Here is a 113,793-nt window from a genome sequence, read left to right as displayed (position 1 = left end):
AAGTCATCTATGATCCGGAATCTCGGGTGGAGCGTTCCGTGCGCGTCGTGAAAGAGACCGGCACCAGCCAAAATAGCACGACAGACTCCGCTGCGACCGTACAGCAGAACATCCCTGTCGCGCAGATGGAGGCGGGCGGCGGCAATAGCTCCAATGAAGAAAACGAGCGGCGCGAAGAGCTGACCAATTTCGAGATTTCCTCGAAGAAAGTCGACACTGTTCATGACGGCTACGAGGTGGAGAACTTGTCCATCGCGGTTCTCGTCAATCAGGCGCGGCTGCAGGCCGATGAGGGGCAGCCTGACGTGATGCCGATCGAAACGCGGCTCATGGAGATCGAGCAGCTCGTCCAGTCGGCCACAGGCTTCGACAAAGAACGCGGCGATCAGCTCAAGGTCTCTTCGGTCATGTTCGCCGATGGCGGTAACGACCTCGAGCCAGTGCCTGGTCCTTCGATGGGCGAAGTGCTGATGCGTCAAAGCGGTACGCTTATCAATGCCGGCACTATCCTGGTCATGGCCATATTGCTGATCTGGTTCGGCCTTCGTCCAACGCTGAAGACTGTCCTCGGTCGTAGTCAGCCGCTGGAAGCCGGTGCAGTCGCGATCGAAGGTGAGATGGCTGCCGGTATGCTGCCTGGCCCGGATGAAGCTGACATGGCCGATGGTCATATCGCAGGGCTGGCGCCTCCGGAACAGGTCAACCTGATCGAAGATCTGACCAGCAAAAAGAACCGCACACCGCAGAAACGTCTCGAGCAGATTATCGACTTTGACGAAGAGCAGGCGGCGACGATCCTGCGGCAGTGGATGCGCGTGGAAGGAGCATGATGATGCATGCTCTTGTCCGCCTTCTGCCCGACTTCGATGAGCCTGAGGCAGGCCGCAACTTGCGCAAGGTTCTCCCAGAGTTTCCAGCTGAAACGCCGCGTGTCGAACCGACCCTGGCTAGTATTTTCGCTGTCAAACCACCGAAAGAGGATCCTGAGAAGGCCTTGGCGGCAGCGAGAGACGCTGGGTTCGCAGGAGGGCTTGCGGCCGGCCGACGCGAAAAAGAGACAGCCTTGGAGGAGATACGCGCCAGTTTCGCAGCAGAGCTCGAAGAAAAGCGCGCCGGTTGGGTGGCTGAGGAAGCAGAAAAGATTGCCGAAAGCATCGGCAATGCGTTCAGCGAACTCGATGCAAGCCTCAGTGAAGCTGTGGCCGCCATTCTGGTCCCCCTGGTCGGTGCTGCAATCGCCCAGAAGGCCGTCGCCGAGCTGTCAGACATGATCATCGACATGAGAAGCCGTGAGGACGAGCCGGTCCTCGAAGTGGTGGGGCCGGAGGATCTTCTTGAGGCGGTGAAAACTCGTCTGGGCGAGATGGCCAGCGGGATCGGTTTCAGGGTGGGTGGGGGGCCGGACGTGCGGGTGACCGCCGGCCCCACCATCATCGAGACGCAGTTGCAAGCCTGGCGCGAGCGCGTGTCGCTGGCGATCAGCGAGGCCGAAAATGTCTGACGACGCCAAAGAGCATCAAGAACTTATCATCATCAAGCGCTACGAGGACGAAGAGCACGAGTCTCATTCGAGCGCGTGGAAGGTTGCGCATGCCGACTTTATGACGGCGATGATGGCCTTCTTTTTGATCATGTGGCTGATCAACGTCACCGATGAGGAAGTGAAAAAGTCGATTGCCAACTATTTCAATCCGGTGAAACTTTCGGCCAGCATCACCGATCGGAAGGGCCTTAACAACCCGGAGGAGATTGGTGAAGGCGATAGCGAAAGCAGACGCTCCGGCGACGGCGCGGAGCGTGGCACCCCAGGCCCGCTCGAAGGCGGCCACGGTCAGGATGAAGAAGCTAAACGTGACGCCTCTACTCACGAGGAAGCTCGAGGAGAGAGCGCTGGAGGTGCCGAGGGCAACTCGCCTCCAATCGACCGTCCTGCACCCGATGCAACGATGACTGCTGAACAGGCGGCCTTCAGCGATCCCTATCTCGTCCTGGCTGAGCTTGCCGATGAAGTTCCGCCGGCCGATCCGGCGACGATGGAAGCGCCTGTCGGCGAGACGGGAATCGTCGGCGTGACGGGCGGTGAAGTTTATCGTGATCCGTTCGACCCCGTTTACTGGCAGATGCAACCAGCTTCCCAGTCGAAGACCAAGAAGCCAGGGGACGTTAAGAAGATTGCCGAAAGACCAAGCGATCGGCGGCTGGATGCCACTGCGGCGAGCGATAAAGATATCGCAGACGCTTCCGATGATCAGCCTGTGCTCTTTCCCCAGGTGGTGCTTGGTGCTGCCAACGGCGTGAGCCAGGCCGAGAGAGTCGAGGCCGCCCAGATGGAAGCGCAGCTTCAAGCAGAGCTCAAGAAAAAGCTCGGGGAACTCGATGCACCAAACATCAGCGTGCAGGCGACGCCCGAGGGCATTCTGATCAGCCTTACGGACGAGATGGACTTCTCCATGTTCGAAATTGGCTCGGCGATTCCGAAACCCGTCGTCGTCGTTGCGATGGAAAGTGTCTCAGAGCTCCTGGTTGATCGTCCAGGAGATATCATCGTTCGGGGCTATACGGACGGACGGCCCTTTCGTTCTCCGACCTACGACAATTGGCGCCTGTCCACGGCCCGTGCCCATATGGCGTATTATATGCTGACGAGAGGACGTCTTCCGGAAACGCGCATTCGCGCGATCGAAGGTTTTGCCGACCGCAACCTCAAGAATCCTGAAGATCCGAATGCGGCTGAAAACCGTCGTATCGAGATCCTTCTTAAGGAGCCGGCATGATGTGCATCATGAGGCTCAGGATCGTCGTGGCGCTGTCGCTTCTTATCATGGCCGTGCCGAACGCCGTGTTCGCACAGACAGGTTCAGACCGTTTGCGTCCCGCGCGCGTCCTTGATCTTCCGTCATCAACGGATCAGGGCGGCCGCCCTTCTTTTTTCTCACGGGGCCTTAGGCTCTTTGGGCGTGATGAAGTGCCGCCTACGCCTGCACCATACTTAGATACCGAAGTCGAGCCTGAGACGAGTGACCAGCCTACGAAGGCACGCCGGCGCACCCCTGCGGCCGCACCCCGCCTGCCGCGCGCACGGCCAATGGTTACTGAAGCGGACAAAGGCGATGTCGCTCAAAACGCTGGTGCTACGGCGGATGTCGACGCTGAAAACGTTCAGGAACTTCCGGGAGTGGCTGTGTCTTCCGAGCCCACGGAGGAACCTCTAGCGGCAAGCGTATCGGATGCCCGAGGCGAGGGGGCACTTGATGAGGCGATGCAAGCTGAAACCGGGCAGGGTGATAATGTTGCTGCCAACGATGTTGCCGAGCAGAACGCCGCGTCTGCCGATGTCGAGCCTGCGGGTGATGAGGAGTCTGTAACCCAGAGCGAAGAGCCGACCCCCATCGTTCCAAAGGACGCGATGGACGGTGAAATGCTCGCGGCCCCTGGCGCTGATGGTGACGGATCGGCTCCCACGGAAGCTGGGGTGGCCGAGGCTTCCGGTGCTGGTGAGGATGTTGCTCCAGCGTCCGTCTTGGGCTCAGCCGGCTCTACGGCAGACCCGTTCTCTCAGAGGCCGGACGATGGCAGTGCCGAGGTTGCTGGCGGGCACGAAATTGCCGAAGGCGCTCACACTGAAGTTGGTGGAAGGTCTGCTAAATCGGCCGACCGACACACGTCTGAACAGACATATGAAACCAGCGTCGGGGGTGAGAAGTGGTCTGTCCCACAGGATGGGGCGGATGAAAACCACGGTGCGAGCGTCGATCCTGAGGAGGGGACGGACCATGGTGGTCCCCAGGTCGTCGGTGATGCCTCGACGGTCCAGGCCGGAGGGCCGCCGAATGAGGTGGTGCCTGCTGTCGAAACATCCCATGCGCCGGCGACGAATGAGGGCGCTCATACGGACATCGCTCCGCACAATGACGCGTCTGCCGACCCGGACGAGGCCGACAATGGTCATAAACCTCTCCAGCAAGCGGAAGTGAGCGACGACGACCGTGCATCTGAGGACGCGCATGTTGAAGACGGCGTCAAGGCGGAGGCCGGCCGGAGCTCGGAAGGTATTGATCACGGCCAGAGCAGCGACCACGTTGACGATGAGCCCGAAAGTGGTGCCGATAAACATGCTGCGGACGATGCGCATGCGGGCAGCGAAACTGAACATGCTGCAAGCGATGACAAGCCAGCGCCGGCCGGAGGTGATGGCGATGGTAAGGCCGCGGAGAAGGTCGAGCCCTTGCCGATTGCCCCGCGTCCCGGGCTCGATGCTGCAGCGCTGTTCCGCGACCTGCAAAGTGTGCAGGATCGGATTGCTCAAGGATCGACGGAGGCTCTGGCCGAACAGCGCCAGGTTCTGGATCGAATTGAAGTGGAATTTCGCAAGGCACCCCAGGAGACCTGGCAGGACCCCCGCAATGCGGTGTCTCTTGTCGGCTACGTGCTGAGCGGCGGGAGGCCCGCCGTGCTGCGGGACATTCTGCGCTCTGAACCTCTGCCGGCCGTCGATGAGCAATTGATGCGAGGCGCGCTTGCGTATGCAGAAGGGCGGGCGCAGGCTGCGAAGGAAGCACTGGCGGAGGTGAAGGCGCGGAACTTCACCTCGACGGGAAGTCAGGTCGCCATCGCTCAGGCCGCTCTCGTCGTGTCGGAAGATCCCATGCGGGCAGCCGCACTCCTTGACGAAGCGCGTTTGCTGGCGCCGGGCACACTGGCCGAAGAAGCGGCTTTGCGGCGCGAGATTCTCGTTGTGGCGGAGCTTCAGCAGGTGGAGAAATTCGCGCTCCTGTCGCGCCAATATCTGCAGCGGTTTCGTCATTCTGTCTATGCGGGCAACTTCCGGCAACGTTTCGCGACGGCGCTCACGCGCATGAAGTTCGTCGATAATCCTGAGGAATTACCGAGGCTTGACGACATTCTGAGCGACATGGAGCTGGCGGCGCGTCAGGAACTTTATCTGATCATCGCGCGCGCGGCCGTCGTGCAGGCGAAGGCACCGATTGCGCGCTTTGCGGCGGACAGGGTCCTGGCGATGCCGGATCTCAGCGACACCGCCAAGGAGCAGGCGCATCTCTATCGGGCGGCGGTGTCTGTTGTTGGGGTGGAGACGTTCGACGGCGCGAGTGCGGCTCTCAAGAAGATCGATCGCAACCTTTTGGAGGAGGCGGACCGCGATCTTCTCGACGTGGTTTTGGGGATTGCCGACAGCATCCGTAGGGCACCGCAGGTCACACTGACGGATGTGGCGGCCGATCGCCCGGCGGACGAAACCGCTGCAAACGCGACCCCGGCGAGCGCCGCCGCGTCGCCGCAAGCTGCTGAATTGAAAGATGAATTTTTACAGACAAATCCCACCATCGCGCGCGCCCAACAGGCGGTTGAGGCGGCCGATGAACTGCTCGGGGGAGCCCAATGAACGTGGCTGATCTACCTTTTCTCACAGGGCCGGCACGGCCGGATGGCAAGGCGAGTGCGGGCGGGAAGGGCGCGGCGGAGGCGGGGGACGGCTTCGCGAAGCTCATGCAGAACGGCGCTGCGGAGGCGGAGAAAAAGCCCGCTGCAGATGTCACGTCGAGAGCCCAAGACACTGACATAAAAGAGAAAAATGCCGGCGCGAAAGGACACGACGGCACAAGCGGTGAAGCGGCCGACGAGACCGGCGGCGCCGAGGATGCGGCGGCGCGGCTGAGGCGGCGCATCGCCGGAGAGGGCCAGGATAACCAAACGAAATCAAAGACTTCCGACGACGACCCGCGGATCGCCATGCGCCGGGCCGAGGCGCAGAAACGCGAAAAGGAAGCGGCGGCGAAGGTGGCCGGCGAGGCGGGCGCGGAAAAGACCTCAGACACCGCAGACGACGGCGCTAACACGCTGACGGATAACGAGATTTCGTCGGACCTGCAGGCGTCCGAACCCGCCGAGGAGAGCGCGAAGCCGCAGGATAAATCGCGCCCCGAAGAGGCGAAATCGGGCGAAAAACCTGCGCAAACCATCGATTTTGCGGCGGATGCGCTCGCGAACGTTGTCGATGCGGGAAAAACCAACGAGGCGGGTGGGGCAAAGACGCAGAATGGCGCCTCAGGGCTCTTCCCCGGCGCCCGTGCCGTCACGCAAGCCTTTGAAGGATATAAGCTTTCTGGCGAGGCGGGGACAACTCCCTACGTCATGCACCGGGTCGACGTGATCCAGCAGGAAACGAACTTCGCGCCGGTGCTGACGCCGGGATCGCGCTTCGCACAGGCGCTTTCGACCGCCGAGCTGTCGCAGAAAACCGTTTCTGCGGAAGGGCTTAGCACGCAGGCAGCGGGGCCTGAACTGGTGCTTGGGCGCGAGGCGCGCGGTCAGGGCCGGGCGGGCGCGCAGGAGCGGGGAGAAGCCGCACTCTCGGCGAAGTTGGCCGAGACTCGCGCTGCGACCGCTAAGACCGCGGACCTGGCCGAGGCCGGGGCCGACGGGGACAATGCCGGGCTTCCGGGCGGCGAGTTGAAGCGGATCGCGGATGCGATCGTCGCAGAAAACCGCGGTGGCGGCGGATCGCAGACCTCGGAGACGGGGCGCTCGGCCAATTCCGCGGCGTCGGCCAATTCGCCGGCGCAGCAGGCGTTCAACAGCCCGGCGCGGCTGTTGCGCATCCAGTTGCACCCGGAATCGCTCGGCACCGTTCAGGTGGAACTTCGCATGCGCCAGGGCGAACTTTCGGTGACGTTGAAGGCGAGCCGGCCGGAAACCGCCCGCATGCTGGAAGAGGACAGCCACAAGCTGTCGGAGATCCTGAAGGCGGCCGGGCAGGAGCCCGACAGCGTGACCATTCAGTCTGAACGCGCGCTGCCGCAGATCGATACATCGTCGAATGCGGCACGCTCCGGCATCGCGTTTGCGATGGGCAACGGCGCGGCGAATGGCGGGCCGCAGGCCGGCACGCAACAGGGCGGGGCCGGCGAGAACGGAACCGGCGGCCAGAATGGCGGCGGACAACAGACCCAAACCCCAGAGGAGCAGAGACATGGCCAGGCTTCTGAGGAAAACCGCCCTCGCGGCGGCCTGTTCGTTTAGCCTGATCGCGGCGACCTGCGGGGCGGCAGGGGCGGCCGCCACGCTCGGCGACGGCGCTGGTGTGGCCGGCAAGGCGGCGGGGAAGGCTGCGGGCGGCAATATCTGCGAGCGCGAAATGGCGGTCGCGGCGAAGAAATATGGCGTGCCGCTCGGCGTTCTTTATGCCGTCGGGCTGACGGAGACGGGCCGCAAAGGCTCGCTGCAGCCCTATGCCATGAACATTCACGGCCGCCCGTTCTTCGGCAAGAGCGTGGCCGACGCGCTCGACGAATTCAAACGCTCGCGCGCCGCCGGCTCCAAGCTGATCGACATGGGCTGCATGCAGATCAACCACCATTTTCATTCCGAACATTTTGCCTCACCGGCGGAAATGTTCAATCCGAAGAAGAACGTCGATTACGCGGCGCGGTTTTTGACCAATCTTCGCAAGCGCGAGGGCAGCTGGACGCTTGCCGTTGCCCGCTACCATGCCGGGCCCAACAACAACCCGGCGCAGAAGCGCTATGTCTGCGCCGTCATCACCAACATGGTGGCGACGGGGTTTGGGGCGTGGACGAAGGAATCGAAGGAGTTTTGTGGGTAGGGGGTGAGGGGTTGGAGGGGGGCCGGTTGCTAACCGGCAGGTTCCGGCGGCTGCCACCGCAAACGCAGACATCTATGCTAGATTGGCGTGCTGCCGCAGCCGACCCAAAGCCGTCGCTCAACACGGCTTCATTACAATGGGACGCAGCTCAGTGCTTCAGACATTCGGCGTCACCCCTCCTTTTTTCAGAAGCGCAGCGCCGATGCGGAAGAGGTCAGGCATGTCATAGCGCCCGTCTGGACGGCTTATAAGGACGCCCATCTTGGTCAGGCGCTCAGCGAGGTCAGCCTCTTTATCTGACAGATCAGGTTTCCGAGATGAACCGACCAGCACGGGAGGGAGAGCATTTTCGTTGCGTGCAATCTTCACAGCAGCTTCCACCGTGGCGTTCATTGTCCAAGCATCAAAGAAGACCTGTGGGTCTGCTGGCACCCGAAGACCGGCGAGCGGCTGGAGAACCCGCTTGATCCAAGGGTATTCTGTATTGAGCTGCTCGATGCGGACTTTTGAGGCTTCCCGGAGTCCTTCGCGGATCGTTTGCGGCAAAAGGACGAGGGAACCCGCATCACGGGATTGGGACCGTTCCGCGGCGTTCTGCATAAGGATGAGAAAGCTGCGCGGGGTCACATCTCCGAGGCCATCTGCAAGATGGTTATACGGCCAGTCGAAGGTTTTTCCCTTACGCGGACCTGCGCCCATGAAGTTGCCTGCCATGGCCTCAAAAAGCTTCTGTTGCTGGCTTTCATTATTGGACAGCTTCCAAGTTCGAAGCTCTTCTTGTTTTTCTGGCGGTTTGCCCAAGCCACGATACTGAAGGAAACGACCGAAGGCGTCCCTTGCATCTTCATCAAAGGCCAATCTCGCAAACATCAGCCCGTAGAGATCCGACTGCCTCCACCCGAGTTTCGCCGCGCCGCTGCGCAGCTTGGGCAGTTCCACAAATCGCAACGTGAGCTCGCTCAACTGGTCCGGGCGCATAAAGAGCTTGGCCCGGATCGCGTTAAATCCGCGCAGTTCCCAAACGGCACGCATCAACGCGTCGATTAGCGCACTAAGCCGTCCCCAATCCTCCGAGATTGCATCGAGCGCGTCAAAGACGATTAGGAGAGTCTCATCTCGATTGGTAAGGTCGTCATCAACCTCCGCCATGGCTTCGGCCCAATCTTCGGGATCGGCGAAACGGTCAAGCATGTCCGTGGGGGTGTGCTTCTGATTAGGCTCGGTCACTTTGAGGGCTGCGCCCGCGATGATGGCTCGCCAAAAGGCGTCTGCGGCGGTTCTTTCCTGCCCGTTGGGCACCAGTCGGTCGATCTCTGGTTTCGACACACCCGCGCGGCTCACGCCGCCAAATCCGATCTGAACCTGGAGCTTGTCGAGCCCCAGGCGCGGGTAGAGATCGGTGGCGAGCTGTCTGGTGTCCTTGTTATATAACACGCTCGCCCAAAAGCTCTTTCCGGCCCCGCGCGCGCCCAGAACAAGCGTGGTCGCGGGGTCAAGCGCTTTGCTATGGGCCGTGGGCGCGAAGACGTCCCGCAACTTGGCCTTGTCCGCTCCGACGATTGTCGTCGACGCGCTGGGGTCAAACCGCGCGATGGCCTCGCGGATCGTTGTGATGTCCTCCGGTTTGGGAGGACGGGATCTCTGGCGAAGGCTCATTTGGCTAAATCCATCTGCTCGTCGAGCCAATCCAGAAGCTCCCCGAAGGTCGACCGCACGAGCCGTTCATCGAGCTGGACGCGGTTCTCAACCGGGTTAAAGCTGCGGTAACGCTCGTCATTGAGGATGCGCAGCACGGGCACCGGGTCTTGAGGCAGGGCGGTCGGCGCGTCGTTGTCCGCCCAGACCAGCTCCAGATCGTCCGGCCCGAGCCTTTCGGGCTGTGCAAGTGGCCCCTCCTCCATGCTCCAGAGAGCGTCAAAACGCTCCCGAGCGATCTCCGCATCCCCGGGATCAGCCTTGGCCTGCACGAACCAGGCGTTCTCCTCCCAGTCCGTACCACCCGGGATACGTTCGCGGATGTGAGCCAAGAGGAAGGCATAGCCCTGGAAGGTCTGTGGCTCATTGATGCCAAAAAGGAGTACTTTCGCCCCAAGCCCAAGGACCGGGGCTGCCGTCGTTTCATGCAGGCCCGCGCGCCCGTCGATCAACACAACGTCGTAGTCTCCGGTGGACTCAAAGCTCCCAAGCATTTCTTGCAGTTGATCGCGAAGGGACAAGGGTGTGCCGTTGCGCATGTCTTCGAGGCTTGCCCGGGCGATCTTGGCAAGCGCATTAGCGGGATGTGCGAGGGTTTGGCTGCCAAAGGCGGGCACGACGGAAATCCCGTCCAAGAGGGAAGACTTGCCAATACAATCGGCGCGGAACGTGCCGTCAGTGCCGGAGAGCCCATTCTCCACAAGCCAATCCACGACACCATAAGTGGGTAGTTCTTCTGGCTTCAAGAGCGTCGCGCCGAGTCCCGGAGCTTCGAGGTCGAGATCCACAGTAAGTACCCGCAAACCGGCCTGGGCCAAATGCGTCGCCGCGATGGAAAGGGCCGTGGAGCGGCCAACACCGCCCTTGATGCTAACAAACGCAATCCGCGGGATCGTGCCCGGTTCAAGCACGGGACGCACCATCCAATCTGCACCGACAATCCGGCGATCGAGAAGTCGGACATTCACCCCGCCAATTTTCAGGACGGGTGCGGTACGGGCCTCTTCGACAATCCGCGAGACGCCAGTCGCGTTGCGTCCGCGCACGGGATCTTCGGGGCGGGCATATGGGCCAAGGCGCTCGGTGACCGCACTGTTCAAGCTGTCGAGATCTGCTTCAGTGATGTCCAGAATCACCCCAAGGCGGCCTTCAAAGTCCCGGATCACGATGGGCTCTGCAGCGGCCAGATCTCCAGAATACGCGGCCCTGAGACTGGCGACGAACTGCGGGAGACTATCGTCGAAGCGAATAGGGGGCTTCATGGCAAGGCCGACCGGGCTAGATCCGCATCCGCGCGCCATCTTTCCAAGGTTGCCGCGTCAGGACGTGCACCGTCGCTGTATCGGATTTTGATAGCCCAACCTTCCATGTAATGCTGATCAGTAAATTGAACGAGCTGTGTTGCCCCTCGCCCCGAAATCGAGTCCCGAAGTTTTGCCTTAATTTCAGGGAAGTGAGCGTAGACGGGCCCGTCTTTGCTGTCGGTGGTCCAGGAAATGCCACGATACAAAGCTTTGATCGCACATTCTGCTGCAATTCCATAAAGATAGCCCGCCGTCGTGCGGTCGGGTGCTTCTGCGTTCTTGAGCCGCTCGGCAGCGGCCCAATTGCGATGGGCTGCCTTGGTGAGGTGGGAGGTGAATTGGCTCATGGCTCTTTGTTAATCTCTGGCCCGTCGATTGCCAAGCTGCGTGCTGCGGGCGCGTTAGTTTGGGTCCCCCTTAAAGCAGGAGTTGTGTGCCCGCCTCAGCAAACGGTAGCTTTGATAAAGTTCGTTAAAGAATGGGAGCAGCCGATCTGACGGCGGAAGCTGCCGTTCATTCAACGAGCCCGGACGTCCGTTCCTGCGTGAAGGCAATGCTTTGCTTGTACGACCGCGATGGGCGCAAACTGGACTTGCTCTTTCGCGGCTCGAATATCTTAAGGCGAGTTGCTTTGCCGTAATCCGAGGCACTGCGCCAAGCTATTACAGTTTGGCAAGCGCCACCCCTCACCCGCCGCTTTGCGGCGACCTCTCCAGAGGGGGGGGAGGAACTGGCAGTGCCATGGGCCGTGGCTGTCTTTCTCGAACAAGTTGTTCAACGGTTGCCACCGGAGTTGAGCGTTGGCGAGTGCTTTGAGCAGGGCGAGATTCCCCTCCCCCTTGTGGGGAGGGGTTAGGGGAGGGGTGTCGGCGGCGTCTGTTTGTTCGGTTGGCCGTGCCCTGAGCTGGCTCGGAGTGACCCCTCACCCGACCGGCTTCGCCGGCCACCCTCTCCCATTTGTATGCCTTTGGGGGGCGAGGGGAGGCCGTGCTGTTGGCTGATGGCGTGCTCGACAATCAGCGCCACCCCTCACCCGCCGCTTCGCGGCGACCTCTCCCCAGAGGGGAGAGGAACTGGCCGTGCCCCCGGGGGGGGGGGAGCCGTGCCATTGGTTGGTGCCGTGCCGGAATGTCGTGTGGTGGGGGGCGGCTTCTTGAGAAAATTCGCAAACTGGCTCGCCTCGTCGGAAGGGAGCTCCGGAATATACGAGCGCTGCGTGTATTGTGACGGTTTTATTGCAGTAAATTCTTACGGTTTGGTCAGAACTCGCCGTTACGTCTGTCGATATCCTTGGGGTGTTGCGGTGGCCCAAGTGATATCGATACTGACGTCAAGATGATCGAAGCGGTGAGATGACCGGACACGGGAGAGAGACTGGGGCGGCGAAGGCGGGTTTGCGTCTCGACAATCCGGTGCAGCATTTTTTGCGGCGTTGGGCTTCGGAAATTCGCCCGGGCGAGACGCTGCCGTCTTATGAGAGCGTGGCGCTCGGGCATCTCGGGCGGCTCATCGAGATGAAGGCGCTGGCGTTTCGCGATGCCGGCGAGGCGGAGGATTTGCGGCTTCTGCGCATCGGCCCCGCCTTTGCCGCCTGGGCCGATACCGTTGGCGATGCCGATGGCGGGGAGAATGGTGCGGCGGTGGTCTCCGCGCTTCGCCGCGACCGCGCCCGCGCCATTTGCGAGGTCATCGCGCGCGCCGAGGAAAGCTGCCGGCCGGAGCGCGTCGAGACGCATATGATCGTCAACGGGGCGATCGCCACCTACGATCTGTGGGCGCTGCCGCTGTCGAACAGGTGGGGGCCGGTGAGCTTCATCCTTCTTCTCGACGAGCACGCGGCGCGGCAGGATCTTCTGGAGACGATGTTCGGCGCCACGATGGAGGGGATGCTGGCGCTGCAGGCGATCCGCGACCGGGCGGGGGCGGCGGTCGATTTCGAGATCATCGCCTTGAACCAGGCGGCAGCACGGCTTCTCGACCGCGAGGCGGGGGCGCTTTCCTGGCAAAGAATGTCCGATCTTGCGGGGCTGTTTCCGGGGCAGGATCTCGTTTCGGCGCTGCTCGCCTGCGTCTGCGACGGGGGGCGGACGCATTTTGAAGCGACGTTCCAGGGGGCGACGTTCGAGGGGGCGAGGTTTGAGGGGGCGACGTTCGAGGGGGAGGCGGGAGCGCGGCATCTGCGCTTCGGCGTGGCGCCGACGGGCGATCTCGTCTCGGTGACGGTGAGCGACATCGCCGACATTCGCGCCCGCGAGGAGGCGCTGCGCACGCTCTTCGACGACAATCCCGTGCCGATGTGGCTCGTCGACAAGGAAAGCCGCCAGATCATCCGCGTCAATCGGGCGGCGAGCGCGCATTACGGCTATGGGCCTGAGGACTTTCTGGCGATGGATGTGCTCGATGTCGCCGCCCCCGGCGACCGCACGCGCATGCGCGAGTTTCTGGAGACGCTTTCGGACACGCGCTCGGGGGCAGGCCAGGCGGCGCGGCCGGTGGAGCAATCGTGGATCCATGTGACGGCCGACGGGCGCCGGATCGAGGTGTTTCCCTATGCGCGCGAGCTTTTTGTGGAGCGGCGGCCGGTCATTCTTCTGTCGGTGATCGACGTCACCGAACGGCGCAAGGCGGAGGCGCGGGTGGAGCATATGGCCCATCACGACGCGCTGACCGATCTGCCGAACCGGCTTCTCTTCCGCACGCGGCTCGAAGCCGATCTTCTGCGCGCAAGGCGGAGCGAGGGGGCGCTTGCCGTCCTCTGCCTCGACCTCGACCATTTCAAGGGCGTCAACGACACGCTCGGCCATCCGATCGGCGACAAGCTGTTGCAGGCGGTGGCGGAGCGCTTCAACCGGACGCTGCGCGAGACGGATTTCGTCGCGCGGCTCGGCGGCGACGAATTCGCCATCATCCAGGCCGATCTCGACGATCCCTCGGATGCGAGCGGGCTCGCCGGCCGGCTCATCGAGGCGATCGAAAAGCCTTTCGATATCGACGGCCATCAGGTCGCCGTCGGCACCAGCATCGGCATCGCGTTCTCGCCCTTGGACGGGTGCGAGGCGGATACGCTGTTGAAGAACGCCGATATGGCGCTCTACCGCGCCAAGGCCGACGGGCGCAGCACGTTTCGCTTCTTCGAGCCCGGCATGGATGCGCGGCTGCAGGCGCGGCGCGCGCTCGAACTCGATCTGCGCAAGGCGCTGGTGAACCACGAATTCGAGCTCTATTACCAGCCGCTCCTCAATGTCGCGACGCGGCGGGTGACGGGGTTCGAGGCGCTGTTGCGCTGGCCGCATCCCGAGCGCGGCATGATCCCGCCCGATGCCTTCATTCCGGTCGCCGAAGAGATCGGCCTCATCGTGCCGATCGGCGAATGGGTGCTGCGGCAGGCCTGCGCGGAGGCGGCGGGCTGGCCGGAGATGATCAAGATCGCCGTCAATCTGTCGCCGGTGCAGTTCAAGAGCAAAAGGCTCGTGGAGACCGTCGTCGAGGCGCTTCAGGAATCCGGGCTCGATCCGGCGCGGCTCGAGCTGGAGATTACGGAATCTGTTCTGCTGCATGGCAGCGCGGGGAATGTGGCGGTGCTGCAGGAGCTCAAGGATCTCGGCATCCGAATTTCCATGGACGATTTCGGCACCGGCTATTCCTCGCTGAGTTACCTGCAGAAATTCCCCTTCGACAAGCTCAAGATCGACCAGTCCTTCGTGCGCGAACTCTCCGACCGGCCGGAGGCGATGGCGATCATCCGCGCCGTCACCGGGCTCGGGCGGAGCCTGCAGATGCTGACGACGGCGGAGGGGGTGGAGACGCCCGAGCAGCTGGAACGCCTGTCGCGCGAGGGGTGCACCGAGGTGCAGGGCTATCTCTTCAGCGAACCGCGGCCGGCAAGCGAACTGGCGCTGCTTCTCGCCTGCGGCACGCAGCCGTTCGAACGCCTGGCGAAGGACCAGACGGCCCTGGAAGAAAAGGGTAGGAGCGAGATGGACGGGAGAGAGAAGGGGGAGATGCAGGCGGTGGCGTAAGCGGGTGCCTCAGCGCGCCGGCCTGCGCAGGCGGGCGTTTTCGAACGGAAAGCCCTCATCGTCTCGGGGGCGGCGCGAGACTTCTTCGAAGCCTTGCGCCAGATAGAAGCGCAGGGCGCCCGCGTTTTCCGTGTAGACTTCGAGGGTGAGTTCGTCGCGGCGCGTGAGGGCATGGGCGATCAGGCGGCGGCCGATGCCTTTTTTCTGGTGCGCGGGGGCGACGAACAGGCCGCCGATGAAATTCTCCATCAGGGCGATGAAGCCCGCGGGCTCGCCGCTTTGACACGCGACCCATGTCTCGGCCGCGGCAAGATATGTCTCTTCGATGAGACGCCGCTGTTCCAGGAGCCGGGCGCGGCCGATGAAGGGATGCGCCAGGAGCGAGGCGTCGAGCCAGATCTTTGAGAGTTTTTCGGTGTCCGTTGCCGGATCGAAGGCGCGGATGATTGGGGAGGTCTCACGCATGACGCTGATCGAACGCCTCCCGTGCGGCGCACAGATCGTCCTGGTGCGCGACCGCCCAGTCGTAAAGAGCGAGGAAAGGCTCCTGCAGCGTGCGCCCCAGCGGGGTCACCGAATACTCGACGGCAATCGGGGAGGAGGTCGTGACGGTGCGCTGAACCAGTCCGTTGCGCTCCAGCCGCCGCAATGCGTCGGTCAGGGCTTTCTGGCTGATCCCGTCCAGTCGCCGTTTCAGCGCGTTGAAGCGCTTGGGCTCCTCGCACAGGAACGTCAGGATCAGGATCGTCCATTTTTGCGCCACCTGCTCCAGGACGGGACGGACCCCCGGGAGCGTGCGAAGCACATCCTCTTCCGAATAGGCCATGCGGTTTCCTCCAGTAGACCTAGGCTACTATAAGTGCGTAATTGACACCAGGTACACAAAATATACCTATTGGGCTCGATCCTGTCCTCACAACATTTCAGGGGAATGCCATGCCCAACTCCCATCCGCTCGGCACCGCCATCGTCACCGGAGCCTCCTCCGGCATCGGCAAGGTTTACGCCGAGCGCCTGGCGGCACGCGGATACGACCTCGTTCTCGTGGCACGACGCGGAGACCGCCTCCGCGAGATCGCAGCCGACCTCGGCGCCCGCTTTGGGGTTCGAGCGGAACCTCTCGTTGCCGATCTCGCCCAGCCTGCGGGGGTTGCGGCGGTCTCCGACCGGATCGCCGATGAGACCGTCTCGCTTGTGGTCAACAATGCCGGCTTCTCCGCCTTGAAGGCGCTGACCGAAACGCCGGATGATGTCGTTGCCTCCATGATCGCCTTGAACGTGACGGCCCTCACGCTTCTTTCCAAGGCCGCTCTTGCCGCCTTTCAGGCACGGGGATCGGGGACGCTCGTCAATATCGGTTCAGGGGCGGGCTTTGCCCCTTATCCGAAAATTCCGGTCTATGGCGCGACGAAGGCCTACGTCTATCATTTCACGCAGAGCCTTCAGAGTGAGGTCGCCGGCACGAATGTGCGTGTGCAGCTCGTGCTTCCGGGAGCCGTCGTGTCGGAGGGGTGGGAGGTCGCGGGTGGCGGGGCACTCGAAGCGCTTCCTGCAAGCGTGGTCATGACCACCGAGGAGTGTGTGGATGCAGCCCTCGCCGGTTTGGACAAGGGCGAGCCCGTCACCGCCCCATCGCTTCAAGACGAAACTCTCCTTCGCAACCACGAGACGGACACGCAGGCGCTTCTCCAGGCGATGTTCGACGCCCGCCCCGCCGCCCGTTACGGGCTTCGCCCACAGTCCCAGGCGGGAGGTGCGGAGGCGGGTATCGACGTTCAAACCTTGTGAGATGCCAGCATCCAGACTTGTCGGCCCGCTGTATGTGCAGCCGGGCCGGCCGTCCTGGCACGCCGAATGTCCGACGCCACCTTGCTGGTCGGCGAGGACGAAATCGCCGAGGCAATCCGCATTCTCTACACCGACACGCACAACATGGCGGAAGGGGCGGGTGCTGCGCCTTTGGCCGCGCTGATGGACGCGCGCGAACGCTTTCGCGGCAAACGCGTCGCCCTCATCCTGACCGGGGGCAATATCGACATGCCCGTCTTCCGGCAGGTTCTTTCGGGCCAAACGCCGGTCGCTTAGATGCGGTGGAGGTCAAGCCGGGAGGGTGCGGCGTGCGGGTCGAGATCGCCGGGCGGGATTTTGCCGGGGGCGCCGTTCCGGCGATTGTTATGCTTCATGACCGCGGACATTCGCGAGGCGGGACGAGAGCTTTAAGCGTCCGCCGAGCCGTGGTCAGCCTGCATGGCATCATAGCGCCGTTTGGCTTCTTCTATTTTATCGAGATTTTCGATTGACCAGTCATAGACTGCCCGGAAGGGAACTTGCAGCGTCTGCCCGAGGGGGGTGATGGAGTATTCCACGGCGACAGGCGAGGTTGCTAGGACCCGGCGTGAGAGCAGGCCATTGCGCTCCAGCCGGCGCAGCGCCTGGGTCAGTGCCTTGTGGGTGACCCCCTCCATACGGCGCTTCATCTCGTTGAAGCGCGACGGCCGCTCACTGAGGATCGTCAGGATCATCACCGCCCACTTGTTCGCCACCTGATCGAAGAAGGATCGCGCCGCGCAATCGGCAAAGAAAACCGGATCGTGTCCATCAGCCACTAGATATCCTCACATCCATCTACGCACTTTCAGGTGCGTAATTGATCCTAGATATCCGATGTGCATCTTGATGTCAGCTTCTATGAGAAGTGGCGCGATAACGGCATCAGGACCAGATGGAAATGGATCAACCGAGTTTGTCGAGGCGAAGTCTGCTTGGTTTTGCAGGTGCTGCGGGCGTCATGGCAATGGCGCCGGCCCGCGCGGCGGCAGCGGTGCGAACAACCGCCCGCCTTTTCTCGACGGAAAGCGGCAAGGGCCGAAATCTCCTCCTGCTCCACGGATGGACGGCGGACTCGAACGATTGGTGCTGGCAGCTTCCCGTTCTGGAAAGTCGCTATCGCACCGTGGCCGTCGATTTGCGCGGGCACGGCTGGTCGGAGGTCGTTCCGTCGGGCGCCTACGACCCTGCCGACTACGTCTCGGACCTGGAGGCGTTCATCGACACCGGATATCCGACGGAGCGGTTTGTGCTGGTCGGGCATTCGATGGGCGGGCAGCTTGCCGCCCGGCTTGCAGCCAAGCGCCCCGACATCGTGGATGCCGTCGTGTCGGTGGATGGCTCTTTGGGGTTCGCCGAAAACCTCACTCCGGTATTCCAGAAGGTCAGCGCCGCTCTCGGCACTGGTGATCCTGGATCGGTCGCGCCTGCGCTCTTCGAACAGTTCTACGATCCTGCCACGGCTCCGGCGATGAAGCGCTGGCACGCGCGGCGGGTCCAGGGCATGCCCGCCCATGTGGTGCGTGAGACGTTCGGCCCACTGTTTCTAGGGGCCAACCAGGTCGGCGTCGGCGCGCAGAGCGAAGTCTTCTGTCGCAAGCTTCGCGTGCCGGTCTATCATTTGTGCCGCGACGACGCGCAAGCCGAGCGGATGCGGCCCTGGTTCTCTCATCCAGCGTCAAAGGTCGAAGCGTGGGAGCATGCCGGGCACTGGATCATGCAGGACCGTCCCGAAGACGTGAACGCCGCGCTGACGGCGTGGCTCGACGGGCTGTGATTGAGCTGCTCCGACCCCGACAAATCAAGCCGCAGTAGACTCTGCGGTCGCGTGAGATCCTTGAGAGGTTCTCTGTGTCCGACGCCGGGGCGAAGGCGCGGATCGTGACATCGTGCATGAAACCCTTCGCAAAAGACGATGCCCGGAGCAGGTTGCCGGCCCGGCAGGGTCGCCGGCCTGACCTTCGGCGCCGGACTGCGAGGAACGAGCTGCGGTTCGTGGGACTGGGAGATGCGCGTCAAGACGCGGAGTGCGCGTTTTGCTGGGGGGCAGACGAGTCGCGAGTTCAGGATCGTCTTTCCGTAGGACGCGAGACGCGGAACGATGTCAGAACTGCTCGCCTGAGCGGTCGCTGCGACAAAGTCAGCGGAGGGAGCGAAGGAGCCGCCAGATCAGGACGATCAGTGCCGTCGGGGCGATCACGATGCCCATGAGAATCAGGGCCACAAAGAGGAATTCCCCCTCTTCAGAGCAATAGGGGCTATCGGAGATGAATGTTACTCCGCAGTAGCGTATTAACCCCCAAAATCCAAAGAGAACTCCAGCTGTGCCTGCCAGGGTCATTCCCAATGGCCAAATGTAATGGAGTGGGCCTTTATTTGAATAAATTGTATTGTTCATTTTTGCGATGCTGCCGGTCGAATACGTTCCGTCCTGCCAGGTAAGCGGGGCCAGGTAAGCCGGCCAGGTAAGCGGGCCAGCCTAACTAACCTCGCGCTCTCGTAGTGTCGTGGAAGGGGCGCAAGCAAGGCCGCTGTGGAGGGCCGGTAGAACAGCTCAATGCGTAGCTGCCGCAGTTCGAGACGGAAACCCCACCGCGCTGCGCGCGTGGTCAGCTTGCCGTCCATAATGAGATATTGTTCGAAAGAGGAATAGGGCGGGAGCTGTGGATAGATGCCCTTTCCAGTCCAACCTCCTATCCCCGCTCACGACCCATCTTCGCCCTTCCCAGACTCTCTACCGCTTGCCGCAAGCGGACTCCGCGTCAGTTGCTACGGAAAGGTCTGGCGAGAGCGGGTGCATTATGGGCTCAGGCGGTTTCAACGAGGTGCTGGAGGCGCAAGGGCCGACCACGGACACGTTCTTTCGAGGCGAGCCTCACTGGTCGGATCCTCCTGTGGCGAATGTCGCTTTGATCGCCGCAATCGAGGAACGTCTCGACATCACCCTGCCCAGCCTTCTGAGGGAACTCTACCTGCGCCAGAATGGTGGGAGCACCGACTTCGTATTTTCCGCCATAACGCCCGACGCACCCCTCGACGCAGGCGATGATTTTGAGCGGCACTGGCGCACCAGCCTGCCCGACGATGGTCTTCGACCCGTTGGTGACCTCGATACGATGACCGAGTTGCAGGCGACGTTCGACCACGATCCAGACGGCTCCTGGGAGACGTATCTTCCGGGGGCGGAGCGGCTCGTTCGCATCGCACAGCAGGGTTGGGACGAGTATCTTTGCCTCGATTATAGCGATGGGCGACGCGAGCCGAGGGTCGTCCTGTTCTATGACGGACACTGGGCACCGAGGAGCGAGATGACGTTCGAAACAGTGTGGCCGAATTTCGAGGCGTTCTTCTCTGGACTGCGTCGCGCGACCCTGACGGAAGAAGGCGGAGTTCTCTATCGCGGCATCAATCCCGCGGGGCCGCACGATCAGCAGGGGCAGGGCTCGCGATAGAGGGGGGCACGGCAGCGGTAGCTCTTGGGGAACTCGTCTCGGAGGCAGAATGGAAATTATCCACCCAACCCCGCGATCGAACCCGCCGCTCCGATTTCTCGATTGCGGAACGGCAGCTTCCCGTTGGATGCTGCCACAAAGCTGTCGATCCGGTCTCAGCCCAGAACGGAAGTGCGGCGTTCACTTTCGTTTTTTGCCACGGAGGCCATAGGATCGGATCGTCTGCTATGGCGACCTGATCGACCAAATTTATCATATTGAGGACATCGGGCACGGAAGGACTGGCTCACATGACGCATTGGCGGACCGTGATGGCCACGATCTGCATCACGGCGGCCGGACTTGCCGCCACTCTCTGGGCTTGGACGGAGGAAACTGCCGCGACATTGGCCCCTGCGAAGTCCTTGCCGGTTACTCTGCTCGGGGACGTCGTTTCGTTTCACCAGCACATCGGGGAGCCACCTTATATGGGGCATGACGGCGGACGCGAGGACATCGGCACATTTTTCTTCGAGGCCCCCGCCGCGGCGACTGAGGGGCCGGACGGATATATCCTGCGTTACGAAGATGGCGAATGTCCGCCCGTGATCTTGCCTGCGGGACGCATGGTGGCTGTCGATTACGTCGGGCCGTGGATCTCCGGCGCTTCCGCGACCCTGCCGATGGAGCCACTCTCTTTCGAGGAGGCGCGCGCGATGGCTGAGGAGATCATGGAGAAGATGATGGCCGCCAGCTGGGAGCGGACGTACCATCGTCCGGACTTCGATGCGGCCCGTATCGCGAATGTCATGGGCCACCGCCACACGCTCGCAAGATTCACCGTCTGCGGCGATACAGGCACCTACGCATCGGTGGTCGTGCGCAACTACGGCGATGGCCCTGCGGGGTATTCGATTCCGCCGATGGCCGTAGGCCAACCCTTGCCGGAGAACACGCCGACGCGTTACCTCGTGCGCGTCGAGATCCTGGGCCGGAACTTCTCCGACGACACTCCAAACCTCATCGATGACCGTAAAGCTGCGGTCCGATCCATGCGCGAAAAGGTTTCGGGCAACGCGAAACAGGCGATCCCGCTCTCCGTCTGGCTAGACAATCCGGATTGGCAGCCCTAACCGGCGAACATGGGATAATCCGATCGGACGCGATTGAGGTTGTGATACTTCAATGGCCTTGGATGAGTTCGACTGAACATCCGCAAGGTATCAGCCGTCGATCTGCGGTCTCGCGAAAGACTGGTTCCATCCGCCCGGAGAGGTCGATAATGGCTCTCCTAGTCTCCGAGGATGATTCCGGCCCGCCTCAGCCATGCTTCGGGGTTGGCGGATTGCGAGGTTCCGCCGGCTGCGCAGACCAGGGGACGTACCTCTCGATTGGGAGGCCATTCGACCTTCGCCTTGTCGAGCGCCGCGAAGTCGCAAAAGACCGGGCTCGTTTCTACGAACTGGGTGGGAAAGTCTTCGATGGCGCCCGTCACGCAGGAAAGCCTTTCCTCTCCATGCCCGGGGCAAAGCAGCCAGACGAAGCTCATCAGCACGACGTCGCCGCGATAGCGAAAGGAGCCGTCGGGATCGACAATTCGATCGCCCAGTTCCGGCTCCATGGATCTTGAGACGTAGAAGCTGAAGAGAGCGGATCGTTGCGCTTTGGCGATCTCAAGGGTGCTGCTGGTGACGATGTTGAGGATGGCGCGGACCGTGGAGCTCGGGCAATTCGCATCCGGCACGGGCGAGCGGCCATTGCGCAGGCCGCTGAAATAGTCGAGCCACGGGCCGACCTCCTCGATGCGTTCCAGGACGAAAGTCTGCCGCTCGCAGAACGCCTTCGCCGCATCGAACGGCTTCGCCTCGGCGGCTTGTGCCTGGATCGCGAAGAGGGCCGCGGGTATCGCCACAAACAAAGCGGCTCCCCACGAAACAAACGGCTGCTTTGGCTGGGGCATGGTTTCCTTCCTGCTGTCCGAAGAGGGGGCGCCGGTGAGGGGTCTCGGTTTTCTGTCCTAAAACGTCAAGTTCGCGACTCGGTTATATGGCGAAGCGATACGCATGGGATCGGATGTGCCGTATGCGGCAAAGCCTGGTGGGCCTGGAGGGAATGCGCTGATGTCTGAAGAATTGGCGGCGCTGAAGCGGCGTTATCCGGGGGCGGAGACGTTCAAGTTCGGCGACAGCGCCGCGTTGTGCGACACGCTTCTTGCGCTGGTGCGGGCCGGCAAGAAGGTGGCGACCTGCGGCGCGCTGCGGGACTTTGAGGCTGGCGAGCCGATGCCCGCGATCGGGCGGCGGGATATCGCGCTCAACTGGGACGACACGCCGGCGCTCGTCATCGAGACCGTCGAATTGGTGGAATGCCGCTTCGACGAGGTGACGGAGGCGATGGCGCTCGCCGAGGGCGAGGACGACAGCCTGGAGGGCTGGCGCGCGGGCCATCGCGGCTATTTTGAACGCAATGGCGGGTTTTCGCCGGATATGCCGATCCTCTGGGAGCGCTTCGTTCTCATTGAAGATCTGGGCTGAAAGCGAGCCCGGGCGGTGCTGCGGGATCAGCCGGCGATTCGGATGCGGGCCGATCACCTTTTCGACGTGATCGCCGGCGCCATCCTGACGAAGGGGTGAGGCGCCGGCGGGTTTGTCTTCGGGGCGGGCTCAGGCCCGCCTGTGGCCTGGCCTAAGCCCAGCCCAGGCCAGGTTTTCAGTCCGTCTCGATCTCGTCCAGGAAGGCCGCGACGCGTTTGCGGACGGCTTCCGCGCCGTCGAGCTTCAGCACTTCGGCTGCGAGATCTTCGCAGGCGGGCTTTGCAAGGCGGCGGACGGTGAGCTTGAAAGTGCCGATATCGACGGGCTTCATGCTGAACTCGTCGAGCCCGAGACCGAGCAGGACCGACGCGGCGAGGCGGTTGCCGGCCATCGCCCCGCACATGCCGATCCAGATGCCGGCCTCGTGGGCGGCTGCGATCGCGCGGGCGACCATGCGCAGGACGGCGGGCTGCAGCGGATCGGAGAGCTTCTGCACCTTCGGGTTCGCCCGGTCGGCCGCCATCATATATTGCGTGAGGTCGTTGGTGCCGATGCTGAAGAAATCGACTTCCGGGGCGAGGCGGTCGGCCATTTCGGCGGCGGCCGGCACCTCGATCATGATGCCGATTTCGAGCTTGTCGTCGAAGGGCTGGCCGGCCTCGCCGAGCCTGTCTTTGACAGCTTGCAGCCGATCTTTTGCGGCCCGCAGCTCCTCAAGCGTGGAAACCATCGGGAACATGATGCGCACAGGACCCTCGGTGCTCGCCCTGAGGATCGCCGCGAGCTGGGTGTCGAAGAGCGCCGTCTCGTCGAGGCTGTAGCGCAGGCCACGCCAGCCGAGATTGGGGTTTTCCTCCGCCGGCCGGTCCATATAGGCGACCGGCTTGTCGCCGCCGATATCCATGGTGCGCACGGTCAGGGGCCTGCCCTTCAGGCCGGCGATGATGCGCTTGTAGATCTCCGTCTGCTCGTCCTCATCGGGCGCCGCATCGCGGTCCATGAAGAGGAATTCGGTCCGCATCAGGCCGATTTCTTCCGCCCCGCTGTCGGCGACGGTGGCGAGCTCTTCGAGCGAGGCCATGTTGGCGGCGGCGCGCACGAGGTGGCCGTCTTTGGTTTCGGCCGCGAGGTCTTTGGCCGCTTCCGCTTCGGCGCGAAGGGCTTCGAAGGCGGCGCGGTCGCGCTCCATCCTGGCGATATCATCCGGATCGGGCGCAAGATCGAGACGGGCCTTGCCGCCGTCGAGCAGGACTTTCTGGCCGTCTTTCACGCCGTTCAGCCCCTCGCCGAGGGAGAAGACGACGGGGATCGAGAGATTGCTCGCCAAAATGCCGGCATGGGAGGTTTCGCCGCCGACCGCCGAACAGATGCCGAGAACCGACGTGTCGGCGAGGCGAAGGACGTCGGAAGGGCGCAATTCGTGAAACGCCAGAATGGCCGGCTCGTCGGGGAGGGCGGAGGCCGCCTCGTCTCCGATGAGAAAGCGCAGGACGCGCTGGCCGACATCGACGATATCGGCGGCCCGGCCCTGCAGCAGCTTGTCTTCGAGCCCGGAATAGGTGTCGGCGAGCTCCGACATCGTCTCCTGCCAGATTGCGGCCGCGCCGAGCTTTTCGGAGCGGATGCGCTCGCGCACGCCGCCGGTGATTTCCGGGTCGTGGAGATAGGTGATGTGGGCGGAAAAGATCTGGCGATCATAGTCGCTCAGGCCCTCGCCCATCGCCTGCATGGCGGCCTCGATCTCCGCTTCCGCATCTTTCAGCGCCTCGTCGAAACGCGCGATTTCGGCGTCGGGATCATCGATTTTGGCCGCCTCGATCTTCGGCATTTCCTGGCGGACATGATGGAGCGGGCCGAGGGCGAAGCCGGGCGCGATGGTGATGCCGGTCAAAGTGTCGGTTGCCTCCGGTGCCTCCGACGTGCCGGGAGAAGAGGCGGCCTGAGCCTTGGACGGGGCCGGCTTTGAAGGTGCGGGCGCCTCGGCCGGCATCTCGTCGTCTTCGCCGAAATTGTCCTCGACGAGGCGGCGCATGGCGGAAAAGACCGCGTCTGCCTCGTCCGGCGCAGCGGTGAGGCGGATGCGGTCATTGCCGGTGACGGCCGAGAGCATGATGCCGTTGATGCTCTTGGCGTTGACCGGCTTCTTGCCCTTGGTGAGGTTTTCCAGACGGATGTCGCCGTCAAAGCCGTTCATCGTCTGAACCAGCAAGGAGGCCGGGCGGGCATGCAGGCCATGCCGGTTGCGGATGACGAATTCCTCGGCCTTGGTGTCGCTGTCGTCCCTGGCCGCAGGCGCGTCGGTGTCTTCTGAACCCGCTTCGGGAGCGGCGACGGCACCGGCTTCCTGGGCCTCGCGCATGACGTCGGCGAGCTTGCCGCCGGAGGCGATCTGCACGGCGGCGGCGAGAACGCCTTCCACCAGCGGCGCGTCGCAGAATTTGACCTTTTCCTGTTCTTCGGGCTCCAGGAGGTCGATCGCCATGTCGGCGCTGAGCTTTGCCGAGCCGAGATCGGCGAAGATCAGGACGCCTTCATCCGACATGACCTCGTGGATCGCCTCCAGGACACGGATGCCATCCGTGCCCAGAGGGTTGTCCGGATCATCGACGCCGCCGGCCGCGGCGATCGGGATCTCGACCTGGGTCATCCCATCGGCGAGTTCCTTCACGCCCTCGGCAAGTCTGGCGCTGTGCGAGACGACGACGATGCCGATCATTGCGACGTCTCGGCGACCGCATCGGCGAGCGCACGGATGATCAGATAGCTCGAGGTCGCCCCCGGATCCTGATGGTCGATGCTGCGCTCGCCGAGATAGCTCGCGCGGCCGCGCTGGGCCTGCATCGGGATCGTCGCCTTCATGCCTTCTTCGGCGGCGTCGGCGGCGGCTTTCAGCGCTTCGGCGGCGCTCTTGCCCTCGGCGACCGCGGCTTTCAGCGCTTCCGCGGCCGGTATCTGCGCGTCGAGCATGGTTTTCATGCCGGGTTCGGCGCGACCGCGCTTTTTCACCCCGGCGATGCCGTCTTCGAACATCGTCACGAGATCGGCCGGTTCAAGTTCCGCCTTGCCCGCAAAGGGTTTTCCGGCGTCGAGGAAGAAGGTGCCGTAGAGCGGACCCGAAGCGCCGCCGACCTTGGAGATCAGCGTCATGGCGACGGCCTTCAGGACGGCGCCGACATCTTCCTTGTCGGAGAGCGTCGCAACGACGGCCTTGAAGCCGCGGTCCATGTTGTTGCCGTGATCGGCATCGCCGATCGGGGAATCGAGCTCGGTGAGGTAGGCGCGCTTTTCGGCGAGCACCTCGGCGCTCTTCTGGAGCCAGAGGCGGATGGCGGCGGCCGAAACGGCCGCCTCGCTGTTCGTGGTCTCGCTCATGGTCACACACCCCAACGCAGGGCCGGTGTGTTCACCGGCGCATCGTAAAGACGCAGGATCTCCTCGTCTGCCTTCACCAGCGTGATGGAGACGCCCGCCATTTCGAGCGAGGTGATGTAATGGCCGATGAGCTTGCGGACGATCTTCACGCCGTGCTTTTCGGCGACTTCGGCGAGCTTGGCGTAGACCGTGTAGAGCTCCGAGATCGGCGTCGCGCCCATACTGTTGACGATGGCGATCGCCTCGTCGCCGGACTGGAAGGTGATGTCCTTCACTTCGACATCGACCCAATCGCCCTTCTCAGAATCCCATTCGGTGAGCTCGCGGGTGTAGGCGCCGTCTTCGAGAATGCGGGTGGCGAGGATTTCGGTGATCTCGTCGGCGCTCTTCACCGGCATGCGCTCGGTTCCGGGCTCGCCGTGAATGCCGATGCCGATTTCCATCTCGTTGTCGGCGAGTTCGAAGCTCGGTGTGCCGTTCTGCGGCGTGGTGCAGGGGGTGAGCGCCATGCCCATGCTCTTGCCGTGGATGTTGACCTTCTTGCAGAGGGCGGCGAGCTGGTCGAGGTCGTAGCCTTCCTGGGAGGCGGCGCCGCAGACCTTTTCAGCGATGACGGTGGTGCCGAGGCCGCGGCGGCCGGCGGTGTAGAGCGAATCCTTCAAAGCGACATCGTCGTCGATGACGACGTTGCGGACTTCGATGCCCTCGTCGCGCAGGAGGTCGGCGGCCATGCGGAAGTTCAGCACGTCGCCGGTGTAGTTCTTGATGATCTGCAGGATGCCCTTGCCGCCGTTCACAGCCTTGCCGGCTTCATACATCTGATCGGGCGTCGGCGAGGTGAAGGTCTGGCCGGGGCAGGCGGCATCGAGCATGCCCATGCCGACATAACCGCCGTGAAGCGGCTCGTGGCCCGCGCCGCCGCCGGAGACGACGGCCACCCGGTTCTGGACGCCGCCGGCGACGGCGACGTAATTCGGGTCGAAATGGACCTCGATCTCAGGATGCGCGAGGCCGAACCCCTTGAGCTGTTCCAGCGTCACGTCTTCGGCGTTGTTGATCAACTTCTTCACGGCTTGTCTTCCTTTTCAGGAGTGGGGAGCTTGGGTGGCGCTGAGATATCGCGCCTCTGCGCCGGGCCTCGGGCCATGGCGCAGCATCTGCCTCTCGGCATGGAACGGCCTTGGTGATGTGCGGCAGGTGCGCCGCGGAAGGTCGTCGGGTCCGAGATGAAGATAGGGGAGGAGAGGGCGTTTCGAAGCCCCGTGCAGCATCTCGCCTTCATATGCAGCGGAAAGGGTGCGGGCGGAAAGGGTGCGGGCGGACAGGAAGCTGCGGTCGGGCGACGGGATGTGCGGTCCGGCGCGGGACCGGCAATCCGGGAAATGAGAGCTGTGGGGGAAATGAGAATGGCGGGTCTGGCGCCGGATTTTCCAAAAAATAGCGTCGATATCGGCGGCTTTGCGCCATCTGAACTTACTTTTCCAAGTATAGATCCCGACACCATACGCCTATTCTCTACGACGACATCAATTTTCCCGTGGAGATTGAGATGTCATGCGCATGCACCTAGCGTAATAGACCTTCGTAACTGTCATATAGTCATGCAAAACCCGCGGCAAGGTGTAATTGATTGAAATCAATTGGACATCTCGGGGGCGCTTCGGCGGCTTCGCGGGCGTGTGCGCGACAGCGCGCCGTGGCCCGGAAACCTCGCGGCGCCACGGGCGTTCTGGTGCGATGACACGCTTTCTTTCTCTTCCCCTTCTTCCTCTCGCCCTCCTCGTCGCCCTCGCAGCCTGCTCTCCGGACGCAGATCAGCAGGCGGCGAACGGGGCTTCGGAGACGAGCGCACCTGCGGCGTCGTCCGTATCGGCACCCGTTGCCTCGCCCGACGTGGGCTCTGCCCCCGGGTCTAGAAACGTGATCGGGCTCGAGGGTCTCGGCGACCTCAGGATCGGCGAGGCGGTGCCGGAGGGGGGAAGCTTTGCGGAGCGGGGGGCGCAGACGAGCGAGGCCTGCCGCACGGTGAGTTCGCCCGATTATCCCGGCGTCTATGCGATCGTTGCCGACGGCAAGGTGCAGCGCATCACGGTCGGGCAGCGCTCAGACGTCAAGCTGGCCGAGGGGGTGGGTGTCAGCTCCAGCGAGAAGGAGGTGCGGAGCTGGTTCGGCGGCTTCCGCGAGGAGCCGCACAAATATGAAGAGGCGCCGGCGAAATATCTGACCGCGCCGAATGCCGAGAGCGGCAGTTCGGCCCTGCGCTTCGAGATCGGCCGGGACGGCAAGGTGAAACTGTTTCATATCGGCGTGATGCCGTATCTCGCCTATGTCGAGGCCTGTGCGTGAGGCCCGTCACGGGAGGTGCGAGATGCCATCCGGCGAGACGGCCCGCGGGGGAGCCCGCGGACCGGGTTTCTCACAGGCCTTTCTTGCGGCCGGTGAACATCGGCGTGATCAGGTCTTCATGCTTATAGAGCTTGTAGAAGGCGATCGAGGCGATGTGGACGCCCACCATGATCAGGAGCAGCGTCGACAGGGGTTCGTGCCATGAGAGCGCCTGCCGCGCCGTCTCGATGGAGACGTATTTGGCGAGCGGTCCGGCGTTGATGTAATCCTCCGGATCGGCCAGGAGGCCGGTGCCGATCTGCATGGCGAGCACGATCAGAACGCCGACGATGAACAGCGCGCCGACAGGGTTGTGCCCGGGGCAGTTCGACGGTTCGCGCGAGGCGAAGTGGCGGGCGTAATGCAGGATTTTGCGCGGGCCTTTGACGAAGTTCACAAAGCGCGCATTGGCGGACCCGACAAAACCCCAGACGATGCGGATAACGACGAGAGCCGCCACCGTGTAGCCCGCATAAAAATGCAGGGTCATCTCATCCGGGCCGAACTTGCCGAGCCCCCAGGCGGCCGCGAAGGCCACGACCAGGGCCCAATGAAAGATGCGCACCGCCGGATCCCAGACGCGGATCTCCTCGCCAGCCTGCAAGGGCGCGTGATCGGAGTTTTTGGTCTGATGCGGGATGTCGCCGGAGGGGCGGGGGACTGGACCCCGGCCAGGTTCGCTCATTGTCGACATTTTTCAGATCCCTTGGGTTTCTCGTTCCTCGGGTTCGAGGATCGCCTGGTCCAGAGAGGCTCCGGACCAGGCATCCCAGGCTTCAAATTCCCGCTCAGAAATCCTTGGCGCGGAAATCGTCGTGGCAGGATTTGCAGGCGCCGCCGAGCTTGCCGACGGCCGGACGCAGCTGGTCGAGGCCTTCACCGGCGACGGTGTTGAGGTTCTGGACGGCGGCGACATAGGCCTCGGCCTTTTCCTGCAGGCCGTCCATGTTGTCCCAGATCGCCGGCAGAGCGCGGGTCTTGCCGGGCAGATCGGCATTGGAGGTGCCGGGGGCGAGGAGGCCGGCCATCGAATAATGCGTCAGCGCCTCGAGGTTCGCGGCATGGGTTTTCGCGGCCTCTGCGTCATAGTCCTTTTCGCCCTTCGCCATGGCGGCGAGGTCGTGCATCTCAAGACCGAGCAGGCGGAAATAGCCGATCCGGGCCTCGGCCACATCCTGCGGCGACTGGGCGAGTGCCAGGCTCGGAGCGGCAAGGACGGCGAGGGAAAGGAGAAGTCTGCGCATCATAATATCCTTCGGGTGATTTTCATTCAGGTGCGAGTTCGCAAAGCTGCGAATTCCGCGGAGGTGCCCCGTCCCCGCCGGGCCGGTTTTGCCAATACATATCCGGACCGGAATGCGACACCGGGACACCCCACGAAAGGCGTAGGCCCGGAAACGGCGGTTCTCTGCGGAAGTCTCCGTCGCTGCTCACGAAGTTGTGCGGAATCCGTGATGCGCCAAAAGAAAACGCCCGCGCGAGGCGGGCGTGTGCGAAGGCTCAAAGGTGGCTGCCCGAAGATCTTTCAGGCGGCTTTTGTGGCGGCTTCCCCGGACGGTCGCAGTGCTTTCGGCCCGGGGAAGATGTCAGTTGAAGAGGGAATCGATGTCGTCCTGGGAGACGACGTTTTCGTCGCTCTTGAGCGCCGGACCGTTGAGGAGAGCCTCGTCGCCCTCTTCCTCCGGCTCGTCCTCGGCATGCTGCTCGAAAGCCGTGGCCTCGCCGGACCAGATCTTCAGCATCTTATCGATGCGGCTTTCGATGAATTGCAGGAGGTTGACGACCTTGGAGATGCGCTGGCCGGTGATGTCCTGAAAATTGCACGCCTCGAAGATGGCGATGCAACGCTCGTTGATCGCCTGCAGCTGGGCGCGCTCGTCATCGCCGAGCGTCTTGCCGAGCTTTCTGGCGATGTCGTCGATCTCTTCGGCGGAGGTGAGGATCGTCTCAGTGGCGCCCTCCGTGTCGGCGACGACGGCATCAAGCTCGTCGGCAGCGCGGTTGAACTGCTTGGAATCGACAGCCTTGGCGTGAATCGACGCGATTTCCCCGCGGGTATCGCGGATGGCGTGCTGAATGGACTCGACGCCAAGCCACAGCTTCTGCTGATCGGCGACGACCTCATCCTGCTTGCCGGCGATCTGCCGAAGCTCGGAAAGCTCGGTGAAAATCTTGTCGAGGCGAAGTGCCAGGCTGAGCTGCTCTGTGGCGTGCTGTGCCCAAGCTTCCTGCTCGGTCACATCCTTTTTCGCGGTGGCGCGCTTTGCGGACATACGTGAACCCTATCCCATCAAAGAAAGTGGCGACTGTATATTCGAAGGCCTGAAAAGAGAAAAGATAGCGGGGGTTTGCGGCGCAAGCCTGGCGCAAGTCAGTTCAATTTAAACACACCTCGATCCCGCCGGAGATAGCGGTGCAGTCTAGATTCTATATGGAGCGCGGCGAATGTCGTTGAACCTTTCTATGCCGATCCTTGTCGTCGACGATTACAAGACGATGATCCGGATCATTAAGAACCTGTTAAAGCAGCTCGGCTTCGAAGATATCGACGAAGCGGCCGATGGCAGCGAGGCGCTCAACAAGATGAAGGAGCGCGAATATGGTCTGGTCATCTCTGACTGGAACATGGAGCCGATGACCGGTTACGAGCTTCTGAAGCAGGTGCGTGCCGACGACAAGCTGAACGCCACACCGTTCATCATGGTCACTGCCGAGGCGAAGTCGGAAAACGTCATCGCCGCCAAGAAAGAAGGCGTGAGCAATTATATCGTGAAGCCGTTCAATGCGCAGACGCTGAAGGGCAAGATCGAAGCCGTCTTCGAGAACTGATCACTTTCGGCAGGCCTGACCTTCAAGGTACGGGCCGCCGCGCCTGTTGAGCTTCCAGATTGTTCTTTCGGAGGCTTTAGGCGCAACCCTCTCAACGGCCGCCGCTCCTCTCACTCTCGCGGTCGTCCGCGCGGCTGCTTCGGCAGCCGCGCGCCTCTCCCCAGCAAACCTTTCTTTACTCTCTCCCCCTCTGCCGGCCGCCCGCTTCGGGCCCGCATCCTCTCCTTCACGCCTTTGTGAGCTTCGGGTTCCCCCAGATCGTTCCTTTTTGAGTCCAAAAGACAATGCAATTGCCCCGCTTCCGGGGCGATCGGGCGCGATCGATGGCTCTTTTGGCCAAAAAACCGTGGCGCATCGGCAACAATCCGGCCCTCGGGACGCCTCAAATGGTGTCCTTTCGCGCTAATTTCGTTCTGCGTGAGGCTAACGCCCCCTCCAAAACCGCAGAAATCCGCGGGTTTTTCGGCTGCGAAACGATAACCTTTCATTATCCAGCAATTTGGAGCGAAACGTCTCCGGCAACGGATTCAGTTCTGATTGAGTGGAGTGAAGTTGATCGGTACTTCCAAACCCATCGGAGCCGCAGTTCTCCAGCAAGCAATACTGCGGAATACGAAAAATTTTAATTTAAATACCGAGGGTGCGAGATGTACGTCGTTGTTGATCCCCGGGCAGAGGTTGCTGCCGGTTTCACGTCCATGTTCAGCCGCGAAGGGCTTTCCGCCGTCGGTTTCGACTCCGAAGAGTTCCAGGAATGGCTGACGACGGCCGCTGATCGGGATCTCTCGGCGGTGCAGGGCTTCCTCCTCGGCGACTTCGCCGAGCGGCCCAACTATCCGAACCTCATCCGCAGCCATTCGCGGGCCCCGATCATCGCCCTGAGCGACGTGCGCTCTCTGGAGCAGACGCTGGAGCTCTTCACGGCGGGCATCGACGACGTGGTGCGCAAGCCGATCCATGTGAAAGAGATCGTGGCGCGCTCCGACGCCGTGTGGCGGCGCATGAACGGCCCGAAGCAGGAAGTCGAGAGCGACCGGCTGAAGATCTTCTTCGACGGCCGCGACCCGGAAGTCGACGGCGAGCCGCTCGCCCTGCCGCGCCGCGAGCGCCACATCCTCGAATATCTGGCGAAGAACCGCATGCGCCGCGTGACCAAGACGCAGATCTTCAACGCCATCTACGGCGTCTTCAACGACGACGTCGACGAGACGGTGGTGGAAGGCCACATCAGCAAGCTGCGCAAGAAGCTCCGCCTGCGCCTCGGCTTCGAGGTGATCGATGCGAAGCGCTATCTCGGCTACCAGTTCGTCGCCTGAGCGGCGGCGGACTTTTCCCAAAAAAGGCAGAGACCCGGGCAACGAGCCTCGGATCGCCGCGAAGAGATGCGGCAACAGGCTCGGCCAAGAACCCGGGCCGGGCCCCGGGATGGGCTCTGAGCGTGGCCCCCCGAGAGACGCCCCCCGAGAGAGGCCCCCCGGGAGAGGCCCCCGGGAGAGGCCACAGAGGGCGGCCCCGAAAGAAGGCCCCCAAAAGCGATTGGGGAGCCTGAGGCGGCTCAGCCGACCTTGAGGCCCAGACGAGCGGCCTGACGCTCGACAAAAGCATGCATGCGCTCAAGACCGGTTTCGGTCAGGCGGACGAGGGTACGACGACGGTCGGTCTCGTCAGGGAAGCGCATGATGAGATCCGCCTCCTGCAATTCATCGATGCGGCGCAGCGCCGTGGTCGTGGCGACACCGGAGGCGAGGCACAGGCTGGTGACGGAGACGAAACGGCCGGTGGCTTCCGCGACGGCGAGATCAAGCATCATATCCCAGGCGGGATCGGAGAAGAGCTTCGCCTTGAAGATCGCGTCGCGATCGGTGCGTGCTGCGACCAGGGCGCGAAGATAATCGGATTCCGTCGCCGACTGGGACGGTTCCGGTCTCGCGCGGCCGGTGAGGTCGAGGGCACGGCGGATGGCGATCGCCACCTCTTCCGCGGAAACCGGCTTTTGAAGAAAATCGACGGCATTGAGGCGCAGCGCCGCGACGGCGCGGTCGAGCGAAGCATTGCCCGTCATGACCACGGCCGTGAGAGGCCTGCTGTTCCGCCTTGCCGTCAGTTTCTGCAAAAGTTCGATTCCATCGATCTGCGGCATCTGCAAATCGGTGACGATGACGCGCAAACCTGGGTTGCGCTGTACGATCGCCAGAGCTTCGACGGCGGTGCTCGCCTTCAGCGGCGGCAGGTCAAGCGCGGTCAGGCCTTCGGCCAGCTCATCAAGAATATCGACATCGTCGTCGACGAGAAGAATCTGCGGCGGGGAATTGGTTCTGGCACCAGGTTCCTTGGTATCCATATCGTGTTGATACCTCACGATGCCTCCTCCCGTTTCACGGCGGAGATTGAGAGGCACTTCCTAAGACGGGGTTTAGTCAATTGATCTGAAACGCGCGAAGCTTGCTAAGTCTTTGTTGACGATACACCCATCGCGCCGTCCGGCCGATATCAGCCCGCCATAGCCCGAGCGCCCCCAAGGGGGACTTAATCTGTTGGTCCGCATCGTGTAAACAGCCTGAAGGTCCGCATCATTCTTGCCCGAAGGCATTCTGCCTCCTGATATTTGAGACAGGGTCTGAAGCAATTAAAGGGCGTTGTGCGTCCTTTTGTTGCATTGGTCCAAGTTTCTCAGCTTTGGGCGACAGGGGCAAGAGGGCTTCAACGCGAAGCTGCATTCCGTCGGGCCGCGGAGAGCGGCCAGCGGATGATTTTGCAATCCACGAAACGCGCCTCCAGATCCGCCAGCATTTCGAACGGGTCGACGGGCTTGAAGAAGAGGACGTCGGGGCCGGAGGGTTCGCCGAGCGCGACGTCCGTCGCCTCGCCGGTGATGAGAGCGAGAACCCGCGGGCGCAGCGGTTTCGGGAGCCGCCGGGTCCGGGTGATGAGGTCGAGGCCGCTTCTGTCGCCAAGGCGCAGATCGGTCAACAGGCAGTCGGGCGCAAGTCCCTGCACAAGCAGAGCGTGTGCCTGCGAAACGCTTGCGCACAACGTCGGTCGCCAGTGTTCGGCTTCCAGGAATTCCGCGATTTCGGCCGCAAGCTCGCGCTCGTCCTCGCAGATCAAAATTGAGCGAGGTGGCATCAGGCGGCTTCTTCAAGCGATAGGGTCTGAGTGGCGACAGGCAGGCGGATGGTGAAACATGCGCCGGATCTGACGTTGCGGGCGGCGATGTCGCCGTTCATGTCGCGCACGATGTTGCGCGCCATGGAAAGACCGAGGCCGGTGCCTTTGCCGACGGGTTTCGTCGTCACGAAGGGATCGAAGAGATGCGCGATGATCTCTTCGGGAATGCCGCCGCCATTGTCTTCGAGTTCCAGGACGACCGATCCGCTCTTCACCCATCCGCGCACCTGGAGAACCGGCGTTCGATCGGTGTCGCGATCGTGAAGCGCATCGAGGGCATCGCGCGCATTCACCAGAATGTTGACGATGACCTGCTCGAACATCGTCTGCTCGCCGGCGACGGCGAGATCGGTGGCGAAATCGAGGTCGATATCGAGGCGGATGCCCGCGGCGCGATATTGCTCGGCGACGAAACCGATGGCGAGTTGAACGGCGTCGTGAAGCGCGAAGGGCTCGCATTGCTGCGAGGTGAGACGCCCATAGCGGCGGACCTGGTCGGTGATGCGCTTCACCCGCTCCACCTGATCGCTGATGCGCGTCAGTTTGGCGGCAAGGGCCTCGCCGGTTTCGCCATGCTCCAAGAGGCGGCGGGCATTGGCGATGGCGAGCCGGATGACGGCGAGAGGCTGGTTGGTTTCATGGGCGATGGCGGTCGCCATTTCGCCAAGCGTCGCAAGCTTCGCCGCCTGCATCACCTTGAGTTCGGCGTCGCGCAATTTGGTGACGTCGGCGAGCGCCAGCATGCGCAGCCGCCGGCCGCGCCAGCGCGCGGGCGAAATGGTGCCGCGCAGCGAGCTGATCTCGCCGTCGCGGCGCCCGAAGCTCAAAATGGTGGTGCGGGTGTCGCCCTGATCGGACGTCTTGGACACGTCGATGGCGGAGCGGATGAGGCGGGTCCAATCCGGGTGGGCGAGCGAGGCGCCGACGAGCTCGATCGCTTCGTCATTGGCGAATTTCACTTCGTGGGTGTCCGGATCGAAGATCAAGGCCACGAAAGGCATCGCCTGCATGGTCTTTTCGAAGCTGGTTTCGACCTCGATCTGGGCGCGCCGCGCCTCCAGGACGTCGTGAAGACGCCGGCGGTCGCGTCGTGCCTGGACGAACAGAAGCAAAACGAGGCCGGCGCCGCTGATAAACATCAAGACGAGGGGAAGCGCAGCCGTCTCTTTGGAGAGCGCAGCTTCGCGGCGGTTGATCTCGTCATTGTCGACGACGGCCGCTTCCAGGATGGTTTGCAGATTGCGCCCGAGAGGGACGAGTTCGCTGCGCCATTGCGAGATGAGGCGGCCGCTTTTGGGGGGTGGCGGAAGCGGGTCTTCGAGCCGTTCAAGATATGTTTCGATGCGCGTCCGGTAGTCTTTGAGGGCCGGCGCGAACGCATCGATGCCCGCGATCAGGCGACCTTCTTCCGAGGCATAGAGGAGCGGCAGGCGCGAAGCGAGAAGTTCCAGACGCAGTTTGAGCTGATCGATGATGCGGGGGGAGGGGTCGTCCCGGGCGATGTCCAGAGTGGCGGTGGTTTTGACGTATTCGAGCTGCGCCTGATAGGCGATCCAGCCGGAGCTGCGGATGGAGGTCGCGAGAAGCTGGCGCTGCTCGGCCTGCCGCAGATAGAGCATGCCGGTGGCGATGAAGAGGCCGAGCGTCGTGACGACGAGGGCGCCGGCAAGCAGCTTGTGGGCGATCTTTGCCTTCTTACTCAACACGGAAGTCGATGCTCCGGATTTGCCAGATCATCCGGCTTTGGTAGCGATGGCTTGCGAGTTCGGGATACGCATCGAGGGGATAGACGATGCGGAAGGGGCCTTTGTCGCGGATGCGCATTTCCTGGCCGTCCTGGCGCACGGCCATGATGACGTCGTAGAGCGCCCAGTCCGATTGCGGGATTTCGGCGGAATAATCGTTGAGCGCGACGAGCGCCGCTTCGACGACGGGAAGACCGGCAAGGTCGGCGAGAGTGGCGAGGAGCGGGCCGGTGAAGGTCTGGTTTCCCGCGTCCCAGGGCGTGTGGGTGACGATTGCCCGCTGCTGGAGCGCCTCGATGTCTTCGACGCTCATCAGCTTTTCCGCGAGAACCGCGCCGCTTTCACCGAGCCAACGCAGCGTCAGCTCCTGCGCGGCGACGGGGCCACAAGCGATGGTCGAAAGTAAGGTAGCTAAGACAAAGGTGAGGCGGGACATTGAGGTGGCCAGCGATGTGTATTTTGCAGTCATTGTTGTGCAATCTTGAAAATTGGGTTTACTCGAAAAACTGTTTTGTCGCGATAGAGTTTTCGGAAATATCTCCAATCTCTTTATCGTATTCAAAACGAGATCGTCTCTAAATTGCTAGCTGTGCCGTGGTTCTCGCCGTTTATCGGGTGGCCGTGGGCCTTTGTGTCCTTCTTGACTGCGTTATGTTGCAGTTTTCCGAAGCTGGCGCAGCAAACCAGAAACACTTGATTTTGCAGTTAAGGAGCTCGGCTCGAAGAGATTAAAAACTGAGCGGTTTGCAAAGCCGATCGCCGCGCGGAAGGCGACGGGCGAGCCCATCCGGAAGCGGAAATCCGCCTGTCGGAGTGGTGTCTGAAAGTTCAATCGTCTCGGGGAGGTCTCCGGAAGGCGTCCGGAAGGTGGCGCTGCGGCGTGGCGCCGCAGAGATGGAACCGAAGAGCGGTAAGGCCCGCGAGGGATCCGTGCAGGCCGGAATGTGCAAAGCGTGCTGGGGCTTACCGGCTTACCGAGACACGGCCGGCACGGAAGGAATTCTCCACGCCTTCGACGACAGAATCGAAAATGCCGCGCTTTGCGGCCGGATATTGCAGGCTGAAACCCTGCACCGTGTCGCCGCGCACGAAGAACTTTTCGTAAAAAATGTCCGAACCGCGATAGCCGGAGACGACCAGCCAGTTCTTCCCCTGCGGCGAGTAGGTGACGTTTTCGTAGCCGCCGGTACCGCGCATGAGGGCGCGCAGATCGGCGGCGTCGTCGACGCCTTCGACCGCGCGGGCGGAGAGTTCGAGCCGCGCCTCATCGCCGACGAAGGCGGTGCCGTAGGCGAGGGGCGCCTCTTGCGGGAAGAGCTTTTCGGGATAGGCGAGGCGGGCGCCGGAGCGGGGATCGGCATACGTCGTCCAACCCTTGGGGGCAGCGGCCGCAGCTGTGGGCACAAGGAAGGGCGTTGCTGCAAGAGCCGTTGCGGCGGTGAGACCGGCGATTGCGGTTGCGCGCAAAGCGGCGCGCAGGGTGGCGGCGAAAGCCCTCATCATGGCGTCCTTTCCACGGTGCGAGTGGAGACGAACGGCAGGGTGGAGGCATCGTTCCGAAATCGCCCTCCGATCTGAAATCGGCGGGTGGCTCACTCGCCCGCGAGCGAGGCGATCATGTCTTCCATGCCGGCGGTGTTGTGCATGCGCAGGATGGCGGCGCAGGCGGCGAAATCGTGCCGGCGGAGCGCATCGACGAGAAGCCGGTGTTCTTCGATGACGGAGGCGAGACGGTTGGGCCCGTAGCCGAGGCGCCGGCGGAGCGCATAGATGAGCTCCCAGCCGAGCTCGAAAAGGCGCGTCGCCTCCGCGTTGCCGGCCAGTTCGAAGAGCCTGGTGTGCAAGGCGCGGTTGGCCATGATGATCTCTTCGAGGTCGGCTCTCTCCACCGCCGCAGCATGGGCCGCCTGCAGGGCCGAGAGCTCGTCGAGCATGGCGAGGGTGATGCGCGGCATCAGCCTTTGCACCGCAAGCGTTTCGAGCGCGGTGCGGACCTCGTAGACGTCCTTCAGGAATTTCTCGTCGATCGGGCGGATGACGGCGCCGCGATTGGGCAGGATGGCGACGAGCCCTTCGCCCTCCAATTTGCGCAAGGCTTCGCGCACCGGCATGGCGCTGAAGCCGAAGCGGCGCGCCGCATCGGCGACCTTCAGGCGCTCGCCCGGCCGATATTCGGCGGTGACGATGGCGCGCCGGATGAGCGCCGTCGCCTGTTCCACAGAGGTCGGACCAACCTCCTCCTCCTGCGCATCCATCCCGATCACAACCCGAGCCTTGCGGCTCTTCTCCCCCAATCTGTTCTCTTTGCCACAGAAGAAGCACTTCCTCCATTGGCCAAACGGCGCGCGCGAGGCGTTTTCCGGCGAGGGCGAAGCGGGCCATAAGATCGGGCGTGGCGCCGGGTGCTTGTGGCTCTCGCAAAAGTGGGAGAAAAGCTGCCGGTTGCCAGGAATGGGAGGACACGATGTCGAAGCTCGTGGTGCATGCGGGGCCATACCGGTTCGATGCGAGGCTTGAGGAAGAGGCGGCGCCTCAGACCTGCGCGGCGTTCCGCAAGGTGATGCCGTTCGAAAGCAAGATCGTGCATGTGCGCTGGAGCGGCGAGGGCGTGTGGATCCCGCTCGGCGACATGCAGTTCGGCGTCGGTTACGAGAACCATACGAGCTATCCGGCGCCCGGCCAGATCGTGCTCTATCCGGGCGGCATCAGCGAGACGGAGATCCTGCTCGCCTATGGCGGCGTGCATTTCGCCTGCAAGATGGGCCAGCTCGCCGGCAACCATTTCATCACGCTGACCTCGGGGCTCGAGGATCTTGCGAAGCTCGGCCCGATGACTTTGTGGGAGGGCGCGCAGCCGATCCGCTTCGAATTCGCCTGAGCCGCTGGGCTCGGGCTTCAGCTCAAAATTCCGCGGAGGCCGGATCGGGAGGCGGTGCCTTGCGATCCGGCCTTTTTGCGTCTGCGGGCCTCAGCGGCCGGTGGCCGCCAGCAGATGTTCGGGATAGCGCTCGCCTTCGACGTCGATCTCGGCGAGAGCGGTGCCGATGCGGCTGAGATCGTCCTCGCTGAGTTCGATCTCGGCCGAGGCGAGATTTTCCTCAAGCCGGTGGAGCTTGGTGGTGCCGGGGATCGGCACGATCCAGGGCTTTTGCGCAAGCAGCCAGGCGAGCGCGATCTGCGCCGGCGTCGCCTCCTTCTCAGCGGCGACCTGTTTCAGAAGGTCGATCAGCGCCTGGTTCTTCTCCATCGCTTCGGGCGTGAAGCGCGGCAGGAGGGAGCGGAAATCGCTCTCGCTGATCTTCGTGTCCTTGCTCATGGCGCCGGTCAGGAAGCCCTTGCCGAGCGGTGAGAAAGGAACAAAGCCGATGCCGAGCTCTTCGCAGGCCTTGAGGATGCCGTTGGTTTCGACGCCGCGTGTCCACAGGGAATATTCGTTCTGCACGGCGGCAACCGGCTGCACCGCATGCGCCCGGCGCAGGGTTTCCGCGCCCGGTTCCGACATGCCGAAATGCTTCACCTTGCCTTCGGCGATCAGATCCTTGACCGCACCGGCCACCTCCTCGATCGGCACGTCCGGGTCGACGCGGTGCTGATAGAAGAGGTCGATTTCGTCGATGCCGAGCCGCTTCAAGGACGCGTCGGCGACCTCTTTGATGTGTTTCGGCCGGCTGTTCATGCCCGCCTGCTTGCCGTCCACGATGTTGAAGCCGAACTTGGTGGCGATCACGACCTTGTCACGCATGGGCCTGAGCGCTTCGCCGACGATCTTCTCGTTGGTGAAGGGGCCATAGACCTCGGCCGTGTCGAAGAAGGTGACGCCCCGCTCCACGGCGGCGCGGATGAGCGCCACCGCGTCGTTCTCTTCCGGGAAATCGGTGAAGCCGAAATTGAGGCCCATGCAGCCGAAGCCGAGGGCCGAGACTTCAAGATTGTCGGCAAGCTTGCGTGTTTTCAAAGCGTCTCTCCATTGAAGAATTTTCGAACGGGGCAGGATTTTCGAACAGGCATGTCCGGGACGTCGTTTTTGAGGGGCGCAGCACTCAGTCTCTTGTCGGCGGGGGCGGCGGGCGGGTGCGTGGGGTGGCAAGATGTATCCTGCCCTGGGCGGGCATCGATGTCATGCGCGGAAATCAGGTGAACGCGGGTTGGCGACCAGACGCAGGTCTCCGCTTACGCCTGTGCGACTTCTTCATAAGTGAGCGCCGGCGGCGGGGCTTTGTCGGCGAGGGAACGGCGTCTTGTGATGCCGCGCGCGGCCCGCGGTCTGTGCCGATTGCCGCAGCGCCGAGAAGGCCCGGAAAAAGGGCGATGTTAGCCGTTTTGTGACCATATTGTTGCCCGAGGAGGCCGTTCTTCTTCCGCGAGGTTAGCGGACTTAAGGAGCGGGACAGGAATGGGCAGTTTGCCCCCCGAAAGGGGGTTGGGGGAAGGCGACGACGCATCGTCCGCAGACCGGATTTTCAAAGCGGGATTTTTCGTCTCGCTCGTGTTCATCGCCTTCGTTGCGGGGGCTATCGTCACGACGGCCGGGGTGACGCCCGGCAAGCAAATCGGCGATGCCTATCTCGGCGGCAAGGCGCTCTACGACCGCGCCACCACGACGCAAAATCTCTATCTGACGGATCTCTGGTATCCCGAGCGCCGGCCCGACAAGGGCGTGACGGTGAACGATGCGATGCGGACCGAGCAGGGGCTGACCCTCTATACCTCTGGCGAGGGAGCGGTGGCGCGGCTCATCGCCATGGACGGCTCCGTCGTGCACGAATGGCGCCGGCCCTACAGCTCCGTCTGGCACGAGGGCGCCGCCGTGAAGCGGCCGCAGCCCGACGCTTTCGTCTATTTCCGCAAGGCGATCGCCTATCCGAACGGCGATCTTCTCGTCGTCTACGAGGGGGCGGGGGACACGCCCTACGGCTATGGCGTCGCCAAGCTCGACAAGGATTCCAACGTCATCTGGAGCTATCTCGCCAACGCCCATCACGACATCGATGTCGGGCCGGACGGGCGGATCTACGTCATCACCCACGAATTCGTGGACAAGAAGCTCGACGGATTCGACAATTTCAAGCAGCCGCGGCTCGACGATTTTCTCGTCATCCTGTCGCCCGACGGACAAGAGCTGAAGAAGATCGCGCTCATTCAGGCGGTGGCGCGATCGGAATTCCGGCAGATGCTCTACACCGTGTCGGCCTTTGCGGTGTCGGACCCGCTGCACACCAACAATGTCGATTACATCACGGCGGAAGAGGCGGCGAATTTCCCCTATGCGAAAGAGGGGCAGGTGCTTGTGTCCTTCCGCGAACTCGGCGCCGTGGCGGTCCTCGATCCCGATGCGGAGACGATCACCTGGGCGAAACGCTCCGACTGGCTCGGCCAGCACGATCCGGACATTCTGCCGAACGGCGATCTCATCCTCTTCGACAATTTCGGCAATTACGATCGCGCCAATGCCCGCTCGCGCGTCATCGAGGTCAATCCGCGCACGTCGGAGATCGTCTGGGAATATGGCGGCACGCCCGAAGCGCCGCTCGACAGCATGATCCGCTCGGCGCAGCAGCGTTTGAAGAACGGCAATACGCTCATCACCGAATCCTCCGGCGGGCGGCTTCTGGAGGTGACGCGCGAGGGCGACATCGTCTGGGAGTACATCAATCCCGTGCGGGCGGAGACGCTTGCCGGCGAGACGGTGCCCCGCCTCTCCATCCTGTGCTGGGGCCAGCGGCTGCCCCCCGATTATTTCGACGCCTCCTTCACCAGCTCGTTGCAGGCGACGAGCCAGACAGGGAAGAAAACGATATGAGACGGTTTGTGTTTTTTGCTGTGACCGCAGCACTTCTGCCTTCGGCCGCCTTCGCCTATGTGGGCCCGGGCGCGGGGCTGAGCCTTCTCGGCGCGCTCTGGGCGCTTGTGGCCGCGATCGGCCTTGCGATCAGCTTCGTCGTCGCCTGGCCGGTGCGTAAAATGATGCGCAATCGCCGCAAGGCGGGCGCCGCACGGCAGGAGAATGCCGCCGGCGCCGCACCACTTGCTTCCCAGGCCGCGACCGCAGAGCCGGCCGGCGTCAGCGAACGGACGGCGAATGGGGCTTCTTGATCTGCCGGCGCCGCTGTTCGGCTGGATCGACGGACAGCTGTCGCACATTCTGCCCTCCTTCCTGGTGGTCTTGATCTGGGCGTCCGTCGCCTCGATCGCCTCCATGGAGCTCTACCGGCTGTTGTCGCCGCAGGCGCGGATTGCGGAATTGCGGGTTGCGCTGAAGGGCGCGCAGGAGCGGCTTGCCGAATTCGACGGGCCGTTCGAGGAGGCGGGCGGGCTTATCCGCAATATGCTGGGGATCGCCCTCAAACGGGTGTTTCTCGTGCTGCCGTCGACGCTGATCGCCTCGCTGCCGCTTCTCACTCTCATTCTGTGGCTCGATTCCTCCTATGCGCGCACGCTGCCGCCGGAGGGGCAGAGCGTCACCGTGCGGGCGTCGGGCAATTACGGCGGCGAATGGGTGGAAGACCGGCCGGCGCCGCGTGCCATCGTCAAGGACGCGAACGGGGCGACGATCGCCGACGTGCCGGTGAAGGCGCCGGTGCCTGTCGTGCACAAGAAGCAGTGGTGGAACTACATCATCGGCAATCCGATCGGCTATCTCGCCGACGAGGCGCCGGTCGACGAGATCGAGATCGATTTGCCGAAGCGTGAGATCTTCACGGCCGGGCCGTCCTGGGCGCGCGGCTGGGAGATCATCTTCTTTCCGGCGCTGATCCTGATGTCGTTCGCCGCAAAATCCATCCGCAGGATCGAATAGATGGCGCAGGATCGAATAGATGGCAAAGTCTGAGACGAGCGGCCCGAAGGTCAGCGGCTGGATGGATTTTCTGAGCGGCCTCGTGGAGCGGCATCCGAGAGCGTTCATCCGGCTCGGCGATTTCGAAACGCGGATGGCGCGCGAGCGCATCGCGGAGATCCGCGTGGAGCGGCCGATCTATGTGACGGGGCTCGCCCGTTCCGGCAGCACCATGCTTCTCGAACTTCTTGCAACCCATCCCGACGTCGCGACGCATCGCTACCGCGATTTTCCCGCCGTGATGACGCCGCTTGCCTGGAACTGGTTCACCGACCATGCGGCGAGCGGCGAGGCACCGGCGGAGGAGCGGGCGCACAAGGACCGCATTCTGGTGACGCCGGAAAGCCCGGAAGCCTTCGAAGAGGTGATGTGGATGGCGTTCTTTGCCGGTCTGCACGATCCGGCGACGTCGGCCGTGCTCGACCGGGCGACGGCGCACCCGGAGTTCGAGCGCTTCTACCGCGAGCATATCGCCAAGCTTCTCGTGCTGCGCGGCGGGCGGCGCTATCTCGCCAAGGGCAATTACAACGTCACGCGGCTTTCCTACCTGCAAAAGCTCTTTCCCGATGCGCGTTTCCTGGTGCCGGTCCGCGATCCGGTCTGGCATATCGCTTCCCTGATGAAGCAGCACCGGCTCTTCGTCGAAGCCGGCAATGCCGATCCGCGCATCACGCGGCATCTGAGTCGCACCGGGCATTTCGAATTCGGCCTGGAGCGGCGGGCGATCGGGCTCGGCGACCGGCAGGCGCCGGAGATCATGCGGCTGTGGGCCGAAGGCCAGGACGTCGAAGGGTGGGCGCGTTACTGGGCGGCCCTCTATGGACATGTCGCCGACAAGCTCGACGCCGATCCGACGCTCTCCGCGGCCACCCGCATCGTGCCCTATGAGCGGCTTTGTGCCGATCCGGCGCGCGAGATGGCGGCGATCGCCGGCCATTGCGGGCTTCAAGGCGGCAATCTGCCGGCGCTTGCGGCCGAGCGGATCAGCGAGCCTTCCTATTATCGGCCCGATTTTACGCCAGACGAGTTGAGGACGATTGCGGCGATCACCGAGGAAACCGCGATGCGCCTTGCCCGGCATGCCGCGGATGTGCCCGCCAAGGCGGAGGTGCGCGCCGTCGCAATGGCCTGAGGCGCGATGACGTGGGGCGTGATGACGTGGGGCGCGATGACATGGGGCGCTTTCCAGGGCGCGCGCACCGCGCGGGGCTGCGCATGCGTGCCGACAGTGGACCATCCCGGCGCAGATGCGACATGGTACCAAAAGGTATTACCTTTTGGCGTCGAGACGCGCATGGCATCTGCAACATCCATCAAGCTCGATGACGAGATGAAAGCGCGCGTCCGGCATCTTGCCGAGGCGCGGCAACGCACGTCGCATTGGATCATGCGGGAAGCCATCGCGCAGTATGTGGAGCGCGAGGAGAGGCGTGAGGCGCTTCGGCGCGACACGCTGCAGGCGTGGGAAGAGTTCCGCGAGACGGGGATGCATGCGACCGCCGACGAGGTCGACCGGTGGCTGGAGAGCTGGGGAACCGACGACGAAACGCCTGCTCCCGGATGTCACAAGTAAGATTTGCCCGGCGGCGATCCGGCTGCGTCCGCATTCTTCAGGGCCGGCGCGCCGGGGAGGGCGCGCCGGGGTTTTTCAGGCGAGCTCAGGCAGGACGGCTTCGATCTCCGTCCGCCGGGCCTCGTATTGGTCGGGCAGTTTCAAGGCCTGGCCGAGATTCGTCTCGCTCTCGTCGATGGCAAAGCCCGGATCATCGGTGGCGATCTCGAAGAGCACGCCGCCCGGCTCGCGGAAATAGACCGAGCGGAAATATTTGCGGTCCTTCTGCTCGGTCGTGGCGATGCGATGCACCTCGCGCAGGCGCCGCGCCATCTCCGCCTGGCCGGCCTCGTCGGCCCGGAAGGCGATGTGGTGGACGGAGCCCGCGCCCATGCGGCCGCGCAGGAACTCGCCGGCGGCATGCAGATCGACGAAGGTTCCAGGCGTTGCCGGGCTGCTGCCCTTTGCCTGAAAGCGCGCAAGCGAACCGTCTTTGCCGGCGGCTTCAAAGCCCAGCACATCCGTCAGGATCTCCGCCGTCGGCTCCGCGTCCTCGAGGAGGAGCTTGACGCTGTGGATGCCGCGGATCGCGTGCTCCTGAGGAATCTCGCCATCCGACCAGCCCGGTTCGGCCTCAGCACCCGCGACGCCGACGAGCGCGAGATGCGTGCCGTCGGGATCGGTGAAGGCGATCGTCGTCTCGCCGAAGACTTTTGTGGGCGCCTCATGGGCGACGCCCTTTTCGACGAGGCGCTGCGTCCAGAAGCTGAGCGAGGCCTCTGGCACGAGAAACCGCGTCTCCTGCGTCTCGCCGCTGCCGGCGCGGCCGGCGCGGCCGGGGGCGGCATGCTCCAGCGGGAAGAAGGTGAGGATGGTGCCCGGATGGCCGGCCTCGTCGCCATAATAGAAGTGGTAGCCGCCGGGATCGTCGAAATTCACCGTCTTCTTGACGAGGCGCATGCCGAGGATGCGGGTGAAGAAATCGAGATTGCGTCGCGCCGAAGCCGCGATCGCGGTCACGTGGTGGATGCCGTTGTGGCGCATGGTGGAAGCTCCAATCGGACGCGTCCTGCAAGAACGCGCGCTTTCGTTCTTTCCACAGATAGGCCGGCCAGGAGCGATTGCGACGGGGAAGACATTGCGCAGATGCAATGATATATGTGCAGAGAAGCCGTTTGAATTGCATGTGGGGAATGTTCAATTTCGGGGAAGACCAACCGAAATTGGAGCGACAGATGATCGATACCCGCCTTGCCCCCTATGGCGCCTTCCTCCTGCGCATCTCGCTCGGCGTGATGCTCATCGCCCACGCTTATATGAAGATCGTGACCTTCACCGTTCCGGGCTTTGAAGGCTTTCTCGCCCAGCTCGGCCTGCCGACGCTCTTCGCGTGGCCGATCATTCTCGGCGAGCTTTTTGGCGGGCTGGCGCTGATCGCCGGCGTTTACAGCCGCCTCATCTCCATCCTGGTTCTGCCGATCCTCCTGGGCGCCATCTGGGTGCATGCGCCGAACGGCTGGAGCTTCTCCGCGGCCAATGGCGGCTGGGAATATCCGGCGTTCCTGTCGGTGGCGGCCTTCGTTCAGGCGCTGATCGGCGACGGGGCCTTTGCGCTGCGCCGCACGGTTTTGCCGGCGTCTGCCCATGCGGGCCGGGTCGCGGAAGCCGCATGAGGCTTTACGACAGATTTCGAAAAGACCGGCCGCGTTCTCCTTCCTGGGAGCGCGGCCGCCATTCTGTTTGAGGGAAAGATTGGTCGAGCCGTTCAAGAATCTCGCCTGGGACGATTTCCGCCTGATCAAGGCGATTGCCGAAGCGGGCCGGCTTCCGGCCGCGGCCGAGCTTCTCGGCATCAACCATTCGACCGTGTTTCGAAGGCTCGGGCAGATCGAAACGACGCTCGGGGTGAGCCTCTTCGAGCGCCATCGCACCGGGTATGTGCCGACGGCGGTGGGCGAGGAGATGGTGGAACTCGCCAGCGACATCGACGAGCGCATCACGGGTTTTGGACGCAAGGTCGCCGGGGCCGAGGTGGTGCCGGAGGGCGAGGTGCGCGTGACGACGAGCGACACGCTTCTGACGCATCTCTTCACGCCGCTGTTTGCGCGCTTTCGCGAGAAGGAACCGCGCGTGCGCCTCGACATCGTCGTTTCCAACCAGGCGCTCAATCTTTCCAAGCGTGATGCCGACGTGGCGATCCGGGCGACCGACACGCCGCCGGAGAACCTCGTTGGGCGGCGCGTGGCCCGCATCAACTGGGGGCTTTACGGGCGGGCGGCCGATTTTGCCGATGCGGGCCCCGAGGCCAGTGGTGTCGAGGTCACGGACCTGTTCGATCGGCCCTGGGTGGCACTCGGCGAGCGGATGGCGGGGCTGAAGGCGGTGCGCTTCGTCCACGAACACGTGCCGGCGGAGAAGATCGTCTACCGCATCAGCAGCGTTCTCGGCCTTGCCGAGGCGATCGCGGAGGGGATCGGCATCGGGCATCTGCCATGCTTCATCGGCAATGCCGAGCCCGGCCTGACGCGGCTTGCCTCCGCCGAACCCGCCTTTGCCACCGATCTCTGGCTTCTGACGCATCCGGATCTGCGCCATGCCGCACGCATCCGTGCGCTTCTCGACTTTCTGGCCGCGGAAATCGCGCGCGATCGCGATTTCATCGAGGGGCGGAGCGGGGAAGGCCGGGGCGGGCAGGGGCGGCAGGCTGACACCAGCGCCGACGGATAGAACCTCTCCAATCATTCATCTGGAAAGAGTTTTACCTGTGGTTGCGGCGCGCTATTGTGCACCGCAGCAACCATATCGATGCGCGGCCGTTTTCCCCCTGCCGCTTCGGGGAAGCGGCTCCAGAGGAACCACGTTGAGAAACCTGTCCGACACCATTGCCCGGCTTTCCGCCTTGAAGGGATTTCATGTCCCGCGCGGGCCGGTGGTCGACCGCCTTTTCGAGATCTCCCGCTTCGGCTCCAATCCCGGGGCGCTGCGCGCGCGAGCCTATGTTCCCGACGACCTTCCGGAGGGGGCTCCGCTTGTCGTCGTGCTGCACGGATGCACGCAAAGCGCGGCCGGCTACGACCACGGCTCCGGTTGGTCGCGGCTCGCCGACGAGGCGAAGTTCGCGCTTCTGTTTCCCGAGCAGCAGCGCGGCAACAACCCCAATCTCTGCTTCAACTGGTTTCAGGACGGCGATATCCGCCGCGGCTCCGGCGAGGCGCTGTCGATCCGCCAGATGGTGGAGCATATGGTGGTGACGTACCGGCTCGACCGCAGCCGCGTCTTCGTCACCGGCCTGTCGGCGGGGGGCGCGATGGCGGGCGTGATGCTCGCGACCTATCCGGAGGTCTTTGCCGGCGGCGCGCTCATTGCCGCCATTCCCTATGGCAGCGCCACCTCGATGCCCGCCGCTTTCGACCGGATGCGCGGCCATGGCCTGCCCGGCGAAGACGAGCTGCAGGCGGCCGTGCGCGGCGCCTCCGACCACAACGGGCCCTGGCCGATCATTTCGCTGTGGCACGGGACAGGCGACCGCACCGTCGATCCGATCAATGTCGAGGCGACATTGGCGCAATGGCGGGCGCTGCATCACGTCGCCGCCGAACCCGACCGGACGGACGAGGTCGACGGCTATCCGCACCGGGTCTGGCACGACCGCAACGGGCGCGCAGTGATCGAGGAGTTTTCCATCACCGGCATGGGCCACGGCACGCCGATCGAGGCGGACGGGCCGAACGGTTATGGCACGCCGGCGCCCTTCATGCTCGACGTCGACATTTCGTCGACGCTGCATATCGCGCGCTTCTTCGGGATTGCCTCAGAACCCGCCGGCGGGCGCACACGCAAGGCGATCATGCGCATGGCGGACACGCCTCTGCGGGCGGCGGCGCAGCCGCTCCGCAACGGCGCCGGCGCGACCGCCAAGGAGAAGACGGCTGGCGCGAAGACGGCTGGAAATAAGACCGCTGGGGAGAGCGGCGGCCGGTCCAAAAACTCCGGGCCGTCTGGCTCCGGGCCCTCGACCTCCGGTGTTGGCAAGGTGATCGAGGATGCGTTGCGCAAGGCCGGCTTGATGCGCTGAGTTTCGGGCGCGGCGCAAGCCGGTCTTTCTGCGCCTGGGGCCTGCAATCTTGTGATAAATTCCCTCCGGGAGAGGCCGGAGGGGGCAATGCCCAAGAATATCGTCATTCTCTTCGACGGCACGTCGAACGAAATCTCCGAAGACCGTACCAATGTCCTGCGCCTTTACGGCACGCTGGAGAAAAGCGAGGACCAGCTCGTCTGGTACGATCCGGGCGTCGGGACGCTCGCCGCCGACAATTCCTGGGTGAGGTGGTGGCCACGCGTCGTCGAATTCTGGGGCATGATGACGGGCTGGGGCCTCGATGAGAACGTCAAGGAAGCCTACCGCTTTCTCGCCGAGAACTGGGAAACGGGCGACCGGATCTATCTCTTCGGCTTCAGCCGGGGTGCCTATTCGGCCACGGTTCTCGCCGGCTTCATCCACGCGATCGGCATTCTCGAGACGCGCAATTTCAACCTCCTCGACTACGCCTACCGCGCCTATCGCAGCGTCGGCGCCGAGCGCGAGACGAAGCTCGACGAGATCGAGCTCTACGACCGGGTTCTGAGGACCGAGCATCCGCCGATCCGGCTTCTCGGGCTCTTCGATACCGTCGCCTCGGTCATCGAGCATGGCGGCTATCGCATCCGGCTGCGCTCGCATGCCTTCACCAATGCCAATCCGAGCGTCGAAAGCGTGCGCCACGCCGTGGCGATCGACGAGCTCCGCGTCATGTTCCGCGCGCAGCTCTGGCCGGAGGCGGAAAACCAGGATGTCCGCGAGGTGTGGTTTGCCGGCGTGCACGGCGATGTCGGCGGCGGCTATCCGGAGGCGGAGAGCGGCCTCGCCAAGGTGCCGCTCGCCTGGATGATCGGCGAGACGGCGGATATGGGGCTCGTCTATTCCGAAGAGGTGGTGCGGCGTCTCGTTTGCGGCGAGGGGGCGATGAAATACGAAGAGCCCAATCCGCTCGGCAAACGGCATCAATCGATGAACTGGTTCTGGGCGATCTTCGAATTTTTGCCAAGACTTTGCGCGCCGGGCTCTCACGGGCGGCGTTTTCTCGGTCTTGCCCCGCCCGCCTTCTTCTCGGGGCGGAAGATTGCCGAGGGCGCGCGGGTGCACCGCTCGGTCATCATCCGCCGCGACAGGCTCGGCGAGACGCACAAGAACCTGCCGGAGGAATTCATCGTCGAGGGGTAGGTGTTCCTGGTGGCCCTGAGCCCTACGGCGCGGCGCGGGCTTTTGAGGCCCGCCGTCATCGTCTATCACAGGCCATGACCTATTCCATTCTCGCCCGAGAGCCCGAGACCGGGGCGCTCGGCATCGCCGTGCAGTCGAAGTTTCCGGGCGTCGCCAATCTCATCTGCCATGGACGGGCGGGCGTCGGGGTGATCGCGACGCAGGCTTTTTCCAATCCCGATCACGGCACGAAGGGGCTCGACCTTCTGGCGCTCGGCGTGCCGCCGGAGACGGTGCTCGATCTCGTTCTCGCCGAGGATGCGGCCCGGGGCGAACGCCAGATCGCCATCCTCGCGGCCGATGGGCGGGCGGCGCAGCACACCGGCGCGGCGGTGGAAAGCTGGGACGGCGCGGCCTCCGTCGCCTTCGGAGACAATGCGCTCGCGCATGGCAATTCGCTCACCTCAGAGGACGTGCCAGCGGCGATGGTGGCGCGCTTTGAACGTGCCGAGGGCGATTTTCAGGAGCGGCTGATCGCGGCGCTCGTTGCAGGCCAGGAGGCGGGCGGCGAATTGCGCGGCGTGCAATCGGCCGGGCTGCAGGTGTTCCTGGCCGGGGCCGGCTATGGCGGGCGGCAGGGCAAGGCCGTCGATATCTCCATTTACGATCATAACGATCCCATTTCGGAGCTATCGCGCTGCTACCGGCTCCACCGTCTTTCCTATTTCGGATCGGATCCCGACAATCTCGTTCAAATTGATAGCAAAATCGCTCCGTATTTAATTCGATTGCTGATGCGGGAGGGCTATCTCGATCCGGATAGTTCCAAATCGGCGGATATCTGGGGACCGGAGAAGATCGCCGCGATGGCGCGCTTCATGGGCGTCGAAAACTACGACAACCGCATCCGCGACGACGATCTCATCGATACGGAAGTGTTGAGCGATATCCGGGCGCGCAAGGGCGGCTGAGGGACGTCTGCCGCCGAAGTCCGCTTCCGCCGGATGCTGTTCGGCGCTTGTCACCGGCACCGAACGTGAAGCCCCTGTATAGAAATCGAACAGCATTCATGCTGAATTTCATGTGCAACGAGCGAGATCGACAAAGGGACGTCGGAATGCAGGACGGACAGGACTACGATAACCCGCTGGTCAGAAAGCTCAACGGCTTCGTCCGTCTCGATGCAGAGGATTGCCGGCTTCTCGACGAGATCATCGAGAAGACCCGTTTGGTGCCGGCGCGGACCGACCTCATTCAAGAGGGCGACGAGCCCGACCATGTGCATCTGGTCCTCGAAGGCTTCGCCTGCCGCTACAAGATCCTGGCGGAGGGCAGCCGGCATATCATGGCCTATCTCATCCCCGGTGATTTCTGCGATCTGCACATCTTCATCCTGAAGGAGATGGACCATTCGCTGTCGGCGCTGTCGCCCTGCAAGGTCGTGGATATTCCAAGGGAGCGGATCCTCAAGCTCATGGAAAGGCCGAAGCTCGCCCAGGCGATGTGGGCATCGGCTCTCGTGGACGAAGCCACGTTGCGCGAATGGCTCGTCAATCTCGGTGGCCGTGAGGCGACGGAGCGGGTCGCGCATCTTCTCTGCGAGCTGCTCTACCGGCTGAGGGCGGTCGGCCTCGTCGACGGCCACAGCTACGAGCTTCCGCTGACGCAGATCGATCTCGCCGACACGCTCGGCCTGTCGAACGTGCACATGAACCGCGTCTTGCAGCGGCTGCGCGGCGACGGGCTGATCTCGTTTGCGGGGTCCCGTCTCGTCATTCACGACATCGAACGGTTGGAAGAGTTCGCCGGCTTCACGCCGAACTATCTGCATCTGGACCAACAGAAGCTCGCGCCCCGCCCGCACGCCTGAGGGCTCAGAGTTCGCCGCCGACTACCTCTCTTGCCGAGAAGCGGACGACGAAGATCCTGTTGCCTTCGGCGTCGATCACTTCGAGGCGCCATTCGTCCCCCGTCCAGAACTGGCGGCCCATATCGCGCATGATCTCGCCGGCCATGCGGACCGCTTCGGCCTGAGCCGTGTGGGTGTCGGTGATTTCGGTGCCCTCGCGGTCGAGCTCCGCGCTGTCCGGGTAGACGTTGAAAAAATAGCGAGGCACGGCGCTTCCTTCATCAAGCGATGCGCTCGTGTCATACCGACCGTTCGCGTGGTCCAAGATGCCACCTTCCGTCGGTCCATCACTCACCTGTGTTAGGTGGCCGGGAAAGCCAGCTTTCTGTCGCGACGGCTTCGTGGGTGCAGAGGTCTGTTTCGATCCCCTGGCTTAAGAGGGGCTATGCGGCCTCGCGGATCTGCGCAACTTTTAGAATAGTTCTCAAGCCTGGCAACAGCCTGGAATTTTATGGGTGCAAAGACCGTATTCTCTGATTTGGAACGAGACGCCCATGCTCCGACTTGCCATGGCCGCCCTTGTGGCGGTTCCAGCCTTCGCCGCAAAGGCCGAACCTGTGCCATCCGATCCACTGGCCCCCGATCCCAAACGGCTCATCGACGCCTCCGTGATGGACGATATCCGCAGCTGGATGAATTCAGAAGTCGTGCGTCTCTCCGTCAGGACCCAGAACCAGCGTTATGGCACACTGGAGCAGGCCAAGATCGATCAGCTCGATGAACAATGGAAAGCGGAGCGCGAGGCTGTCGACAAGCCGTTGATCGCGGCGACGCTGTCGAACCCGCTGTCGGTCTATCTGACGCGCATGCAGGGCCAGTCGGCCGGTCTCTTCGTCGAGATCTTCGTGATGGACGACAAGGGGCTGAACGTCGGCCAGTCGTCGATCACGGGCGATTTCTGGCAGGGCGACGAGGCGAAATTTCAGGAGACTTATCCGAAAGGCGCAGGCGTTGTCTTCATCGACGCGCCGGAGTTTGACGACACTCTGCACATCTGGCGGGCGCAGGTGAACATGACGCTCGCCGACGAAGCCAGCAACACGCCGATCGGTGCCGTCACCGTCGAAGTCAATCTGACCGAGCTGGCGCGCCGCAAGCTCGCCATGGCCAAGTGATCGGAGACCCGACCGTGCTCAACAACATGTCCGTCACACTGAAAGCGATCCTGGCCTTCACGGTTTTGACCCTGATCGGCCTCGTGCTCAACGCCGTCATCTATCTGCAGGCGGTCGACGCCGAACGCGCCGTCGCCGATTACGAAGAACTCAAGTCTTCGATCGTCGAGATCGCCAAACTTGAAACCGCTATCGATGACCAATCCATCGGCCTCAAGAACTTCCTTCTGACCGGCGACCGCGACTGGGTCGAGACAATCGAGGCGAATAGGGCCGAAACCGAAACCCTCGTTGTGGAGCTTGCTCCGTTGCTCGAGCGTCTCGACATTGCCGACAATGTCGGGAAGGCGATCGTGAATTGGCGCCAGTGGTACGAGGATTTCGTCGTGCGTCAGGTCACGCTGATGCGCGATCCGATGACCGTCGATCTCGCCAAGGCGATCGAAGCGGCCGGCAACGGGCAGGCGGCCTTCCGGGCCATCAAAGCGGATATCAAGACGAGCCTCTCAGAGCTCGGCGAGCGCCAGAGCGTTCTGGCAACCGCACAGAACAGCGCCTTGTCCATGGTCGAAACGGTGGCCATCGTCAGCGCCGTGATCAGCGCGCTCTGCGCCGTTCTCTTCGGCATCTTCAACCATCTGAGCGTCGTGCGCCCGCTCGGCAATCTCGCCAAGGTCACCCAGGATCTCTCCGAGGGCCACACGGATGTGACGATCACGGAGGTGAAGCGCGCCGACGAGATCGGGCGGATGCACAATGCGCTGTCCGTCTTCCGGGCGAGCCTGGTGCGGGCGCGAGAGCTCGAGAGCGCCGCAGCCGAAGAGCGCGAGATCGCGAACCGGCAGCGCCGCGAAGCGATGCTGCGTCTCGCCGACGAGTTCGAGGCGTCGGTTCTCAGCCTCTCCGGCGAGATCAGCGCCGCCTCGCAGCAGCTGGAGGAGACGGCGGGTCTTCTTCAGGAGGTCTCAAGCTCCACGAGCGAGCAGTCTCTGACGGTGTCGTCGGCGGCCGAACAGGCGACCAACAACGTCCAGACGGTGGCGAGCGCCACGGAGGAATTGTCCGCCTCCACGCGTGACATCAGTGCCCAGATCGAGGCCTCTTCCAAGGTTGCCCGCACGGCGGCCGACGAGGTGGAGCGGTCGAGCCAGGCGGTCGACGGGCTCAATGCCGTCGTGCGGCGGATCGGCGACGTTACCAAACTCATCACCGACATCGCTTCGCAGACCAATCTTCTTGCGCTCAATGCCACGATCGAGGCGGCGCGGGCCGGCGAGGCGGGCAAGGGCTTTGCGGTCGTTGCCGCCGAGGTGAAGGCTCTCGCCGAGCAGACGGCCAAGGCGACGGAGGAGATCAACCGCCAGATCGGCGATATCCGCTCAGCGGCGGACGTTTCCATCGAAGCCACCCGCTCGATCGCGGAAATGGTGCGCGACATTGCCGAGCGGTCCGACGATATCGCAACGTCGACCGAGCAGCAGAATGCCGCCACGACCGAGATCGCTCAAAACATCACCGAAGCCGCATCCGGCACGCAGGAGGTCAGCGCCTCGATCAGCAAAGTGTCGGAATCGGCGTTGCGGACCGGCAATGCGAGCAACGAGCTGCGCAAATCGGTCGGCGATCTCGACACGCGGCTCGGCTCGCTGCGCGGTGCGATGAACCAGTTCCTGGAGAATGTCCGTGCAGCATAAGGCCCGACTCGGTTAAGGTCGGAGTGACAGTGGAGCGGGCGCCGCGCCCGCTTCGGAGCCCTCTCGATCTTGAGTGAATGGTTCCCTTTTCGCGTCGGCAGGGTGGTCCGGCAAGAGAGACGCAAAGCGCGATGCGGACATCGCGCAAGCGGCTCGAGGCAGCGGATCGCCGCCGACGCGAAGTCTCATCGGGCTGGGGCTCTCACCCGAGCCCCGCGATAGAGCGGTTCATCCGAGACGCTCTATCGGCGCATCCAGGCCAAAATTTCGCCGACGATGCCTCTTCGGAAGGTCAGGACGCAGATGACGAAGATCGCGCCCATGACGACCGTCACCCAGGAGCCGATCGTCGACAGATAGTTCTGCAGCGCGATGACGATGCCGGCGCCGACGACGGGCCCGAGAATGGTGCCCATGCCGCCGATCAGGGTCATCAGCACGACTTCACCCGACATGTGCCAGTTGACGTCGGTCAGGGTGGCGCTCTGGAAGACGATCGCCTTCGTCGCGCCGGCAAGGCCGGTGATCGTCGCCGACATCGTAAAGGCGAGCACCTTCAGGAGCGCGACCGGATAGCCGAGCGAGATCATGCGTGGCTCGTTCTCGCGGATGCCCTTCAAGGCCTGGCCGAAGGGCGAGTGGACGGTGCGGTAGAGGACGAAGAAGCCGGCGGCGAAGATCACGGCAACGAAATAATACATCGTCAGCGTGTCGCGGAGATCGATGAGCCCGAAGACGGTGCCGCGCGGAATCCCCTGGATGCCGTCCTCGCCATGGGTGAAGGGCGCCTGCAGGCAGAAGAAGAAGACCATCTGGGCGAGCGCCAGCGTGATCATGGCAAAATAGATGCCCTTCTGGCGGATGGCGATCGCCCCGAAGACGAGGCCCATCACGCCCGCGGTGAGGGTGCCCGCCGCGATGCCGAAGACCGTGCCGATGCCCCAGACCTTGACGGCATGGCCCGCCACATAGGCCGCCATGCCGAAGAAGGCGGCGTGGCCGAAGGAGAGAAGCCCGACATAGCCCAGCATCAGATTGAAGGCGCAGGCGAAGAGGGCGAAGCACAGAAGCTTCATCAGGAAGATCGGATAGATGCCGAGGAACGGCGCGACCGCGAGGGCGGCGATGCCGACGGCAGCGATCAGATAGCCGGCGAGGCGATGCCTGCGAAACGTGTCGTCGCTGAGTTCGACATTGGAGGTCGTGTCGGTCATTCGCGGGGCCTCCCGAAAAGGCCGTTCGGCCGCAAGATGAGAACGATCGCCATGATGACGAAGACGACGGTGGAGGAGGCCTCCGGGTAGAAGGTCTTCGTCAGGCCTTCGACGATGCCGATGCCGAGCCCGGTGACGATGGAGCCGAAGATGGAGCCGAGGCCGCCGATGACGACGATGGCGAAGACGACGATGATGAGATGCTGGCCCATGATCGGGCTCACCGTATAGACGGGCGCGGCGAGAACGCCCGCAAAGGCCGCCAGCGCCACCGCGAAACCGTAGGTGAGGGTCATCATCAAAGGCACGTTGATGCCGAAGGCGCGCACGAGCTCGCGGTTTTCCACCGCGGCGCGCAGATAGGCGCCGAGACGCGTGCGCTCCACCAAGAGCCAGGTGCCGACGCAGACGAGAAGCGAGGCGACGATCACCCAGGCGCGGTAGGTCGGCAGGAACATGAAGCCGAGATTGTGACCGCCGGTCAGGATTTCCGGCGGGGCGTAGGGCTGGCCGGAGACGCCGTAGAAATTGATGAAGGTGCCCTCGATGATGAGGGCGAGGCCGAAGGTCAGAAGCAGGCCATAGAGATGGTCGAGGTCATAGAGGCGCGACAGCATGGTGCGCTCGATGACGATGCCGAAGACGCCGACGATCAACGGGGCGACGATGAGGCTCGGCCAGTAGCCGATGCCGAGATGATGCAACAAGAGCCAGGCGACGAAGGCGCCCATCATATAGAGCGCCCCGTGGGCGAAATTGATGACGTTCAGAACGCCGAAGATGACGGCCAGGCCGAGGCTCAACAGCGCGTAGAACGAGCCGTTGATGAGCCCGATCAGAAGCTGCCCGAACAACAGGGGCGCCGGCACACCCAGGATTTCCTGCATACGAGCCTTTCCTTGGTTGGGGGAACCTGGCGTTGGCGGGAGGCCCGGGCGGCGAGGCCGCGCCGGGCCGTTTCAGGGACGATCAGTTGCTGACGAGCTTGCAGCTGCCCTTGTCGAGCGGCTGGAAGGCCTCATCGCCCGGGATCGTCTTGACGATGTTGTAATAATCCCACTTGCCTTTGGACTCGTCCGGGCCCTTCACCTCGACGAGATACATGTCGTGGACCATGCGGCCGTCCTCGCGGATCTTGCCGTTCTCGGCGAAGAAGTCGTTGATCGGCATCTTCTTCATCTGGGTGACGACCGCTTCGCCGCCGTCGTCGTCGATCTCGTCCACGGCTTTCAGATAATGCGTGACGGCGGAATAGACGCCGGCCTGCACCATCGTCGGCTTCTGGCCGTTCATCTTCTCGGCAAAGCGATCGGCGAATTTCCGCGTCTCGTCGGTGCGGTCCCAATAGAAGCCCGTCGTCAGCGTCAGACCCTTTGCGACATCGAGGCCGAGGGCGTCGACATCGGTGATGAAGCCCAAAAGGGCCGCGAGTTTCTGCCCGCCCTGGACGATGCCGAAGGAGTTCGCCTGCTTGATCGCGTTGGTGGTGTCGCCGCCGGCGTTGGCGAGGCCGATGACATCGGCGCCGGAGGCCTGCGCCTGCAGCAGGAAGGAGGAAAAGTCGGAGGTGGAGAGCGGGTGATTGACGGAGCCCAGAACCTCGCCGCCATTCTCCTTCACGACCGTCGAGGTGTCCTTTTCGAGCTGATGGCCGAAGGCGTAATCGGCGGTCAGGAAGAACCAGCTCTTGCCGCCCTGTTCGACGACCGCCTTACCGGTGCCGACCGACATGGCGTAGGTGTCGTAGGTCCAGTGCACGAAGGTCGGGGCGCACTGGTCGTTGGTGAGCGCGGTCGAGCCGGCGCCGGAATCAAGAAACGCCGTATCCTTTTCCGAGGTCACCTGCTGGACGGCGAGCGCCACCGACGAGGTCGGCACGTCGACGATGACGTCGACGCCGTCCTGGTCAATCCATTCGCGCGCAATGGAAGAGCCGACGTCGGGCTTGTTCTGATGGTCGGCGGAGACGACTTCGATATTGGCGTCACCGACCTTGCCGCCGAAATCTTCCACGGCCATGCGGGCGGCGACGACGGAGCCTTCGCCGGAAAGGTCGGCATAAAGGCCGGAGCGGTCGTTGAGGACGCCGATCTTGACGACGTTGTCGGACATCTCCGCCTGGGCAGCACCCACCATCGCGGCGAGTGCGGCAAGCGCGGTTGAGGCCAGGGCGACCGATTTGATGCTCATTGGGGTTCTCCTCTCGTTTGGACTTTTTGTGGTTCTCCGGGCGCCGTCCGTTACACGCCCAGAAGTTCGTTGAGTTCGCCCATGCGCGTCTTGATGTCGTCGCGCTGGTAGCGGTCGACGACGCGGCCATGCTCGATGACGTAGTGACGGTCGGCGAGCCGGGCGGCGAAATGGAAGTTCTGTTCGACCAGCAGAACGGTGAAGCCGAGCTCCTGCAGGCGGCGCACGCTGGCGCCGATCTGCTGGACGATGACGGGGGCGAGGCCTTCCGTCGGTTCGTCGAGCAGGAGGAGCTTCGCCCCGGTGCGCAGAATCCGGCCGATCGCCAGCATCTGCTGCTCGCCGCCGGACAGGCGGGTGCCGGAGGCGCCGAGAAGCCGCTCCTTCAGGTTCGGAAAGAGCTCGTAGATTTCGGGGATGGGCAGACCGCCCTTCTGCACGACGGGGGGCAGGAGAAGGTTCTCTTCCACGGTGAGGCTCGCAAAGATGCCGCGCTCTTCAGGGCAATAGGCGATGCCGCGGCGGGCGACCTTGTCGGGCTTCAGGTCGATGAGCTCCTGATCGTCGAAGCGGATCGAGCCGGAGCGGCGCCCGACGAGGCCCATGATGGAGCGCAAAGTCGTCGTCTTGCCGGCGCCGTTGCGCCCCAGAAGGCTGACGACCTCGCCTTCGCGGACTTCGAAATCGACGCCGTGGAGAACGTGGGATTCGCCGTACCAGGCGTTGAGATCGGAGACTTCGAGGATGGTCTTGCGCACGCTCATGCCTCCGCCTCGTCGCCCGTGCCCATATAGGCCTCCCGGACCTCGGGGTTTTGTGAGACCTCGTCGTAGCTGCCCTCCGCCAGGATTTGGCCGCGCTGCAGGACCGTGATCGTGTCGGAGAGATCGGCGACGACTTCGAGATTGTGTTCCACCATCAAGACGGTGCGGTTCTGCGCCACCTGGCGGATGAGATCGGAGACGCGGGCGATGTCCTCATGGCCCATGCCGGCCATCGGCTCGTCGAGGAGCATGACCTTCGGCTCGAGCGCGAGCGTCGTGGCGATCTCGAGCGCGCGCTTGCGGCCATAGGGCATTTCGACGGCCAACGTGTCGGTGAATTCCGACAGGCCGACGGCGGCGAGAAGCTCGTAGGCGCGCTCGTGGAGCCGCTCCAGAACCCGGCTCGACTTCCAGAAATGGAAGGAGAGGCCGGTCGGGCGCTGCAGCGCGAGGCGGACGTTTTCGAGCGCCGTCAGATGCGGAAAGACCGCGGAGATCTGAAACGAGCGCACGAGCCCGTCCCGCGCCACGTGATGCGGCGTCGACCGGGTGATGTCGTGGCCGGCGTAGCGGATCGTGCCCGAGCTTGGCTGCAGAAATTTGGTGATGAGGTTGAAGCAGGTCGTCTTGCCGGCGCCGTTCGGGCCGATGAGAGCATGGATCGTGCCCTCACGGACCCCGAGATTGACGCCACTGACCGCCGCGAAGCCGGCAAAATACTTCGTGAGATTCTCGGTCTCGAGAATGAATTCCGACATTTCCCCGCCTGATCACAGTTGCCCAATGCGCAGCGGGTTTGCGGGGAAGCATTGTCATCCTCCCTGCGGCCCCGCCGTCTTTTGTTCACAGCAGCCGCGGAGCGGTTCTTTGTTTTATTCCGCTCGGTGCATGTTGTCGCACCGGTTTGCCTGAAACTTCAAGTCAGATCGGGACGACAATGCAGAGATTTTCTGAAAGACGCCAGCTGACGCAGGGGCGGGAACGGGTTTTTCTTGCGCCTTCCCGGTTCGTTGACGGTGATGAGGGCGCGGTGGCATATCGGCCAGCAGCCGGCCTGACGAGACGCCGGCGCGAGCCCAGAAAAAGCGGCGAAGGCAGCGAGGCGAAGGTGGCCAAGAATATTCACATGATGATCCGCGTGCTCGAAGAGGAGCGCTCGGTGGCATTCTACGACAAGGCGTTTGGCCTCAAGATCGCCGACCGTTACGCGTTCGACGGCTTCACGCTCGTCTATCTGGCAAACGAAGAAAGCGAATTCGAGCTGGAGCTGACGATCAACAAGGGCGAAAGCACACCTTATGATCTCGGCAATGGCTACGGGCACATGGCCGTATCCGTCGGCGACCTCGATAAAGAGCATGCGCGTATGCGCGAGGCCGGGCTGGCGCCGAAGGACATCAAGGAAATGGTGCATCAGGGCGCGCCTTTCGCGCGCTTCTTCTTCATCGAAGATCCCGACGGCTACAAGATCGAGGTTCTCGAGCGCGGCGGCCGGTTCAAGTGAACTCAGCGCGCGGCTGAGACCCGGCCTCCGGCGCGGGCCGGGCGTCGGCTTTCGGGATGGTGTTCGAAAGGGGCGGGTGCGCGCCTGTTCAGGCGCGTTCGGGCTTCGGCTGGCGGATCATCGGGGCGGCTTCGACGACGAGGGGGTCGAGGCCGGTGCCGCCCGCATCCAGGATCTCGAAGAGTTTTGCGCGCATGCGCGGTTCCCAGAAGGAGTTGATGTGGTCGGCGACGCCGGCGGCGGCCTCGTGGTCCGGGCGGCTCTTGAAGAAGGTGGCGATCTGGTTCGCCATATAGGCGAGTTTGTCAGGCGACATGGGTGAGCCTCGCCGAGGTTTCGGGCGTGTCGGTGATGCGGCCCGGATGGGTGAAGACTTCAAAGTCGCGGTCGCGGACGATGGCGACGAGGGTGATGCCGGCGGCCTCCGCCATGCGGACGGCAAGTGCCGTGGGGGCCGAGACGGCAAGCAGGATCGGGCTGCCGGCGGCCGCCGCCTTCTGCACCATTTCGACCGAGACGCGGCTCGTCAGCACGATGGCGCCCTCAGTGGCCGGGATGGCGCGGCGGGCAAGCGCGCCCACGAGCTTGTCGAGCGCATTGTGGCGGCCGACGTCTTCGCGCACGGCGAGGAGCCCTTCGCCCGGAGCGTAGAGGCCAGCGGCATGCACGGCGCGCGTTGCGGCGTGCAGCGGCTGGGCCCGGGAGAGCGCGCCCATGGCACGGGCGATGTCGGCCGGCGACAACGTGAGATCGGAGGCGGGGACGACGGGCGGCTGGCGCACGGCGCCTTCCAGGCTTTCGATGCCGCAGAGACCGCAGCCGACGGGACCGGCGAGGTGGCGGCGGCGTTCGGCGAGCTTTTCGTCCGCCTCCTCGGCCAGCATGATCTGCACGTCGATGCCGTCTTCGAGCTCGACGATATCGACGGCGTCGATCTCCTCGGCCGTGTCGACGATGCCCTCCGTCAGCGTGAAGCCGACGGCGAAATCGACGAGATCGGCCGGGGTCGCCATCATCACCGCCTGGGTGGTGCCGCCATAGGTGAGGGCGACGGCCGTTTCTTCCGGCAGGTCGCGTTCGCCCGGCCGCGCCTTGCCGAGGCGATGGGCGATGCGGGCGACCGGGTGATGGGTCTTTTGCGTCATCCTCGCGTCCTCATTCGGCGCCTCTCTCACTCGGCCGCTTCCATTGCCGGGGCGATGCGGCGGGCCTGACGGGTCTGCTCCTCATATTCCTGCTGCCAGTCGCTCGGCCCATTCGACAGCGCGACCTGGACGGCGGTCACCTTGTATTCCGGGCAGTTGGTCGCCCAGTCGGAGAAATCCGTGGTGATGACGTTCGCCTGCGTGCCGGGATGGTGGAAGGTCGTGTAGACGACACCCGGCGCGACGCGGTCGGTGATGCGGGCTTTCAGCGAGGTCTCGCCGGAGCGGCTGGCGAGCCGCACCCAATCGCCGTCCTTGATGCCGCGCTGTTCGGCGTCGTGGGGATGGATTTCGAGGCGATCTTCCTCGTGCCAGACGGTGTTCGCCGTGCGCCTCGTCTGCGCGCCGACATTGTACTGGGTGAGGATGCGGCCGGTCGTCAGAAGGAGCGGGAAGCGCGGGCCGGTCTTTTCGTCCGTCGCCACATATTCGGTGACGACGAACTTGCCCTTGCCGCGCTGGAAGCCGCCGACATGCATGACCGGCGTGCCCTGCGGCGCCTTCTCGTTGCACGGCCATTGCACCGAGCCTTCCTTTTCCAGGAGATCGTAGGTGACGCCGGCAAAGCTCGGCGTGGTGGCGGCGATCTCGGCCATGATCTCGCGCGGATGGGTGTAGTTCCAGCCGCAGCCGAGCGCGTTCGCCAGAAGCTGCGTTACCTCCCAATCGGCATAGCCGTTCTTCGGCGCCATGACGCGGCGGACGCGGTTGATGCGCCGCTCGGCGTTCGTAAAGGTGCCGTCCTTCTCCAGGAAGGTGGAGCCCGGCAGGAAGACATGGGCGTAATTCGCCGTCTCGTTGAGGAAGAGGTCGTGGACGACGACGCATTCCATGGCGGCGAGACCGGCGGCGACATGCTTCGTATCGGGGTCGGATTGCAGGATGTCCTCGCCCTGGATGTAGATGCCGCGGAAGGAACCGTCGACGGCGGCATCGAGCATGTTGGGGATCCGAAGCCCCGGCTCGTCGTCGAGGGTGACGTTCCAGAGCTTTTCGAAGATGTCGCGCGTCGCCTCGTCGGAGATGTGGCGGTAGCCCGGCAGCTCATGCGGGAAGGAGCCCATATCGCAGGAGCCCTGAACGTTGTTCTGGCCGCGGAGCGGGTTCACTCCGACGCCCGGGCGGCCGAGATTGCCGGTCGCCATGGCGAGATTGGCGATCGCCATCACCGTGGTGGAGCCCTGGCTGTGTTCGGTGACGCCGAGGCCGTAATAGACCGCGCCGTTGCCGCCGGTCGCATAGAGACGTGCCGCGCCGCGGATGGTGGCGGCCGGCACGCCGGAGATTTTTTCCACTTCCTCCGGTGAGTTGCGCGGCTCGGAGACGAAGGCCGCCCAATCCTGGAACTCGTCCCAGTCGCAGCGCTCGCGGATGAAGGTCTCGTCGAAGAGGCCTTCGGTGACGACGACATGGGCGAGCGCGGTCAGGACCGCGACGTTGGAGCCCGGCTTCAGGGGCAGGTGATAAGACGCCTCGATATGCGGCGAGCGCACGAGATCGATGCGGCGCGGATCGATGACGATGAGTTTGGCGCCTTCGCGCAGACGCTTCTTGAGGCGGGAGGCGAAGACCGGATGGCCGTCCGTCGGATTGGCGCCGATCAGGATGACGACGTCGGTCTTCTCGACGCTGTCGAAATCCTGCGTGCCGGCGGAGGTGCCAAACGTGGTCTTGAGGCCGTAGCCGGTCGGCGAATGGCAGACGCGGGCGCAGGTATCGACATTGTTGTTGCCGAAGCCGGCGCGCACCAGCTTCTGGACGATGAAGGTCTCTTCATTGGTGCAGCGCGAGGAGGTGATGCCGCCGAGCGCGCCGCGTCCGTATTGATGCTGGATGCGGCGGAATTCCGACGCCGTATGGGCGAGCGCCTCCTCCCAGGAGACCTCGCGCCAGGGATCGGTGATTTTTTCCCGGATCATCGGGTTGAGGATGCGATCCTTGTGATTGGCATAGCCATAGGCGAAGCGGCCCTTGACGCAGGAATGGCCGCGGTTCGCCTTGCCGTCCTTGTAGGGGACCATGCGGATGAGTTCCTCGCCGCGCATCTCCGCCTTGAAGGAGCAGCCGACGCCGCAATAGGCGCAGGTGGTGACGCGCGCATGCTCCGGCAGGCCGTTGTCGATCACCGATTTTTCCTGGAGCGTCGCCGTCGGGCAGGCCTGGACGCAGGCGCCGCAGGAGACGCATTCCGATGCCAGGAATGCCTCGTCCTGGCCGGCGGCGACCACGGAGCCGAAGCCGCGGCCTTCGATCGTCAGCGCGAAGGTGCCCTGCACCTCCTCACAGGCGCGCACGCAGCGCGAGCAGACGATGCATTTCGTGGGATCGAAGGTGAAATAGGGATTGGTTTCGTCCTTCGGCCGGTAGCGCGGGTTCGCCTCGCCGTTGTTCCTCGCCTTGACGTGGTTGGCACCGTCATAGCCGTAGCGCACGTCGCGCAGTCCGACTTCGCCCGCCATGTCCTGGAGTTCGCAATCGCCGTTTGCCGCGCAGGTGAGGCAGTCGAGCGGGTGGTCGGAGATATAGAGCTCCATGACGCCGCGGCGGATCTCCTTGAGGCGCGGCGTCTGGGTATGCACGACCATGTCCGGGGCGACCGGCGTGGTGCAGGAGGCGGGCGTGCCACGCCGTCCCTCGATCTCGACGAGGCAGAGGCGGCAGGAGCCGAAGGATTTCACCATGTCGGTGGCGCAGAGTTTCGGCACCTGAATGCCGGCTTCGGCGGCCGCGCGCATGACCGAGGTGCCGGCCGGGACGCTGATCTCGAAGCCGTCGATCGTGAGCGACACCGTCTCTTCGGAGGTGGAGGCGGGTGTGCCGTAGTCGATTTCGTGAATGAGGCTCATCAGGCTGCTCCTCGGCTCTACTCGGCGGCTTCGGCGAAGGGGGTTGGGCGGAAATCGTCGGGGAAATGTTCGATCGCGCTCAGGACCGGGAAGGGCGTGAAGCCCCCGAGGGCACAGAGCGAACCGAAGCGCATGGTCTGGCAGATGTCGGTCATGAGGGCGATCTGCGCGTCAGGGTCTTCGCCCGCCGCGATCCTGTCGACGACCTCGACACCACGCACGGAGCCGATGCGGCAGGGGGTGCACTTGCCGCAGGATTCAATGGCGCAGAATTCCATGGCGAAGCGGGCCTGCTTCAGCATGTCGACGGTGTCGTCGAAGACGACGATGCCGGCGTGGCCGATCAGGCCGTTCTTCGCGGTATAGGCTTCGTAATCGAAGATCGTGTCGAAGAGGGCGCGGGGGAAGTAGGCGCCGAGCGGGCCGCCCACCTGCACCGCCTTGACCGGTCGGCCGCTTCTCGTGCCGCCGCCGATCTCGTCGACGAGCTCGTGCAAGGTGAGGCCGAAGGCGATCTCGAAGAGGCCGCCATTCTTGACGTTGCCCGCGATCTGAATGGGGATCGTGCCGTGCGAATGGCCGACGCCGAAATCGCGGAAGAATTCCGGCCCGTGGTCGAGGATCGCCGGCACGGTGGCAAGCGAGATGACGTTGTTGACGACGGTCGGGCGGCCGAGAAAGCCCTCATGGGCGGGAAGCGGCGGCTTCGCGCGCACGACGCCGCGCTTGCCTTCCAGGCTGTTCAAAAGCGAGGTTTCCTCGCCGCAGACATAGGCGCCGGCGCCCATGCGGATTTCCATGTCGAAGGCGTGGCCGGAGCCCAGAATGTCGGAGCCGAGAAAGCCGTGGCTGCGGGCAATGGCGATCGCGTCGCGCATCGTTGCGATGGCATGCGGATATTCGGAGCGGGTGTAGACGTAGCCCCGCGTCGCGCCGGTGGCGAGGCCCGCGATCACCATGCCCTCGATCAGCATGAAGGGGTCGCCCTCCATGATCATGCGGTCGGAATAGGTGCCGCTGTCGCCCTCGTCGGCGTTGCAGACGATGTATTTCTGCTCGCCCTTCGCTTCGGCGACGGTCTTCCACTTGATGCCGGTCGGAAAGCCGGCGCCGCCGCGACCGCGAAGACCCGACGTGATCATCGTCTCGACGATCTCTTCGGGCGTCATCATCACGGCATTGCGCAGCCCCTTCAGACCGCCATGCGCCTCGTAATCCGCCGGATCGAGCGGATCGATGATGCCGCAGCGCGCGAAGGTGAGGCGGGTCTGGCGGGCGAGGAAGGGGATTTCTTCCGTTTTGCCCTGGGCGAGGGGGTGGTCGCCGCCCGTGAGAAAGCCCGCATCGAAGAGGGAGGCGACGTCTTCGGGCGCGACCGGGCCATAGGCGAGGCGGCCGTCTTCGGTCGCCACCTCGACCATCGGCTCCAGGAAGAAGAGGCCGCGGGAGCCGTTGCGGATGAGGCGAATGTCGAGGCCGCGCGCCTCCGCCTCGCGGGCGATTGCGGCCGCGACCTTGTCGGCGCCGAGCGCCAGCGCGCCGGCATCGCGCGGGACGTAAACCTTGATGGGGCCTTTGACGGGATCGGTCATCGCCGGGCCTCGTCGAGAAGCGGGGCGAGGCGGGTCTCGTCGAGGCGGCCGGTCACCTCGCCGTCGAGCATCGCGGCCGGGGCGCAGGAGCAGAGGCCGAGGCAGTAGACGGGTTCGAGCGTGACGGCGCCGTCGGGCGTCGTCTCATGCCAGTCGATGCCGAGGGCTAATCGGACACGGTCGGCGATTTTTTCGCCGCCCATCGACTGACAGGCCTCGGCGCGGCAGACCTTCAGGACATGGCGGCCGGAGGGGGTGTGGTGGAAGTCGGGATAGAAGCTGACGACGCCATGGACTTCGGCGCGGCTCAGATTGAGGCGGTTGGCGATGACCGGCACGGCCTCTTCCGGCACGCAACCGAACTCTTCCTGGAGATCGTGCAGGATCGGCAGGAGCGGGCCTTCGAGGGCGGCGTTGGCATCGACGATCGCTGTGGCACGGACGGCAATGTCCGCTGCGCCTGTCTGGGCAGTCATTCTTCCTCCCATGGCCGGCGATTGTTTTTGCCGGATTTCTTATTGCGGTAATTTTGACGCGCGACGTCATGTCTTATCAATAGTGTTATCCCGTCGAGTGATCGGGAAAACCTATCGAGCGCTAGGCCGAGGGCCGTTTCTCTCGGGGCAGAAGCTGCGAAACCTTGCGGGCTTCGGCGAGAAGGGCGGCAAGAACCGGCGTGTGCGGCTCGCGGTAGGCGGCGACGAGGCCGATGCTTTCCGCGGCCTCCGGCTCCACGATCGGGATCGCCGTCAGATTGTCCAGGCGGCCGAAGGCGTCCACCAGCCGCCAGGGCATGACGCTCGACCAGCGGCCGGTGCGCACATGGGCGAAGAGGGTGATGACGGAGTTGGATTCGAGCGTCGGATCGGCGCTCGCACCGGCCTCGCCCATCTTCTGATTGATGATGCGGCGGTTCTGCATGTCGGGCGTCAACAGGCAGAGGGGTGCGCCCGCCACCTCTTTCCAGGTGATGCTCGACTTGCCGGCATGCGGCCCGTCCGCCTGGGTGACGAAGGCGTAGCGCTCCTCGTAGAGCGGGACCGTGGTGACGCGGCCGAGCGGCTCGTTGTCGAGATAGGTGATGCCGACATCGATCTCGAGATTTTCCAGAAGCGACAGGATCTCGACCGAATTGCGCGACAGGACGGTGAAGGTGATGCCGGGATGGGCTTCCGCAAAGGGCGCGGTCAGCTCGGCGACGGCGGAGAGCGCCGTCGGGATGGCGGCGATGCGCAGATGCCCGGAGAGGCCGTACCGCGCGGTCCGCAGATCCTCCTGCATGGAGCGGACGTCGGCGACGATGCGGCGCGCCCATTCGAGCACCCGCTGGCCTTCCGGCGTCAGCCCCTGATAGCGCGAGCCGCGGCGAACGAGCATGACGCCGAACTGGTCTTCGAGCTGCTTGATCGCCGAGGAGAGCGTCGGCTGGGTGACGCGGCAATCCTCTGCGGCACGGCCGAAATGCTTCTCGCGGGCAAGCGCGATGAACATTTCCAGCTTGTCGATCATGAGCGTCTCCCGCCGCCTTGCGGATCTTCGGCCCGCCTGCGACGTGCCCACGATACAGGATGCGGGCGTTCTGGAAAGGCGTCCGGGCGACAGGCCCAGACGCGGGGCGGCAAAGCGGCCGGCTGCAAGGCCCGGCTAGGGGCGGGAAAGAGGGCCGGGCGATGTGCCCGGCCGCAAGCTTTGTCATTCGGCAGCGGCGACGACGCGCCCTTCCACCTCTTCCGTCGTCTCGTCGATATGGTGCTTCTCGTGCACCGGACGGACGAGGGAATTGGCGATGAGCGCCAGCACCAGGAGCCCCGCCATGCAATACATGGTGGTGTTGTAGAGGCTCGGTGTCGGGTCGACCGTGCCGGCAGGGGCGATCTCCATCAGCCGGCCGATCGTCACCGTGTTGGCGGCGATCATCTGGTCGAGCTGATCGATGCCGGCGCCGAATTTCTCCCGGAAAACGGAAGGATCGACGCGCGCGGCGAGATCGTGGATCGCGTTCGACAGGGACATCTGACGCAGCTGCGTGATGGCGAGGGGTCCGAGAACACCCGCCGTGCTCCAGGCCGTCAGAAGCCGGCCATGGATGCCGCCCACATATTTGGTGCCAAAGATGTCGGCGAGATAGGCCGGGATGGTGGCAAAGCCGCCGCCATACATGGTGAAGATGATCATCGTCGCGGCGTAGAACATGACGAGCCAGGTCACCGCCGGATCGACGCTCACCTGCTGGGCCGCAAACGGGATCGACAGGTAGAGGATCGTGCCGAGAACGAAGAAGCAATAATAGGTGTTCTTGCGGCCGATATAGTCCGATGCCGAGGCCCACAGGAAGCGGCCGACCATGTTGAAGACCGAGATCATGAAGACGTAGGTCGCCGCGAAGGCGGAATTCACGATCAAGGGCAGGGTGGTGCCAAAGATCTCCGTCATCATGGTCTTGGCGACGCCGATGACGCCGATGCCCGCCGTGACGTTGAAGCAGAGCACGATCCACAGAAGATAGAATTGCGGCGTCTTGAGCGCCTGGTCGATGTGGACGTCGTTGTCGGAGATCATCTTGCGCTGCGCGACATGCGCGGCGGCCGGCTCCCAACCGGCCGGCTTCCAGCCCTCCCGCGGCACGCGGTAGGAGAAGGAGGCAATCACCATGACGACGAAATAGATGACGCCGAGGGTGAAGAAGGTCATCGCGGCGCCGGTGTTGCCGGTGCCGGCGACGTAGATGCCGGGCTCGATGGCGACGGGCGCTGCGGCGACCTGCTTGGCGCCGGCGACGACGACCTCGACCATCTGGCCGTTGACCTCGGCCATGCGGCGGCCGCCCTCGGTGACGAGGGAGACGGCGCTTTCCGGCCCGAGATAGGTCGGAACCTCATAGAAGGTGCGCAGCAGAAATTCCTTGATCGGCGTGGCGATCATGGCGCCGCCGCCAAAGCCCATGATGGCCATGCCGGTCGCCATGCCGCGCCGGTCCGGGAACCAGCGGATCAGGGTCGAGACGGGCGAGACATAGCCGAGGCCGAGGCCGCAGCCGCCGATGACGCCGTAGCCGAGATAGACGAGCCAGAGCTGGTGGGTGACGATGCCGAGGCCGCCGACGATGAAGCCGCCGCCCCAGCAGAGCGCGGCGACGACGCCGACCATGCGCGGGCCGACCTCTTCGAGCCACTTGCCGGCGAAGGCCGCGGCAAGGCCCAGAAAGACGATGGCGACGGAGAAGATCCAGACGACGGATTGCAGGCTCCAATCGCCGGCGGAGGCGGCGACGACGCCGAATTCACGCGTCAGCGGCGGGTTGAAGATACTCCAGGCATAGACGGAGCCGATGCACAGATGGATGGCGATCGAGGCCGGCGGGACCTTCCAACGGTTGAAGTTCTCGCCGGCGACGATGTGTTCCTTCTTGAGGCTGTCGAACATGTCGCGATTTTCCCTCCCGGGCTCGCCCCGCCGCGCCGCGTGACCGCGGTCTTTCGGCAAGTGAGCGCCCCTTGTCGTTTCCTCCCTGCGCGGAGCATGGCCGCGCAGCGCCCGCCCGTTTTTTCGGCGTGGCGTGAGGACGCTACGCAAGAGGGATGCCAGAGCGGGGGCGGTGGGAAAGCCGCGGTTTTCCGGGAGTCCTGTCGAGGGGCAGAGGGACAAAACGTCCCTCGGACGGGAAGAGACGCCAGCAAAAATAGGACAAATTGTCTCTGTGACGCCGAGTTTGCAGCGGGGCGATCTGGTGCCGTCAGCGCGCTTCGGGGAGCCAGATCACGAAGGTCGTGCCTTCGCCCGGCGTGCTCGTGACCGTGAGCGCGCCGCCCTGCTGAACGATCAGCGTCTGGCTGATCGAGAGGCCGAGGCCGGTGCCCTCCTGGCGCTTGGTGGTGAAGAAGGGATCGAAGATTTTCGACAGCACCTCCGGAGGGATGCCGGTGCCGGTGTCTTCGATCGCGATCTGAATGCCCGGCGTGCCGTCGCGATCCGTATCGGAGGTCGTAATCGTCAGCCGGCCGCCGTCCGGCATGGCGTGGATGGCGTTGACGATGAGGTTGACCAGCACCTGCTGCAGCTCGGTGCGGTTCATGAGGACGAGGCGGGTGGCGGTGTCGCGGCGCGCGACCTCGATCTCCGCCTTGTTGAGGAGATGCTGGACGAGAGGCAGGCAGTCAGCGACGACATCGGCGGGGGCGTGGCTCTCGATGAAGCCCGCATATTCCTCCGGCCGGGCGAATTGCAGGAGTTTCGTCACGATCTGGCCGATGCGGTCGATCTGTTCGTCGATGAGGCGGATCTCCGTTTCGGCGGGGGCGGCGGCGTCGCCGAGGATCGAGCGCATGACTTCGAGATTGCCCTGCATGACGGCGACGGGATTGTTGATCTCGTGGGCGACGCCCGCCGTGATCTCGCCGATCGCGGCGAGCTTTTCCGACATGATGAGCTGTTTCGTCGTCGCCTCGAGCTGGCGGTTCGCTTCGCTCAGCTCGCGCGTGCGGTCCGCGACGCGGGCGTTGAGCTCCTCGTTCCAGGAGCGGAGTTGCCGGTCGCGCTCCTGCACCTGATCGAGAAGCCCGTCGAGATGGGCGGCGACGCGGGCGATCTCGTCTTCATTGTCGGGAAGGGCGGTGCGGGCGCTCATATCGCCGGCCTCGACCTTGGAGATCGTCTCCGTCATGCGCTCCAAGGGGCGGAAGACGGAGCCCGCCCAGCGCAGGAAGAGCGGCACGCTCAAGGCGGTGACGGCGGCGAAGGCGGCGATGAGGGTGAGAAGCGAGACGAGCTTGGTGCGCTGAAACGGCGCTTCCAGGAAGCCGACATAGAGCATGCCGACGCGGCGCCCGAAACTGTCGGTGATCGGCTCGTAGGCGGAGATGTACCAGTCGTTGACGACGAAGGCGCTGTCGAGCCAGACGCGGCCTTCGCCGAGAACGGCGGAACGCACGGCGGCGGAGACGCGGGTGCCGAGGGCGCGCTTGTCCTCGAAAAGCCGGACATTGGTGGAGACGCGCACATCGTCGAGAAAAAGGGTCGCCGTACCCTGGCTGCCGGCGGGCAGGCTCTCCTCGCGGTAGACGAGGTCGTTGATCGTATCGATGAAGACGAGGTTCTGGTTGAGGAGAAGGCCGCCGACGAGGGCGGCGGGGCCCTGGCCGGGCAGGCGCACGGGGCTTGCCGAATGCACGACCATGCCGCGGGTTTCGGCCGTCTTGTCGGTCGGCACGGCGTTGGGCGTGTCGACGAGGGGAAGGCGCGCCTGCGCGGCCAGCGCCGGCGAAATGGCGGCGAGGTCGTCGCCGGAAAAGATGTCGACTGCCGTCGTGGGCTTGCCGGCAAGGGCGCTTTGGACGACCGGCCGGTCGCCCGAAAGGTCCGGGGCTGCGCCGGACGGGGAAGTGGCGCGCACGCCGTCGCCGGTGCTGACGAGATAGAGAAAATCGAGGCCGAGCGCCTTGCGGCTCTTCTCCAGATAGGCGGCGAGCGGGGCGGGGGCATCGGCCTCGATCACGTCCCGGAATTCGGCGGAGCGGCCGAGCGCATCGATCTCGTCGCCTGTCGTCTCCAGGATGCGGTTGAAATACTGGTCGGCGATGGTGAGGTCGCCATGCACCTTCGACTTCAGAAGCTGGTCGAATTTCGCGTTCCAGCGGACGATGGTGACGCCGAGAAGAAGCGGCAGGATGACGAAGGTCGGCAGGAGCGCGATCGCCAGGAGACGGAAGCGAACCGAGCGGTGCCGGCCGATTTTTTCCGGACTGGGCCGCGCAAAGCTGGACTGCGCAAGTCCGGACCGCGCCGGCTCCGACGTCATTTCAGCGGCTCCAGCTCAGATGTTCCAGGCTGAGCATTTGCGGTCGATGGTCTTGCGCGAGATGCCGAGGCGGCGGGCGGCTTCGGCACGGTTGCCGCCGGTTGCTTCGAGAACGCGCAGGATATGGCGGCGCTCCACCTCTTCGAGCGCTTCGCCCGGTTCGCCGGTGATATCGGGGGCATGCGTGCTTTCCGCGCCGGGGGCGGGATCGCCGCGAAATTCCGGCGGGAAGCGGCCGAGGATGAGCGAGCGCTCGATGAGGTTTCGGAGCTCGCGGACATTGCCGGGCCAGTCATAGGCGGCAAGGCCCGCGCGCACGGCAGCGTCGATTTCGACCGGGGGCATGCCGAGCTGCTTCGACAGGCGCTGCATGAAGAGGGTGGCGAGCTCGATCACGTCCTCGCCGCGGGCGGCGAGCGGCGGCATGGCGATCTGCATGACGTTGATGCGGTAGAAGAGATCGGTGCGGAAACGGCCCTCTTCGACGGCGGCTTCGAGGTCGGCATTGGTGGCAAAGATGAAGCGCACATCGACCGGCACTTCGCGCTCCGAGCCGACCGGGCGCACGCGCCGGTCTTCGATCGTGCGCAGGAGCTTGCTCTGCATGGGAAGCGGCAGTTCGGCGATCTCGTCGAGAAAGAGCGTGCCGCCATGGGCATGGATGAAGAGGCCCTCGCGGCCCGCATCGGCGCCGGTGAAGGCGCCTTTGAGGTGGCCGAAAAGCTCCGCCTCCAGCATGTCGGTCGGTACGGCGGCGCAATTGACGGCGACGAAGGGCTTGTCGGCGCGCTCGGAGAGGGCGTGGATGGAGCGCGCCGCCACCTCCTTGCCCGTGCCGGACTGGCCGGTGATCAGAACCGAGGTCGGCAGGGGCGCCACGCGGGCGATGGTGTCGCGCACCTCGCCGATGCCGGGGGAATGGCCGATCAGCTTGTCGCGCAGAAGCATGTGATCGGCGGTGGAGCGCAATTCGTGGCGCAGAACATGGATTTCGCGCTGCAGGCGGATCCGGTCGAGGCAGCGCGCGACGGCGTTGAGGATCTGGTTGGAGCGAAAGGGTTTCAGGACAAAATCGACGGCGCCGGCGCGCAGCGCCTGGATGGCGGTTTCGAGATCGGCATAGGCGGTGATCAGGATCGCATCGGCGAAAAGGCCGATCTCGCGCTGTTCCGTCAGCCATTCGACGCCGCTCTTGCCGGGCATGATGTTGTCGAGAATGACGACGTCGAAATGGTGCTCGTCGAGCCTCTTGGAGGCTTCGGCCGTGTCGGCGGCCTCTTCCAGGCGCTTGCAGCGGGGTTTTAGCGTGCGGACGAGAAAATTGCGCATGCCCGGCTCGTCGTCGACGACGAGGATCGAGGCCTGGGCGAGCCAGGGCCCGAATTCTGGAACGCGCGGCGCAGGCTCAACGCTGCGCGCGGCAGTGAGGCTCATGGGGCGAGGCTCATGGACGGTCCTCAAGAGGGTTTCCTCGGTTTCTCGCGAGGATGGACCCCCGAGAGAAATCGTTTTCTTGTTTGGAGCCATGATGGGCACAAGCCGGCCCGAATGCAAAGAGCGGGCGGACAACGCCTGCGGATTGCGGCTGCGGACGGCGGCTATCCGGTCTGCGGCTCGTTTGCGAAAGAAGGCGGGGCTTCGGCGTCGCTCTGGCGCGTAATCGTCTGGCGCACGAGGAGGTCGGTGTTCGGCGAAAAGCGTGCCTGGAGCGGCAGCATGGCGGCGCCCAGAACCCGCGCCACTGGCCCGACGGAGCCTGAGACGATCTCGGCCCGGCTGAGGCCGAGACGGTTGAAATCCTGCACGGCCTCGGCGAGGTGGCCGGTGATGCGGGTGCGCCAGGCCGGTGGCAGCAGGCCGTCGACCACGATCGTCTCGAAATCGATGACGCTCATGGCCGAGATGACGGCACGCGCCATTTCCTCCGCCGCCTGCAGGGCCCAGACATCGAAGATACGTGCCGCTCCCGGAACGTCGTCGCCGCGCAGAAGCGCCTCGCCGGCGTCGATGCCTTCCTCGATGAAGGCCTGCTGCAGCTGGATGATGGAGGCGGTGTGGATGAGCTGCTGGGGGGCGCCCGTGGCGCTTTGATGCGCGGTCGGCATGGAGCCGATGGCGCCGGCGTTGAACTGCTCGCCGCGATAGAGCTTGCCGTCGATGACGATGCCGCCGCCGATGAAGGTGCCGAGATAAAGGTAGAGCGCGCTGCGGCGGGTGACGGCGTCGCCGAGGATCACTTCCGCGGCGCAGGCGGCCGTCGCGTCGTTGTGGAGGGAGGCGGGGAGGCCCGTCGCCTCCTGAAGCGCTGCGGCGACGTCGATGTCGCGCCAGGCGTCGAGCGTGCCCGGCGCGAGATCGAGCTCCGGCGCCCAGGATTCAAGCTCGCTCGGCATGGCGATGCCGAGGCCAACGACGCGCTTTCTGGAGGCGGCGTCGAGGGAGGCGAGAAGGTCGCTCGCCTGGGCGATGGCGAGGCGGACCGTCTCTTCGGGCAGGGGTGCGTCGTAGCTTTCCTGGGCGGATGCGATGACCTCGCCCACGAGATTGACCAGGATCGCCTCGACGCTGCGGCGGCCGATCTTGACGCCGAGCGAAAAGGCGCCCTTCGGATTGGGGGCGATCGGGGTCGAAGGCTGGCCGACCTGGCCGCGGACCTTGTCGCGCTTGATGAGAAGACCTTCGGCGAGGAGCCGGTTGACGATGACGGAGGCGGCCTGGCCGGAGAGGCCGGTCTCGCGCGCGATCTCCGCCTTCGACAAGGCGCCGGCGCGCAGGAGCGCGTGGATGATCAGGCGCTCGTTGTAGGCGCGCAGCCCGGTTGTGTCTCCGCCTCGCATCTCGCCGTGCCTTCGCAGTCCTTGCGGTTCGTCCTCTTGCGGCAGGGCAGGCTAGCTGAAAGGAAATTAAAAAACCAATGTGATTTAGTTATTGACTTTAGGTGTCCGATGTGGATGGGTGCGTGCGCCATGGCTGCCGGTCAGGCGGCGCTGCGCTGCCTATCTCTGGGGGTCGGCTCGTGTGGAAGCCGCCGGCCCGAGCGCGGCGCCGCCGACCATCCCGGCCCGCCGAGCAAGATCATAAGGCCGGAAAGACAGGCCAAAAACGGGCCGAGAAAAACAGGCAGCCGGCGGGAGGAGAAGATGCAGCGAGGCTTTCCTCACATTCCGACAGGAGCGGCCTGATGTTCGTCGTCTGCGGCGAGGCGCTCTGGGATCTTTACGGTTCGGATCAGGGCGAAGGGCTCTCCTTCGACGCGCGCATCGGCGGATCGCCTTTCAACGTCGCCGTGGGGCTCGCCCGGCTCGACCAGGAGGCGGCGCTCTTCACCGGTCTTTCGACCGATCTTCTGGGCGAAAAGCTTTTTGCGGCGCTCAAGACGGAAGGCGTGGAGACCGGGTTTCTTCTGCGCTCCAGCCGACGCACGACCCTCAGCCTTGTGACGCTCGGCAAAGACGGCTCGCCGTCTTATGCGTTTTATGGAGACGGGGCGGCGGACCGGGCCGTCAACCTGTCCGATCTGCCGGTTTTCAGCCGCGATATCTGGGGCGTGCATGCCGGCTCGTTTTCGCTCGTCACCGAGCCGATCGGCACGAGCCTTCTGTCGCTCCTGGGGCGAGAGGCTGGCGAGCGGCTGGTGACGCTCGATCCCAATGTGCGCATCAACGTGGAGCCGGATCTATCCCTCTGGCGCGAGCGTCTCGACGCCTTCGTGCCGACGGCCGATCTCATCAAGGTGAGCGAGGAGGATCTCGGGCTTCTTTATCCGAGCGCGCCGCCGGCGGAGACCGCCGAACGCTGGCGGGCGGCAGGAGCGACCCTGGTCGTCGTCACCTATGGCCGGGAGGGGGCGGAAGCCTTCGGCTCGTTCGGACGGGTGTCCGTCAAAGGCTCCAAAGTCGACGTCGTCGATACGGTCGGGGCGGGCGACAGTTTCATGGCCGCCTTGATTGCAGGCCTTTCAGAGCGCTCGACGAAATCGCGCGAGGCGCTGTCCCTGCTGCGCCGGGACGAGGTGGAGGCGCTTCTCGCCTTCGCCACGGAGGCGGCCGGCATCACCTGCGGACGCCGCGGCGCCGATCCGCCCCGGCGAGCGGAGCTTGGTGCTGCCGCCAGCCTGGACGGGTGATGGAGGTTTTTTCGAGCGGTCTTGCGAACGGACGGCCGCTCGGAGAACGGCAGATCAGGCGCGGGAGCGGCCGTAGGCGCCTTCATACGCCACGCGACGGATTTCGCTGCGGTCGAAGCCCATGTCGGCGAGGTCGCGGTCCCGATAGCCTTCCAGCTCGCGAACGAGTTCGCCGTACTGGTAGCGCTGCTTCACGGACGTCCAGGCGCGCGACAGGAGGGTGCGAGCGCCATCGCCCATCGATACGGTCGAGGCCGGCGCGGCGAGCGGCCCGGAAGCGGGGCGTGCGAGAGTGAGGGTCTTCATGTGGCTTCTCCATCATGGGACGGCAGGGGGAATTGCCGTCTGAATTTCTGTTCGTGGGCAGGCAGTCTGCCTCGACGGGCTTTCGCCGGCCTGTGTTGCATTGCGGTAGTTGCCTGCAACCGCTCTTTGGTGCGCTTCCACGAACCCGTTTTTATCTTGATGGTGTCGGGCCCTACGCCGATATTGCGGCGCATCATAATCGTGCTGTGATGCACAAATAATGACGGCGGCGGCGCTTGCGAAGGCGCCCTTGGGTCAAAGGGGCTGTGACCCAGCTGCAAAGCCGAGGTGTGATGGAACTTCCGAGCCAGATGATCCTGTTTGCGACCGTGGTCGAAAGCGAGAGCTTTTCGGCGGCGGCGCGCTCCCTCGGCCTGACGCCATCGGCGGTCAGCCGGCAGATCGGATTTCTGGAAGATCGGCTCAAAGTGCGGCTTCTCAACCGCAGCAAGCACGGCCTGTCGCTGACCGAAGAGGGGCGCGCCTTCTACGAGCGCTGCGCCGATCTCGCGGCCAGGGTCTCGGAGGCGGAAAACCTCGCCACCGCGATCAGCGGCCAGCCTGTCGGGGTCTTGCGGATCGCGGCCACCGTCGCCTTCGCCAAGGCACAGCTTCTGCCGATCATGCCGGAGTTCATGGCGCGCTATCCGGAGCTCAAGGTCTCGCTCGAGGTGACGGATCGGCCGATCGATCTCGCGGCGGAGGGCATCGACGTCGCCATCCGCTTCACCGAGCAGGTGGAGGACAGTTTTGCGGTGGCGCGCAAGCTCGCCCGCAACCGGCGCGTGATCTGCGCCGCGCCCGCCTATCTGAAGCGCGCCGGCACGCCCACGACGCGCCAGGATCTCGCGCATCACAATTGCCTGCGCCTGTCGACCGTGACGCGCTGGAACGACTGGCATCTGGAAGGGGCGGAGGGGGCCGATCCCGTGCCGCTCACCGGCAATTTCGAGGCCAACAGCGCCGATGCGATCTATCACGCGGCGCTTTCAGGCCTCGGGATCGCGCGGCTTTCGACCTATCTCGTCGGCGAGGACATCAAGGCCGGGCGGCTCGTCAGGCTCTTGCCGGATTATGCCGACGACGGGTCGGACATTCTGGCGCTCTATTCGGAAAAGCGGAATCTGTCGCCGCGGGTGCGCGCCTTCATCGATTATCTGAGGGCGCATTTCGGCAATGTGCCGCCCTGGGAGCGCGAAGAATAAACGCGCCTTTCAGGATTTGATACTCGGCAGTTTCAAATTTTATAGACTGTGTGACATTGGCGCTAAGTCACGAGGGAATCGGGACTTATTCTGCTGTCATGCTAATTGCAAAATCAAAGTGATTTATTTATTTGACAGCGGCAAAACCGCGTGATCTAGTCTTGTGCAAGTTGCCGTCGGGTCTTTCCCTTCGTGCAGCGGACGACAATTTAGATATCCGAAGATGAGGCGAGGGCCGCGGTTTCGCGCAACTTCGCCCTTCATGTCCGTGCCTTTCGGCGCGGGCAGAGGGATGCGATGTCGACATCCGGTGTCGTGTCTTTCCCGTAATGATAAGCCGCGAGGCCTTCGGGCCGAAGACGCGCAACGGAGGAAACCTGATGAGACGCTCCCTTTGGGCGGTCGGCGCTGTATCCGTCCTCGCCTTCACTGCCGCAGCGCATGCCGAAACGATCACCATCGCCACCGTCAACAATGGCGACATGATCCGCATGCAGAAGCTCGCCGAGGATTTCACCAAAAATCATCCCGATATCCAGTTGGAATGGGTGACTTTGGAAGAAAACGTTCTGCGCCAGCGCGTGACGACGGATATCGCCACCAAGGGCGGTCAGTACGACGTCATGACCATCGGCAATTACGAAGTGCCGATCTGGGCGAAGCAGAACTGGCTCGTCGCTCTCGACGACATGCCGGACGGCTACGACACCGACGATATCCTGCCGTCTATCCGCAGTGCGCTGACCTATGAGGACAAGCTCTATGCGGCGCCGTTCTACGGGGAATCGGCGATGGTCATGTACCGCACCGATCTCGCCGAGAAGGCCGGTGTGGAAATTCCCGATCAGCCGACCTGGGCGGACATCAAGAAAGCTGCCGAGGCGATGACCGACAAGTCCAACGAGGTCTACGGCATCTGCCTGCGCGGCAAGCCGGGCTGGGGCGAGAACATGGCGTTTCTGACCGCCATGGCGAATTCCTACGGCGCGGCCTGGTTCGACAAGGATTGGAAGGCCCAGCTCGACAGCGACGAATGGAAAGCGGCGGTCAACGACTACCTCGACATGATGAACGAATACGGGCCTCCGGGAGCCTCCTCGAACGGCTTCAACGAGAACCTGTCGCTCTTCCAGCAGGGCAAATGCGGCATCTGGATCGACGCCACGGTCGCTGCCTCCTTCGTGACCGATCCTGACGAATCCACCGTTGCCGACAAGGTCGCCTTCGCGCAGTTCCCGAACAAGGAAGGCGTCGACAACCACGGCAACTGGCTGTGGTCGTGGAACCTCGCCATTCCGACGTCGACGGATTCGGAGGATGCCGCCAAGCAGTTCATCGCCTGGGCGACATCGAAGGATTACACGAAGCTCGTCGCCGAGAAGGAAGGCTGGCGCGCGGCACCTCCGGGAACCCGCACCTCGCTCTACGAGAACGAGGAATACCAGAAGGAAGCGCCATTTGCGGAAATGACGCTGAACTCGATGCAGGCGGCGACGCCCGACAAACCGTCCGTTCAGGACGTGCCGTATACGGGCGGACAGTTCGTCGCCATTCCGGAGTTCCAGGGCATCGGCACGGCCGTCGGGCAGATGTTCTCAGCTGCTCTCGCCGGACAGATGAGTGCGGACCAGGCGATCCAGAACGCCCAGCAGCTGACGAACCGCGAGATGACGAAGGCCGGCTATCCGAAGTGATGCGCGGCGCGTGACCGGCCGCATATCGCCGGCTTCACGAACCTGCCTGGGGCGGTCGCCGACGCCGTGACCGCCTCGACATGATCGGCGCGGACGGATGTCGTTGCGGCGTCCGCCCGGGCCCTCTTCACCGGCTCGTTTCTCATCGCCCGAAAGGGTTCGCTCATGGCCACTGCGCATTCGCGTTCCGCCGCGCGACTGATGATCTCTCCCGCCGTGCTTCTTCTGCTCGGCTGGATGCTGATCCCCTTGTCGATGACGCTCTACTTCTCGTTCCTGCGCTACAATCTTCTGATGCCGGGAGCGCACGATTTCATCGGCTTCATGAATTATCGGTTCTTCCTGACCGATCCGGCGTTCTTCTCCGCGCTCATCAACACGCTTCTCCTCGTCGGGGGTGTTCTCGTCATCACCATCGTCGGCGGGGTGCTTCTGGCGATCCTGCTCGATCAGCCGATGTGGGGGCAGGGGATCGTGCGGGTTCTGGTGATCGCGCCGTTCTTCGTCATGCCGACGGTCTCCGCGCTCGTGTGGAAGAACATGTTCATGAATCCCGTGAACGGGCTCTTCGCGAACATTTTTCGGGCGCTCGGGATGCAGCCCTTCGACTTTCTGGGACAGGCGCCGCTCGCCTCCATCATCCTCATCGTCTCATGGGGGTGGCTGCCTTTTGCGACGCTGATCCTTTTGACGGCGCTGCAATCGCTCGACCGCGACCAGCTGGAAGCCGCCGAGATGGACGGGGCGGGGCCGTTGAGCCGCTTCTTCCACATCATGCTACCGCATCTGGCACGCGCCATCACCGTCGTCGTGCTCATTCAGACGATCTTCCTGCTTTCGGTGTTCGCGGAGATCCTCGTCACCACCAATGGCGGGCCGGGCTATGCCACGACCAACATCACCTATCTCGTCTACGCCCAGTCGCTCCTGCAGTTCGACGTGGGTGGCGGATCGGCCGGCGGCATCGTCGCCGTTATTCTCGCCAATATCGTCGCGATCTTCCTGATGCGGATGATCGGCAAGAACCTGGACGTCTGAGCCATGGCCCACACTCCGACAAAAGGTCGAAAGCTGCTCTTCACGCTGATCGCCTGGACGATCGGTTTCCTGATCTTCTTTCCGATCCTGTGGACGATCCTGACGAGCTTCAAGACGGAGGCGGAGGCGATCGCTTCGCCGCCTTCCTTCGTGTTCTTCGACTGGACGCTCGACAATTACGTCGAGGTGCAGGAGCGCTCCGCCTATTTCCGGCATTTCTGGAATTCGGTGGTGATCTCGATCGGCTCGACGGTTCTGGGCCTCCTCGTCGCCATTCCGGCGGCGTGGTCGATGGCCTTCGTGCCGAGCAAGCAGACCAAGAATGTGTTGATGTGGATGCTGTCGACCAAGATGCTGCCGCCCGTCGGCGTCTTGATCCCGATCTATCTCATCTTCCGCGATGCCGGGCTTCTCGACACGCTGACCGGGCTCGTCATCGTGGTGATGCTGATCAACCTGCCGATCATCATCTGGATGCTGTTCACGTATTTCCGCGAGATTCCGGGCGAGATCCTGGAGGCGGCGCGGATGGACGGGGCGGGGCTGCGCTCGGAGATCCTTTACGTGCTGACGCCGATGGCGGTGCCGGGGATCGCCTCGACGCTTCTCCTCAACATCATCCTCGCCTGGAACGAGGCGTTTTGGACCTTGAACCTGACGGCCGCGAAATCGGCGCCGCTGACGGCGTTCATCGCGTCTTATTCGAGCCCGGAGGGGCTTTTCTACGCCAAGCTTTCCGCCGCCTCGACCATGGCGATCGCGCCGATTTTGATCCTCGGCTGGTTCAGCCAGAAGCAGCTCGTGCGTGGGCTCACCTTTGGGGCGGTCAAATAGGGGCGCGGCCAAGACGCGGCTGCCGCCCGGCGGCAGCCGACAATAAACGGCGCGGCGACAAACGCGGCGAAAAGGGACGGATATGGGACACATCTCGCTCAACCAGATCACCAAGACTTTCGGCAATGTCCAGGTGATCCCGCCGCTCGATCTCGAAATCGAGGATGGCGAATTCATCGTCTTCGTCGGCCCGTCCGGCTGCGGAAAGTCGACGCTTCTGCGGCTGATTGCGGGGCTCGAAGACGTGACGTCCGGCGAGATCAAGATCGACGGGCGGGACGCCACGGAAACGCCGCCGGCCAAGCGGGGTCTCGCCATGGTGTTCCAGTCCTACGCGCTCTACCCGCATATGAGTGTGCGGAAGAACATCGCCTTCCCTTTGAAGATGGCGGGGTTCGACAAGGCCGAGATCGACCGTAAGATCGACGATGCGGCGCGCGTTCTGAACCTCACTGATTATCTCGACCGGCGGCCGGGGCAGCTTTCAGGCGGCCAGCGCCAGCGTGTCGCCATCGGGCGGGCGATCGTGCGCGAGCCGGCGGCGTTCCTGTTCGACGAGCCGCTCTCCAACCTCGATGCGGCGCTCAGGGTGAATATGCGCCTCGAAATCTCCGAGCTGCACAACAAGCTCGAGACGACGATGATCTACGTCACGCATGATCAGGTGGAGGCCATGACCATGGCCGACCGCATCGTCGTCCTGCGCGCCGGTATCATCGAGCAGGTGGGCACGCCGCTCGAACTCTATTCCAAGCCGCGCAATCTCTTCGTTGCGGGCTTCATCGGTTCGCCGAAGATGAATTTCATCGAGGGTGCGGTGGCGGAGCGGCGCGATGCGGCGAAGGTCGGCATCCGGCCGGAGCATATGCAATTGTCGCTCGAAGAAGGCCGCTGGGAAGGCACTGTCAGCGTTTCGGAACATCTCGGCTCCGACACGTTTCTGCATGTGGAGACCGAACGCGCCGGCATGCTGACGGCACGCGCCGACGGCGAGTTTCCGGTGCGCCACGGCGACCGCGTGTTTCTGACGCCGCAGGACGACAAGATCCATCGCTTCGATGCCGAGGGCATGGCGCTGTCATGAGGCGGCTGGAAGGCAAATCCGCCATCATCACCGGCTCGGCGCGCGGCATCGGGCGCGCCTTTGCCGAGGCCTATGTGCGCGAAGGGGCGAGGGTGGCGATCGCCGACATCAACCTCGAACGCGCCGAAGAGACGGCAGCCGAGATCGGCGAGGCGGCCTATGCGGTGCCGCTCGACGTCACCGATCAGGCCTCGATCGACGCGGCGGTGGCGCGGGTTCTGGACCGCACCGGGCGCATCGACATTCTGATCAACAACGCCGCCCTCTTCGATCTTTCGCCGATCGTGGAGATCCGCCGGGAGAGTTTCGACCGGCTCTTTGCGATCAACGTCTCCGGCACGCTCTTCATGCTGCAGGCGGTGGCGAAGGCGATGATCGACAAGGGCGAAGGCGGCAAGATCATCAATATGGCAAGCCAGGCGGGGCGGCGCGGGGAAGCGCTCGTCGCGGTCTATTGCGCGACGAAGGCAGCCGTGATCAGCCTCACGCAATCGGCGGGGCTCGATCTCATCCAGCACAAGATCAACGTCAATGCGATCGCGCCGGGCGTGGTCGACGGCGAGCACTGGGACGGGGTCGATGCGCTCTTTGCCAAGTACGAGAACCGGCGGCTCGGCGAAAAGAAGCAACTCGTCGGCGAGGCGGTGCCTTACGGGCGCATGGGCCGGGCGGAGGATCTGACCGGCATGGCCGTGTTTCTGGCAAGTGCGGAGGCCGATTACATCGTCGCCCAGACCTACAATGTCGACGGCGGCAATTGGATGAGTTGAGGGGGGCATCCCAACCGGAAGCTCGCGGGTGGGGGCTGTGCTTGCGAATTCATACAGGCCCTTCTTCTGACCGACGACCCCCACCCCTGTCCCCTCCCCACAAGGGGGAGGGGGACGCATGACGATCCGCTCTTCGCGCGGTCTCGCAGGGCCGGGAAGTGCGGACTTACCGAATGGGGCACGGCCCCCGAGGGGTTCGGAGAGGACGTTCCTCCACCCCGGAAGGAGTGACATGACGACGAAGCTTTCAGCCGAGAACCTGAGCGAAATGGCGCCGAGGGTGCATGTCCCCGGCTATGACCGGGCCGGGCTGTCGGCCGGGATTTTGCATTTCGGCATCGGCAATTTTCACCGCGCGCATCAGGCCGTCTATCTCGACGAGCTGTTTGAAACCGGGCGCGACCACGATTTCGCGATCCTCGGCGCCGGCGTCATGGCGGGCGACGAAAAGATGCGCCAGGCGCTCAGCGGCCAGGATTTTCTGACGACGGTCGTCGATCAGTCGGCGGCAGCTTCCAATGCGCGCGTCACCGGCGCCATGGTCGGGATGCTGCCCGTGGGCGATGCGCAGGCGATCATCGAAAAACTCGCCGATCCCTCAATCCGCATCGTCTCGCTGACGGTGACGGAGGGCGGCTACTTCATCGATTCCACCGGGCGCTTCAATCCGGAGCATCCGGCAATCGCCGCCGACGGCAAGACGCCCGACGATCCGAAGACCGTCTTCGGGCTGATTGCTGCGGGGCTCAAGGAACGGCGGGGCCGCGGACTTCAGGCTTTCACCGTGATGTCGTGCGACAACATCCCCCACAATGGCGTGGTGGCGAAGAACGCCGTCGCCGGGACGGCGCGGCTGTCAGACCCCGCCTTCGCCGACTGGATCACCGAGAACGTCGCCTTTCCGAACGGCATGGTCGACCGGATTACGCCGGCGACGGGGGATCGGGAGCGGCGGCTGCTTGAAGAGGAATTCGGCGTCGAAGATGCCTGGCCGGTGTTCTGCGAGGATTTCAAGCAATGGGTGCTTGAGGACAATTTCCCGGCCGGGCGGCCGGCGCTTCAGACTGTCGGCGTGCAGTTCGTGCCGGACGTGACGCCGTTCGAGATCATGAAGATCCGCATTCTGAACGGCGGGCATGCGGTGATCGCCTATCCGGCGGGGCTTCTCGACATCCATTTCGTGCACGAGGCGATGGAGCATCCGCTCGTGGCGGCGTTCCTGGAGAAGATCGAGCAGGATGAGATCGTACCGGCCGTGCCGCCGGTGCCGGATACGGATCTCCAGGTCTATTTCGGCGAGATCAAGCGCCGCTTCGCCAATCCGAAGATCGGCGACACGGTGCGCCGTCTCTGTCTCGACGGCTCCAACCGGCAGCCGAAATTCATCGTGCCGACGATCGCCGACCGGCTGAAGGATGGGCGCGACGTGACCGGCCTCGCGCTCGAATCGGCGCTTTGGTGCCGCTATTGCTTCGGCGAGACGGAAAGCGGGGCCGTCATCGAGCCGAACGACCCGAACTGGGATCTGCTCGTGCCGAAGGCGCAGGCGGCGCGCGCCGATCCCGGCGAATGGCTCGGCATGGACGATGTCTACGGCGATGTCGGGCGCTCCGACGATTTCCGCGAGCTTTTCGCGCATTGGCTGCGCACGCTGTGGGACGAGGGGACCGAGAAGACGCTTCAGCGCTATCTCGACGGCACGCGCTAACCGCGCATCGACATTTCGCTTTCTGCAGAGGCCTGCCCGCACCGGTTGCGGGTGGGCCTTTTTCTTTCTCGATTTTTGGGGGATTTGCGCGGCGGGCGCGCTAGGCGGAGCGGGCTTTCGCCCGCATTTTGCGTATGCAGTAGGATTTCCGCCTGGCCAGTTCTCTACCTAAAGGCCGTTGAAAGGCCCTAACAATGAGGTATACGTTGTTGGCAATCGGGCGACCCGCAACGAGCCTTTCCGGCGGGTCAAACCCTTTGGAGATGAGATGACCGACGCTGCCAATCTGCCGCAACTGCGCTCGCGTGCCTGGTTCGACAATCCCGACAACCCCGATATGACGGCGCTTTATCTCGAGCGCTACCTGAATTTCGGCCTGTCCCAGGAAGAGCTGCAATCGGGCAAACCGATCATCGGCATCGCGCAGACGGGGTCGGATCTTTCGCCTTGCAACCGGCATCATCTGGAGCTCGCCAAGCGCGTGCGCGACGGCATCCGCGAGGCCGGCGGCATCGCGATCGAGTTTCCGGTGCATCCGATCCAGGAGACGGGCAAGAGGCCGACGGCGGCGCTCGATCGCAATCTCGCCTATCTCGGGCTCGTCGAGGTGCTCTACGGCTATCCGCTCGACGGCGTCGTTCTGACGATCGGTTGCGACAAGACCACGCCGGCGTGCCTGATGGCGGCGGCGACGGTCAACATTCCGGCGATCGCGCTCTCCGTCGGGCCGATGCTGAACGGCTGGTTCCGCGGCGAGCGGACGGGCTCCGGCACGATCGTGTGGAAGGCGCGCGAATTGCTGGCCGCGGGCGAGATCGATTATCCGGGCTTCGTCAAGCTCGTCGCCTCCTCGGCGCCTTCGACCGGCTATTGCAACACGATGGGCACCGCCTCGACGATGAATTCGCTCGCCGAAGCGCTCGGCATGCAATTGCCGGGGTCGGCCGCGATCCCGGCACCCTACCGCGACCGGCAGGAGGTCTCGTATCTGACGGGGCTTCGCATCGTCGACATGGTGCGCGACGACCTGAAGCCGTCGGATATCCTGACGCGCGATGCCTTCATCAATGCGATCCGGGTGAATTCGGCGATCGGCGGCTCGACCAACGCGCCGATCCATCTCAACGCGCTCGCGCGGCATGTGGGCGTGGAGCTTTCGATCGACGACTGGCAGACCTATGGCGAGGACATTCCGCTTCTCGTCAATCTGCAGCCGGCGGGCGAATATCTCGGCGAGGATTATTATCACGCGGGCGGCGTGCCGGCGGTCGTCAACCAATTGATGGGGGCGGGGCTCATCAACGAAGGTGCGATCACGGTGAATGGGCAGACGATGGGCGACAATTGCCGCGGCGCCGAGATTGCCGATCTCAACGTTATCCGCCCGTTCGACCAGCCGCTTTTGAAGGGTGCGGGGTTCCGCGTCCTCAAGGGCAATCTCTTTTCCTCGGCGATCATGAAGCTTTCGGTGATCTCCACCGAATTCCGGGAGCGCTATCTCTCCAATCCCGACGATCCGATGGCGTTCGAGGGCAAGGCGGCCGTCTTCGACGGGCCGGAGGATTATCATCACCGCATCGACGATCCGGAACTTCAGATCGACGAGAACACCATCCTGTTCATGCGCGGGGCGGGGCCGATCGGCTATCCGGGGGCGGCGGAAGTCGTGAACATGCGCGCGCCCGATTATCTCCTGAAGCGGGGCGTGCATTCGCTGCCGTGCATCGGCGACGGGCGGCAATCGGGCACGTCGGGGTCGCCCTCGATCCTCAATGCCTCGCCTGAGGCGGCGGCCGGTGGCGGTCTCGGACTTTTGAAGACGGGCGACCGCGTGCGCATCGATCTCGGCCGCGGGGAGGCGAATATCCTCATCAGCGACGAGGAGCTTGAACAGCGGCGCGAGGCGCTGAAAGAGGCGGGCGGCTATCCCTTCCCGGAGAGCCAGACGCCCTGGCAGGAGATCCAGCGCGCCATGGTCTCGCAGCTCGAAACCGGCATGGTTTTGGAGCCGGCGGTCAAATACCACCGCATCGCCCAGACGAGCGGCATTCCGCGCGACAATCACTAGAGGTCATGCACTAGAGGTCATGGCTTCGTGGGCTCCGCGTCCGGCGCGGCGGCCGGTGTCAGACGGGCGGCGGGCGGCGTGAAAAGCAAAGCATCTCAAGAACGTGTGGAGGGGCTAACCCTCCCGCAAAAACCAATAAACGAGGAACGGAGGAAGCCTGATGGGGCGGCGACTTGAGGGAAAGATCGCAGTGTGCACGGCGGCGGGGCAGGGGATCGGCCGCCGCGTGGCGGAACGGTTTCTGGAAGAGGGGGCGCGGGTTTATGCGACCGATCTCGACGCCGAGAAGCTGAAGGGGCTTAATACTCTGGGCGAGGTCGATACGGCCGTGCTCGACGTGACGGACGGGCGCGCTGTCGGCTCCTATATGAAGACCGTCGACACGCCCGACATCCTCTTCAATTGCGCGGGCTTCGTGCACCACGGCACGGTGCTCGATTGCGACGACAAGGACTGGGATTTTTCCTTCGACCTCAACGTCACCTCCATGCACCGCACGATCTCGGCCTTGTTGCCGCGCATGCTGGAGAACGGGGGCGGGTCGATCATCAACATGTCGTCGGCGGCCTCCTCGATCAAAGCCGCGCCCAATCGCTACGTCTATATGGCGACGAAGGCGGCGGTGATCGGACTGACGCGCTCGATCGCCATCGACTTCATCCGCAAAGGCATCCGCTGCAACGCCATCTGCCCGGGCACGATCGAGAGCCCGTCGCTCGAGGCGCGGATTTCCGCGCTCGGCGAAGAGGTGGGCGGCGTGGAAAAGGCGCGGGCGATGTTCGTCGACCGCCAGCCGATCGGCCGGATCGGCACGCCCGACGAGATCGCCGATCTCGCCGTCTATCTCGGCTCCGACGAGAGCCGCTTCACGACCGGCACGACGCAGGTGATCGACGGCGGCTGGTCGCTTTGAACGATAAAAGGCCCGAAGGGTCGGGGAGGATTTGATGCGGATATTGGTGCTCGGCGCGGCCGGCATGGTCGGGCGGCGCCTGGTCGAAAGGCTGCTTGCGGACAAGGAGCTCGGCGGGCGGGCGATTGCGGCCATCGATGCCTTCGACGTGGTGGCGCCGGACTTTCCGGATGTGCCGGAGACGATCACGGTGACCTGCGAGGCGGGCGATATCGCGTTCGCGGAGACGGTCGAAGGGCTGATCACGCGCCAGCCGGACGTGATCTTCCATCTCGCGGCCATCGTCTCGGGCGAGGCGGAAGCGGATTTCGACAAGGGCTACCGCATCAATCTCGACGGCACCCGCCATCTCCTGGAGGCGATCCGGCAGGCGGGCGAGGCCTATCGGCCGCGGCTCGTCTTCACCTCCTCGATCGCCGTCTTCGGCGCGCCGTTCGAGGAGAAAATTTCCGACACGTTTTTGTCGGCGCCTTTGACGAGCTACGGCACGCAGAAGGCGATCTCGGAGCTGCTTCTCGCCGATTACACGCGCAAGGGGTTCGTCGACGGGGTGGGCATCCGCCTGCCGACGATCGTGGTGCGGCCGGGCAAGCCGAACAAGGCGGCGTCCGGCTTCTTCTCCGGCATCATCCGCGAGCCGCTGGCGGGGATCGAGGCCGTGCTGCCGGTCGAGGACGATGTGCGCCACTGGATCGCGAGCCCGGCAGCCGCCGTCGGCTTCCTGGTGCATGCGGCGACAATGGATACGTCGACGCTCGGGCCACGGCGCTCGCTCAACATGCCAGGGCTTTCGGTGACGGTCGGCGAGATGATCGCGACCCTGCAGGAGGTGGCGGGCGACGAGGTCACGGGGCGCATCCGGCGCGAGCCGGACGAGGCGATCCGCGGCATGGTCCATGGCTGGCCGCGCGACTTCGAGACACAGCGGGCGCGCGAGGCGGGCTTTTCCGCCGATGCCGATTTCGCCTCCATCATCCGCGCGCATATCACCGACGAAGAGGCGCGACGCGAAAAGGAGACGGGATGATGAGCGAGAAACCGCAGATCGGCTTCATCGGCGTCGGGCTGATGGGCCAGGGCATGGCGAAGAATCTCGTCGAAAAGGGCTATCCCCTGACGATCCTCGGCCACCGCAACCGCGCGCCGGTGGAGGACCTGAAGGGCCGGGGCGCCAAGGAGGCGGAGAATGTCGCGGCGCTGACGGAGGCCTCCGACGTCATCTTTCTGTGCCTGCCGGGAAGCCCGCAGGTCGAGGCCGTCGTGGAAAAAATCCTGGCGGCGGGGGCTTCGGGCAAGACGATCATCGACACCTCGACCAGCAATCCGGTGTCGACGCGCGCCCTCGTCGAAAAGTGCCGGGCGGAAGGCGCGATGCTCATCGATGCGCCTCTGTCGCGCACGCCGAAGGAGGCCTGGGAAGGGCTTCTCGATGCGATGGTGGGGGCGAGCGAGGCGGATTTCGACCGCGTTGAGCCGATCATCGCCACCTGGGCCGGCAAGATCGTGCGCGTCGGCGAGCCGGGTGCCGGCCACACGATGAAACTTCTCAACAATTTCCTGTCGCTCGGCTATGCCGCGATCTATTCGGAGGCGCTGGCGATCGGGGCGAAGAACGGCCTCGATGCGGCGACGTTTCATTCCATCATCGGCGGCGGGCGGATGGATTGCGGCTTCTACCAGACTTTTATGAAATGGGTGGTGGAGCGCGATCCCGAGGCGCACAAATTCGCGCTCAAGAATGCACATAAGGATATGCGCTATGTCGTGTCCCTGGCGAACGAAAGCGGCATCGCCTCGCATGTCTCCTCGGCGGTGAAGAACAATTTCGCCACCGCCGATGCGACCGGGCATGGCGAGGAATATCTGCCGCGCATCGCCGACATCGTGGCGGAGCTCAACGGCATCAAACATGAGACAGGATCGTGACAACGCTGCGGGCGGCGAGCCCCTGGATGCGGCGGGCGTGAGAGCGCCGGCGGACAATGCCCGGCGGCGGCCCGTGCCGCCGGCGGTGACGGGTGCGCGCGGGCGGCCGAGCCTTGAAGGCGTCGCCGACATGCCGGCGCGCGAGCGCGCCTATCACGAGCTCAAATTCCGCATCATGGAAGGCCGGCTGCCGCCCGGAACGACGCTTCTCGAAGCGGAGGTGGCGAACCTTCTCGGCCTGTCGCGCACGCCGGTGCGGGAAGCCCTGATCAAGCTCGAAGAGGAGGGGCTCGTCGATGTGCGCCCGCGTCACGGCATCAGCGTGCGGGCGCAGTCGATCGACGATCTCTCCGACATCTACGACGTGTTTTCGACGCTCGAAGTGAAGGCCGTGGAGCTTGCCGCAAGGCGCGGCATCGAGACGAACGACGGGCGGCGGCTTTCCGGCATTCTCGACCAGCTGGAGCGGGCGACGCAGCGCGAAGACCCGGTGCGCTGGTCGCATCTCGACGATCAATTTCATTCCGAGCTCGTCAGCCTCAGCGGCAACAACCGGCTGTGCGCGACGCTGCGGCAATACTGGGACCAGCAATACCGGGCGCGCATGGCGATCGTGCATATGCGGCCGAGCACGGCGCAGTCGGACCGCGAGCATCGCGCCATCCTTCAGGCGGTGGTGGAGCGCGATATCCGTCGCGCGGCGCACCTGCATCAGCAGCACCGCGACCGCGCCGACCGGCTGGCGCTCGAACTTCTGCGGCGGGGGCCGGCGTGAGGCCGCCCGCATCCATCTTCTCTGCGCAAACGACCAAGCCGCGGCAAAGCGGCAGCGATAAACGATACGAGGAACACGCCCCATGAACAGGATCGACCTGGAAAACCGCACGGCCGTCATCACCGGCGGCGCCCGCGGCATCGGCTTTGCGACCGCAAAACGCGTGCTCGACAGCGGCGGGCGGGCCGTCATCTGGGACATCGACGGGGAGGCGATCGAGACGGCGCTCGGCGAACTCGGCGAGAAAGCGAGCGGTGCCGTCGTCGAGCTGACCGATGCGGGAGCGGTCGCGGAGGCCGCGAAAGAGGCGGCCCAGAAGGCCGGCGGCATCGACATTCTCGTCAACAATGCCGGCATCACCGGCGGCAATGCCAAGACCTGGGAGCTCGATCCGGACACCTGGCGCAAGGTGATCGAGGTCAATCTCGTCGCGCCGTTTCTGACGAGCCATGCCGTCGTGCCGTTGATGCTCGAAAAGGGCTACGGGCGGATCGTCAACGTCGCCTCGATCGCCGGCAAGGAGGGCAATCCCAACGCCTCGCATTATTCCGCCTCGAAGGCGGGGCTGATCGGGCTGACGAAATCGCTCGGCAAGGAGCTCGCCGGCCACAACATCCTCGTCAATTGCATCACGCCGGCGGCGGCCCGCACGGCGATCTTCGATCAGATGACGCAGGAGCATATCGATTACATGCTGTCGAAGATCCCGATGAACCGGTTCGTGGAGCCGTCCGAGGTGGCGGCGATGATCTGCTGGCTCGCTTCGGAGGAATGCTCGTTTTCGACGGGCGCCGTCTTTGACATTTCCGGCGGCCGCGCCGTCTACTGATCCTCAGAAATCCCCCAGGACAATCCGAGAAAGGATGCCATGAAGCTCGTTCGCTACGGCCCTGCCGGCCAGGAAAAGCCCGGCCTCATCGATGACGAGGGCGCGCTGCGCGATCTGTCCGGCGAGGTCGACGACATCGCCGGGGAGGTGATCTCCGATGCCGGGCTCGAGAGACTGCGCGCGCTCGATCCGACCACGCTGCCGAAGGTCGACGGCACGCCGCGTTTCGGCCCCTGCGTCGGGCATGTCTCGAAGATCCTGTGCATCGGCCTCAATTATTCCGACCATGCGGCGGAGACGGGCGCGGAGCCGCCGAGCGAGCCGATCATCTTCGCCAAGGCGTTGTCGGCGCTCTGCGGGCCCAATGACGACGTGGAGATGCCGCGCGGCTCCAAGGCGCTCGACTGGGAGGTGGAGCTTGCCGTCATCATCGGCAAGCGCGCCAAATACGTCTCCGAAGACGAGGCGATGCAGCATGTGGCGGGCTTCGCCATCATGAACGACGTCTCCGAACGCGACTTCCAGACGAAGCGCATGGGCCAGTGGACGAAGGGCAAGAGCCACGACACGTTCGGCCCGCTCGGACCCTGGCTCGTCACACGCGATGCGGTTGCCGATCCGCACAATCTCGACATGCATCTCGACGTCAACGGCGAGCGGCGCCAGAGCGGCAACACCAACACGCTCATCTTCAACGTGCCGCATGTCGTTTCGTATCTGTCGCAGTTCATGACGCTGATGCCGGGCGACGTCATTTCCACCGGCACGCCGCCGGGCGTGGGCATGGGCATGAAGCCGCCCGTCTATCTGAAGGTCGGCGACGTGATGGAACTGGCCATCGAGGGGCTCGGCACGCAGCGGCAGACAGTCGTCGCGGCCTGAGGAGGAGGATTTCCGCCGGCGCAGTCCATGCTGCGCCGGCGAATGGAAAAGCGTTGCGGCTCTCGGCTTAGCCACAACGTATACATTGACATTGCCGGGTACTGCGGGAGATAGTCTCTCCGTGAACAAAAAGAGCTGCGCATGACGCAGCCGGGCAGAGCCTCCGCAGAAGAGGCCTGCTGCGAACAGACATCGCGCACCGGGAGGACATATGCGCAAAAGAACCTTTCTCGCCGCGGCCGCGGCGCTTCTCGCCACAGCCGTGTTCGGCGCGCCGGCCGCGATGGCGCAATCCGATTATCCCAATCGTCCGATCCAGATGATCGTGCCGTGGGGTGCGGGCGGCGGCACGGATGCCGTCGGGCGCATCTTCGCTTCGATTTTGCAGGAAGAGCTCGGCGTGCCGGTCAATGTCGTCAACCGCACCGGCGGGTCGGGCGTCGTCGGCCATAGCGCCATCGCGACGGCCAGGCCGGACGGCTACACGATCGGCATCGTGACGATCGAGATCGACATGATGCATTGGCAGGGGCTGACGGATCTCACCTACAAGGACTTCGATTTCCTGGCGATGGTGAATGCCGATCCGGGCGGCGTCATGGTGTCGGCTGATTCCGACTACGAGACGGCGCAGGATCTTCTCGACGCGATCAAGTCAGAGCCGAAGGGGTCTTTGAAGGCGTCCGGCACGGGCCAGGGCGGCATCTGGCATCTCGGCCTTCTCGGCTGGATGTTGTCGGAAGATCTGCCGCCCGATCAGATCACCTGGGTGCCGAGCCAGGGCTCGGCCGCGGGCATCACCGATATGGTGGCGGGCGGTGTCGACCTCGTTCCGTCGTCGCTGGCGGAAGGCCGATCGATGATCGAGGCCGGCAAGGTGCGCCCGCTCGCGTCGATGTCGGAGGAGCGCCAGGAGATGTTCCCGGACGTGCCGACGCTGAAAGAGGCCGTAGGGTCCGACTGGACGCTTGCGGTGTGGCGCACCGTTGCGGCGCCGAAGGGTCTGCCGGACGACGTGAAGGCGAAACTCGCGGGGGCCGTCGAGAAGGCCTACAACAGCGAAGAATACAAGAAGTTCATGGCCGATCGCGGGTTCGGCATGCGCTGGGCGGGGCCGGAAGAGGCGACGGAGGTCGTCGCATCCGACGATGAGAGCCTTGGGCGCGTCATGAAAGAGGCCGGGCTCGCGGCCGAATAAGGGCGATCGGCGGCGTCTTCTGGCGCCGCCATCTGCCGGGAACCTGCGATGAAATTCAATGATTTCGTGCTCGGCGTGCTGGTTCTGATCGGTGCGGCCGCGATCCTCGTCTCCGCGAGGAACTTCTCTCCCATTCCGGGCCAGGCCTATGGGGCCGAAACCATGCCGAATGCGATCGGCATCGTGGCGGCCGGGCTCGGCATCTTCATGGTGGCGAAAAGCGCGCTGGCGGGCTTTCCCGGGCGGGCGGTGGCGCTTGCCGACTGGGCGAGATCGCCGGCGGCGGTGGTCGGGGTGGCGACGGCTTTGGCGCTGATCGTCGTCTATATCGTCTTTTCCGAGCGCGTCGGCTTCGTGCCGATCGCCTTCCTCATTCTCCTCGTCTTCATGCTGACCTTGCGCACGCGCATCATCGTCGCCGTGCCGGTGGCGATCTTCGCCACGATCCTGGTGCAGCAGACCTTCGGGCGGCTTCTCCTGGTGCCGCTGCCGCGCAACGACTTTCTTTCCTTTTTGTGGTGATGGCGATGGATATCCTCGCGCAGGCCGCGGGCCTCGTCTTTCAGCCCTATGTGCTTCTCGTCATCTTCGCGTCGGCCTGTTTCGGTCTTTTCGTCGGTGCGATCCCGGGCCTGACGGCGACGATGGCGACGGCGCTTCTGGTGCCGATCACCTTTTTCATGGATCCCGTGCCGGCGATCGCGGCGATCGTGACGGCGACCGCGATGGCGATCTTCGCCGGCGACATTCCGGGCGCGCTTCTGCGCATGCCGGGGACGCCGGCGAGTGCGGCTTACGTCGAAGACGCCTATCTGATGACGCAGGACGGGCGCGGCGACGAGGCGCTCGGCGCCGTCCTCGTGTTTTCCGCGATCGGCGGCATTTTCGGCACCATCGTGCTTGTGACGACGGCGCCGGCGCTTGCCGAAATCGCGCTCAAATTCTCATCGTTCGAATATTTCTGGCTGGTGCTTTTGGGGCTCTCCTGCGCCATCTTCGTGTCGCCGAGCTCCGTCACGCGCGGCATGATTGCGCTTCTGATCGGGCTTTTTGCGGCGACGATCGGCATCGACAATCCGGCCGGACAGCCGCGCTACACCTTCGGCAATGTCGAGCTTTTGGCCGGCGTGCAGTTCATCCCGGCGATGATCGGGCTCTTTGCCGTGTCGGAGGTTCTGCGCTCGATCGTCTATTCGAAGGATCGGCCGAGTGTCGATCGCTCCGGCAAGCATACGGTGTTCACGCGGCAATGGACGAATATCCGCCGCTATCCGATCCAGATGCTACGTGGGAGCGCGACGGGGACGGCGATCGGCGCGTTGCCGGGGGCGGGTGCGGATATCGCAGCGTGGATTTCCTATGCCGTCTCCAAGCAGTTTTCGCGGCAGAAGGAGAAGTTCGGGCGCGGGCATGTGGAGGGGCTGGTGGAGGCCGGGGCGTCCAACAACGGGGCCGTTTCCGGGGCCTGGATCCCGGCGCTCGTCTTCGGCATTCCGGGCGATTCCATCACCGCGATCGTGATCGGCGTTCTCTACGTCAAAGGCATGAATCCGGGCCCGACCGTGTTCATCAACGATCCGCAGCTGATCTATGCGGTGTTCATGGTGTTCTTTCTGGCGAACATCATCATGCTGCCGCTCGGCTGGGTGGCGATCAAAGGCGCCTCGACGCTGTTGTCGATCCCGAACCGGGTGCTGATGCCGGTCATTCTGCTCTTCTGCATCGTCGGCTCGTTCGCCATCAACAATTCCGTTTTCGGCGTTCTCCTGATGCTGATCTTCGGCGTGCTCGGCTTCATCATGGAGGAGAACGACATTCCGATCGCCCCGGCGATCCTGGGCCTCGTCCTCGGGCCGATGCTGGAGCAGAATTTCATCACCTCGATGATCAAGGCCGATGGCAGCTTCCTCGCCTTCTTCGAGCGGCCGATCGCGGCGGGGCTCGGCATCTTTACGATCGTGGTCTGGTCGATCCCGATCATCCTCTATCTGCGACGGCGATGGACGGCCTCCGCGGCCTCTCCCAAGGAGGATCTCCCGCAAGGATGAGGAGCGCCCCTGAAAACGAATGGAAGATGTCATGACGCGACCCGAGCTTTTGATGGTCGGCCCTCTCGCCGACGCCGTGATTGCCGAGATCGAGAAGGATTTCACGGTTCACCGCTATTTCGCGGCGGACGACAAGGAGGCGCTTCTCTCTGAGATCGGCGAGCGGGTGCGCTTCGTCGCGACCGGCGGGCACCACGGCTGTTCGGCGAAGATCATCGAGGCGCTGCCGAAGCTCGAGATCATTTCCTCCTTCGGCGTCGGCTATGACGCGGTCGATGTCGCTGCGGCGAAGCGCGCCGGTGTGCGGGTGACGAACACGCCCGACGTGCTCAACGATTGCGTGGCGGAAATGACGGTCGGGCTGATGATTGCGCTCGCCCACCGGCTGCCGCAGGCGGACCGCTATGTGCGCGACGGCCGCTGGCCGGGCGGAGATTTTCCGTTGATGGACGAATTGCGCGGGGCGCGCGCCGGCGTTCTCGGCCTCGGGCGCATCGGCAAGGAAATTGCCAGGCGACTGCAGGTCTTCAAGATGGAAATCGTCTATCACGGCCGCCACAAGCAGGCGCACGAGCCCTATCCCTATTTCGCCGACCTCACCGAGATGGCGAAGGCCTGCGACTGGCTGGTGGTGATCGCGCCGGGCTCGAAGGAAACGCAGGGCATCGTCAGCCGCGGCGTGATGGAGGCGCTCGGGCCGGAGGGGAGGCTCGTCAACATGGCGCGCGGCTCGCTCGTCGACGAGCCGGCGATGATCGAGCTTCTGAAATCCGGCGGGCTCGGCGGGGCGGCGCTCGACGTTTTTGCCGACGAGCCCAACGTGCCGGACGAACTGAAGGCGCTCGACAATGTCGTCTTGTCGCCGCATCAGGGCAGCGCCACGCACAAGACGCGCGCGGCGATGGGGCAGATGGTGGTCGACAATCTGCGGGCGCATCTCAAGGGCGAGCCGCTTCTGAGCCCCGTCGCCTGAGGCGGGCGGGAAGGCCGGCTGTCTGCTGTCGGTAAGGACTTCGAGCCATAACGCAGAAGGGCGGCATGCATGCCGCCCTGTCGTCCTCAGACTGTCATCAGGCTATGTCGTCCGGCCCTTTGAAGGAGGCGCAGCGCCATGCTGCGCCCCGTTGCGCGGTCCAAGCCGCGCCATGCGCGTTTCGGAAAATCAGGCCGCCAGGCCCTCCTTCGCGAAATGGCCGCACCAATCGCTCTCTTTCACGACCGGCCAGTATCCAACGGCATCCGCCACGGGCTGCGTGACGGGCGGGTTGAACCGGCAGAGACCAGCATCTCTGATCTCGCGGTCGTTGTTGGCGTGGTGATCTTCAAAGAAAGCGCAGCTGCTGCATACGGGTTTGTCAGCCATGGCTCTCTCCTTTGCTTTCGGGCTTCAGAGTGCTTTCTTCCGAAGCCAACGCATGAATTATACGATTATCGTCTAACTTATTCAAGAAATGTCTTTTGTAGTTGCTCAAAGGCGTGGCGGTAATCACGTGATATTCCAGTAATATTTGAATTCTTTGTATCGTTTATTTTTTTGGCGCCGATTTTCGTAGTTCCAGCTTGGATCTGAGGGCGACGGGTCCCCGCCCGGCACGCCTATTCCTTCACCGCACCCGTCATCGACGAGACGTAGTAGTCGACGAAGAAGGAATAGAGGATGACGACCGGCAGCGAGCCCAGGAGGGCGCCGGACATCAGGGCTCCCCATTCGTAGATGTCGCCGCGCACGAGCTCGGTGAGGACGCCGACGGGCACCGTCTTGTTCTCCGAGGAGGAGATGAAGGTGAGGGCGTAGATGAACTCGTTCCACGACAGGGTGAAGGCGAAAATGCCGGCGGAGATGAGGCCGGGGACGGCGAGCGGCAGGACCACCTTCGTCAGGATCTGAAAACGCGAGGCGCCGTCGACGAGGGCGCTTTCCTCAAGCTCGAAGGGGATGGTGCGGAAATAGCCCATCAGCAGCCAGGTGCAGAACGGGATGAGGAAGGTCGGATAGGTGAGGATGAGCGCCAGGCGGGAATCGAAGATGCCGACCTGGAAGACGATGAAGGCGAGCGGAATGAAGAGGATCGACGGCGGCACCAGATAGGCGAGAAAGATGAGGAGGCCGGTGGTGCGTGCGCCGGTGAAGCGGATGCGCTCGATCGCATAGGCGGCGAGGACGGAGGCAAACAGCGACAGGAAGGTGGAGGCGAAGGCGACCAGCATCGTGTTCCACAGCCAGCCCGGATAAGACGTCTCGAAGAGCAGGTAGCGGATATGGTCGAGCGTCGGCTCGACCACCCAGAAGGGGCTGTAGCGGTCGTAATTGGTGAGCTGGTGGTCCGGTTTGATCGCCGTGATCGCCATCCAATAGAACGGGAAGAGCAGCACGAAGATGAAGACGGCGAGCGGCAGATAGACGACGAGGATGCGCCGCGTCACCGTGTTGAACTGATCCATGCCCTCCGTGTCGTCGCGGGTGGAGGCTGCGGGGCTGAGGCTTTTCTTGGCCATGGGTGCGTTTCCTCAGTCGTTGCCCTGCTGCCAGCGGCGGCGCTGCAGCCCGAAGAACGAGAACAGAATGGCGGCGAGCAGGAAGGGGATCATGGCGACCGCGATCGCCGCACCTTCGCCGAGCTGGCCGCCGGGAATGGCGCGCTGGAAGGAGAGGGTGGCCATCAGATGCGTGGCGTTGACCGGTCCGCCGCGCGTCAGAACGTAGATGAGCTGGAAGTCGGTGAAGGTGAAAAGCACCGAGAAGGTCATGACGACGGCGATGATCGGGGTCAGAAGCGGCAGCGTCACCTTGGTGAAGCGCTGCCAGGAGGTGGCGCCGTCGAGCGCTGCCGCCTCGTTCAGGGATTGCGGGATCGTCTGCAGGCCGGCGAGAAGCGAGATCGCCACGAAGGGAATGCCGCGCCAGACATTGGCGGCGATCACTGAGGCGCGGGCATGGTTCGGCTGGCCGAGGAAGTTGATCGGCGCATCGATCAGCCCCCATTGCATCAAGACCCAGGAAATAATCGAGAACTGGCTGTCGTAGATCCACCAGAAGGCCAGCGCGGACAAAACCGTCGGCACCACCCAGGGGAGAAGGATGATCGCCCGGAAGAAGGTCTTGAAGGGCAGGTGCTCGTTCAAGATGAGGGCGAGCCAGAGGCCGAGGCCGAATTTCAGGACCGAGGCGACGACGGTGTAGAGAATGGTGTTGTAGACCGACAACCAGAAGATCGGGTCATCGAAGAGCCAGATGTAATTCTCAAGGCCGATGAATTCGCCGGTGCGGCCGATGCGCGTGTCGGTGAAGCCGAGCCAGACGCCGAGACCGAGCGGATAGGTCAGGAAGCACAGGAGAAAGACCGCCGCCGGCAGCATGAAAAGAAGCCCGAGGCCGTTGCGGCTCTCCAGGAACCTCGAAAGCAGCGAGCGGCGTGGTGTCAGCGGCACATCCGTCATTGTGAGCCTGTCTCATCTTTTGGTCGGCACAGCACCTTGGCGGCGCGGGCCTGGCTGGTCTGAGGGGCTTTGAGATAACGGGCGCCGGCCGTAGCCGGCGCCCGGCTCCCCCCCGGTGCCTCAGCTGTAGTAGCGCCTGGCGCGGCGTTCCGCGTTCGCCATGGCGTCTTCGGGCGAGCGCTGGCCGGTGACGGCCTCGGCGAACATGTCGACGAGGACGTAATCGGCCATGACGCCGGCGGAGGCCGGTCCGAGCGGGCCGGCATAGCCGTTCGGCCGCAGGCTTTCAGAGGCGCGCGAATAAGGCTCGTGCACGGGGTTCGACGTCCACACCGGATTGTCGGCGAATTCCTTCAGAGCCTGACAGCAATAGGCGCTCGCACCTTCGATCCAGGCGTTCATCTTGTCCGACTGGTACATGAACTCCAGATAGGCCTTCGCCGCCTGCGGATATTTGCAGTGCTTGAAGATCGAGAGCGTCGAGGTCTGGTGAAGCTCGACCGATTTTCCGATCGGGCCGACCGGCAGGTTCACCGTGCGGATGTCCTCGGCGATCTCCTTCATCGCCGGGTCCTTGGCGGCGGCGTAATAAAGCGAGACGCCGTTTGCCGTCAGCGAGATCTGTTCGGCGAGGAAGGCGCGGTTGTTGTTGATGTCGAGCCAGCTTTCCGTGCCCGGAATGAAGGTCTCGTAGAGCGCCTTGGCGTATTCGATCGCGGCCTTGGTCTCGGGGCTGTTGATCGTCACCTTGCTGTTTTCGTCGACCATCATGCCGCCATGGCTCCAGAGAAGCCAATGGGCGTAATTGTTGCCGTCGCCGACGGCCTTGCCGTGCGGGAAGCCGGCGGGCGTGCCGTTCGCCTTCAGCGCCTTGCAGAGTTCCAGGAAGCCGTCCGTATCCTTCGGGAATTCGGAGAAACCGGCTTTCTCCATATGGCTCTGGCGGTAGCAGACGGCGTTGCCGATGGCGCAGAGCGGGACGGCGATGAAGCTATCGTCCTGACGGGCATAGCCTTCGAGACCTTCGTACCAGCCGCCATGCGCCTCGCCGAGTTTGGTGGCGAGGTCGGTCACGTCGACGAGCTTGTCGGGATACTGGAAGGGATCGTCGAACCAGCTCATCACCATATCGGGACCCGAGCCGACATTGGCGGCGACCGCAGCCTTCGGACGGACATCCTCCCAGCTTTCCTGGTCGATGCGCACCTCGACGCCCGTCGCCTCGGTGAAGGCCTTGGTGTTGGCGTTCCAGGCCTCTTCCTCGCCGGTGACGAAGGGCACCCAGCGCAGGAGGCGAAGCGAAGCGCCTTCTTCCGGCTGGAACGTCATGCCGGCGGATTGGGCGAACGCCCGGCGGGCGCCCGGAACGCCGGAAAAGGCGGCGCCGGCGGCAAGGCTCGCCGTGCCGCTCAGAAAGGTTCTGCGATCGATTGGCATTGTCGGTTTCCTCCACGTTGCGGGATGTTTTTTTGATGCGCTTCTTGCGGCTCCCGCGACCGCAGCGATGAGGGCTTTCTGCCCTTCTGGCCGGCCTTTGGCCGGAGATTTCACCCATTCAGATCGTCAAGGCGCTCACACGGAGAGCCGGTCGCCCTCCTTCGCATCGAAGAGATGGACGGAACCCGCGTCGATGGTGACTTTGAGTTCGTCGCCGGGGCCGGCGGAGATGCGTTCGCGGAAGACGCAGACGACCTCCGTCTCGCCGAGGAAGGCGACGACATGGGTCTCAGAGCCCGTCGGCTCGACCACCTCCACGCGGAGCGTGGTGTCGCCGCCGAGCTGAAAGTGTTCCGGACGTACGCCGTAGATCATCTCGCGCCCGGGTTCGGCATCACCGGGCTCGGCGATCGGCAGGCGCTCGCCGTCGCCGGTGACGAAGATGTTGCGGTCGTTCGCGTCGAGGGTGCCCGTCACCATGTTCATCGCCGGCGAGCCGATGAAGCCCGCGACGAAGAGGTTTTCCGGCCGGTCGTAGAGATCGAGGGGGGCGCCGACCTGCGCGACGATGCCGTCATGCATGACGACGATCTTGTCGGCCATGGTCATCGCCTCGATCTGGTCGTGCGTGACGTAGACGGTGGTGGTCTTCAGGCGCTGATGGAGGTTCTTGATCTCCGTGCGCATGGAGACGCGCAGCTTGGCGTCGAGGTTGGAGAGCGGCTCGTCGAAGAGGAAGACCTGCGGCTTTCTGACGATGGCGCGGCCCATGGCGACGCGCTGGCGCTGGCCGCCGGAGAGCTGGCGCGGATAGCGGTCGAGGAGATGGGAGAGGCCGAGCATTTCGGCGGCGGGCGAGACGAGGCTTTCGATCTCCTTCTTGGAGACGCCCTTGAGCTTCAGGGAGAAGCCCATGTTCTCCGCCACCGTGATGTGGGGGTAGAGCGCGTAGTTCTGAAACACCATGGCGATGTCGCGCTCTTTGGGCGGCAGCGCGTTCACGACGCGATCCCCGATCAAAATCTCGCCGGCGGTGATGTGTTCCAGACCTGCCAGCATGCGCAGGAGCGTGGACTTTCCGCAGCCCGAAGGGCCGACGAGCACGACGAACTGGCCTTCCTCGATATCGATCGAGACGCCGTGCAACACTTCCACCGATCCGAACGCCTTGCGGACGTCGCGGAACGTCACCGATGCCATACGTTTCCTCGCCTTGGATTATTAATGTATTCGTTATGGCTATAGTGGCGGCTCTTCCGGCGCTGTGCAACCGTTTCCTCAACAATGCGGAAAACGGCCGAAAAACTCTGGAAATTCTGGAAGATGAGGCCGCGGACGGCGGTAGCGGAAAGCCGACGACGCTGCCTGAGCATTCACGTATACGCACATTGTGCGATGTCTTTTGGGCGTGACGAGGTGCCGTGAGGGGCGCCGCACGGGGCTCTGCAAGTGACGCTGAGATAAACCTGGGGGCCGCGCTTTATTGCTGGCCGATATCGACCACGTCGACAGTGACGTCGCGGGTGCGGCCGTCGCGTTCGAGCGTGAGCTCGACGGTGCCGCCGACGCCCGCCGCTTCGAGTTTTTTGGTGAGGCCGGTGAGGCCCCGGACTTCGTCGCCGTCGATGCCGACGATGATGTCGCCGATGGTGCCGCGGTACTGATTGAGGCCTTCGATGCCGGCCCGGTCGGCGGGCGAGCCCGGCACGATTCCGGCGATGACGACGCCAGATATGCCGAGATGGGCGGCGATCGATTCATCCGCCGCCAGAATGCCGATGCCGGGTGTCGGCACGCGCCCCGAGGAGATGAGGGAGGGGACGACGCGGTTCGCGACATCGACGGGGATGGCGAAGCCGATGCCGGCATTGGCGCCGGACGGCGAGAAGATCGCCGTGTTGATGCCGATGAGACGGCCGGCCGAATCGAGCAGCGGGCCGCCGGAATTGCCGGGATTGATCGCCGCGTCGGTCTGGATGACGTCGGCGATCTCGCGGCCGCCGCTCGTCGGCAGGCGCCGCTTCAGCGCGGAGATGATGCCCATCGTCAAGGACTGGTCGAGGCCGAAGGGATTGCCGATCGCATAGGCGGTCTGGCCGACTTTTAGATCGTCGGTGGTGCCGAGCGGCACCGGCGGCGGCAGGCGCGTGCGCGGGGCGAGCCGGAGGACGGCGAGATCGTAATTGGGGGCGCGGCCGACGAGGCTTGCAGCCACCACCTCGTCATCGGCGAGACGCACGGAGATCGATGCGGCGTTCTCCACCACATGGTTGTTGGTGACGATGTGGCCGGCCTCGTCCCAGACGAAACCGGTGCCCGATTGCAGGCCGTTGCTCTGGCCGAAGCGGCTTCCCCGCGGGCGCGCCACGACCTGGACGACGGAGGGGGCGATCTCCTCGAAGACGGAAACGCTGGAGCGTTCGAAATCGGAGAGTTCGGCACGCGGGGCGATCGGGCGCGGCGCGGTCGCCGAGAAGAAAAAGCGGTCGACATAGGGCTGCAGCAAGAGAAGGGCGAGAAGGACGACGAGAAGCGCGAGAAGTGCGCGGGTGCGGGTTTCGTTCACGTCCAATCTCTCCGAGCGGGCCTCCTCAGATGATTGGCACCGGCTTTTCGGGGAGGCAACCAGGCAGCCGGGATTTGGTGGGCGGTCATGGAGGAGAGAGGGGCAGAAGCTCCGCCGTCCCTCGTGCCCCCTGCCTGTGCGCGCCTGCGTGGTGCGATCAGGCGCTGGACGAATTAGGGGCGGCCGATGTGCGGGGCCGCCGTGCCGGGCATGGTGTGAACCTTATTCGCGCCTCGCCGCGATCAGGGCCATATCGCATAGACGTAGCCGACATATCCGCAGAGAAGAGCTGCCCCTTCCCAGCGCGCGATACGCAGTCCCGTCCAGGCGAAAGCCACGAATGCAAGTGACACCCCGATCATCACGAGGTTGTCAAAAGCGACGATCTCCTGAGGGACGGCACCCGGTGATGCCAGTGCCGTGAACCCGCCTATTCCCAGGATGTTGTAAATATTGGAGCCGACGATGTTGCCGAAGGCCACGTCGCCCTGCTTGCGAATTCCCGCCACGACCGAGGTCACGAGCTCGGGCATGGACGTGCCGACGGCGACGATGGTCAGCCCGATGACCGTTTCGGAGATCGCGTAACTGCGGGCAAGCGCCACGGCACCATCGACGAGCAGGCGTCCTCCCATGACGACGAGGACAAGCCCGCCGATCGCGATCAATGCCGAGACGAGCAAGGACGTTTGCGGCGGTTGCGCCGGCACAAGGGCTGCGTCGGTCTCCTGCAAAGCCGCGCTCTTTTCATAGACCGCTCCGTGACCTGCCGGCGCTGCGGCCCTTTCCTGCCGGAAGGCGAGGTAGATGTAAGCGAGCAGCGCCGCCACAAAGAGCCCGCCCGCAATGCGGCCGAGGGGCATCGAAAAGGCCACCGCCGAGAAAACGATCGCAACCGCCAGCATGACTACGCCATCCCGTTTCAAAGCGCCGGAGGCAATGATCATCGGGCTGACCAGTGCAGCTATCCCTGCAATCAGGAGTATGTTGGCGATGCTGGAGCCGACTATGTTGCCGTAGGCGATGCCGGGTGCACCGGAGAGCGCCGCCTGCACCGAGGTTACCAGTTCCGGCGTGGACGTTCCGAAGCCGACCAATGTCAGGCCGATGACCAGAGGTGAGACCCCAAGTCCGGCCGCAACCCGAACGGCGCCGCGTACCAGCAGCTCCCCGCCGACGACCAGCAGGATAAGTCCCCCTGCGAGAGGCCCCCAGATTTCAAACATGTCGACCCCTTTGCAGCTGGGAGGAGCAATAACTGATAGAGCTCAACTTACAGCGGTCAATGGAACGTGTCCCTTGGCCCGGGGGCTGGAGACCGCGTGGATAGGATGAATGGACGGGGAAGCCGTCGCGTCGAAAAGTCTCTCTCGCGGAGACGCGGAGTGACGCGCCATGCTGCTGAATACGCTTTCTCCGTGCCCGGTCTCGCCAACAGCGATGCTGGACGGAGCCGCCGCTCTCAGACGATCAGAAGGAATCCCACATGCCAGATCTTTCCGATGCCGATCTCAACCGGCTTCTCGCGCAGGATGCGCCTTATGGGGACCTCACCACGCAGGCGCTGCAGATCGGCGGGAAGGCCGGGCGCATGAGCTTTGCCGCCCGCGATGCGATGGTGCTGTGTGCGTCCGAAGAGGCGGCACGGATGATCCGGCGCGCGGGCGGGGAGATCGCTTCGGTGTTGCCGAGCGGATCGACGATCGAGGCGGGGACGGTGTTTTTGAGTGCGGTCGGGCCGGCCGCAGCGCTGCACAAGGCCTGGAAGGTGTCGCAGACGCTCGTCGAATACGCCTCCGGCATCGCCACGCGCGCCAACCGGATCGTCGAGGCGGCGCGCGCGGAGGCGCCGGAGATCGTCGTTGCCTGCACGCGCAAGAATTTTCCCGGCACCAAGGAGATCTCCATCAAGGCGGTGATGGCCGGCGGGGCCGGCATCCACCGGCTCGGGCTGTCGGAAACGATCCTCGTCTTTCCGGAGCACCGCGTGTTTCTGGATGGCGCCATGGCGGCGTGGATGACGGCGCTGAAGCGGCACGCGCCGGAGAAGAAGATCGTGGTGGAGAGCGATGATCTCGACGAGGCCGAGGCGCTCGCGAAGGCCGGGGTCGACGTCATCCAGCTGGAAAAGCTGGAGCCCGAGGCGGTTGCGGAGATGGTGCGGCGGGTGGCCGGGCTGACGCCGCGGCCGGTGGTGGCGATGGCCGGCGGCGTCAACGAGGCGAATGCGGCGCGTTATGCGGCGACGGGCTGCGACGTGCTGGTGACATCGGCGCCCTATTTCGGCCGGCCGAGCGACGTGAAGGTCACGATCGAACGCGGGTGAGGGTGCGCAGGCGGGGCGGGTGAGCCTTGTCCCGGGTCCGCAGCGAGGTCTTGTCCCATTGCGTTCAGTCGGTTCGGTCCGCTAGCTGACGCGATGCACGACTTTCTTTGCGCCATGCCAGTCCTGCGGGCGAAGCGATGACGGATCCACAGAATGCGAGCGATCTGAAGCCCAAACGCATCCTCGTTCTGGGCGCGACCGGGACGATCGGCCGTGCCACTGTGAAGGCGCTCATGGCCTGCGGCCATGAGGTCGTCTGTTTCGTGCGGCCGAAAGCCGGTATCGGCGGGGCGCTGACGCCGGAGGGGACGGCGAAGCTTCTGGAGGGGGCAAAACTGCGCTTCGGCGAGGTGACGGACCCGGCCTCGCTCAGGCGCGACGGGTTTTCCGGCGAGCCGTTCGACGTTCTCGTCTCCTGCCTGGCCTCGCGCACCGGCGGTGAGAAGGATGCCTGGGCGATCGATTATCAGGCGCATTCAGACGCGCTTGCCGCCGCGCGGGAGGCCGGCGTGAGCCAGATGGTGCTCTTGTCGGCGATCTGCGTGCAGAAACCGCTTCTCGCCTTCCAGCAGGCAAAGCTCGCCTTCGAGAAGGAATTGATCGCGTCGGGGCTCACCTATTCGATCGTGCGGCCGACGGCCTTCTTCAAATCGCTTGCCGGCCAGATCGACCGGCTGCGTGCCGGAAAGCCCTATCTTCTCTTCGGCGACGGGCGGCTGACGGCGTGCAAGCCGATCAGCGACGACGATCTCGGGCGCTATCTCGCCGAATGCGTGGATGACGAGGACCGCCACGACAAGATCCTGCCGATCGGCGGGCCGGGCGATGCGGTGACGCCGATCGAGCAGGGGGAAAGGCTGTTTCAGCTTCTGGGCAAGGAGCCGAAATTCAAGCATGTGCCGGTGGCGCTGATGGATGCGATCATCGCCGGGCTGAGCGGGCTTGGCAGGTTCTCGCCGAAACTGCGCGCCAAGGCGGAGCTCGCCCGGATCGGGCGCTATTACGCGACGGAATCGATGCTGCTCCTCAACCCCGAGACCGGGCGCTACGACGCGGCGGCGACGCCGTCCTACGGCACCGAAACGCTGTTCGATTTCTATGCGCGGCTCGTCACAGGCGAAGCGCGCGTGGAACGCGGCGACCACGCGGTGTTTTGACGGCCCTTCCCGGGGGGGTCGGCAGGGGGCCTTGGCGGAGGAGGCGGCGGCCGATAGGTTTGCCCGCACACAGGAGGACGACCTCTCCCGTTTCGGGTTGCCCAAGCTCGGGTCGCTCATTTCGGGCTGCAATGTCCAGGACGGCCTGGCCCATCAGATGTGGAGGGGCTCGTGCCTTGGATCTATCTCGTCGTCGCCGGTATTCTCGAGGTCGTCTGGGCTTTTGCGATGAAGCAGTCCGATGGCTTCAGCCGGCCCGTCCCGACCCTCATTACAGTGACCGCCATGGCGGTGAGCCTGTGGCTTCTCGCGCTCGCCATGCGCAGCATCCCGCTCGGCACCGCCTATACGATCTGGACCGGCATCGGCGCGATGGGGGCGTTCGTCGTCGGGATCGTCTTTCTCGGGGAGCCGCTGAATGCGGCGAGGATTTTGGCTGCGCTCCTGATCGTTTCGGGGCTCGTGCTGATGCGGATCGCGAGCGCCTGAGGTTTTCGTTCTGCCAGGGCGTGGAGCTGCCGCTCTCGGATGCAGCCGCGGTTGCGGGGCGCAGCGAAAAAGATCGGGCGGATCAATCGCTTCCGCGCCGGCCTGCGACCTTCTGCGTCGGTGCGATCGTCGCAGAACGTTTCTTGCGTGGAAAGAATGAGTTAGAAGAGCGGCGCGGTTCTTTCTGGTGCTCTTCGCGCAACTCTGGTGCCAGCGTTCGGGACCGAAATGTCCGCTCGATGCGGCTGTGAGCGCCTGCCGTCGACGGCGGGCGGCACCGGCGCCAATCGGCGCCCCCTTGGGTTCAGCGAGGCTGATATGGCGAGAGTTTCTCCGGTACGGACACCCAATGTCCGCCAGATTCGGGCCTTTCTCGCCGTCGCGAAGCATCTGCGCTTCACCCGGGCGGCGGAAGATCTCAACATCTCGCAGCCGGCGTTGACGGTGCAGATCAATCAGCTTGAAGAGGTGCTCTCCATCAAGCTCTTCGATCGCAACAAGAGACAGGTGTCGCTGACGCCGGCGGGTCGCAACCTCTTGCCGATGTTTGAACGCATCGTCACCGATCTCGAAGACGTGGTGATCGCCAGCACCGATCTCGCCTATGCGCGGCGCGGGGCGGTACGCGTGGCCGCCCTTCCTTCCGTCTCCGCGAGCCTGCTGCCGAAGGCGCTCGTCTCGTTTCGGCGCACGCATCCCAATATCAGCGTGCGCATCCGCGACGTGGTTGCCGACGACATCATCAACATGGTGAAGGCCGAACAGGTCGATTTCGGCATCGGCATCCGTCTGACGCCCGACCGGGACATCAAGGTCGAGAATTTCATCACCGACCATATCTGCGCCTTCTTCCGGCGGGGGCACCCGATCGAGGACGCGCCGCCAGTGCTGACCATCAAGGATTGCGCGCCCTATCCGCTCATCCTGACGAGCCGCACCAGCAGCGTGCGGGTGCTGTTCGAACGCGCGCTCGCGCGTGAGGGGGTGGAAGTCCATATCGCCGGCGACGTGAACTACATGTCGACCGCGCTCGGCATGGTGCGGGCGGGCTACGGCATCGGCATCCTGCCGACATCGGCGGTTGATTCCGGCCATACGATGGGGCTCGGCTTCAAACGCATCGACGCGCCCTGGCTCAACCGCCGCGTCGGCATCATACGCAAATCCGGCCGCTATCTGAGCCCGGTCGTGGAGCATTTCATCCAGGCGGTGCAGGACACGGCGGGCAACCTTCCGAGTGCGAATTTCCGCTCCGTGCGCCGTTCGGAGCCGATCGCAGCGGTGGAACGCAAGGTCTCCTGATAAGGCGAAGAGAGGGGACGGAGAGGGAAGACCCTCGGCGTTCTTCGGCGTCTTCGGCGACCGCGAAAGGGGCGTCGCCCGCATCTGACATTGGGACGAAAAGGCGGCGAGCCGATGGCCGTCCGGCGGTCTCGGCATGGCGAAAACCGTATTACTTGCCAGGCCATAGCTCTGTCGGCGGGGGCCCATGCGTCGCGTCCGCCCGTTTTTCCGGCAAAGAATATTTCCTGTGCAGCCGCGTCGGCTTTCCCTCCGGTGTTCGTTCCGCGCGCCCAAACGGAGGTGGAATGCCTGCAAGGCTCCATCCCGATTCAACGGCTGGTGAGCCGGCTGCTCTGGAGTGTACTCAATTCTGCTGTAAGGACATGCCGGCTTTCGGCGTGTTCGCCGGGCGAAGGCTCGGAACAGCGTGCCGTCGGCGTAAGGCGCTCACTTTTCGGGCATTCTTCGCCGGCTCAGAGCGAGGCCAAGGTGTCCATTTATAATTTTTTCCTATTAGTCCGTTCCAATAAATTCAATTCCTTAAACGTCGCTCTTCTGACACATTCTCTTCCCGAGATGAGGTTGCCTCAGATCAAAAGCAGTTAAGCGACGTATATCTTTGTCATGCGGACGGTAAATCCGCACGAGAAGTGGCGCCTGTATTTTCTGTTAAATCAGTAGATCCCAAAAACGGGCCCCTTGAACCAACATATACGTTACTTGGGGCAAGCCAGTTGAGGTCAAGCCATGTTGGCTCTACTCGGACTCATAACAATCCTCGTTCTGCTCACGTCGATCATGACCAACCGGCTGTCGCCGCTGGTCGCTCTGATCCTCGTGCCTCTGATTGCCGCCCTCCTTGGCGGTTTCGGTCTTGAGACCGCAAAGTTCATCGTCGATGGGCTCAAAGGAATTGCTCCGGTCGCGGCGATGTTCGTCTTCGCGATCGTCTTCTTCGGCATCGTCACCGACGCCGGCATGATGGACCCGATCATCGACCGGATCCTGAAGGCCGTCGGCCTGCGTCCGACACGCATCGTCATGGGGACGGCGCTGCTTGCGCTGATCATCCATCTGGACGGGTCGGGTGCGGTGACGTTCCTCATCACCATCCCTGCCATGTTGCCGCTCTATGACCGGCTCGGCATGGATCGTCGCGTTCTGGCTCTGGTCGCGTCACTCGCCGCCGGCGTCAACTTCCTGCCGTGGACCGGTCCGGTGCTGCGCGCCTCCGCCGCTCTCAGCGTTCCCGTCACCGACATCTTCAACCCGCTCATTCTGGTGCAGGTCGTCGGTCTCCTGTTCACCTTCACGACCGCCTACATCATGGGGCGTCGCGAAGAGAAGCGTCTCGGCCTGACCGGCGGGGCCGATGCGACCGGCGAAGCTGTCGTCACCGGCCGCGTGCTCACCGAAGCGGAACAGAAAACCCGCCGTCCGAAGCTCTTCTGGGTCAACATCCTGCTCACCCTCGGCGTGCTCGGGACGATGATGTCGGGTGTGGTTCCTGCCGCCATCATGTTCATGATCGGCACTGTCATCGCCCTCGTCATCAATTATCCGAACGTCGACGATCAGAAGGCCCGGGTGGACGCCCATGCCAAGGCGGCCTTGATGATGGCGACCATCCTCTTCGCGGCAGGCTCCTTCACCGGCATCATGCGCGGTACGGGCATGCTGACCGCGATGGCGCAGAGTGCTGCCGGCTTCGTGCCGGAGGCGATGGCCCAGCACATCCCGTTCGGCCTCGGTATCATCGCCATGCCGCTCAGCCTCCTTTTCGATCCGGACTCCTACTACTTCGGCGTCATGCCGGTCGTGGCCCATGTCTACGAGAACTTCGGTGGTGCTCCGATCGAAATCGCCCAGGCGTCCATCCTCGGCCAGATGACCACCGGCTTCCCGGTGAGCCCGCTCACCCCCGCCACCTTCCTGGTGGTCGGTCTGACCGGCATCTCGCTCGGCGAACACCAGAAATTCGCGATCCCCTTCCTGTTCGGCGCCTCCGTCCTGATGACGTTCGTCGCTGCCCTGATCGGTGTCTTCCCCTTCTAACGCCCGGCCCGCTCCGAGCCTGACGTTTCATTCCAGGAGTATTTCATCATGAAAACCATTCGTATCGGTGCCGGTGCCGGGTATTCTGGAGACCGCATCGAGCCGGCGCTCGAGCTCGCCCAAAAAGGCAAGATCGACTACCTCGTCTTCGAGTGCCTGGCCGAGCGCACGATCGCCATCGCCCAGAAGGCAAAGCTCGCCGATCCCACCAAGGGCTATGACGCCCTTCTGGCCGATCGCATGGAGGCCGTTCTCAAGGTCTGTGCCGAAAAGGGCATCAAGATCATCACCAATATGGGCGCGGCGAACCCTGAAGCCGGGGCCGAAAAGACCCGGGAAATCGCGGCCGCACAGGGGCTTTCCCTGAAGATTGCTGCCGTTTCCGGCGACGATGTTCTGGAGACCCTGAAGTCCGGCGACATCAAGATCACCGAGACCGGGCAGCCGGCGGCGTCGATGTCGAACGTGCTCGTCTCCGGCAATGCCTATCTCGGCGCCGCGCCGATCGTGGAAGCGCTGGAGCAGGGGGCCGATGTCGTCATCACCGGCCGTGTCGCGGATCCGGCCTTGTTCCTCGCTCCGCAGATCAAGGAGTTCGGCTGGGCCTTCGACGACTGGGCGCATCTCGCCAAGGGGACGGCCGTCGGCCATCTCCTGGAATGCGGCGGCCAGGTCACCGGCGGCTATTTCGCAGAGCCGGGCCGCAAGGACGTGCAGGGTCTCGGCCATCTCGGCTTCCCGATTGCGGAAGTCAGCGAGGACGGCAGCTTCGTCATCACCAAGGTGGAGAGCGCGGGCGGTCACGTCACGACTGACACCTGCAAAGAGCAGATCCTCTACGAGGTGCATGATCCGAAGAGCTATCTGACGCCCGACGTGACGGCCGATTTCTCGCAGATCACCTTCACCCAGGAGGGCCCCGACCGCGTGCGGGTCGAGGGCGTGACGGGCCGCGAGAGGCCGGCGACGCTGAAGGTCTCCGTCGGCTATGTCGACGGGTATATCGGCGAGGGGCAGATCTCCTATGCGGGGCCGGGCGCCTTGGCCCGGGCGAAGCTCGCTCTCGAGATCGTCCAGGAGCGGCTCGACATCATCGGACTGCAGAGCAGCGAGCTGCGCTACGACCTCATCGGCGTCAACGCCATCCATCGCGACGTCCTCGCGCCCCAGCCCGAGCCGACCGAAGTGCGCGCCCGCGTCACCGGCCGTTGCGAGAGCATGAAAGAGGCCGTGCGCATCGGCAACGAGGTGGAGACCCTCTACACGAACGGCCCGGCCGGCGGCGGCGGTGCGACCAAATCGGCCCGACAGGTCGTGGCGATGCTTTCCGCCCTCGTGCCACGGGCAGCCGTGACCCCGCGGATCCAGATCATTGAGGTGCAATCATGAAACTCTTCGACATTGCCCATTCGCGTACCGGCGACAAAGGCGACATCTCCAACATCTCGGTCATTGCCTATGACGAGAAAGATTATGCGCGGCTTGCCACCCATGTGACGGCCGAACGGGTGAAGGAGCATTTCAAGGGCATCGTTCACGGCGACGTCGTCCGCTACGAACTGCCCAGCATCGGCGCCCTGAACTTCGTCATGTACGAAGCGCTCGGCGGCGGCGTGACCCGCTCGCTCGCTCTCGACCCGCACGGCAAATGTCTCGGCTCCGCGCTTCTGGCGCTGGAAATCCCCGACAGCGACGTCTGAGCCCCTCTTCGGGGGAGGAACTCCCCCCTTCCGGCAGGCCTTCGGCGCAGACCGGTCCTCCCCCGAAGAAACCCTCTCGCAGGCAAGGAAAATATCATGTGCGAAGTCATCTGCGTCGACGATGCCGTTGAACGGATCGAAGACGGCGCGGTGGTGATGATCGGCGGTTTCATGGGCTCCGGCACACCGCCGCGGCTGATCGATGCCCTGGTGCGGCAGAAGAAGTCCGATCTCACGATTATCTCAAACGATACGGCGAAACCCGGCATCGGCATCGGCAAGCTCATCGATGCCGGTCTCGTGCGCAAGGTCATCACCAGCCATATCGGCACCAATCCGATCACCCAGAAGCTGATGATCGCCGAGGAGCTGGACGTGGAGCTGGTGCCGCAGGGCACGCTCGCCGAGCGCATCCGGGCGGGCGGCTTCGGCCTCGGCGGGGTTCTCACCCGCACTGGCGTTGGCACGCTGGCGGCCGAAGGCGAGACGACGCTCGAGGTCGACGGTGAGACTTATGTGCTCGCCAAGCCGTTGCGCGCCGATGTGGCGCTCATCAATGCCAAGCTCACCGATTATCTCGGCAATCTCACCTATTCGCTGACGGCGAGGAACTTCAATCCGCTGATGGCGATGGCGGCCGACAAGGTGTTCGCCGAAGCCGAAGCGATCGTCCCGGTCGGAACGCTGGCGCCCGATGTGATCGCCACGCCGCACGTCCTGGTCGACTATCTGGTCTCGAAGGAAGCCTGCCATGGATAACAAGGTTCTGATCGCCAAGCGGATCGCGCAGGAGCTGAAATCCGGCGATCTCGTCAATCTCGGCATCGGCATGCCGACGCTCGTCGCCTCCTATCTGCCGAAGGATCTGGAGGTCTTCTTTCAGTCCGAGAACGGCATCATCGGCATGAGCATGCTGCCGCATCCGGGCCTGGAAGATCTCGATCTGACGGATGCCGGCGGCAATCCGATCGGTGCCGTGCCGGGAGCGGCGGGCTTCGATTCCGGCTTCTCCTTCGGCCTCATCCGCGGCGGGCATCTCGACGTCACGGTTCTCGGCGGCCTGCAGGTCGACGAGCGCGGCTATCTCGCCAACTGGATGGTGCCCGGAAAGATGGTGCCGGGCATGGGCGGGGCGATGGACCTCGTCGCCGGGGCGAAGAAGGTGATCGTCGCCATGACGCACACCGCCAAGGGCGCGCCGAAGATCGTCAAGGAATGCAGCCTGCCGCTGACGGCGGAACGCCGCGTCGATCTGATCGTGACGGAAATGGCGGTCATCAAGCCGACCGCGGACGGCCTCGTCCTCAGCGAGGTCGCACCCGGAACGAGCGTCGAGGACGTCCTTGCGGCAACCGAAGCGAGCCTCATCGTTCCCGACGCCGTGGGCGAGATGAAGGTGGCCGCCTGAGCGACCGCCGACAACAATCCTCTCCCGGCACCGTGGCCGCCCGGCAGAAAGCGCGGGCGCCTTCAACGGGGCGGGGAGGGGGTCGCAGCAACCTCTTCTCATGGGACATCCCATCATGACTGACATCGTAATCACCGCAGCCGCACGCACCGCCATCGGCTCGTTCGCAGGCGGGCTTTCCACGGTTCCGGCAGCAGAGCTCGGCGCCGTCGTCATCCGCGCGCTTCTGAGCCGCGCGGGGCTCGCCCCGCAGGAGGTCGACGACGTGATCCTCGGCCATGTGCTGACGGCGGGGCTCGGGCAGAACCCGGCGCGGCAGGCGGCGATCCAGGCCGGGCTGCCGGTGACCACGACGGCGTTGACCGTCAACCAGGTCTGCGGCTCGGGGCTGCGCGCCGTCGCGCTCGGCCTGCAATCTCTCACCTGCGGCGACGCCAATGTCATCATTGCCGGCGGGCAGGAGAATATGAGCCTTGCCCCGCATGCCACCTATCTGCGCAAGGGCGTGAAGATGGGGCCGGCCGAGATGGTCGATACGATGATCAAGGACGGCCTGTGGGACGCCTTCAACGATTATCACATGGGCATGACGGCGGAGAACGTCGCCGACGGCTACGGCATCACCCGCGAAATGCAGGACGCTTTTGCCGCCGCCTCGCAGCGCAAGGCCGCAGCGGCCCGCGAGGAGGGTCGTTTCGCCGCCGAGATCGTTCCCGTGAGCGTGCATTCGCGCAAGGGCGAGACGATTGTCGATGCGGATGAATTCATTCGTCCCGACACGACGCCGGAAGGCCTTGCGAAGCTGCGCCCCGCCTTCAGCAAATCGGGCAGCGTCACGGCCGGCAATGCGTCGGGCATCAACGACGGCGCGGCCGGCGTGGTGTTGATGTCGTCGGAGACGGCCGAAAAGCGCGGCGCGACCCCGATGGCCCGCATCGTCTCCTGGGCGACCGCCGGCGTCGATCCGAAGATCATGGGCACCGGCCCGATCGCGGCCTCGCGCAAGGCGCTCGACAAGGCCGGATGGTCGGCCACGGATCTCGATCTGATCGAGGCGAACGAGGCCTTTGCCGCTCAGGCGATCGCCGTCAACACCGAGCTCGACTTCGACACCGACAAGGTCAACGTCAATGGCGGGGCGATCGC

General features: G+C 64.0%; 104 protein-coding genes and 1 pseudogene (2 of these 105 only partly in view). 60 read left to right on the top strand and 45 right to left on the bottom strand.

Features of this window, described 5'->3' with window-relative positions; genetic code table 11:
- The 6 genes from fliF to NYQ83_RS11115 form a co-directional block, all read left to right on the top strand.
- Window positions 1–830 carry the 3' portion of a flagellar basal-body MS-ring/collar protein FliF gene (fliF, locus tag NYQ83_RS11140; RefSeq protein WP_261214685.1) on the top strand. 823 nt of this gene lie to the left of the window's left edge, so 830 of the gene's 1,653 nt are visible here — the last part of the coding sequence; the start codon falls outside the window, past its left edge; it ends in the stop codon at window positions 828–830.
- Between the two features lie 233 nt (window positions 831–1,063).
- Window positions 1,064–1,501, top strand: a complete 438-nt coding sequence (locus NYQ83_RS11135; protein WP_261214684.1) for a hypothetical protein — start codon at window positions 1,064–1,066, stop codon at window positions 1,499–1,501.
- Window positions 1,494–2,774 carry a MotB family protein gene (locus NYQ83_RS11130; RefSeq protein WP_261214683.1) on the top strand — a complete coding sequence of 427 codons (1,281 nt, stop codon included), beginning with the start codon at window positions 1,494–1,496 and terminating at the stop codon, window positions 2,772–2,774. Before NYQ83_RS11135 ends, NYQ83_RS11130 begins: the two co-directional genes overlap by 8 nt.
- 485 nt (window positions 2,775–3,259) lie before the next feature.
- On the top strand, window positions 3,260–5,401 hold the full coding sequence (locus tag NYQ83_RS11125) for a hypothetical protein (protein ID WP_261214682.1): 2,142 nt from the start codon (window positions 3,260–3,262) through the stop codon (window positions 5,399–5,401).
- A 2-nt stretch (window positions 5,402–5,403) separates the two neighbouring features.
- Window positions 5,404–7,038: a flagellar hook-length control protein FliK gene (locus NYQ83_RS11120; RefSeq protein WP_261214681.1), complete on the top strand. Its 1,635-nt coding sequence runs from the start codon at window positions 5,404–5,406 to the stop codon at window positions 7,036–7,038.
- On the top strand, window positions 6,989–7,621 hold the full coding sequence (locus NYQ83_RS11115) for a transglycosylase SLT domain-containing protein (protein WP_409976991.1): 633 nt from the start codon (window positions 6,989–6,991) through the stop codon (window positions 7,619–7,621). The genes NYQ83_RS11120 and NYQ83_RS11115 overlap by 50 nt, the downstream gene beginning before the upstream one ends.
- Before the next feature lie 156 nt (window positions 7,622–7,777).
- Here NYQ83_RS11115 and NYQ83_RS11110 read toward each other — a convergent pair whose 3' ends face one another.
- From NYQ83_RS11110 to NYQ83_RS11100, 3 genes are read right to left on the bottom strand one after another with little or no spacing between them, the layout of a single operon-like run.
- Complete coding sequence (locus NYQ83_RS11110) at window positions 7,778–9,277, bottom strand: hypothetical protein (protein WP_261214680.1); 1,500 nt, start codon at window positions 9,275–9,277, stop codon at window positions 7,778–7,780.
- Window positions 9,274–10,578 carry a ParA family protein gene (locus NYQ83_RS11105; RefSeq protein ID WP_261214679.1) on the bottom strand — a complete coding sequence of 435 codons (1,305 nt, stop codon included), beginning with the start codon at window positions 10,576–10,578 and terminating at the stop codon, window positions 9,274–9,276. Before NYQ83_RS11105 ends, NYQ83_RS11110 begins: the two co-directional genes overlap by 4 nt.
- Complete coding sequence (locus NYQ83_RS11100) at window positions 10,575–10,967, bottom strand: hypothetical protein (protein ID WP_261214678.1); 393 nt, start codon at window positions 10,965–10,967, stop codon at window positions 10,575–10,577. Before NYQ83_RS11100 ends, NYQ83_RS11105 begins: the two co-directional genes overlap by 4 nt.
- 1,005 nt (window positions 10,968–11,972) lie before the next feature.
- Here NYQ83_RS11100 and NYQ83_RS11095 point away from each other — a divergent pair.
- Window positions 11,973–14,639: a putative bifunctional diguanylate cyclase/phosphodiesterase gene (locus NYQ83_RS11095; protein ID WP_261214677.1), complete on the top strand. Its 2,667-nt coding sequence runs from the start codon at window positions 11,973–11,975 to the stop codon at window positions 14,637–14,639.
- A 9-nt stretch (window positions 14,640–14,648) separates the two neighbouring features.
- On the opposite strand, the gene NYQ83_RS11090 is transcribed toward NYQ83_RS11095, so the two are convergent.
- Entirely contained in the window at window positions 14,649–15,104 is a 456-nt protein-coding gene (locus NYQ83_RS11090) for a GNAT family N-acetyltransferase (RefSeq protein WP_261214676.1), read from the bottom strand.
- On the bottom strand, window positions 15,097–15,465 hold the full coding sequence (locus NYQ83_RS11085; protein WP_261214674.1) for a winged helix-turn-helix transcriptional regulator: 369 nt from the start codon (window positions 15,463–15,465) through the stop codon (window positions 15,097–15,099). Before NYQ83_RS11085 ends, NYQ83_RS11090 begins: the two co-directional genes overlap by 8 nt.
- A gap of 110 nt (window positions 15,466–15,575) precedes the next feature.
- On the opposite strand from NYQ83_RS11085, the gene NYQ83_RS11080 reads away from it, so the two are divergent.
- Window positions 15,576–16,427 (top strand): SDR family NAD(P)-dependent oxidoreductase, encoded by an 852-nt coding sequence (locus tag NYQ83_RS11080; protein WP_261214672.1) that lies wholly within the window; start codon window positions 15,576–15,578, stop codon window positions 16,425–16,427.
- Between the two features lie 66 nt (window positions 16,428–16,493).
- Entirely contained in the window at window positions 16,494–16,724 is a 231-nt protein-coding gene (locus NYQ83_RS11075; protein WP_261214670.1) for a pyridoxal-phosphate dependent enzyme, read from the top strand.
- A gap of 131 nt (window positions 16,725–16,855) precedes the next feature.
- Here NYQ83_RS11075 and NYQ83_RS11070 read toward each other — a convergent pair whose 3' ends face one another.
- Window positions 16,856–17,245, bottom strand: a complete 390-nt coding sequence (locus NYQ83_RS11070) for a winged helix-turn-helix transcriptional regulator (protein ID WP_128291238.1) — start codon at window positions 17,243–17,245, stop codon at window positions 16,856–16,858.
- 182 nt (window positions 17,246–17,427) lie between these two features.
- On the opposite strand from NYQ83_RS11070, the gene NYQ83_RS11065 reads away from it, so the two are divergent.
- The 3 genes from NYQ83_RS11065 to NYQ83_RS11055 all read left to right on the top strand — a co-directional run bounded on the left by NYQ83_RS11065 (window position 17,428) and on the right by NYQ83_RS11055 (window position 21,030).
- Window positions 17,428–18,243, top strand: coding sequence for an alpha/beta fold hydrolase (locus NYQ83_RS11065; RefSeq protein ID WP_261214668.1), 816 nt, complete (start codon window positions 17,428–17,430; stop codon window positions 18,241–18,243).
- 1,024 nt (window positions 18,244–19,267) lie between these two features.
- Window positions 19,268–19,918: an SMI1/KNR4 family protein gene (locus NYQ83_RS11060; RefSeq protein WP_261214667.1), complete on the top strand. Its 651-nt coding sequence runs from the start codon at window positions 19,268–19,270 to the stop codon at window positions 19,916–19,918.
- 290 nt (window positions 19,919–20,208) lie between these two features.
- The gene (locus NYQ83_RS11055; protein ID WP_261214666.1) at window positions 20,209–21,030 is read left to right on the top strand and encodes a hypothetical protein; all 822 of its coding nucleotides are present in this window, start codon (window positions 20,209–20,211) and stop codon (window positions 21,028–21,030) included.
- A 158-nt stretch (window positions 21,031–21,188) separates the two neighbouring features.
- On the opposite strand, the gene NYQ83_RS11050 is transcribed toward NYQ83_RS11055, so the two are convergent.
- The gene (locus NYQ83_RS11050; protein ID WP_261214665.1) at window positions 21,189–21,857 is read right to left on the bottom strand and encodes a hypothetical protein; all 669 of its coding nucleotides are present in this window, start codon (window positions 21,855–21,857) and stop codon (window positions 21,189–21,191) included.
- A gap of 160 nt (window positions 21,858–22,017) precedes the next feature.
- Here NYQ83_RS11050 and NYQ83_RS11045 point away from each other — a divergent pair, with 160 nt between their 5' ends.
- Window positions 22,018–22,431, top strand: coding sequence for an ASCH domain-containing protein (locus NYQ83_RS11045; RefSeq protein ID WP_261214664.1), 414 nt, complete (start codon window positions 22,018–22,020; stop codon window positions 22,429–22,431).
- 175 nt (window positions 22,432–22,606) lie between these two features.
- Here the strand turns inward: NYQ83_RS11045 and ptsP are convergent, their stop codons facing one another.
- From ptsP to dhaK, 3 genes are read right to left on the bottom strand one after another with little or no spacing between them, the layout of a single operon-like run.
- On the bottom strand, window positions 22,607–25,147 hold the full coding sequence (ptsP, locus tag NYQ83_RS11040) for a phosphoenolpyruvate--protein phosphotransferase (protein WP_261214663.1): 2,541 nt from the start codon (window positions 25,145–25,147) through the stop codon (window positions 22,607–22,609).
- Complete coding sequence (gene dhaL, locus NYQ83_RS11035; RefSeq protein ID WP_128291248.1) at window positions 25,144–25,803, bottom strand: dihydroxyacetone kinase subunit DhaL; 660 nt, start codon at window positions 25,801–25,803, stop codon at window positions 25,144–25,146. The genes ptsP and dhaL overlap by 4 nt, the downstream gene beginning before the upstream one ends.
- Before the next feature lie 2 nt (window positions 25,804–25,805).
- On the bottom strand, window positions 25,806–26,873 hold the full coding sequence (gene dhaK / locus NYQ83_RS11030) for a dihydroxyacetone kinase subunit DhaK (protein WP_261214662.1): 1,068 nt from the start codon (window positions 26,871–26,873) through the stop codon (window positions 25,806–25,808).
- A gap of 667 nt (window positions 26,874–27,540) precedes the next feature.
- Here dhaK and NYQ83_RS11025 point away from each other — a divergent pair.
- The gene (locus NYQ83_RS11025) at window positions 27,541–28,149 is read left to right on the top strand and encodes a hypothetical protein (protein ID WP_261214661.1); all 609 of its coding nucleotides are present in this window, start codon (window positions 27,541–27,543) and stop codon (window positions 28,147–28,149) included.
- A gap of 70 nt (window positions 28,150–28,219) precedes the next feature.
- Here NYQ83_RS11025 and NYQ83_RS11020 read toward each other — a convergent pair whose 3' ends face one another.
- The 3 genes from NYQ83_RS11020 to NYQ83_RS11010 all read right to left on the bottom strand — a co-directional run bounded on the left by NYQ83_RS11020 (window position 28,220) and on the right by NYQ83_RS11010 (window position 30,461).
- The gene (locus NYQ83_RS11020) at window positions 28,220–28,873 is read right to left on the bottom strand and encodes a cytochrome b/b6 domain-containing protein (protein ID WP_261214660.1); all 654 of its coding nucleotides are present in this window, start codon (window positions 28,871–28,873) and stop codon (window positions 28,220–28,222) included.
- Window positions 28,874–28,976: 103 nt separating this feature from the next.
- Window positions 28,977–29,432 carry a c-type cytochrome gene (locus NYQ83_RS11015; protein ID WP_128291251.1) on the bottom strand — a complete coding sequence of 152 codons (456 nt, stop codon included), beginning with the start codon at window positions 29,430–29,432 and terminating at the stop codon, window positions 28,977–28,979.
- Between the two features lie 342 nt (window positions 29,433–29,774).
- Window positions 29,775–30,461, bottom strand: a complete 687-nt coding sequence (locus tag NYQ83_RS11010) for a protein phosphatase CheZ (protein ID WP_128291252.1) — start codon at window positions 30,459–30,461, stop codon at window positions 29,775–29,777.
- Between the two features lie 172 nt (window positions 30,462–30,633).
- On the opposite strand from NYQ83_RS11010, the gene NYQ83_RS11005 reads away from it, so the two are divergent.
- Both NYQ83_RS11005 and NYQ83_RS11000 read left to right on the top strand, forming a co-directional pair.
- Window positions 30,634–31,017, top strand: a complete 384-nt coding sequence (locus NYQ83_RS11005) for a response regulator (protein ID WP_128291253.1) — start codon at window positions 30,634–30,636, stop codon at window positions 31,015–31,017.
- 647 nt (window positions 31,018–31,664) lie between these two features.
- Window positions 31,665–32,333 carry a response regulator transcription factor gene (locus tag NYQ83_RS11000; protein WP_128291255.1) on the top strand — a complete coding sequence of 223 codons (669 nt, stop codon included), beginning with the start codon at window positions 31,665–31,667 and terminating at the stop codon, window positions 32,331–32,333.
- Window positions 32,334–32,572: 239 nt separating this feature from the next.
- Here the strand turns inward: NYQ83_RS11000 and NYQ83_RS10995 are convergent, their stop codons facing one another.
- From NYQ83_RS10995 to NYQ83_RS10970, 6 genes are all read right to left on the bottom strand, one after another.
- A complete protein-coding gene (locus NYQ83_RS10995; protein WP_246008369.1) occupies window positions 32,573–33,376 on the bottom strand; it encodes a response regulator in 804 nt (267 codons plus the stop codon).
- A gap of 341 nt (window positions 33,377–33,717) precedes the next feature.
- Window positions 33,718–34,143 (bottom strand): response regulator, encoded by a 426-nt coding sequence (locus NYQ83_RS10990; protein ID WP_261214658.1) that lies wholly within the window; start codon window positions 34,141–34,143, stop codon window positions 33,718–33,720.
- Window positions 34,143–35,888, bottom strand: coding sequence for a sensor histidine kinase (locus tag NYQ83_RS10985; protein ID WP_261214657.1), 1,746 nt, complete (start codon window positions 35,886–35,888; stop codon window positions 34,143–34,145). The genes NYQ83_RS10990 and NYQ83_RS10985 overlap by 1 nt, the downstream gene beginning before the upstream one ends.
- Window positions 35,881–36,243: a molybdopterin-dependent oxidoreductase gene (locus NYQ83_RS10980; protein ID WP_261214656.1), complete on the bottom strand. Its 363-nt coding sequence runs from the start codon at window positions 36,241–36,243 to the stop codon at window positions 35,881–35,883. Before NYQ83_RS10980 ends, NYQ83_RS10985 begins: the two co-directional genes overlap by 8 nt.
- A gap of 650 nt (window positions 36,244–36,893) precedes the next feature.
- Window positions 36,894–37,433, bottom strand: coding sequence for a hypothetical protein (locus NYQ83_RS10975; RefSeq protein ID WP_261214653.1), 540 nt, complete (start codon window positions 37,431–37,433; stop codon window positions 36,894–36,896).
- A gap of 89 nt (window positions 37,434–37,522) precedes the next feature.
- The gene (locus tag NYQ83_RS10970; protein WP_261214651.1) at window positions 37,523–38,224 is read right to left on the bottom strand and encodes a GntR family transcriptional regulator; all 702 of its coding nucleotides are present in this window, start codon (window positions 38,222–38,224) and stop codon (window positions 37,523–37,525) included.
- 170 nt (window positions 38,225–38,394) lie between these two features.
- Here NYQ83_RS10970 and NYQ83_RS10965 point away from each other — a divergent pair, with 170 nt between their 5' ends.
- Window positions 38,395–38,808: a DUF3830 family protein gene (locus NYQ83_RS10965; RefSeq protein ID WP_128291261.1), complete on the top strand. Its 414-nt coding sequence runs from the start codon at window positions 38,395–38,397 to the stop codon at window positions 38,806–38,808.
- 90 nt (window positions 38,809–38,898) lie between these two features.
- Here the strand turns inward: NYQ83_RS10965 and NYQ83_RS10960 are convergent, their stop codons facing one another.
- Complete coding sequence (locus NYQ83_RS10960; RefSeq protein ID WP_261214650.1) at window positions 38,899–39,885, bottom strand: aldo/keto reductase; 987 nt, start codon at window positions 39,883–39,885, stop codon at window positions 38,899–38,901.
- Between the two features lie 438 nt (window positions 39,886–40,323).
- On the opposite strand from NYQ83_RS10960, the gene NYQ83_RS10955 reads away from it, so the two are divergent.
- The 5 genes from NYQ83_RS10955 to NYQ83_RS10935 all read left to right on the top strand — a co-directional run bounded on the left by NYQ83_RS10955 (window position 40,324) and on the right by NYQ83_RS10935 (window position 44,338).
- A complete protein-coding gene (locus NYQ83_RS10955; RefSeq protein ID WP_261214649.1) occupies window positions 40,324–41,730 on the top strand; it encodes an arylsulfotransferase family protein in 1,407 nt (468 codons plus the stop codon).
- Window positions 41,727–42,023 (top strand): hypothetical protein, encoded by a 297-nt coding sequence (locus NYQ83_RS10950; protein ID WP_261214648.1) that lies wholly within the window; start codon window positions 41,727–41,729, stop codon window positions 42,021–42,023. Before NYQ83_RS10955 ends, NYQ83_RS10950 begins: the two co-directional genes overlap by 4 nt.
- Window positions 42,010–42,726: a hypothetical protein gene (locus NYQ83_RS10945; protein ID WP_128291264.1), complete on the top strand. Its 717-nt coding sequence runs from the start codon at window positions 42,010–42,012 to the stop codon at window positions 42,724–42,726. Before NYQ83_RS10950 ends, NYQ83_RS10945 begins: the two co-directional genes overlap by 14 nt.
- 19 nt (window positions 42,727–42,745) lie before the next feature.
- Window positions 42,746–43,897, top strand: a complete 1,152-nt coding sequence (locus tag NYQ83_RS10940; RefSeq protein ID WP_261214647.1) for a sulfotransferase — start codon at window positions 42,746–42,748, stop codon at window positions 43,895–43,897.
- 162 nt (window positions 43,898–44,059) lie between these two features.
- Window positions 44,060–44,338 carry a CopG family ribbon-helix-helix protein gene (locus tag NYQ83_RS10935; protein WP_234628727.1) on the top strand — a complete coding sequence of 93 codons (279 nt, stop codon included), beginning with the start codon at window positions 44,060–44,062 and terminating at the stop codon, window positions 44,336–44,338.
- 75 nt (window positions 44,339–44,413) lie between these two features.
- Here NYQ83_RS10935 and NYQ83_RS10930 read toward each other — a convergent pair whose 3' ends face one another.
- Entirely contained in the window at window positions 44,414–45,361 is a 948-nt protein-coding gene (locus tag NYQ83_RS10930) for a ring-cleaving dioxygenase (RefSeq protein ID WP_261214645.1), read from the bottom strand.
- Between the two features lie 191 nt (window positions 45,362–45,552).
- Between NYQ83_RS10930 and NYQ83_RS10925 the strand changes: the two genes are divergently transcribed.
- From NYQ83_RS10925 to NYQ83_RS10900, 6 genes are all read left to right on the top strand, one after another.
- Window positions 45,553–45,990, top strand: coding sequence for a DoxX family protein (locus NYQ83_RS10925; RefSeq protein ID WP_261214643.1), 438 nt, complete (start codon window positions 45,553–45,555; stop codon window positions 45,988–45,990).
- A gap of 79 nt (window positions 45,991–46,069) precedes the next feature.
- Complete coding sequence (locus NYQ83_RS10920; protein WP_261214641.1) at window positions 46,070–47,044, top strand: LysR family transcriptional regulator; 975 nt, start codon at window positions 46,070–46,072, stop codon at window positions 47,042–47,044.
- Window positions 47,045–47,177: 133 nt separating this feature from the next.
- Complete coding sequence (locus tag NYQ83_RS10915) at window positions 47,178–48,392, top strand: alpha/beta hydrolase family esterase (RefSeq protein WP_261214639.1); 1,215 nt, start codon at window positions 47,178–47,180, stop codon at window positions 48,390–48,392.
- 87 nt (window positions 48,393–48,479) lie between these two features.
- Complete coding sequence (locus tag NYQ83_RS10910) at window positions 48,480–49,577, top strand: DUF2235 domain-containing protein (protein ID WP_261214637.1); 1,098 nt, start codon at window positions 48,480–48,482, stop codon at window positions 49,575–49,577.
- A 74-nt stretch (window positions 49,578–49,651) separates the two neighbouring features.
- On the top strand, window positions 49,652–50,527 hold the full coding sequence (locus NYQ83_RS10905) for a DUF1028 domain-containing protein (RefSeq protein WP_261214635.1): 876 nt from the start codon (window positions 49,652–49,654) through the stop codon (window positions 50,525–50,527).
- Between the two features lie 146 nt (window positions 50,528–50,673).
- Complete coding sequence (locus NYQ83_RS10900) at window positions 50,674–51,426, top strand: Crp/Fnr family transcriptional regulator (protein WP_261214634.1); 753 nt, start codon at window positions 50,674–50,676, stop codon at window positions 51,424–51,426.
- Between the two features lie 4 nt (window positions 51,427–51,430).
- On the opposite strand, the gene NYQ83_RS10895 is transcribed toward NYQ83_RS10900, so the two are convergent.
- Window positions 51,431–51,673: a DUF6894 family protein gene (locus tag NYQ83_RS10895; protein ID WP_261214632.1), complete on the bottom strand. Its 243-nt coding sequence runs from the start codon at window positions 51,671–51,673 to the stop codon at window positions 51,431–51,433.
- 286 nt (window positions 51,674–51,959) lie between these two features.
- On the opposite strand from NYQ83_RS10895, the gene NYQ83_RS10890 reads away from it, so the two are divergent.
- On the top strand, window positions 51,960–52,580 hold the full coding sequence (locus tag NYQ83_RS10890; RefSeq protein WP_261214631.1) for a hypothetical protein: 621 nt from the start codon (window positions 51,960–51,962) through the stop codon (window positions 52,578–52,580).
- 26 nt (window positions 52,581–52,606) lie between these two features.
- Window positions 52,607–54,145: pseudogene (locus NYQ83_RS10885) on the top strand (methyl-accepting chemotaxis protein); the annotation flags it as partial.
- 371 nt (window positions 54,146–54,516) lie between these two features.
- Here NYQ83_RS10885 and NYQ83_RS10880 read toward each other — a convergent pair.
- The 5 genes from NYQ83_RS10880 to NYQ83_RS10860 form a co-directional block, all read right to left on the bottom strand.
- On the bottom strand, window positions 54,517–55,488 hold the full coding sequence (locus tag NYQ83_RS10880; protein WP_234628714.1) for a branched-chain amino acid ABC transporter permease: 972 nt from the start codon (window positions 55,486–55,488) through the stop codon (window positions 54,517–54,519).
- Entirely contained in the window at window positions 55,485–56,375 is an 891-nt protein-coding gene (locus tag NYQ83_RS10875; protein ID WP_234628713.1) for a branched-chain amino acid ABC transporter permease, read from the bottom strand. Before NYQ83_RS10875 ends, NYQ83_RS10880 begins: the two co-directional genes overlap by 4 nt.
- A gap of 82 nt (window positions 56,376–56,457) precedes the next feature.
- Complete coding sequence (locus tag NYQ83_RS10870) at window positions 56,458–57,672, bottom strand: ABC transporter substrate-binding protein (protein WP_409976999.1); 1,215 nt, start codon at window positions 57,670–57,672, stop codon at window positions 56,458–56,460.
- Between the two features lie 56 nt (window positions 57,673–57,728).
- The gene (locus NYQ83_RS10865) at window positions 57,729–58,442 is read right to left on the bottom strand and encodes an ABC transporter ATP-binding protein (protein WP_128291278.1); all 714 of its coding nucleotides are present in this window, start codon (window positions 58,440–58,442) and stop codon (window positions 57,729–57,731) included.
- The gene (locus NYQ83_RS10860; protein ID WP_261214629.1) at window positions 58,439–59,200 is read right to left on the bottom strand and encodes an ABC transporter ATP-binding protein; all 762 of its coding nucleotides are present in this window, start codon (window positions 59,198–59,200) and stop codon (window positions 58,439–58,441) included. The genes NYQ83_RS10865 and NYQ83_RS10860 overlap by 4 nt, the downstream gene beginning before the upstream one ends.
- A gap of 350 nt (window positions 59,201–59,550) precedes the next feature.
- Between NYQ83_RS10860 and NYQ83_RS10855 the strand changes: the two genes are divergently transcribed.
- Window positions 59,551–59,946, top strand: a complete 396-nt coding sequence (locus NYQ83_RS10855) for a VOC family protein (protein ID WP_261214628.1) — start codon at window positions 59,551–59,553, stop codon at window positions 59,944–59,946.
- A gap of 88 nt (window positions 59,947–60,034) precedes the next feature.
- Here NYQ83_RS10855 and NYQ83_RS10850 read toward each other — a convergent pair whose 3' ends face one another.
- The 10 genes from NYQ83_RS10850 to NYQ83_RS10805 form a co-directional block, all read right to left on the bottom strand.
- A complete protein-coding gene (locus tag NYQ83_RS10850; RefSeq protein ID WP_128291281.1) occupies window positions 60,035–60,262 on the bottom strand; it encodes a formate dehydrogenase subunit delta in 228 nt (75 codons plus the stop codon).
- Window positions 60,252–61,091 carry a formate dehydrogenase accessory sulfurtransferase FdhD gene (gene fdhD / locus NYQ83_RS10845; protein WP_261214627.1) on the bottom strand — a complete coding sequence of 280 codons (840 nt, stop codon included), beginning with the start codon at window positions 61,089–61,091 and terminating at the stop codon, window positions 60,252–60,254. Before fdhD ends, NYQ83_RS10850 begins: the two co-directional genes overlap by 11 nt.
- A 26-nt stretch (window positions 61,092–61,117) precedes the next feature.
- Window positions 61,118–63,997 carry a formate dehydrogenase subunit alpha gene (gene fdhF / locus NYQ83_RS10840; protein WP_261214626.1) on the bottom strand — a complete coding sequence of 960 codons (2,880 nt, stop codon included), beginning with the start codon at window positions 63,995–63,997 and terminating at the stop codon, window positions 61,118–61,120.
- 17 nt (window positions 63,998–64,014) lie between these two features.
- On the bottom strand, window positions 64,015–65,589 hold the full coding sequence (locus NYQ83_RS10835; RefSeq protein WP_261214624.1) for a formate dehydrogenase beta subunit: 1,575 nt from the start codon (window positions 65,587–65,589) through the stop codon (window positions 64,015–64,017).
- On the bottom strand, window positions 65,586–66,065 hold the full coding sequence (locus NYQ83_RS10830) for a formate dehydrogenase subunit gamma (RefSeq protein ID WP_261214623.1): 480 nt from the start codon (window positions 66,063–66,065) through the stop codon (window positions 65,586–65,588). Before NYQ83_RS10830 ends, NYQ83_RS10835 begins: the two co-directional genes overlap by 4 nt.
- A gap of 121 nt (window positions 66,066–66,186) precedes the next feature.
- On the bottom strand, window positions 66,187–67,098 hold the full coding sequence (locus NYQ83_RS10825; protein ID WP_261214621.1) for a LysR family transcriptional regulator: 912 nt from the start codon (window positions 67,096–67,098) through the stop codon (window positions 66,187–66,189).
- Window positions 67,099–67,281: 183 nt separating this feature from the next.
- Window positions 67,282–69,012 carry an OFA family MFS transporter gene (locus tag NYQ83_RS10820; RefSeq protein WP_261214620.1) on the bottom strand — a complete coding sequence of 577 codons (1,731 nt, stop codon included), beginning with the start codon at window positions 69,010–69,012 and terminating at the stop codon, window positions 67,282–67,284.
- 310 nt (window positions 69,013–69,322) lie between these two features.
- A complete protein-coding gene (locus NYQ83_RS10815) occupies window positions 69,323–71,383 on the bottom strand; it encodes an ATP-binding protein (protein WP_261214619.1) in 2,061 nt (686 codons plus the stop codon).
- Window positions 71,384–71,398: 15 nt separating this feature from the next.
- A complete protein-coding gene (locus NYQ83_RS10810; protein WP_261214617.1) occupies window positions 71,399–72,817 on the bottom strand; it encodes a sigma-54-dependent transcriptional regulator in 1,419 nt (472 codons plus the stop codon).
- Window positions 72,818–72,981: 164 nt separating this feature from the next.
- Window positions 72,982–74,220: an ROK family transcriptional regulator gene (locus NYQ83_RS10805; protein ID WP_261214616.1), complete on the bottom strand. Its 1,239-nt coding sequence runs from the start codon at window positions 74,218–74,220 to the stop codon at window positions 72,982–72,984.
- A 344-nt stretch (window positions 74,221–74,564) separates the two neighbouring features.
- Between NYQ83_RS10805 and NYQ83_RS10800 the strand changes: the two genes are divergently transcribed.
- Window positions 74,565–75,509, top strand: coding sequence for a carbohydrate kinase family protein (locus NYQ83_RS10800; RefSeq protein ID WP_261214614.1), 945 nt, complete (start codon window positions 74,565–74,567; stop codon window positions 75,507–75,509).
- 54 nt (window positions 75,510–75,563) lie between these two features.
- Here the strand turns inward: NYQ83_RS10800 and NYQ83_RS10795 are convergent, their stop codons facing one another.
- Entirely contained in the window at window positions 75,564–75,815 is a 252-nt protein-coding gene (locus tag NYQ83_RS10795; protein WP_128291292.1) for a DUF1127 domain-containing protein, read from the bottom strand.
- Window positions 75,816–76,108: 293 nt separating this feature from the next.
- Here NYQ83_RS10795 and NYQ83_RS10790 point away from each other — a divergent pair, with 293 nt between their 5' ends.
- The 18 genes from NYQ83_RS10790 (at window position 76,109) to NYQ83_RS10705 (ending at window position 95,760) form a co-directional block, all read left to right on the top strand.
- The gene (locus tag NYQ83_RS10790) at window positions 76,109–77,020 is read left to right on the top strand and encodes a LysR family transcriptional regulator (RefSeq protein WP_128291293.1); all 912 of its coding nucleotides are present in this window, start codon (window positions 76,109–76,111) and stop codon (window positions 77,018–77,020) included.
- A 380-nt stretch (window positions 77,021–77,400) separates the two neighbouring features.
- A complete protein-coding gene (locus NYQ83_RS10785) occupies window positions 77,401–78,714 on the top strand; it encodes an ABC transporter substrate-binding protein (protein WP_128291294.1) in 1,314 nt (437 codons plus the stop codon).
- Between the two features lie 165 nt (window positions 78,715–78,879).
- Entirely contained in the window at window positions 78,880–79,752 is an 873-nt protein-coding gene (locus NYQ83_RS10780; protein WP_128291295.1) for a carbohydrate ABC transporter permease, read from the top strand.
- Window positions 79,753–79,755: 3 nt separating this feature from the next.
- Window positions 79,756–80,586 carry a carbohydrate ABC transporter permease gene (locus tag NYQ83_RS10775; protein WP_128291296.1) on the top strand — a complete coding sequence of 277 codons (831 nt, stop codon included), beginning with the start codon at window positions 79,756–79,758 and terminating at the stop codon, window positions 80,584–80,586.
- Window positions 80,587–80,668: 82 nt separating this feature from the next.
- Window positions 80,669–81,670: an ABC transporter ATP-binding protein gene (locus NYQ83_RS10770; protein ID WP_092810514.1), complete on the top strand. Its 1,002-nt coding sequence runs from the start codon at window positions 80,669–80,671 to the stop codon at window positions 81,668–81,670.
- The gene (locus NYQ83_RS10765; RefSeq protein ID WP_261214612.1) at window positions 81,667–82,440 is read left to right on the top strand and encodes an L-iditol 2-dehydrogenase; all 774 of its coding nucleotides are present in this window, start codon (window positions 81,667–81,669) and stop codon (window positions 82,438–82,440) included. Before NYQ83_RS10770 ends, NYQ83_RS10765 begins: the two co-directional genes overlap by 4 nt.
- A gap of 232 nt (window positions 82,441–82,672) precedes the next feature.
- Window positions 82,673–84,148 (top strand): mannitol dehydrogenase family protein, encoded by a 1,476-nt coding sequence (locus NYQ83_RS10760; protein ID WP_261214610.1) that lies wholly within the window; start codon window positions 82,673–82,675, stop codon window positions 84,146–84,148.
- A 268-nt stretch (window positions 84,149–84,416) separates the two neighbouring features.
- Window positions 84,417–86,216: an IlvD/Edd family dehydratase gene (locus NYQ83_RS10755; protein ID WP_261214608.1), complete on the top strand. Its 1,800-nt coding sequence runs from the start codon at window positions 84,417–84,419 to the stop codon at window positions 86,214–86,216.
- 160 nt (window positions 86,217–86,376) lie between these two features.
- Window positions 86,377–87,129, top strand: coding sequence for an SDR family oxidoreductase (locus NYQ83_RS10750; protein WP_261214607.1), 753 nt, complete (start codon window positions 86,377–86,379; stop codon window positions 87,127–87,129).
- Window positions 87,130–87,163: 34 nt separating this feature from the next.
- Entirely contained in the window at window positions 87,164–88,156 is a 993-nt protein-coding gene (gene denD / locus NYQ83_RS10745; RefSeq protein WP_261214606.1) for a D-erythronate dehydrogenase, read from the top strand.
- Window positions 88,156–89,055, top strand: a complete 900-nt coding sequence (locus tag NYQ83_RS10740) for an NAD(P)-dependent oxidoreductase (protein WP_261214604.1) — start codon at window positions 88,156–88,158, stop codon at window positions 89,053–89,055. Before denD ends, NYQ83_RS10740 begins: the two co-directional genes overlap by 1 nt.
- Entirely contained in the window at window positions 89,039–89,830 is a 792-nt protein-coding gene (locus NYQ83_RS10735; RefSeq protein ID WP_128291303.1) for a GntR family transcriptional regulator, read from the top strand. Before NYQ83_RS10740 ends, NYQ83_RS10735 begins: the two co-directional genes overlap by 17 nt.
- Window positions 89,831–89,912: 82 nt before the next feature.
- Complete coding sequence (locus NYQ83_RS10730; RefSeq protein ID WP_261214600.1) at window positions 89,913–90,659, top strand: SDR family oxidoreductase; 747 nt, start codon at window positions 89,913–89,915, stop codon at window positions 90,657–90,659.
- Window positions 90,660–90,698: 39 nt separating this feature from the next.
- Complete coding sequence (locus tag NYQ83_RS10725; RefSeq protein WP_261214598.1) at window positions 90,699–91,541, top strand: fumarylacetoacetate hydrolase family protein; 843 nt, start codon at window positions 90,699–90,701, stop codon at window positions 91,539–91,541.
- Between the two features lie 211 nt (window positions 91,542–91,752).
- Window positions 91,753–92,739 carry a tripartite tricarboxylate transporter substrate binding protein gene (locus tag NYQ83_RS10720; RefSeq protein ID WP_261214596.1) on the top strand — a complete coding sequence of 329 codons (987 nt, stop codon included), beginning with the start codon at window positions 91,753–91,755 and terminating at the stop codon, window positions 92,737–92,739.
- Between the two features lie 48 nt (window positions 92,740–92,787).
- Complete coding sequence (locus NYQ83_RS10715) at window positions 92,788–93,261, top strand: tripartite tricarboxylate transporter TctB family protein (RefSeq protein ID WP_128291307.1); 474 nt, start codon at window positions 92,788–92,790, stop codon at window positions 93,259–93,261.
- Between the two features lie 5 nt (window positions 93,262–93,266).
- Entirely contained in the window at window positions 93,267–94,787 is a 1,521-nt protein-coding gene (locus NYQ83_RS10710) for a tripartite tricarboxylate transporter permease (RefSeq protein WP_261214595.1), read from the top strand.
- Window positions 94,788–94,818: 31 nt separating this feature from the next.
- A complete protein-coding gene (locus NYQ83_RS10705; RefSeq protein ID WP_261214594.1) occupies window positions 94,819–95,760 on the top strand; it encodes a 2-hydroxyacid dehydrogenase in 942 nt (313 codons plus the stop codon).
- A 189-nt stretch (window positions 95,761–95,949) separates the two neighbouring features.
- Here NYQ83_RS10705 and NYQ83_RS10700 read toward each other — a convergent pair whose 3' ends face one another.
- From NYQ83_RS10700 to NYQ83_RS10670, 7 genes are all read right to left on the bottom strand, one after another.
- Window positions 95,950–96,150, bottom strand: a complete 201-nt coding sequence (locus NYQ83_RS10700; protein WP_234628678.1) for a hypothetical protein — start codon at window positions 96,148–96,150, stop codon at window positions 95,950–95,952.
- Window positions 96,151–96,383: 233 nt separating this feature from the next.
- Complete coding sequence (locus NYQ83_RS10695) at window positions 96,384–97,283, bottom strand: carbohydrate ABC transporter permease (protein WP_370642334.1); 900 nt, start codon at window positions 97,281–97,283, stop codon at window positions 96,384–96,386.
- Between the two features lie 12 nt (window positions 97,284–97,295).
- Window positions 97,296–98,225 carry a carbohydrate ABC transporter permease gene (locus NYQ83_RS10690; protein WP_128291311.1) on the bottom strand — a complete coding sequence of 310 codons (930 nt, stop codon included), beginning with the start codon at window positions 98,223–98,225 and terminating at the stop codon, window positions 97,296–97,298.
- Window positions 98,226–98,345: 120 nt separating this feature from the next.
- Window positions 98,346–99,662 (bottom strand): ABC transporter substrate-binding protein, encoded by a 1,317-nt coding sequence (locus tag NYQ83_RS10685; protein WP_261214591.1) that lies wholly within the window; start codon window positions 99,660–99,662, stop codon window positions 98,346–98,348.
- A gap of 135 nt (window positions 99,663–99,797) precedes the next feature.
- Window positions 99,798–100,862, bottom strand: a complete 1,065-nt coding sequence (locus NYQ83_RS10680; protein WP_234628676.1) for an ABC transporter ATP-binding protein — start codon at window positions 100,860–100,862, stop codon at window positions 99,798–99,800.
- Between the two features lie 280 nt (window positions 100,863–101,142).
- Window positions 101,143–102,228, bottom strand: a complete 1,086-nt coding sequence (locus NYQ83_RS10675; protein ID WP_261214590.1) for a S1C family serine protease — start codon at window positions 102,226–102,228, stop codon at window positions 101,143–101,145.
- A 242-nt stretch (window positions 102,229–102,470) separates the two neighbouring features.
- A complete protein-coding gene (locus tag NYQ83_RS10670; RefSeq protein WP_261214589.1) occupies window positions 102,471–103,454 on the bottom strand; it encodes a calcium/sodium antiporter in 984 nt (327 codons plus the stop codon).
- A gap of 260 nt (window positions 103,455–103,714) precedes the next feature.
- Here NYQ83_RS10670 and modD point away from each other — a divergent pair, with 260 nt between their 5' ends.
- The 10 genes from modD to NYQ83_RS10620 form a co-directional block, all read left to right on the top strand.
- On the top strand, window positions 103,715–104,554 hold the full coding sequence (modD, locus tag NYQ83_RS10665; protein WP_261214588.1) for a ModD protein: 840 nt from the start codon (window positions 103,715–103,717) through the stop codon (window positions 104,552–104,554).
- A gap of 137 nt (window positions 104,555–104,691) precedes the next feature.
- Window positions 104,692–105,711, top strand: a complete 1,020-nt coding sequence (locus tag NYQ83_RS10660; protein WP_261214586.1) for an NAD(P)H-binding protein — start codon at window positions 104,692–104,694, stop codon at window positions 105,709–105,711.
- A 171-nt stretch (window positions 105,712–105,882) separates the two neighbouring features.
- Window positions 105,883–106,200: a DMT family transporter gene (locus tag NYQ83_RS10655; protein ID WP_261214583.1), complete on the top strand. Its 318-nt coding sequence runs from the start codon at window positions 105,883–105,885 to the stop codon at window positions 106,198–106,200.
- Between the two features lie 318 nt (window positions 106,201–106,518).
- Window positions 106,519–107,502: a LysR family transcriptional regulator gene (locus tag NYQ83_RS10650; RefSeq protein WP_128291320.1), complete on the top strand. Its 984-nt coding sequence runs from the start codon at window positions 106,519–106,521 to the stop codon at window positions 107,500–107,502.
- 729 nt (window positions 107,503–108,231) lie between these two features.
- On the top strand, window positions 108,232–109,539 hold the full coding sequence (locus tag NYQ83_RS10645; protein WP_261214580.1) for a CitMHS family transporter: 1,308 nt from the start codon (window positions 108,232–108,234) through the stop codon (window positions 109,537–109,539).
- Window positions 109,540–109,587: 48 nt separating this feature from the next.
- Window positions 109,588–110,928 (top strand): acyclic terpene utilization AtuA family protein, encoded by a 1,341-nt coding sequence (locus tag NYQ83_RS10640; protein ID WP_261214578.1) that lies wholly within the window; start codon window positions 109,588–109,590, stop codon window positions 110,926–110,928.
- Window positions 110,925–111,239: a hypothetical protein gene (locus tag NYQ83_RS10635; RefSeq protein ID WP_261214577.1), complete on the top strand. Its 315-nt coding sequence runs from the start codon at window positions 110,925–110,927 to the stop codon at window positions 111,237–111,239. Before NYQ83_RS10640 ends, NYQ83_RS10635 begins: the two co-directional genes overlap by 4 nt.
- A 96-nt stretch (window positions 111,240–111,335) precedes the next feature.
- Window positions 111,336–111,998 (top strand): CoA transferase subunit A, encoded by a 663-nt coding sequence (locus NYQ83_RS10630; protein WP_261214576.1) that lies wholly within the window; start codon window positions 111,336–111,338, stop codon window positions 111,996–111,998.
- Window positions 111,991–112,647 (top strand): 3-oxoacid CoA-transferase subunit B, encoded by a 657-nt coding sequence (locus NYQ83_RS10625; RefSeq protein ID WP_261214575.1) that lies wholly within the window; start codon window positions 111,991–111,993, stop codon window positions 112,645–112,647. The genes NYQ83_RS10630 and NYQ83_RS10625 overlap by 8 nt, the downstream gene beginning before the upstream one ends.
- A gap of 115 nt (window positions 112,648–112,762) precedes the next feature.
- Window positions 112,763–113,793, top strand: the 5' portion of a protein-coding gene (locus tag NYQ83_RS10620) for an acetyl-CoA C-acetyltransferase (protein WP_261214574.1). It continues 145 nt past the right edge of the window; the window shows 1,031 of its 1,176 coding nt (coding positions 1–1,031); it begins with the start codon at window positions 112,763–112,765; its stop codon lies beyond the right edge, outside the window.

The organism is Afifella sp. JA880, from assembly GCF_025379905.1.
GTDB classification, from domain to species: Bacteria; Pseudomonadota; Alphaproteobacteria; order Rhizobiales; family Afifellaceae; genus Afifella; species Afifella aestuarii.
The sequence above is the reverse complement of the archived record's forward strand: the minus strand, read 5'-3'. Positions and strand labels throughout refer to the sequence as shown.

Bases quoted from the DNA above. Each gene is read 5' to 3' on its own strand.
- NYQ83_RS11130 (WP_261214683.1), top strand. From the start codon at position 1,494: ATGTCTGACGACGCCAAAGAGCATCAAGAACTTATCATCATCAAGCGC.
- NYQ83_RS11125 (WP_261214682.1), top strand. From the start codon at position 3,260: ATGCAAGCTGAAACCGGGCAGGGTGATAATGTTGCTGCCAACGATGTT.
- NYQ83_RS11115 (WP_409976991.1), top strand. From the start codon at position 6,989: ATGGCCAGGCTTCTGAGGAAAACCGCCCTCGCGGCGGCCTGTTCGTTT.
- NYQ83_RS11110 (WP_261214680.1), bottom strand. From the start codon at position 9,277: ATGAGCCTTCGCCAGAGATCCCGTCCTCCCAAACCGGAGGACATCACA.
- NYQ83_RS11105 (WP_261214679.1), bottom strand. From the start codon at position 10,578: ATGAAGCCCCCTATTCGCTTCGACGATAGTCTCCCGCAGTTCGTCGCC.
- NYQ83_RS11100 (WP_261214678.1), bottom strand. From the start codon at position 10,967: ATGAGCCAATTCACCTCCCACCTCACCAAGGCAGCCCATCGCAATTGG.
- NYQ83_RS11095 (WP_261214677.1), top strand. From the start codon at position 11,973: ATGACCGGACACGGGAGAGAGACTGGGGCGGCGAAGGCGGGTTTGCGT.
- NYQ83_RS11090 (WP_261214676.1), bottom strand. From the start codon at position 15,104: ATGCGTGAGACCTCCCCAATCATCCGCGCCTTCGATCCGGCAACGGAC.
- NYQ83_RS11085 (WP_261214674.1), bottom strand. From the start codon at position 15,465: ATGGCCTATTCGGAAGAGGATGTGCTTCGCACGCTCCCGGGGGTCCGT.
- NYQ83_RS11080 (WP_261214672.1), top strand. From the start codon at position 15,576: ATGCCCAACTCCCATCCGCTCGGCACCGCCATCGTCACCGGAGCCTCC.
- NYQ83_RS11075 (WP_261214670.1), top strand. From the start codon at position 16,494: ATGTCCGACGCCACCTTGCTGGTCGGCGAGGACGAAATCGCCGAGGCA.
- NYQ83_RS11065 (WP_261214668.1), top strand. From the start codon at position 17,428: ATGGCAATGGCGCCGGCCCGCGCGGCGGCAGCGGTGCGAACAACCGCC.
- NYQ83_RS11060 (WP_261214667.1), top strand. From the start codon at position 19,268: ATGGGCTCAGGCGGTTTCAACGAGGTGCTGGAGGCGCAAGGGCCGACC.
- NYQ83_RS11055 (WP_261214666.1), top strand. From the start codon at position 20,209: ATGACGCATTGGCGGACCGTGATGGCCACGATCTGCATCACGGCGGCC.
- NYQ83_RS11050 (WP_261214665.1), bottom strand. From the start codon at position 21,857: ATGCCCCAGCCAAAGCAGCCGTTTGTTTCGTGGGGAGCCGCTTTGTTT.
- NYQ83_RS11045 (WP_261214664.1), top strand. From the start codon at position 22,018: ATGTCTGAAGAATTGGCGGCGCTGAAGCGGCGTTATCCGGGGGCGGAG.
- ptsP (WP_261214663.1), bottom strand. From the start codon at position 25,147: ATGATCGGCATCGTCGTCGTCTCGCACAGCGCCAGACTTGCCGAGGGC.
- dhaL (WP_128291248.1), bottom strand. From the start codon at position 25,803: ATGAGCGAGACCACGAACAGCGAGGCGGCCGTTTCGGCCGCCGCCATC.
- NYQ83_RS11025 (WP_261214661.1), top strand. From the start codon at position 27,541: ATGACACGCTTTCTTTCTCTTCCCCTTCTTCCTCTCGCCCTCCTCGTC.
- NYQ83_RS11020 (WP_261214660.1), bottom strand. From the start codon at position 28,873: ATGAGCGAACCTGGCCGGGGTCCAGTCCCCCGCCCCTCCGGCGACATC.
- NYQ83_RS11015 (WP_128291251.1), bottom strand. From the start codon at position 29,432: ATGCGCAGACTTCTCCTTTCCCTCGCCGTCCTTGCCGCTCCGAGCCTG.
- NYQ83_RS11010 (WP_128291252.1), bottom strand. From the start codon at position 30,461: ATGTCCGCAAAGCGCGCCACCGCGAAAAAGGATGTGACCGAGCAGGAA.
- NYQ83_RS11005 (WP_128291253.1), top strand. From the start codon at position 30,634: ATGTCGTTGAACCTTTCTATGCCGATCCTTGTCGTCGACGATTACAAG.
- NYQ83_RS11000 (WP_128291255.1), top strand. From the start codon at position 31,665: ATGTACGTCGTTGTTGATCCCCGGGCAGAGGTTGCTGCCGGTTTCACG.
- NYQ83_RS10990 (WP_261214658.1), bottom strand. From the start codon at position 34,143: ATGCCACCTCGCTCAATTTTGATCTGCGAGGACGAGCGCGAGCTTGCG.
- NYQ83_RS10980 (WP_261214656.1), bottom strand. From the start codon at position 36,243: ATGAGCGTCGAAGACATCGAGGCGCTCCAGCAGCGGGCAATCGTCACC.
- NYQ83_RS10975 (WP_261214653.1), bottom strand. From the start codon at position 37,433: ATGATGAGGGCTTTCGCCGCCACCCTGCGCGCCGCTTTGCGCGCAACC.
- NYQ83_RS10965 (WP_128291261.1), top strand. From the start codon at position 38,395: ATGTCGAAGCTCGTGGTGCATGCGGGGCCATACCGGTTCGATGCGAGG.
- NYQ83_RS10955 (WP_261214649.1), top strand. From the start codon at position 40,324: ATGGGCAGTTTGCCCCCCGAAAGGGGGTTGGGGGAAGGCGACGACGCA.
- NYQ83_RS10950 (WP_261214648.1), top strand. From the start codon at position 41,727: ATGAGACGGTTTGTGTTTTTTGCTGTGACCGCAGCACTTCTGCCTTCG.
- NYQ83_RS10945 (WP_128291264.1), top strand. From the start codon at position 42,010: ATGGGGCTTCTTGATCTGCCGGCGCCGCTGTTCGGCTGGATCGACGGA.
- NYQ83_RS10940 (WP_261214647.1), top strand. From the start codon at position 42,746: ATGGCAAAGTCTGAGACGAGCGGCCCGAAGGTCAGCGGCTGGATGGAT.
- NYQ83_RS10935 (WP_234628727.1), top strand. From the start codon at position 44,060: ATGGCATCTGCAACATCCATCAAGCTCGATGACGAGATGAAAGCGCGC.
- NYQ83_RS10930 (WP_261214645.1), bottom strand. From the start codon at position 45,361: ATGCGCCACAACGGCATCCACCACGTGACCGCGATCGCGGCTTCGGCG.
- NYQ83_RS10925 (WP_261214643.1), top strand. From the start codon at position 45,553: ATGATCGATACCCGCCTTGCCCCCTATGGCGCCTTCCTCCTGCGCATC.
- NYQ83_RS10910 (WP_261214637.1), top strand. From the start codon at position 48,480: ATGCCCAAGAATATCGTCATTCTCTTCGACGGCACGTCGAACGAAATC.
- NYQ83_RS10905 (WP_261214635.1), top strand. From the start codon at position 49,652: ATGACCTATTCCATTCTCGCCCGAGAGCCCGAGACCGGGGCGCTCGGC.
- NYQ83_RS10900 (WP_261214634.1), top strand. From the start codon at position 50,674: ATGCAGGACGGACAGGACTACGATAACCCGCTGGTCAGAAAGCTCAAC.
- NYQ83_RS10890 (WP_261214631.1), top strand. From the start codon at position 51,960: ATGCTCCGACTTGCCATGGCCGCCCTTGTGGCGGTTCCAGCCTTCGCC.
- NYQ83_RS10880 (WP_234628714.1), bottom strand. From the start codon at position 55,488: ATGACCGACACGACCTCCAATGTCGAACTCAGCGACGACACGTTTCGC.
- NYQ83_RS10875 (WP_234628713.1), bottom strand. From the start codon at position 56,375: ATGCAGGAAATCCTGGGTGTGCCGGCGCCCCTGTTGTTCGGGCAGCTT.
- NYQ83_RS10865 (WP_128291278.1), bottom strand. From the start codon at position 58,442: ATGAGCGTGCGCAAGACCATCCTCGAAGTCTCCGATCTCAACGCCTGG.
- NYQ83_RS10860 (WP_261214629.1), bottom strand. From the start codon at position 59,200: ATGTCGGAATTCATTCTCGAGACCGAGAATCTCACGAAGTATTTTGCC.
- NYQ83_RS10850 (WP_128291281.1), bottom strand. From the start codon at position 60,262: ATGTCGCCTGACAAACTCGCCTATATGGCGAACCAGATCGCCACCTTC.
- fdhD (WP_261214627.1), bottom strand. From the start codon at position 61,091: ATGACGCAAAAGACCCATCACCCGGTCGCCCGCATCGCCCATCGCCTC.
- fdhF (WP_261214626.1), bottom strand. From the start codon at position 63,997: ATGAGCCTCATTCACGAAATCGACTACGGCACACCCGCCTCCACCTCC.
- NYQ83_RS10835 (WP_261214624.1), bottom strand. From the start codon at position 65,589: ATGACCGATCCCGTCAAAGGCCCCATCAAGGTTTACGTCCCGCGCGAT.
- NYQ83_RS10830 (WP_261214623.1), bottom strand. From the start codon at position 66,065: ATGACTGCCCAGACAGGCGCAGCGGACATTGCCGTCCGTGCCACAGCG.
- NYQ83_RS10825 (WP_261214621.1), bottom strand. From the start codon at position 67,098: ATGATCGACAAGCTGGAAATGTTCATCGCGCTTGCCCGCGAGAAGCAT.
- NYQ83_RS10820 (WP_261214620.1), bottom strand. From the start codon at position 69,012: ATGTTCGACAGCCTCAAGAAGGAACACATCGTCGCCGGCGAGAACTTC.
- NYQ83_RS10815 (WP_261214619.1), bottom strand. From the start codon at position 71,383: ATGACGTCGGAGCCGGCGCGGTCCGGACTTGCGCAGTCCAGCTTTGCG.
- NYQ83_RS10810 (WP_261214617.1), bottom strand. From the start codon at position 72,817: ATGAGCCTCACTGCCGCGCGCAGCGTTGAGCCTGCGCCGCGCGTTCCA.
- NYQ83_RS10805 (WP_261214616.1), bottom strand. From the start codon at position 74,220: ATGCGAGGCGGAGACACAACCGGGCTGCGCGCCTACAACGAGCGCCTG.
- NYQ83_RS10800 (WP_261214614.1), top strand. From the start codon at position 74,565: ATGTTCGTCGTCTGCGGCGAGGCGCTCTGGGATCTTTACGGTTCGGAT.
- NYQ83_RS10795 (WP_128291292.1), bottom strand. From the start codon at position 75,815: ATGAAGACCCTCACTCTCGCACGCCCCGCTTCCGGGCCGCTCGCCGCG.
- NYQ83_RS10790 (WP_128291293.1), top strand. From the start codon at position 76,109: ATGGAACTTCCGAGCCAGATGATCCTGTTTGCGACCGTGGTCGAAAGC.
- NYQ83_RS10785 (WP_128291294.1), top strand. From the start codon at position 77,401: ATGAGACGCTCCCTTTGGGCGGTCGGCGCTGTATCCGTCCTCGCCTTC.
- NYQ83_RS10780 (WP_128291295.1), top strand. From the start codon at position 78,880: ATGGCCACTGCGCATTCGCGTTCCGCCGCGCGACTGATGATCTCTCCC.
- NYQ83_RS10775 (WP_128291296.1), top strand. From the start codon at position 79,756: ATGGCCCACACTCCGACAAAAGGTCGAAAGCTGCTCTTCACGCTGATC.
- NYQ83_RS10770 (WP_092810514.1), top strand. From the start codon at position 80,669: ATGGGACACATCTCGCTCAACCAGATCACCAAGACTTTCGGCAATGTC.
- NYQ83_RS10765 (WP_261214612.1), top strand. From the start codon at position 81,667: ATGAGGCGGCTGGAAGGCAAATCCGCCATCATCACCGGCTCGGCGCGC.
- NYQ83_RS10760 (WP_261214610.1), top strand. From the start codon at position 82,673: ATGACGACGAAGCTTTCAGCCGAGAACCTGAGCGAAATGGCGCCGAGG.
- NYQ83_RS10755 (WP_261214608.1), top strand. From the start codon at position 84,417: ATGACCGACGCTGCCAATCTGCCGCAACTGCGCTCGCGTGCCTGGTTC.
- NYQ83_RS10750 (WP_261214607.1), top strand. From the start codon at position 86,377: ATGGGGCGGCGACTTGAGGGAAAGATCGCAGTGTGCACGGCGGCGGGG.
- denD (WP_261214606.1), top strand. From the start codon at position 87,164: ATGCGGATATTGGTGCTCGGCGCGGCCGGCATGGTCGGGCGGCGCCTG.
- NYQ83_RS10740 (WP_261214604.1), top strand. From the start codon at position 88,156: ATGAGCGAGAAACCGCAGATCGGCTTCATCGGCGTCGGGCTGATGGGC.
- NYQ83_RS10735 (WP_128291303.1), top strand. From the start codon at position 89,039: ATGAGACAGGATCGTGACAACGCTGCGGGCGGCGAGCCCCTGGATGCG.
- NYQ83_RS10730 (WP_261214600.1), top strand. From the start codon at position 89,913: ATGAACAGGATCGACCTGGAAAACCGCACGGCCGTCATCACCGGCGGC.
- NYQ83_RS10725 (WP_261214598.1), top strand. From the start codon at position 90,699: ATGAAGCTCGTTCGCTACGGCCCTGCCGGCCAGGAAAAGCCCGGCCTC.
- NYQ83_RS10720 (WP_261214596.1), top strand. From the start codon at position 91,753: ATGCGCAAAAGAACCTTTCTCGCCGCGGCCGCGGCGCTTCTCGCCACA.
- NYQ83_RS10715 (WP_128291307.1), top strand. From the start codon at position 92,788: ATGAAATTCAATGATTTCGTGCTCGGCGTGCTGGTTCTGATCGGTGCG.
- NYQ83_RS10710 (WP_261214595.1), top strand. From the start codon at position 93,267: ATGGATATCCTCGCGCAGGCCGCGGGCCTCGTCTTTCAGCCCTATGTG.
- NYQ83_RS10705 (WP_261214594.1), top strand. From the start codon at position 94,819: ATGACGCGACCCGAGCTTTTGATGGTCGGCCCTCTCGCCGACGCCGTG.
- NYQ83_RS10700 (WP_234628678.1), bottom strand. From the start codon at position 96,150: ATGGCTGACAAACCCGTATGCAGCAGCTGCGCTTTCTTTGAAGATCAC.
- NYQ83_RS10695 (WP_370642334.1), bottom strand. From the start codon at position 97,283: ATGGCCAAGAAAAGCCTCAGCCCCGCAGCCTCCACCCGCGACGACACG.
- NYQ83_RS10690 (WP_128291311.1), bottom strand. From the start codon at position 98,225: ATGACGGATGTGCCGCTGACACCACGCCGCTCGCTGCTTTCGAGGTTC.
- NYQ83_RS10685 (WP_261214591.1), bottom strand. From the start codon at position 99,662: ATGCCAATCGATCGCAGAACCTTTCTGAGCGGCACGGCGAGCCTTGCC.
- NYQ83_RS10680 (WP_234628676.1), bottom strand. From the start codon at position 100,862: ATGGCATCGGTGACGTTCCGCGACGTCCGCAAGGCGTTCGGATCGGTG.
- NYQ83_RS10670 (WP_261214589.1), bottom strand. From the start codon at position 103,454: ATGTTTGAAATCTGGGGGCCTCTCGCAGGGGGACTTATCCTGCTGGTC.
- modD (WP_261214588.1), top strand. From the start codon at position 103,715: ATGCCAGATCTTTCCGATGCCGATCTCAACCGGCTTCTCGCGCAGGAT.
- NYQ83_RS10660 (WP_261214586.1), top strand. From the start codon at position 104,692: ATGACGGATCCACAGAATGCGAGCGATCTGAAGCCCAAACGCATCCTC.
- NYQ83_RS10650 (WP_128291320.1), top strand. From the start codon at position 106,519: ATGGCGAGAGTTTCTCCGGTACGGACACCCAATGTCCGCCAGATTCGG.
- NYQ83_RS10645 (WP_261214580.1), top strand. From the start codon at position 108,232: ATGTTGGCTCTACTCGGACTCATAACAATCCTCGTTCTGCTCACGTCG.
- NYQ83_RS10640 (WP_261214578.1), top strand. From the start codon at position 109,588: ATGAAAACCATTCGTATCGGTGCCGGTGCCGGGTATTCTGGAGACCGC.
- NYQ83_RS10635 (WP_261214577.1), top strand. From the start codon at position 110,925: ATGAAACTCTTCGACATTGCCCATTCGCGTACCGGCGACAAAGGCGAC.
- NYQ83_RS10630 (WP_261214576.1), top strand. From the start codon at position 111,336: ATGTGCGAAGTCATCTGCGTCGACGATGCCGTTGAACGGATCGAAGAC.
- NYQ83_RS10625 (WP_261214575.1), top strand. From the start codon at position 111,991: ATGGATAACAAGGTTCTGATCGCCAAGCGGATCGCGCAGGAGCTGAAA.